Source organism: Pseudomonas sp. 05N36 (assembly GCF_056397385.1).
Window position 1 is genome coordinate 56,392 of sequence record NZ_JBFTNH010000016.1, and the last position, 112,269, is coordinate 168,660.

Sequence of the window (112,269 nt, forward strand, 5' to 3'; positions counted from 1 at the left end):
CCGGTCTGGCAGTGAAGCTGGCCAACGGCGCCAACGCCCTCGACACCGCCAAGGCCCTGCGCAAGACCATCGACAACCTCAAGCCATTCTTCCCGGAAGGGATGGAAGTGGTGTTCCCGTACGACACCACTCCGGTGGTGACCGAATCGATCAAGGGCGTGGTTGAAACCCTGGTCGAAGCGATCGTGCTGGTGTTCCTGGTGATGTTCCTGTTCCTGCAAAACTTCCGCGCCACGGTCATCACCACCATGACCGTACCGGTGGTGCTGCTGGGTACCTTCGGGATCCTCGCGGCGTTCGGTTTCAGCATCAACACCCTGACCATGTTCGGCATGGTGCTCGCCATCGGCTTGCTGGTGGACGATGCCATCGTCGTGGTGGAAAACGTCGAACGGGTGATGAGCGAAGAAGGACTCTCACCCAAGGAAGCCACCAAGAAATCCATGGGCCAGATCCAGGGGGCACTGGTCGGTATCGCACTGGTGCTGTCGGCGGTACTGCTGCCGATGGCGTTCTTCAGCGGTTCGACCGGGGTGATCTACAAGCAGTTCTCGATCACCATCGTTTCGGCCATGGCGCTGTCGGTCATGGTCGCCCTGATCTTCACCCCGGCGCTCTGCGCCACCATGCTCAAGGCGATTCCGAAAGGCGAGCACGGCACTCCGAAACGCGGCTTCTTCGGCTGGTTCAACCGTAACTTCGACCGTAGCGTAAGAAGCTACGAGCGCGGTGTCGGCAACATGCTCAAGCACAAGGCGCCGTACCTGCTGGCCTACATCATCATCGTGGTCGGCATGATCTGGCTGTTCACCCGCATTCCAACGGCGTTCCTGCCGGAAGAAGACCAGGGTGTACTCTTTGCCCAGGTCCAGACCCCGGCCGGCTCTACCTCCCAGCGCACCCAAGTGGTCGTGGACGAGATGCGTGAATTCCTGCTGCGTCCTGGCAAGGACGGTGGTGAAGGCGATGCGGTGAACTCGGTGTTTACCGTGACCGGCTTCAACTTCGCCGGCCGTGGCCAGAGTTCGGGCATGGCGTTCATCATGCTCAGGCCATGGGCCGAGCGGAACGCCGACAACAGCGTGTTCAAGGTTGCGGCCCGTGCCCAACAGCACTTCTTCACCTTCCGTGACGCCATGGTGTTCGCGTTCGCGCCACCGGCGGTACTGGAATTGGGTAACGCCACCGGTTTCGACGTGTTCCTGCAGGATCGCGCCGGCATCGGTCACGACAAGTTGATGGCTGCCCGTAACCAGTTCCTCGGTATGGCGGCGCAGAGCAAGGTGCTGTCGCAGGTCCGTCCGAACGGTTTGAACGACGAACCGCAATACCAGCTGGAAATCGACGATGAAAAGGCCAGTGCCTTGGGCATCACGATGACCGACATCAACAACACGCTGTCGATCGCGCTGGGCAGTAGCTACGTCAACGACTTCATCGACCGTGGTCGAGTGAAAAAGGTTTACGTACAAGGTCAGCCGGGTGCTCGCATGAGCCCTGAAGACCTGAAGAAATGGTATGTACGCAACAGCCAGGGCGCCATGGTTCCGTTCTCCGCGTTCGCCAAGGGTGAGTGGATCTACGGCTCGCCGAAGCTGGCGCGTTACAACGGCGTAGAAGCGGTGGAAATCCTCGGTTCCCCGGCACCTGGCTACAGCACCGGTGAAGCCATGGCCGAAGTCGAAGCCCTGGCCCAGAAACTGCCGGCAGGCGTGGGTATTTCCTGGACTGGTCTGTCGTATGAGGAACGTCTGTCCGGCTCGCAAGCTCCGGCGCTGTACGCCTTGTCGTTGCTGATGGTCTTCCTCTGTCTGGCGGCGCTGTACGAAAGCTGGTCGATTCCGATTGCGGTGATGCTGGTTGTACCGCTGGGGATCATCGGTGCCCTGCTCGCCACCAGCCTGCGCGGTCTGTCCAACGACGTGTATTTCCAGGTGGGCCTGTTGACCACCATCGGTCTGGCGGCGAAAAACGCCATTCTGATTGTCGAATTTGCCAAGGAACTGCATGAACAAGGGCGCAGCCTGAGTGACGCAGCCATCGAAGCGTGCCGGATGCGTTTGCGACCGATCATCATGACCTCGCTGGCGTTCGTCCTCGGTGTGGTACCGCTGGCCATTTCCACTGGCGCAGGCTCGGGTAGCCAGCATGCGATCGGTACCGGGGTTATCGGCGGTATGCTGACGGCCACCGTACTGGCGATCTTCTGGGTCCCACTGTTCTTTGTCACTGTGTCGTCGATGGGTCAACGCAAAACTGCGGATCAGGATGACGTCGCTATAGAAACTCCTAAAGAGGCTGGCCAATGAGCAAGTCGCTACTCTCCCTAGCCATCGCCGCGTTCGTGCTCGGTGGCTGCTCGCTGATACCGGATTATCAGCAGCCTGCTGCGCCGATTGCGTCGCAATACCCACAAGGTCCGGCGTATTCGCCGGCCCAGGCCGCCAGCCAGGCTGCCGCCGAACAAGGCTGGAAGCAGTTTTTCCGTGACCCGGCGCTGCAACAGATGATCCAGACCGCGCTGGAAAACAACCGCGACCTGCGTGTCGCGGCACTGAACATCGACGCCTTTGCGGCCCAATACCGCATCTCGCGCGCCGACCTGTTCCCGGCCGTCTCGGCGACCGGCACCGGCAGCCGTCAGCGGATTCCGGCGCGAGCCTCGCAGACCGGTAAAGAGGGCATCAACGCCAGCTACTCGGCCACCGTGGGCATCAGCGCCTATGAGCTCGACCTGTTCGGTCGGGTTCGCAGCCTGAACGAACAAGCGCTGCAAAACTACTTCGCCACTGAAGAGGCACGCCGCAGCACCCAGATCAGCCTGGTGGCCAGCGTGGCCAACGCCTACCTGACCTGGCAGGCCGACAAGGAACAGCTGAAACTGTCCCAGGACACCCTCGCCACCTTCGAAGAAAGCTACCGGCTCACCGCCCGCAGCAACGAAGTCGGCGTGGCGTCGGCGCTGGACCTGAGCCAGTCGCGTACGGCCGTGGAAACTGCCCGGGTCCAACAGGCGAAATTCACTCGCCTGGTGGCCCAGGACGAAAACAGCCTGGCGCTGCTGTTGGGCACCGGTATACCGGCCAACCTGGCAGCGGGCCAGCCGTTGTCCGATGACCTGCTCAGCGAAGTACCGGCCGGTCTGCCATCCGACCTGCTACAACGTCGCCCGGACATCCTTGAAGCCGAACACAAGCTCAAGGCAGCCAACGCCAACATCGGCGCGGCACGGGCAGCGTTCTTCCCGAGCATCAGCCTGACCGCCAATGCCGGGACCCTGAGCCCGGATCTGTCCGGTCTGTTCAAGGGTGGTTCGGGGACCTGGCTGTTCCAGCCGCAAATCAACCTGCCGATCTTCAATGCCGGTAGCCTGAGCGCCAGCCTGGATTACTCGAAAATCCAGAAAGACATCACGATCGCGCAGTACGAGAAGTCGATCCAGACCGCCTTCCAGGAAGTCTCCGACGGCCTCGCCGCACGCCTGACCTTCAACGAACAGTTGCAGGCCCAGCGTGATCTGGTGGCCGCCAACCAGAACTACTACCGCCTGGCCGAGCGTCGCTACCGAATCGGTGTCGACAGCAACCTGACCTTCCTCGACGCCCAGCGTCAGTTGTTCACTGCGCAGCAATCGTTGATCACCGACCGTCTGTCGCAACTGATCAGCGAAGTGAACCTGTACAAGGCTCTCGGCGGTGGCTGGAACGCGCAAACCGCGAAGAACGAACCGGTGAAAGAAGAAGCACCGAAGCTGAAGATGTTCTGATAGTGCCGTTGTAAAAAAAACCCACCGATTGGTGGGTTTTTTATGGACTGGAAGTCGGCGTTGAACGAGCAAAAAAGACACCGAAAACGATTAGGTTTCCGAGGGTGGTTCAATGGTAAACCCCCAGGTTTTTGACTCGGGTTTGAGGCCGTACTTCACCACAACTCTGATGGAATGATCGCCCTCGCTGAACGGTCTCTGGGGCAGGCCCGACCAAGTACCATCATCATAAAAGTCAGAGCCGGTAACGAAGTTAGTACCATCATAAATATTAAAAGTCTCATCCCGCTCCCCCGCAACCCACATTGTCAGCCAAGGATCTTTAGTACGGCCTCCATCAGGAATCTTAACCCCTTTGGAATCCGTCACCGAAAGAATCTCGGGAGTTGCCAGCTCATTTGTCATGACTGTGTAGGCTCTCACCGGGAAGCTGACTTCCTTGGGTGAGTTCCAGATTTGATTGAAATGGACCTTGAACTCTAACGTCACGCGACTGCCATTACGAACATGCTTCAAATCCTGAAAGGGCGCCTGTACATCGAGGTAAGCGGCATTACCCCAAGGTGCCGCATTGTCTTTATACGACGCAAGAACAATGCTCCACCAAGATGATCCGTCCGTTTTTTCGCCTAACAAGAGCAAAGAGACACACTGCCCAGGCGCAATCAGCGGCCACGTATCCAGCCGGATCGTACGGTCATGGGTCCCCTCCGTCAGGTCCCACACCTCCCCCTCTCCCCACTCATCCGCATCAAGCGCTCGCGGCATGGGTAGTCGTTCCAGCGGAATGGGTAACACGTTCAACACCAACGACGCCGAGTCTTTCTTCTCTCCTCTGCGCTCGACCTCATACTTGAAGGTGATTGTCTGATCCAGACTGAAGGCAATAATCGACAAAGGCAGGTTGATGACCCTGGAGCCATCCCTGGTTATCAGTAATGGCGGCGACGTGTATGACGCATCCTTGTGGCTACCGGGTTCGGCTATGCAACTGACAATGATTCGGTCGTCCTTGAGCAACCCACCCTTGATCTCCAGGGTCAAACGGCCATCGGGCGTGATCGGAAACAGCTCAACATCATCGGGCGCTTGCCTGATGGCAGGCGCCTCAAAGTCCGGGAGGTCGACAAGCGTTTGCTCGGCAGTATTCAGCGAAGTCATGAACAAGCACCTGGATCAGCGGTGGATGTTGCCATCCAACACCAAGCGAAACCGCGCAGCTACTGTCAGAAATAACAGGTAGCGGCGGATTCCGACCGATGGTATCGGTGCTGCTGATCCAATCACCAATAGAAAACCCGCTTTCTTGCCTAATGTCTGTCGGTTAAGCCGTTACGCAAACCGTAGCAGCTGTTACTCCGGTGGATCGAGGTGGTCCAGTGCCCGATTCACCGCCAGTTCGGCCAGAGAAATCATCTGCTGAATCGCCAGTGCGGTATTGCGTTTGGGGCCTTCGAGGTCGAACGCCAGATCGCTGGCCATGACATTGGCCGAGGCGAGGGTTTCGCAGGCGTGGGCCAGCAGGGTTTCGCTGTCGATGTCGGGGGCGATCACGAAAATGCAGCCGGGGCGTCGGTCGGCTAACAACTGCTTGGTTTCGGGTAGCACCAGGTAATGGTCGAGCGCGCGGTGTGCGGCGGCGTGGAGTTCTTTTGAGTCGAGGGAGGCGTAGGGAGAGGTGCTTTCGGTATCAGGGGGATTGGGAGTGGCTTTGAACATTGGCTTAGCTCTCTTTAAGTGAGGCTGCAACCTGTTCGCGACTAAACGAATGGGTGGCGGCTGTACGCAGGTTAGTCGACCGACGAGCTAAGAAATCGGCGCGCCCGAGGGCGCCCTGCGCACAGCCACCATCAAGCGCAGGGATGGGATACCTGACTGATTGGCACTGATGCGACTTAGCTACGACGGGCGACTAAACCCGATCACTGATGGGCAGTGACACGGAAACAATAGAGGCGACGACCAAGGCGCACAAGCCGGCGGATTCTGGCGCAGGTGTAGGCCGTGACGCAAGGCGCTGTAGCCTCTGATGGGCGCTGCGTGGGCAAGCTTAAACACCCGTAGCAGCTGCCGAGCCCGCGAGGCTGCGTTCGGCTCGGTCCGCGCTCGGGCGAAGCAGTCGTAAAATCATGCAACACGTTCATTCAGGTAAACCGCGTACGCAGGGTTGGCGAGGACTGCGTCCGAACGCGGCCCGCCTCTAACGCAGCCTCGCGGGCTCGGCAGCTGCTACGGGGCGCGTTACGGCTTAACTGACAGACGGCCCCCTCCAACCCCATTAACCAGAAACACCGGCTCCTCCAGATAGTGGAGTCCCAGCCGGTTTTCGAACACTTCATCGCGTAATGCCGCGGTGGTGAAACACCCCAGCCCAAGGGCCGTGGCCACCAGTGAAAAGGTCTGACTCAAATGCCCGGCATCCATCAGCGCCACCCGCAGTGCCCGGCTGAACTCGTATTTCCAGGCCATCCGCTCGACCCGCGCCGTGGACACAAACACTGCCGCCGCGTCCTTGATCCACGGCTGCTCGCCACAGGCGTCGCTGATCCAGACTCGCGGGTCTTCCCGTGACAACAACTCAAGCCCGTGGCGGCGTACCGAATAGTGGTAAAGACCGCGCTCGAAACCTTGCACATTCATCAGCACCGCATACACCTCGGTACCCTGCAGCGAACCGCCGGCCGGTGAGGTTTTCTTCAGGAAATAATCCCCCATGCGGTTCTGTTCCATGACCGTCGCGCCCCACGTGTAGTAGAGCAACAGGGACAATTGCTGCGCGCTCAACGGCCGGTCGCTGAAGGTGCGCGACGTGCGGCGCTCGCACAGCGCATCGAGCAATGTCGATTGGGCGATCGCGCCGGAAGGCGCCAGCAGCGGGTTTTCCAGGGCAACAAAAGGATGGGAGAAATAATCCTTGAACGCCGACGGCTGACGTCGCGCCGAGGCCTTTTGCTCAAGCTGCGTTTCCAGATCGCTGACACTGATGTAAGGCGTATGCGACCCGGTGCGGGTGCTCAGGTAAAACTCCAGCGCCGCGTCCCAGTGGACCCAAAGGCTGGCCGGGTGGCTACGCTCAACAGAAGCGGCAGTGTCAGATGGCGTCTCGACCGGCTGCAGCACACCCAGGTTGATCAGTTCCCGCAGGAACGCCAGGTTGTCGTCCTGCTCGGGACTCTGCAAAACCCCCGGCAGCAACAAGGCACTGCCCAGTGTCTGGGGAGTCAGGAAGTGGCGCAGCAACGGCAGAAATATCACACCGAATTCCAGACTCAGGTCCCACTGCCGATCCCGGATAAAAAACGACGTCGAGCCGACGCTGAGCCAGGTGCTTTCCCTGAGTTTCAACAGGGTTTGCGCCCCCTGCTCGAGTTGCGTTTGCGGCGCTTGCCGGGCAAAACCCTGCCAGAACAGGGCTTTGGGCTGAAGGGACTTGATGGCCGTGATCAAGGTCAACAATTCTGCATCATCGGTTTTGCGGGAAATATCCCACTCAAGGGTGATCGCTTTCACCGGCGATGAATCAAACAAATGACGCAAGATGTCCCAATCCCGCCGCGGATGGCCGGTATGTATTTCAATCAGCCGGTCCAGCGGCAACGAACGCAAGTAGGTGTTCAGGTCATAACCCAGGGTTCTGGCGGTCGCAATCGCGCTGTCGAGGTCCAGCAGAAAGCCCGAGTCACTGCGCTCCACCACCTTGGAGATGAACGCGCCTTCAGATTGCTCTTGTGCATCGTGCAACGAAAACAACCGCGGCGCGTTTTCCAGTACCAGCAGCGTTGCCGTGAGGTCACGCAATTCGATGGCGTTGGCCACCACCGTGTCAGCCACTTCTTGGGCCAGGGTCGGCAAAATGAAATGCTGAGTGTCGCCACCTTGGAACCGCGACCAGGAAATATGCTCGGCCAGCCAGGGTGAGCGGGTTTTCTCGCACAGCCGCCGAGTCATGTGCAGAAACTCGCGGTCCATCGCGATGCCCACGCTGCCCAGGGACAAACTGGAAGAATGCAGCAAGCTCGGTACTTGCGCACCGAGCTCAAGCAGACGCGGCTCCAGAATGCAGTGCGTCGGCTGAAACTCGACGTAATCGAAATGCGGCAAGCCCTCGGCGAGAATCCGTTCAACGGTCGGGTCGAGCCCCTCCTCCGATAACTCCCCCTGAGGCGTGTGCCGTGGCAAATGGTATTCCAGCCCGACGCCGGCCTCGGGAAATTGCGAAGCATCAAACATCGCCATGTCCGCCTCCCTGGCGTCAACCGGTCAGGCCCAGCATGCGTTTAGCCCCCGCCGCAGCGCCCGATATCGCCAACAACGCGGCGTGTTGAGTTTCCAGCGCCCTGACTTCCTTGATCAGGTTTTCCAGCAGTTGGCGGCCTTGAGGGGTGAAATCCGTGCACGCTTCGAAATCGGGTAACGCCTTGATCAAGCCTTGCAGGATGAACACCAGGCGTTTTTGTGCCCGCTGCAGTTCTTGGGACGAGCGCGAACGAACCCGCTCCAGGTATTTGACCAACGCGACGTACACGAAAAACGCGTGGAAATAGCCATAGAGGTCACGCTTCTGCCCCGACCACGGCAAGGTGAACAGTGCCTCCCGCGAGGTCTCATCCCTGACGACCGGGCACACTTCGACAATGTTGTAGAGCAACTGATGAGTGGCCTCATGCACCAGCGACTCTTCGAGGTCGAGTATCGAATCATCCCGGTTCGAGATGAGGATGATCCCGGTGAAGCGCGAAGCCGAGCAGCTTCGAAATGAGCCATCGGGCAAATAACAAATGGACTTGACCAGTTTTCTAAACTGTTCGCGACAGGCGGGCCACGAGTGTTCTATCCGCAACAGCGCAATATTCACCACATCGCAAAAAAAACTCACGGAGTGACCATGACGCTCCAATTGTTTACGGCTTGCTTCATCTTGCGGAAACTCATAACTGGGCGGCGCCACTCTCGCCACCAACGGATCAACATTAAAACGATACACGGGTGGGCAGTAATCATTCATATGAATACTGTCGTTCTTTTTCACCCGCGCCAGCATCAGCGGGAACTCGATCAACATGTGCTCTAACTCATCGGTATTCGCCGCCTTTTTCGTGATGACCAGGTTGGCATAATGAGCAGTCAATACACTCCACACTTGAAACACCGGATCATTAATAATCACGCGCTGCTCGCGGGTCGGCGGCACGATAAGATTGAATGCCTGCTCGAAAAACTCCGCCAACTGCGGAGCATTGGGAAACAGTTGAAAAAGTTCGGTGTACAGCGCAACAAAGCTTGTGTAGCGATTTCGACTGACACGTTCCAGCAATACGTCGAATCGTGAAGGATCCGTGTCCGGCAGGAATGTCGTGCCCTGAAACAACTCGTCATCGGATAGCTCACGCAGACCACTGTTCCCGATTTCCATTTTTCAACCTTCCCTTAGGTAGGCGGCAACGGCTTCGCCATCGTCAGACTGGCGATGCCATACCCTGATTGTTCATAAAGACGACGCGCCGCATCGTTGCGACCAAAGACATGCAGCCGCACTTCTTCGCATCCCGCCTGGCGTGCCCATGACTCCAGGGCCAACAGTGATTGTTTTGCATAACCCCGGCGGCGCTCTCCGGGGTCAATGTAAATGTCCAGGATGAAGGCACTCTTGCCAGCACCGGTGTGTCGCTCGGCAACCCACAACTCGCCAATGCGACGTTCTTGATCCTTGATCACCCAGAGTTGGTTTTTTTCAGTCAATCGCCCTTGCGGCAACAACTGCTCGAAGACACTGCGTGCCCTTTGCGAGGCCTCCTCATGGGCCCACTCACCCGAGACGACCATACCGTCACCATATTCAGCAACGGCTCTTTCGGCGAACGTTGCAAAGTCCGCGTTATCCATTGGAGCCAAGGTGACAGACATGAGTCATTCACTCCGCGCTCGACCGCTGTGCCTCATGACATTTCATAAAGCCATTCGGCGTACCTGCGTGAAAGACCCACCTTTCGGGGTACGCCAAATGGCATCACCGGCCGTTAATCCATGCGCGCTTGCTGTTGCTGGGTATCAAATATGGCACGCGTCCCCAGATTACTTCGAATACCGGCAGAGGCCGCCGACAGTTTTGCAGCATCAATGCCTTTAACCGCCGCAATCTCATCAGCACTTAGATGCACACCGACATTTTTAGCTGCCGTGGCAGGATCATTGTGAAGTGCATCGGCAAACCCCGGATCCAGCACCGCACGTCCAACAACCGCGGCCAAGGTTTGCTGATTGACTTTATTGCTCATGGTACTTCTCCTTGTTATTACGGCATGACGGAAAATGCCCCCCTGACGACGCATGAAACTTTCCTTCGCCCGCCCTGGGGACTTTGAATATAGCAAGGCCACTGCTCTTTTCCAGCGATACCACGATTGCCTTTAAACCGTTTCACGATAATCGATAACACCGTTTCTTAAGGTTGACCGGCGATGATGGATAACGCTTTAATGACAATGAAAACTGTAGGAAACATCTTACAACCAAAGCAATAGTCACTTCTATTTAATAGCCACTGGACAGCAATGCGTCATTAATAGAACACAACGCCAGACACCCATTATTGACCCGAATAACTATGGGATTTAATTAACAATGCTTCATGCCGCTGACGATCCGACAGGCATCGATTAGTGTTCGATTATCGCCCAAAACCCGGTACGCCCGATTGAATCCCGCCCTTGATCCCCCGCACCATTCCCCACCGACAAGAACCAATAACAACAGGTCCGGCACCATGACTGCACACCCTACCCGCTCCGGCTGATCTCTCCCGTTCGTTGACCCGAATTCGAATTTTTGTCTGCAACCCCTTGGTTGCGGCTGCGTCCTGCTTCATCCCTAACAATTAGAGAGACCCGACTTCATGAAGCCTTCCACCTGTGCAAAACAGCTTTTGCCGACTCTATTGACCAGCGCACTGGTCAGCGCAGCCCTGCCGGCGCTAGCCGAAGAGCCAGGCTTTCTAGACGGCGCCCAGGCCAACCTCAACCTGCGCAACTTCTACTTCAACCGCAACTTCACCAACCCGACCCACGCGCAGGGCACGGCGGCAGAATGGACGCAAAGCTTCATCCTCGATGCAAAATCCGGGTTCACCCAGGGCACCGTCGGTTTCGGCATGGACGTGTTGGGCCTGTACTCGGTGAAACTCGATGGCGGACGCGGCACTGGCGGGACGCAGTTGCTGCCGCTGGACCACGATGGCCGCCCCGCCGATGACTTCGGACGTCTGGGTGTGGCGTTCAAGACGAAGCTTTCCAAGACCGAGTTGAAAGTCGGTGAATGGATGCCGGTGTTGCCGATCCTGCGTTCGGACGATGGGCGTTCGTTGCCGCAAACGTTTCGTGGTGGTCAGATCACCTCGAAGGAAATCGACGGCCTGACGCTCTACGGTGGTCAGATGCACGCTAACAGCCCGCGTGACGACAGCAGCATGAGTGACATGTCGATGACCGGTAAACCCGCCGTCACGTCCGACCGTTTCAACTTCGAGGGCGCCGAATACAGCTTTAACGACAAGCGCACGCAAATCGGGGTGTGGAATGCCCAGCTCAAGGACATCTACAGCCAGCAATTCATCAACCTGGTCCACACCCAGCCACTGGGCGACTGGACGCTGGGCGCCAACCTTGGCTTCTTCTATGGCAAGGAAGATGGCAGCGCACGGGCCGGCGACCTCGATAACAAAACCTGGTCCGGGCTGTTCTCGGCCAAATATGGCGGCAACACCTTCTATGTCGGCTTGCAGAAGCTCACCGGCGACAGCGCCTGGATGCGGGTCAACGGCACCAGCGGCGGAACGCTGGCCAACGACAGTTACAACTCGAGCTACGACAACGCCCGGGAGAAATCCTGGCAACTGCGCCACGACTACAACTTCGCCGCCCTCGGCATTCCCGGTCTGACCCTGATGAACCGCTACATCAGCGGTTCTAATGTGCACACCGGGACCGTCACCGACGGCAAGGAATGGGGCCGCGAGAGCGAAATCGGCTACACCGTGCAAAGTGGCAGCCTGAAAAACCTCAACGTCAGGTGGCGTAACTCGACCATGCGTCGGGACTACAGCAACAACGAGTTCGACGAAAACCGCCTGATCGTCAGCTATCCGATCAGCCTGCTCTGATGCGATAAAAATACCGCGAGGACATGAACCGTTCAGCACCGTTATGCTCCTATGGAGACTTCCATAGGAGCGACGGTTGGCGGCGAGGTGAATAACTGCGCGCCGACAGTCTGCATTCGTCCTGATCTGTCGTAGGCCAAAGCAAAAACATGAAACTGATCGCTGCTGTCTTATCCGTCCTTGCCGTAACGGTCGGCCTCAGCGGCTGTATCGGCCCGCCGATCGAATTGACCCCGAAGACCGAGCAGATTCTGCGCTCGACCCCGCCAATCCGCTTTCTGCTGACCTTCGACGACGGTCCAAGCGCGTCCAGTTTTTTCAATCCGACCAGTGCCGTTCTCGATGTACTCGCCAACAATCCGATTGAACCGGGTATCAAGGCGGTGTTCTTCGTGCAGACACAAGCCCCCCGGGCCGGTGGCAGCGAACTGGGCAAAACAATCATGCAGCGCGAACATGCCGAGGGCCAGACCCTGGGCTTCCACACCGCCACGCAGTGGCATACCAATCACCGCTCGCTCTCCCCGGAAGAACTCGAACAGTCGCTCACCCAAGGCTCTGGGGACATTGCGGCGATCACCGGCAGCACGCCGGTACTGCTGCGGCCACCGTTCTGGAATTACGACAAACGCACCTTCGCCGCCTATCAACAACATGGCTTGCATGTGTTGCTGACCGATCTGAGCGCCAATGACGGCAAGATATGGGGCTTCAATGGCAGCCCGCGCCGACGCTCCAACATGCTCAGGCAAATGTCCGAGGTGCGCGAACGGATTGCCGCCGGCGAACTGCCGACGGTCGACGGTGTTATTCCGGTGGTGGTGACGTTTCACGACCTCAATCGCTACACGTCCTGGCATATGGGGGAATATCTACAGATTCTGCTCGACAGCGCCCGCGAGAGCGGCGTGACAACCGCCGCCAAACCGTTTTACGACGACCAGGCTGCCGTGCAACGCGCCGCCATGGCCCGCACCGTGCGCGATGCCAACCAACCGGTGCATTTGCCTGGCGTATGGAGCTGGTTCTGGGACAGCAACTCTCATTGAGGCAGTGCGGCCCTGACAGCCGTGTCAGGGCCTGAGGTCGCGACTACTCGCGCGATTCGACACCCAACTCATCCCACACCGACTCGGCCAGGTGGAAGGTTGCATTGGCCGCCGGAATGCCGCAGTAGATCGCGCTCTGCATCAGCACTTCCTTGATCTCGGCGCGGGTGACGCCATTGTTCGCCGCGCTACGCAGGTGCATTTTCAGCTCTTCGTTGCGGTTCATGCCGATCAGCATGGCGATGGTGATCAGGCTGCGGGTGTGGCGTGGCAAGCCTGGGCGGGTCCAGATGTCACCCCAGGCGTGGCGGGTGATCATGTCCTGGAACTCCGCATTGAACTCGGTCAGGGTCGCCAGGCTGCGATCGACATGGGCATCGCCGAGCACCGCGCGACGCACTTGCATGCCGTCGGCGTAACGTTGTTTCTCGTCCACAAATCGCTCCTCAAATAGACTGTTCAGCCAACAAAAAACCCAGCACCCGTTCACTGAACGCGCTGCCGGCCTGAACGTTGGACAGATGGGCGGCATAGAACTCGGCGTACTCGGCGCCTCTCACCCGTTCTTGAATGAAGTGCCCGCCAGAAGGTGGCGTGACCGCGTCTTCGGTGCCGGCGATGACCAGGGTCGGTACCGTGATCGATGCCAGTTGCTCGCGGAAATCGGCATCGCGTACCGCCGCGCAATTGGCGGCATAACCTTGCGGTGAAGTGGCGGCGAGCATGTCGGTGATCTGCTTCGCCACCGCTGGATTGGCTTGGGCAAAGTCCGGGGTAAACCAACGGGCAATCGATGCATCGCGCAGGGCGACCATCGCCGCCGGACCGTCGCGCAGCACGGTTTCGATACGCGGGTTCCACACAGAAGGATCACCGATCTTCGCCGCGGTGTTGCACACCACCAGTTTGTGCAGACGCTCGCCGGCGTTGATCCCCAGCCACTGACCGATCAACCCGCCCATGGACAGGCCGCAAAAATGGGCGCGCTCGATGTTCAGGGCATCCAGCAACGCCAGCACGTCACGGCCCAACTGCTCGATGCTGTACGGCCCCGGCGTCACCAGCGAATGGCCGTGACCGCGCGTGTCGAAACGCAGCACCCGAAAGTGCTTGGTGAACGCCGGAATCTGCGCGTCCCACATGTGCAGGTCGGTGCCCAGCGAGTTGGACAGCACCAGCACCGGAGCGTGTTCCGGACCGTCGAGTTGGTAGTTCAGTTCGCCATCGGCGAGTTGTACGAATCCCACAGAAATTCTCCTTCAGGCAGTCAGGGCAAAATGTTCGGCCAGCGCACGCTCAACCCAGGTCTGAGCCTGACCCAGGTAGTGCGCAGGGTTCATCAATTGATCGAGTTCAGCGCCCGATAGCTCGGCAGTCACCTGTGGCTCATCACCGAGCACCGCACGTAAATGTCGCTGCTCGGCCACCGCGCGTTTGCAGCACAGCTCCAGCAGATGGTGGGCTTTGTCGCGACCGATCCGTTGGGCCAGCACGATGCTGACGGCTTCGGCCAGCACCAGGCCTTGGGTCAAATCGAGGTTCTGCGCCATGCGCTCGGCGTCGACCTCCAGCCCTTCTGTAATCAACAGCGCTTGCTGCAAGGCACCGGACACCAGGCAGCAGATTTCCGGCAGGGTTTCCCACTCGGCATGCCATAACCCCAGGCTGCGTTCGTGCTCTTGCGGCATGGCGCTGAACAGTGTCGACAGCAATCCGGGAACGCGCGTCGCAGCACCGATCAGCACCGCCGCGCCCACCGGGTTGCGTTTGTGCGGCATGGTCGAGGAGCCGCCCTTGCCCGGTGCCGAAGGTTCGAAGACTTCCGCCGCTTCGGTCTGCATCAGCAGGCTGATGTCGCGGCCGAGTTTGCCGAGGCTGCCGGCGATCAGGCCCAGCGCTGCGCCGAACTCCACCAGCCGGTCGCGCTGGGTGTGCCAGGGTTGTTCTGGCAACGTGAGTTGCAGCTCCTGCGCCAGCGCTTCGGCAATCGGCATGGCCTGCTCGCCGAGGGCTGCGAGGGTTCCGCTGGCACCACCAAATTGCAGCACCAGCAGGCGCGGCTTGAGTGCGTGCAGACGTTGCCGACTGCGCGTCACCGCCCCCAGCCAACCGGCGATTTTCATCCCCAGCGTCACCGGCGTCGCATGTTGCAGCCAGGTACGTCCGGCCAGCGGCGTGACCACATGCCGTCGGGCCTGGATCGCCAGCGCTTCGCCGAGTCGCGCCAGATCGCTGTCGATCAACTGCAGTGCCAGACGCAGTTGCAGCACCAGCCCGGTGTCCATCACATCCTGGCTGGTTGCGCCCAGATGCACGTAACGTTCGGTGTCCTGATCATGCGCGGCGATCTGCTTGCCCAACGCCTTGACCAACGGAATCGCCGAGTTACCGGCAATCACAATCGCCTCGCCAAGGGCCGCAAAGTCATAGTGCTCGGCCCGGCAAGCCGCCGCGATCGGGGCAACGGCAGATGCCGGAATCAGCCCGACCCGCGCTTCGGCCCGAGCCAATGCAGCTTCAAAATCGAGCATGGCCTGAACCCGGCCCTGATCGCTGAACACCTCACGCATATTTCGAGCGGTGAAATAGGCATCGAACAATTGATTGCCCGGTCGTTGCATAGGGAATTCCTTACGCGGCGCGCACCCGATTCAGGCGCGCGCCGACAAGTCAAAGATCGTGTTCCAGATACGCTGCCTCTCTCGGCAAACGCAGGCTGAACAGGAAGGCGACCGCCATCATCGCGGTCACGTACCAGTAGAAGGAGTTTTCGATACCCACCGATTTCAGGCTCAAGGCCACGTACTCGGCCGAACCGCCGAAGATCGCATTGGCCACCGCGTAGGCCAGCCCTACCCCCAACGCACGGACTTGCGGCGGGAACATTTCGGCTTTCACCAGACCGCTGATCGAGGTGTAGAAACTGACGATGGCCAATGCCACGGTAATCAGCCCAAACGCCAGGAACGGGTTGGTCACCGACTTCAAGGTCAGCAGGATCGGCACGGTGAACAATGTCCCCAGGGCACCGAACCAAAGCATCGAGTTACGTCGGCCAATCTTGTCGGCAAGCGTGCCGAACAACGGCTGCATGCACATATACAGGAACAGTGCGCCGGTCATGATGTAACTGGCAGTCTTGGCGGGCATCCCGGCGGTATTCACCAGGTACTTCTGCATATAGGTGGTGAAGGTGTAGAAAATCAGCGAACCGCCGGCGGTGAAGCCGAGCACGGTAATAAAGGCAGCGGTGTTGTTCTTGAACAGCGCGGCCATGCTGCCGGCATCCTTGTTTGCACGCATTTCCTTGCTGGTGGTTTCTTTCAGCGAACGACGCAGGAACAGCGAAATCAATGCCGCTGCCGCACCGACCACGAACGGAATCCGCCAGCCCCAGGCACGCAGGTCGTCCTCGGTGAGGAACTGTTGCAGGATCACCACCAACGACACGGCCAACAGTTGGCCGCCGATCAAGGTCACGTACTGGAACGAGGCGAAGAAACCGCGCTGGCCCTTGAGCGCGACTTCACTCATGTAGGTCGCGGTGGTGCCGTATTCACCGCCCACTGACACGCCCTGGATCAGGCGAGCCACCAGCAGCAGGAGCGGCGCCCAGACGCCGATATCCTTGTAGGTCGGCAGGCAGGCGATCAGCAATGAGCCGGCGCACATCATCAGCACCGAAATCATCATGGAGTTCTTGCGCCCGTGCCTGTCGGCCACCCGACCAAACAGCCAGCCGCCGATGGGACGCATCAAAAACCCTGCGGCGAATACTCCGGCGGTGTTAACCAGTTGTACCGTGGGGTTGTCGGAGGGGAAAAACGCCGGGGCAAAATAGATCGCACAGAAGGCATAAACATAAAAGTCGAACCACTCGACCAGGTTGCCGGAAGAAGCCCCGACAATTGCAAAGATCCTTTTGCCACGCTCTTCAGCGGTGTAGAGACTGGTTATTGTTGTCATGGTTTTTCACTCGATGGGGACAGTGAGAGTCTAGACATACTTTGCAACAGCCCCGCTACACAGAACAAACCCGAACACTGCGATAAACCTGTGGCGAGGGAGCTTGCTCCCGCTCGGCCGCGAAGCGGTCGTAAATCCGGCTGACCAGTTCTATATGAAAAACTGCATAGCCAGGTTTTGGGTCTGCTACGCAGACCAGCGGGAGCAAGCTCCCTCACCACAAAGTGCGGTGAACTCAGTAATCGAAAAACACCGTCTCGGCATCGGTGCCCTGCAGGATCACGTTCCACTGCAACGCGCCCGTCCCATTGGCTTTCGCCATCAAGGTCGCGCGGCGCTCTTCTGGCACGCAGGCCAGCAGCGGGTCGCTGGTGTTGGCCGGTTCACCGTCAAAATAGATTCGCGTCAGCAAGTGCTTGACCAGGCCTCGGGCAAACACCAGCACCACCAGGTGCGGCGCCTGTGTGCTGCCCTTGAGCCCCTGCACAGTCCCCGGTTTGATGGTGGTGAAACGGAATCGCCCTTCTGCGTCCACCGGCACCCGGCCAAACCCTTCGAAATTCGGGTCCAGCGGTTTGTCCTGCTCGTCTTCTGGATGGTCATACTTGCCAGCGGCATTGGCCTGCCAGACTTCCAGCATCGCGTCGTTGACGAAATCGCCGTTGCCATCGACCACTTGCCCGGTGATCGTCACACGCTCGCCGAGGGTTTGTTCAACGGTCAGGTTTTCACGGTTCAACCAGGTCAGACCGATGTGGTAATACGGCCCGACCGTGTGGGACGTCGTCGCGTTCAGCGTCATCTTATTTCTCCATCGGCGTGGCATCGCGGCCGCGCAAAACGATATCCCAGCGATAACCGAGGGCGTAGGACGGGATGGTTTTTTCCAGGTCGAAACTGGCGATCAAACGCTCTTTGGCGCTGGTGTCAGGTACGCAGTTGTAGATCGGGTCGTAGGCCAGCAACGGATCACCGGGGAAGTACATCTGCGTGACCAGCCGGGTCAGAATGCTCGGCCCGAACAGTGAGAAATGGATATGCGCCGGGCGCCAGGCGTTGTGGTGGTTGCCCCACGGGTAAGCGCCAGGCTTGATGGTCTGGAACTGGTACCAGCCATCGGCGTCGGTCACGGTGCGGCCAGTACCGGTGAAGTTCGGGTCCAGCGGCGCATCATGCAGGTCGCGGTCATGGTTGTAGCGGCCAGCGGCGTTAGCCTGCCAGATCTCCAGCAAAATCCCCGGCACCGGCAAGCCATTCTCATCCAGCACACGGCCGTGAATGATGATCCGCTCACCCAATGGCGCGCCCTGATGCTGGGCGGTCAGGTCGTTATCCCGTTCTTGCAGAGACTCGGCGCCAATGGTCGGGCCGGTGATTTCCGACAATGAGTGAGGCAAAAACACCAGCGGCATGGACGGCGATCGGCGGTTGGTCGATTGATAGGCCGGGTGCAAATACTCCGGCTGGGTGCCCGCTTGCGGGCGACGGTAACCAGGCTTGTCAGTCATGAAACATCCTCTTTTCTTGTTCGATAGCGCCGCGGCGCATCAGACCCGTTCGATGGCCAGTGCCAGACCCTGGCCAACGCCAACGCACATGGTCGCCAGTGCTTTCTTGCCGCCGGTTTTTTCCAACTGATGCAGCGCCGTCAGTACCAGCCGCGCACCGCTCATGCCCAGCGGATGACCCAAAGCGATGGCGCCACCGTTCGGGTTGACCTGCGCTGCGTCGTCGGCCAGACCGAGTTCACGCAACACCGCCAGGCCCTGGCTGGCAAAGGCTTCATTGAGTTCGATCACATCGAAGTCGCTGACCGCCACGCCCAGCCGTTCGGTCAACTTGCGCACCGCCGGTACCGGGCCGATGCCCATCACTCGCGGCGCAACACCAGCGCTGGCCATGCCCAATACCCGAGCGCGGGCGGTCAGACCGTGTTTTTTCACCGCTTCGGCAGACGCGAGAATCAGCGCCGCGGCACCGTCATTCACGCCCGAGGCGTTGCCAGCGGTGACGGTTTTGTCCGGGCCGTTGACCGGCTTGAGTTTGCTCAGGGTTTCCAGGGTGGTATCAGCGCGCGGATGCTCGTCCTGCTCGACCACGATTTCGCCCTTCTTGTGGGCAATGCGCACCGGGACGATTTCTTCGGCGAAATAGCCGGCAGCTTGCGCGGCCGCCGTCCGTTGCTGACTGCGCAGTGCGAAAGCGTCCTGATCGGCGCGGGAAACCGCGTAATCGTCGGCCACGTTGTCGGCCGTCTGCGGCATCGCATCGACGCCGTATTGAGCCTTCATCAACGGGTTGATGAAGCGCCAGCCGATGGTGGTGTCTTCCAGTTTCATGTTGCGCGAGAACGCCGCATCGGCCTTGCCCATCACGAACGGTGCGCGGGACATCGACTCGACACCGCCGGCAATCGCCAGCTCCATCTCACCGCTGGCAATTGCCCGGAACGCCGTACCGATGGCGTCCATGCCCGAAGCGCACAGGCGATTGAGGGTCACGCCGGGAATGCTGTCCGGCAACCCTGCCAGCAGCAATGCCATGCGCGCCACGTTGCGGTTGTCTTCGCCGGCCTGGTTGGCGCAACCGAGGAACACTTCGTCCACGGCGCTCCAATCGACGTTCGGGTTGCGCTCCATCAGTGCCTTGATCGGCACGGCAGCCAGATCGTCAGCGCGAACCGTCGACAAACCACCGCCAAAACGGCCGATCGGTGTGCGAATCGCATCGCAGATATAAACCTCGCGCATCAGGCTTCTCCCGGTGCTTGGCCATGGGCGGCAGCGGTACGCGCTTCAAGATCGCGCAGTGCGGCCAATTCGATGTCGCTCGGTTCAGCGGTGTGTTCCAGCTGATCGGCAAAGCGGACAGCCCAACCGGTGGCGGCGATCACTTGCTCGCGGGTCACGCCCGGGTGCAGCGCGGTGACCACGAATTCATTGCTGCCGGCTTCCGGTTCCATGATGCACAGGTCAGTAATGATCCCCACGGGACCGGCGCCCGGCAGGCCGAGACGCTTGCGCGAGTCGCCGCCTTCGCCATGGCCGACGGAGGTAATAAAGTCGAGTTTGTCGACAAACGAACGAGCCGACTGTTTAAGGATGATCAACACGCTTTTCGCCGAGCCGGCAATCTCCGGCGCACCGCCGGCACCCGGCAGGCGGACTTTCGGCTGATGGTAATCGCCGACCACGGTGGTGTTGATGTTGCCAAAGCGGTCGACCTGAGCGGCACCGAGAAAACCGACGTCAATGCGCCCGCCTTGCAACCAGTAGCGAAAAATCTCACCGGTCGGGACGACGGTGTCGGCGGTTTCCGCCAGCTCGCCGTCACCGATCGACAGCGGCAATACCGTCGGCTTGGCACCGATCGGACCCGATTCATAGATCAGGACTACATCTGGAGAGGAAGTCAGACGCGCCAGGTTGGCTGCTTTCGATGGCAGGCCGATGCCGACGAAGCACACCGAGCCATTCTTCAGGCGGCGAGCGGCGGCGACGGTCATCATTTCATTGGTGGAGTAAGCCATTATTGAGCCTCCGACGCTTTGGCCAGCTTGGCCTGGAATTCACTGAAGTCAGCACTGCCGTGGATGTATTCGTTGATCCACGCGGTGAAGGTTTCACGGTCGCGGGCAATCGGGTCCCAGGCCTGATAGAAGCGGTTGTCGCGCTCGGTGTAACCGTGGGCGTAGGACGGATGCGCGCCACCGGGCACATGGCACACCGCGCTCAAGGCCCAGGTCGGCAAGACACAGGCGTTCATCGGCGCCTTCAGGTCGTCGACGATTTCTTCAACGGTGACGATGCAGCGCTTGGCAGCCAATGCGGCTTCCTTCTGCACCCCAAGAATGCCCCAGAGCAAGACATTACCCTTGCGATCGGCCTTCTGCGCGTGGATCACCGTGACGTCCGGGCGCACCGATGGCACCGCCGCCAGCACTTCACCGGTGAACGGGCAGGTCACGCTTTTGATCAACGGGTTGACCTTCGGCAAGTCGGAACCGGCGTAGGCGCGCAGCACTGCGAACGGCAGGCCGGAAGCGCCCGCAACGTAGGCATTGGCCAGGTCGGCGTGGCTGTGTTCTTCGATTTCCAGCGCATGCGGCCACTGCTTCTCGACGGCATCGCGCAGACGGTGCAGCGAGCCCACGCCCGGGTTACCGCCCCAGGAGAAAATCAGCTTGCGAGCGCAACCGGCACCGATCAGTTGGTCGTAGACCAGGTCGGGGGTCATGCGCACCAGCGTCAGGTCTTTCTTGCCCTGACGAATGATTTCATGACCCGCGGCGGTCGGAATCAAGTGCGTGAAGCCTTCAAGTGCGACGGTATCGCCGTCGTTGACGAATTGCTTCACCGCGTCGTGCAGCGAAAGGATTTCAGCCATGGGGTTGGACTCCCGATTCTCAGTAAACCGATGTGGAGGACAAGGCGCGATGAGCAGCGCCGGAATGACTGAAGATTAAGCCGCCAAAAAAACCCAAACAATCCGATAATCGACTAAGTGTTCGTTTATCGAACAGATTGTTGTCTTCCTATCGTTCCCATTGCGCGACCGAAAAGCATCGCGGGCAAGCCTTGCTCCTACGACGGGATGTTGATCACGCCATTTGTAAACGACTGAAATCCCGTAGGAGCAAGGCTTGCCCGCGAAGAGGCCCGCACATTCAACAAAAAACTCTGCTCAAGTCGCATCCGCATGGCTGACCATGCCTTTGATCACCACCGCCGTGGTGGCCAGCGCGGCCGGAATCACCAAGGCTGTCAGCACCTGTTCGAAATTCCAGCCCAGGCCCAACAACGTCGCCCCCATCCAGGCGCCGAGAATCGCCCCAAAACGGCCAATCCCGAGCATCCACGACACGCCCGTGGCCCGACCTTGAGTCGGATAGAAGCGCGCCGCCAGCGACGGCATCGCCGATTGCGCGCCGTTGACGCACATCCCGGCGACCAGCACCAATGTCGCCAGCAGCGTGATGTTGCCCAGGCTTTGCCCTACCGCGTAGGCAAACACCCCGGCCAACAAGTAGAAAGTACCGATCACCTTGTGCGGATTGAACCGGTCCATCGCCCACCCCACCGCCACTGCACTCAGCACCCCGCCAAACTGGAACAACGCACCAATGAAGGCCGCCTGCTCCATGCTCGCGCCGCTGTCACGCATCAGGGTCGGCAGCCAACTGGTCAACAGGTAGACGATGACCAAGCCCATGAAATAGGTCAGCCACAGCAACAACGTACCGGTGCTGTAAGTGCCGGAGAAAATCACCGCGAACACGTTGCGGGCCTTTACGGTTTTCTGTTCGGGTACGCTGAAACTCGATGCCTGGGCGATAGTCGCCGGATCAATCGGCGCGAGTGCCTTGCGCACCTTGTCGGTGCCGCGATTGCGCACCACCAGGTAACGCGCCGACTCCGGCAGCCACAGCAACAGCACCACGCCGAGCATCAGCGGCAGAACCCCGCCAATCAGCAACAGGCTGTGCCAGCCAAACGCCGGGATCAGCTTGGCGGAGATGAAACCGCCACCGGCCATGCCCAGGTTGAAGCCGCAGAACATGCTGGTCACCAGCAGGGATTTTTTGCGCTCCGGGGTGTACTCCGACAGCAGCGTGGTGGCGTTCGGCATGCCGGCGCCCAGGCCAAGCCCGGTCAGGAAACGCAGCACCAGCAGTTGCTCGACATTTGTGCTGTAGGCCGAGGCCAGGCTGAAGGCGCCGAACAACAGCACCGCGCCAACCAGTACGACTTTTCGTCCAAAACGGTCAGCCAATGGTCCTGAACCCAGTGCGCCGAAGACCATGCCGATCAGCGCTGCGCTCATCACCGGGCCGAGGCTGGCGCGGTCGATCCCCCAATCCTGAGACAGCGCCGGTGCGATAAAACCCATGGCCGCAGTGTCCAGGCCATCGAGAAACACAATCAGGAAACACAGGATCACCACCCGCCATTGATAGCGCGACAGCGGTTGGGCATTGATAAAGGACTGCACATCGAGGCAGTTCCCGACAGCGGATTGAGGCTGGTTCATTATTTTTATTCCAGGCAAGAAGCGCAGGCGAATACGCGCGGGCAATCGCCTCTTCATTATTATTCGGTCGTCTTCCGGCGCCTGGCACAGTGGCCAACAGCAGCGGATGACGCTGCCGCGACATTAATGAGGCAAGGGAAACAGCGTCAATTCGTCAAACGCGACTCTGTGCGTTTACCGAACAGCTTACGCAAACAGCTGGGCGCTCAACTCACGGCTGGCACTCAACAACCCGGGCAAAAAGCGCTGCTCCAGTTCGTTGCGGCTGACCCGTCCGGCGTGGGTGCTGACATTCAGCGCAGCCAGCACCTGACCGGAGGCGTCGTACACCGGAACGGCAATCGAGCGCAGGCCTTGCTCGAGTTCCTGGTCGACAATGCACCAGCCTTGCTGCCGAACTTCCTGGAGACATTCGAGCAACGACTCGCGTGTATGCAGGGTGCGGCTGGTCTTGGCCTGCAATTCGGCATGTTCGAGGTAATCGTGCAACGATGCATCGTCCAGCGCGGCCAGAAGAATCCGCCCCATGGAGGTGCAATAAGCCGGCAACCGCCCGCCCACCGACAGATCGACGGAAATCAAACGCTGGGTCGTGGCCGAACGGGCAATGTACAAGATGTCATCCCCTTCCAGCGTGGCCATGTTGCACGCCTCGTGCAGTTGTTCGCTCATGCGGTCCAGATACGGCTGGGCCGATACCGCCAGTGGCGTCGAGGACAGATAGGCATGACCAAGGGTCAGGACTTTGGGTAGCAGCGAATAGGTTCGGCCATCGGTGGTTGCGTAGCCGAGCTTGATCAGCGTATGCAGGCAACGGCGTACGGCCGCGCGGGGAATTTCCGTACGGTGGCTGATTTGCGCGATGGTCAGATGCCGCTTGCGCTCCTGGAAGGCTTGCACCACCGCCAGGCCGCGGGCCAGGGAAGTCATGAAGTCCGGATCGCCCGTGAACGCCTGAATCCGCTTGGCCGGCGAAGCAACGATCGGCGGCGCCGCTGAAGCAAAGGAATTGCGCAATTGATCGTTCATTTCAGGTCATTCCCCAGAGTTCGATAGCTATTACAAGCTGCTCCGGAGCTTGTGTACAAGCATCGGCAGCCAAGGTTGGGCGATTATCGAACCATTAATCGATAATCGAAATCAACTGACGCACGACCGAATGGTATGAGGACTGCGGTACATTTTCCGATAAGACCGGGAACCGCTCATTACAAATTTTGTACACTTTAGCTGACACTGAATAACAACCACGTTCTAATCCACTCAACTTGTACGACTTAATGGCGTCAGGAAACAGGCTTGATAAAGACATTGCCCAAAAGTGCACTGCGCACACGACTTGCGGGTAACAAAACAAATTCACAGAACGAAGCACTTTTAAGTTATTCGAGATAGTGTTCTGCCAATCGGCCGCTATAATGCAACTCAGTGATGACCGTGCTTGTTGGCAACTACGGGATCCAATCACTCAGGCAGCGCAAGGTTTGAACCCCGCTTCCTGCTGGCAAACGCCTGACGCTCATTTCGAATGCCCGACCCATGCGTTTGCAAAAAAAACAAAGAAACTGATGCTACGTCAGTGGTTCTGCTCTGGTGCCGTGGCCGCCTGCACGAAGGAAGCTGTCAAGCACAACGCTGTCGCAATGGGTGTCTTCCCGGGCACTCTGCTCGAGACGCGTGTGACCGACACAACGAAAGCAGTGCGTATCACCAGAATTTATCTCAACTCAATTAGGTAACACTGTGACGAAAGAAGAACTGCGCGCGGAACTTGAGCGCCAGGAACAACGTTACAAGGAAGTTTACGGCGGGGAAGTCACCACCTACGCCGCTCAGCCCGACCCGGAACGCAAACCTTGGCGTAAACGCGCCAGCATCCTCGATCAGGCCTTTACCCAGGAACTGCAGAAGATGGAAAAGGAACTCAAAGCCGAAGAGCCATAATCGCGAAGGTTTGAGTTTTCAGGGCCTGCGTCACCTTCAGCTACACGCTGAATGAATTGGCGTCCCATATCACGCCTGCCAAAAGCTGGCGATTGTCACCTCACTCCTACCGGATGAGGTTATTGGCGCTTTGCTGGCCCTCCTTACAGATATTTCACACACACCGTTCGGCCTCCCATCTAAGTCGCTGAAATGCCGGCGCGCGCCACAACACCCAATGAAATCAACGGTTTGAAAAACCTACGACAACGCTGGGACTTAGGGCCTTGTTACACACTAAATCGTTGAAGAATGTAACCGATGAGCAGCAAGTGCATTGATTTGCGGGGTTTTCTGGCATAATCGCGCCCCCTTATGACCGGGTCAGAAAACCTTCATGATCGATTTATTCAGCGGACTGGATGCTTGGGTGCTTGTGAGCCTCTTGCTCGCCCTGGCCTTTGTCCTCGCCTTCGAGTTCATCAACGGCTTTCATGACACCGCTAACGCGGTAGCCACTGTTATCTACACCAAAGCCATGCCGCCTCATCTGGCAGTGTTCTTTTCCGGTGTGTTCAATTTCCTCGGCGTGTTGCTGGGCGGCGTTGGCGTGGCGTATGCCATCGTCCACCTGTTGCCGGTGGAGCTACTGATCAATGTGAATACCGGCCACGGGCTGGCGATGGTGTTCTCGTTGCTCGCTGCAGCCATCACCTGGAACCTGGGGACCTGGTACTTCGGTATCCCGGCCTCGAGCTCCCATACCCTGATCGGTTCGATCCTCGGTGTGGGTCTGGCGAACGCCCTGATCAACGACATTCCATTGGCTGACGGTGTCAACTGGCAGAAAGCGATCGATATCGGCGCCTCGCTGGTGTTCTCGCCATTAGCCGGCTTCCTGGTAGCCGCGCTGGTGCTGATTGGCCTGAAATGGTGGCGTCCGCTGTCCAAGATGCACAAGACACCGGAGCAACGCCGCAAGCTTGACGACAAGAAACACCCACCGTTCTGGAACCGCCTGGTTCTGGTGATCTCGGCAATGGCTGTCAGCTTTGTTCACGGCTCCAACGATGGCCAGAAAGGCATCGGCCTGATCATGCTGGTATTGATCGGTATCGTGCCGGCCCAGTTCGTACTCGACCTGAGCAGCACCACCTACCAGATTGAGCGGACTCGCGATGCGACCCTGCACCTGAGCCAGTTCTATAAGCGCAATGCCGATACCCTGGGCGAGTTCCTGGCCTTGGGCAAAAGCCTGGATGGCGATTTGCCGGAGAAATTCCGCTGCAATCCGCAACAGACCGAACCGACCATCACCGCCCTGCTCGGCACCCTCAAGGGTGTAGCGGACTACCACTCGCTGTCGCAAGAAAGCCGCATTGAGGTGCGTCGCTACCTGCTCTGCCTGGACGATACGGCGAAAAAGGTCGGCAAGTTGCCTGGCCTCGATGCCCGCGAAAAGGCTGACCTGGACAAACTGCGCAAAGACCTGACCACCACCACCGAATATGCCCCGTTCTGGGTGATTCTGGCGGTCGCCCTGGCACTCGGCCTGGGCACCATGGTTGGCTGGAAACGCGTGGTACTGACCATCGGCGAGAAAATCGGCAAGCAAGGCATGACTTACGCTCAAGGCATGTCGGCACAAATCACCACGGCGGGCATGATCGGCCTGGCGAACATCTTCAGCCTCCCGGTATCGACCACCCACGTGCTGTCTTCGGGTGTGGCCGGGACCATGATCGCCAACAAAAGCGGCCTGCAAGGCGGCACCGTGAAAACCATCCTGCTGGCCTGGGTCCTGACCCTGCCGGCAACGGTGGCCCTGTCGGCCGGCCTGTTCTGGCTGGCATCGAAGGCACTCGGCAGCTGATTTATAGCCGAATCAAAAAAGCGCGCCCTCCTGGAGGTCGCGCTTTTTTTATGCCTGCAGGATTTGCAAGGATTTGATGATCGTTTCCACGTCGTTTCACAGCGTGACGCAGAGCGTCACAGGATGCATTCCTTTGCTGCGCGTGGGAACAATCAAATCTAAAGTCGTGCATGCCCCAACCACTCAGGCCGGCCGGTAGGCCGCCGTGCTGTTGATCTTGATCCACCCGCCCCTATCGGGAGGCCGAGTGGAGGTGTTCATCAGGGGGTGGGCGCGCAGCGCCGTACGGCGCAGCCGGACACATCGAGAGGAGGTCGTCGCGAAGCAGACCGTAGGCGATGCCCCCTGATGGACACGTCGCCGTCAGGGCGAAACCGTAAGTGGCCGTTACCGCAGGAATGGATATGTACACCTGCAAGAGATTGGTCGGCTGTCAGGCCGCCTTCGTGAGCAAGCCCGCTCCCACAGTAGAACTGTGTACATTTGCAAGAGATTGGTCGGCTGTCAGGCCGCCATCGCAGGCAAGCCAGCTCCCACAGTTGAACGGTGTACATTCGCAAGAGATAGGCCGGCTTTCAGGCCGCCTTCGCGAGCAAGCCCGCTCCCACAGTGGATCGAGTACACCTGCAAACGCTGACCCGGCAAGAAACCGCAGGCAAAAAAAAGGGCGACCGAAGTCGCCCAAAATGCCTTGCGTGCTCGTGCTTCCAGAAAGACCTAAGGCTTTTTGCGCTTATGTGCGTCTTTCCAGATAAAAAATCCAAACCCGGCAAAAAACAGAACCATGAGGCCGACTGTCAGCACTCCGGCGATCACCACATTGTCGAAAAACATGACTGGCCTCCTGCACTTGCCCTGTTGCGATGGGGCTAAGTTAACCAATCGGGCGCAGAAGAAAATTGACCGGGATCAATGCCGCCCAAGACCGGGCGTAAAAGGAAGGGGAATAACTGACCTGCATCAATGGAAACAGGGAGGATCAACGCTTTTTCGGTTTGTTTTTCGGCTTTTTCTTCGCTTTACCCAACGGCATGGCCTGCTCGAAAGCCTGGCGCACTTCGTTCAGGCGCTTTTCATTGAGGTCATGCACGCGCTTGGCACGCTCGGTGTTGAGGTCGATCAGCTTGTCGTCTTGGCTCATGGCGTGGCTTACATCTTCAAGGTCAATACAGGCGTAGCACAGTGACCACCGTCACCCTGCCCGCTCGCGGTTTGCCAATAATGCGGCCAATGGCCGGCGCTGACCAGCCGCCAGCAGCATCAGAGCACAACAAAAAGTGTGTAAGCGTCAGACCTCGATATCAACCCACAACCCCTGGCGCGGCTGATCGTCTATCAGCGGGACCACAGGCACCGTGTTGTCGGCGTTCAACTCGTCACCCGGTACGGCCAGGTGCTCTTCAGGGTCATCTTCGGCTTCGCGGCGTCGCTTGTCGCGTTCTTGCCGACGCCGCTGCTCTTCGCGCAACAACTGCGCCGACTCTTCTGCATGGCGCTTGTGCAGGTCGATCGTACTTTCGCTGGAGCTCGCCTCCACCGGCACCACCGGCGGAATATCCGGCCGCTGGCGGACTGGATCCTGCTGGGAAGTAATCGGCACGGCACTCAAGGGGAGCATCGGTGGCAGCATGGTTATTAGTCTCCTGACCGCAGGCTGTCGGCTGCTCGGGCGGCGACTTGAGCCACCGGTCGCAAACTTGCGAGCCAACGCAAACATAGGAGCAGCCCAGGGCTGCAATCTTTTCAGGCCTCGAAGATCAAAAACGCGGCCCGAACCTTCGCCAGCTCCTACGTGAGTAATCCTTTGGCCCCGAAGGTTCATTCCGTTAAGATAGCCCGCTTTTTCAAGGTGGGAGTCAGGCAGCATGGCGCAGCAGTATCAACCGGGGCAACGCTGGATTAGTGACAGCGAAGCCGAGCTAGGTCTAGGCACCGTTCTGGCACAGGACGGTCGCTTGCTGACCGTGCTCTATCCGGCCACTGGCGACACTCGCCAGTACGCGCTACGGAATGCGCCCCTCACTCGCGTGAGGTTTTCGCCGGGTGACATGATCACTCACTTCGAAGGCTGGAAAATGACCGTGCGCGAAGTCGACGACGTCGACGGCCTGCTGGTCTACCACGGGCTCAACGCGCAGAACGAAGTAGTGACGCTGCCTGAGACCCAACTGTCGAACTTCATCCAGTTCCGTCTGGCCAGCGACCGTTTGTTCGCCGGGCAGATCGACCCACTGGCCTGGTTCTCCCTGCGTTACCACACCCTGGAACACACCAGCCGCCAGTTGCAATCCTCGCTCTGGGGCCTGGGTGGCGTGCGTGCGCAGCCGATCGCTCACCAATTGCACATCGCCCGTGAAGTCGCTGACCGTATCGCGCCGCGGGTTCTGCTGGCGGACGAAGTCGGTTTGGGCAAAACCATCGAAGCCGGTCTGGTGATCCATCGCCAACTGCTCTCGGGCCGCGCCAACCGCGTGCTTATCCTGGTGCCGGAAAACCTCCAGCACCAATGGCTGGTGGAAATGCGCCGTCGTTTCAACCTGCAAGTCGCACTGTTCGACGAAGAACGCTTCATCGAAAGCGATGCCGGCAACCCGTTCGAAGACACCCAGCTCGCACTGGTCGCTCTGGAATGGCTGGTGGACGACGAAAAGGCCCAGGACGCGCTGTTCGCTGCCGGTTGGGACCTGCTGGTGGTCGACGAAGCACACCACCTGGTGTGGCACGAAGATCAGGTCAGCCCTGAGTACTCGCTGGTCGAGCAACTCGCGGAAACCATTCCCGGCGTGCTGCTGCTGACCGCGACCCCTGAGCAATTGGGCCAGGACAGCCACTTCGCACGCCTGCGCCTGCTCGATCCAAACCGTTTCCACGACCTGAAAGCCTTCCGCGCCGAGAGCGAAAACTATCGCCCGGTGGCCGAAGCCGTTCAGGAGTTGATGGACCAGGGGCGCTTGTCCCCGACCGCACACAAAACCATCCAGGGTTTCCTCGGTGATGAAGGCGAAGCGCTGCTGACTGCCGTCAACGCTGGCGACGCCGAGGCCAGCGCTCGTCTGGTCCGCGAATTGCTGGACCGCCATGGCACCGGCCGCGTGCTGTTCCGTAACACTCGCGCTGCGGTGCAAGGTTTCCCGGAACGCAAACTGCACCCGTACCCGCTGCCGTGCCCGGACGAATACCTCGAACTGCCGCTGGGCGAACACGCCGAGCTGTACCCGGAAGTCAGCTTCCAGGCGCAACCGGATATCGATGAAGAACAACGCTGGTGGCGTTTCGACCCAAGGGTCGAATGGCTGATCGATCAGTTGAAAATGCTCAAGCGCACCAAAGTGCTGGTGATCTGTGCCCACGCCGAAACCGCGATGGACCTGGAAGACGCCCTGCGCGTACGTTCCGGCATCCCGGCCACGGTGTTCCACGAAGGCATGAACATTCTCGAGCGTGACCGCGCGGCGGCTTACTTCGCTGACGAAGAATTCGGTGCCCAGGTACTGATCTGCTCGGAAATCGGCAGTGAAGGTCGCAACTTCCAGTTCTCCCACCACTTGGTGCTGTTCGACCTGCCATCGCACCCGGACCTGCTGGAACAGCGGATCGGGCGTCTGGACCGGATCGGTCAGAAGCACGTCATCGAGCTGCACGTGCCGTACCTGGAAACCAGCCCGCAAGAGCGCCTGTTCCAGTGGTATCACGAAGCGCTGAACGCGTTCCTCAATACCTGCCCGACCGGCAACGCCTTGCAGCATCAGTTCGGCCCGCGCCTGCTGCCGCTGCTGGAAAACGCCGATGACGGCGAGTGGCAAGCGCTGATCGACGAAGCCCGTACCACCCGTGAAAACCTCGAAGCCGAGTTGCACAGTGGCCGTGACCGCCTGCTGGAACTCAACTCCGGTGGCGCGGGCGAAGGTGACGCGCTGGTTGAGGCGATCCTTGAGCAAGACGATCAGTTCGCCCTGCCGATCTACATGGAAACCCTGTTTGACGCGTTCGGCATCGACAGCGAAGACCATTCGGAAAACGCGCTGATCCTCAAGCCGAGCGAAAAAATGCTCGACGCCAGCTTCCCGCTGGGCGACGACGAAGGCGTGACCATCACCTACGACCGCAACCAGGCGCTGTCTCGCGAAGACATGCAATTCATTACCTGGGAGCACCCGATGGTTCAGGGCGGCATGGACCTGGTCCTGTCCGGCTCGATGGGCAACACCGCCGTGGCGCTGATCAAGAACAAGGCACTCAAGCCTGGCACCGTGTTGCTGGAACTGCTCTATGTCAGTGAAGTGGTTGCCCCGCGTTCGCTGCAACTGGGCCGTTACCTGCCGCCGGCCGCGCTGCGCTGCCTGCTCGATGCCAATGGCAACGACCTGTCGAGCCGTGTCTCGTTCGAGACCCTCAACGACCAGCTCGAAAGCGTGCCACGCGCCAGCGCCAACAAGTTTGTCCAGGCCCAGCGTGATCAGCTGACACCGCGCATCAATGCCGGTGAAGAGAAGATCACTCCGCGCCACGCCGAACGTGTAGCCGAAGCGCAACGCCGCCTGGCCGCCGACACCGAAGAAGAACTGGCGCGCCTGACCGCCCTGCAAGCGGTCAACCCGACCGTGCGCGACAGCGAACTGGTTGCCCTGCGCCAGCAGCGCGAGCAAGGCCTGGCCATGCTCGACAAAGCGGCACTGCGACTGGAAGCGATCCGGGTGCTGGTGGCGGGTTAAGCCCTCCTCTACCCCGCTAAAATAAAGAAGGCCCGCAGCGATGCGGGCCTTTTTTTCTGCTTGATTTTAGTGGTGTTGCTGATGACCTCATCGTGAGCAGGCTCGCTCCCACATTTGATTGGTAGTGTTCACAAATGTCGTGTTCACAGGTGTTCCCGGGTGGGAGCGAGCCGGCTCCGGGCGGCGATCCGACGATGGCGATCAGGCAGTCGCCACCGCAATCCCGGGCTCAACCACCGCTACCAATCCCTCCTTCATCCGCTTCGCATCCCGCACAAAACACCGCGAAGCCAGGAACAGAAACACCGTGGTGGCAAACAACGCCACCGGAATCAGGTACATCGCGTCATGCAGCCCTGCCGCCTTGAAGGCCTCGCTCATTTGCTCGGCCCCGGCCGCCAGCATTGCGCTTTGGGCAAAGTGATCGGACAAAGCGCCGACCACCACCGGCCCCAAACCACCGCCCAACAGGTAGAGTCCCGCAAAAAACAACGCCATCGCCGTGGCGCGCAAGCGCGGTTCGACCACATCCTGAATCGCCGTGTAAACGCAGGTATAAAAGTTGTAGGCAAACAACCAGCCGACGCTGAACACGACGACGAACACACCGATTTCAATCCGTCCGGCATGCAGTGCCCACGCGGTGCACAGGGTCGAGATGATCAGGCTGAACGCGGCAAACAGCAGCCGACCATTGGCCACCCGCAGGTGAATCTTGTCAGCCACCCAGCCGCCCAGCGTCAGGCCAAACAAGCCGGTCACACCGACGATCACCCCGGTGGCCACCGCCGCTTGCTGCAATGGCATCTGAAAATAGCGCTGCAACATCGGCACCAGAAACGAGTTACAGGCATAGGTGGCGAAGTTGAAACACAGCCCCGCCATCACCAGCCAGAGGAACGTTGGAATCGCCAGCACCCGGCGAATCGGCCGATCCACCCGCTCTTGGGACACGCGCACGGTTTCCGCCGCGCCGCGCTGGGGTTCCTTGATGAAGAACATGAAGATCGCCAGGATCAAACCCGGGATCGCCGCGATAAAAAACGGTGCTCGCCAACTGTCGAACGCCTTGACCATCGCGCCAATGGTGAAAAACGCCAGCAACAGGCCCAGTGGCAAACCGAGCATGAAGATTCCCATGGCCCGCGCCCGACGGTGTGCCGGGAACAAATCACCGATCAGCGAATTGGCGGCCGGCGCATAGCTGGCTTCACCGATGCCGATTCCCATGCGCACGATCAGGAAACTCCAGAAACTCCCCACCAGGCCGTTGACAGCGGTCAACCCGCTCCAGACCGCCAACCCCCAGCCCATCAGCTTGCTGCGCGAACCGGTGTCAGCCAGCCGTCCTAACGGCAGACCGGCAATGGCATAAACAATCGTGAATGCCGTACCGATGATCCCCAGTTGAAAGTCGCTGAGGTGCCATTCCATGCGGATTGGCTCGATGATGATCGCCGGGATCGTGCGATCGAAGAAGTTGAACAGATTGGCCAGAAACAGCAGGAACAGAATGCGCCAGGCATTCGCCGCTTGGGTCGAGTTCTGCATGGGTCCGTCTCTTTTATTGTTATGAGGGCTTCACTGCCGACGGCATTCGAGCCCGGAACCCGCAATCTAGTCAGCGCCATGGATGCTGTCTGTCATTATTCGTCAGGCTGATACCCGCCCATGACAACCAACGCCGCGCGCGTGACAATTTATGTCTAAGCGCTCCCCGCCTTATTGCAAAATCATTAGTGCCAATGTGCCACTATTCCTTGCGCTCCGTGCATGGCCTCTATACTCCAGGCATTCGCCAGCGTTCATGGCGCCGGCAGAGAATGACTCAAAGACGGGGCATGCTATGGAGTGGCCTGGTTTGCATTTCATTACCGAGCTGCCAGAGAGCAGCGGGCAAGTCGTCCTCAATTGCACTCATAACCCCTTTCTGGTGCTACTGGCCTATCTGGTTGCCTGTGCAGCCAGCTTCGCCACGCTGGACATGGCCGAACGCGTCGGTCACGCCGAAAATCCCGCCTCTCAACGGCTCTGGCGCTGGGTCGGTGCCTGCTGCCTGTCGGGCGGTATCTGGGCCATGCACTTCATCAGCATGCTGGCGTTCCAGGCCCCCATCGACATCCATTACGACTTGCCAGCCACCCTGCTTTCCCTGTTGATCGCCTTTATTGCAGCCTTTGTCGCGATGAACACCCTGAGCAATGCTCAACTGAACGTTCGGCAATACGTGCAAACCTCGATCTGCATCGGACTGGGCATCGCCACTATGCATTACGTGGGTATGACAGCGATGCGTTCGAACGCCGTGGCCCACTACCAGCCAATGGTGTTCGGCCTGTCGGTCCTTATCGCTATCGGTGCCAGCGCCATTGCCTTGCTGCTGTCGCATGGTCTGCGCAACGGCGGCGGCATCGCTCATCAGGTACTCAAATACACCGCCAGCCTGGTGCTCGGCGCCGGCATCGTGAGCATGCACTTCACCGGCATGCAGTCCATGAGCCTGGTGTTGCCGACCGGCGTCCCCATGCAACTGTCGGTCGACAACGACCACCTGCAACTGGCGCTGACGATTGCGCTGATCGCGCTGCTGGTCATCGGCAGCTGCATCAGCGCCGCCCTGGCCGACAAAAAACTGCAGCACAAGGACCATGACCTGCGCCGGGTCAACGCGCTGCTCAGTCAACTGGATCAGGCGCGCATGTCGCTGCAACAAGTGGCGCACTACGACCCCCTGACCAACTTGATCAACCGCCGCGGCTTCAATCAGATCTTCGCCGAAAAGCTCATCGAAAAAAGCACCCATGGCGGCATGCTGGCGGTGATGTTTCTGGACATCGATCACTTCAAGCGGATCAACGACAGCCTCGGTCATGACGCCGGTGACGAGCTGTTGAAAGTGCTCGCCAACCACATCAAAAGCTCGACCCGCAGCCACGACGATGTAGTCGCGCGGTTTGGCGGCGATGAGTTCTGCATTCTGATCAACCTGCGTGAGCGCGACGAAGCACGGCACATGGCCCAGCGCATCATGCAAAAGATGAAGGAGCCAATCGAGTTGGCCGGCAGGCGCATGGTCATGACCACCAGCATCGGTATCAGTGTGTTCCCTGACGACGGCGAAACCTGCGAGGAACTGTTGAAACACGCCGACCTGGCGCTGTACCAATCCAAGGGCAACGGCCGAAACGGCCTGCAGTTCTTCAGTTCCAACCTGAAAACCAAAGCGACGATGGCGCTGCAGCTCGAAGAAGAACTGCGCAATGCCTTACGCGACAAAACCGGGTTGATGCTCTATTACCAGCCGATCTATGACCTCAAAAGCGGCCAGGTCACCAAACTGGAAGCGCTGATCCGCTGGCAGCACCCGGTGCACGGCTTGCTCGCACCTGACCGTTTCATCGCGATTGCCGAAGCCAATGGCTTGATCGCCGAACTCGACAACTGGGTGCTGCGCAAAGCCTGCGAAGACCTGAGCGAGCTGTCCACGCACGGCTGCGAGTCGTTGAAAATCGCCGTGAACTGCTCACCTCTCAATCTCGCTCGCGAAGAGCTTGTCGAAGAAGTCGAAAGTGCACTGCGAGCAGCCGGCGTCTCACCGCAGAGGCTGGAACTGGAGGTCACGGAAAACGCACTGATGGGCAATATTGCCAATACGCTGGTACTACTGCGCAAGATTCGCGCGCTCGGTGTTTCGCTGTCGATCGACGACTTCGGCACCGGTTATTCGTCGTTGGCCTACCTCAAGCGTCTGCCGCTGAACACCCTGAAAATCGACCGTTCGTTTATCCAGGACATCCCCAAGGCCACTCAGGACATGGAGATCGTCCAGGCCATTATCGTCATGGCCCACACCCTGCATTTGCAGGTGGTGACCGAAGGGGTCGAAACCCTGGAGCAGTACCAGTTTCTCGAATGTTTCGGTTGCGACTTTGTTCAAGGTTATCTATTGAGCCGCCCGGTACCTCTGGCTGAATTACGTCCGGTACTGAACGAAATCAACCAGCGCAAACACGCACACGCCATCAATTCTTTGAATCTGGTTCGCGGTACAGATGGATTAGTGTCGCGGGATCCTTTTCCAGATAGCCCTGACCACCATGCAGGCGCATCAACTGCGCGGCCAGTCCACTGATAGGCGTCGCCGAGCCCTGCTCGCGGGAAAATTTCACGGCGCCATCCAGGTCCTTGAGCAGCGTTCGAACATGCCATTTTATGGGTTCGAAACGGCTCTCGGCCATTTGCGGGGCAAGTATCTGCAAGGGTTTAGAGTCGGCAAACCCGCCGCTCAATGCTTCGGCCAGCAGGCTCGCATCCACGCCTGAACGTTCGGCCAACGCCACCACTTCAGCGATCACCAACGCATTGCAGGCAACGATCATCTGATTGCAGGCCTTGGTCACTTGCCCTGCGCCGACCGCGCCCATGTGCGTGACCCGTTGGCCAAGACTCGACAACACCGGGCGCACACGCTCGACATCGGCTGACTCACCACCGACCATGATCGCCAGGCTTGCAGTCTCGGCCCCCGCCACACCACCGGACACCGGCGCATCCAGCCAGCCCATGCCGGTACGGCTGGCCAACTCGGCAGCCATTTCCCGCGTCGCCGTGGGCTCCAGGCTGGAAAAGTCCACCAGCAACTGGCCGGTTTTCGCTCCAGACGCCACGCCATCCGCACCGAACACGACCTCGCGCACCACCTCGGTATTGGCCAGGCACAACATCACCAGATCGGTGTGCTGACACAGCTCGGCAGGTGTGGCCACTTGTCGCGCTCCGGCCTCGACCAAGGGGGCGCACTTGTCGGGGTTGCGGTTCCAGACGGTCAGTGGATAGCCCGCAGCCAACAAGCGCCGGCACATCGGTAAACCCATCAAGCCGATTCCAGCAAACGCGAGCGAAGGTAACGTAGCCATCAATTTGCCTCTGTTTGATTAAAGATCGCCAAATTTTGGCCGATTCATCATGACTCAGGAAAGGATTCCCCCTAGCGATACTCAGGTAAAGCCCTATCGCTGGGGACAATATCGCGCTGTAAAGTCGCGAGCTTCTTATTCGTGATGGCTTGATGACATCTCGCCACCGAACCAACCAGTCCAGGCACATGGCGCACAATGACTTCTAAAAATAATCCTGCCCCAGCGGTATCCGAACTGACGCTCACCGCCGCCACGGATAAACCCTCAGTCCCGAAGCCATTGACCAGCTCGCGCCCGCTTGCGACCCAGCAGTACCTGTACTTTACCGAGACCAACACCGATCGCATCCTCGACAACCTCGATGGCCTGCGCGATCTGGTGTTCCCCAAGCCGCCGCACCTGGAGGACGCCCACGAACTGCATCAGCAGGAATTCCCCTCGGTATGCCTGATCGGTCTGGGCCGCTGCGGTTCGAACATTGCGCTGGACGTTGCGGAGCTGGTGTACAACGCCCGCAAGTTCTACCTCAACGAGTTCAACAACGAAGACAAGCCCTATGCTGAAAAGGGCTACAGCCCTGCGCAATGGATTCGTAACAACCTCAAACTGGGTGTCGGCAAGGCCACCAAACCGGTGTTCCTGGTCGAGCCGCTGGTGATGCTCGGCGATCTCGACAAAGACATTGCCGGACGTATCCGTTTCTCGCGCAAGGGCGAAAAAAGCGGCTTCCTGCGCGACTACAGCAAAATGAAGATCATGGACCTCTCGGAAGTCCACGCCGGTGGCGCCGGTAACGCGCCGATCCTCGGCCAGTACCTGGCGAAGATCATCCTGAACAAAGACACCCAGCGTTTCTCCAGCCCTGACTGGAAAATGATCCACTCGTACCTGATCGACAGCTGTGGCATCAAGGCCAACCAGTCGCGCCTGTACTTCTCGATCTTCAGCGCCGGCGGCGGTACCGGTTCGGGCATGGCCTCGGAGTTCGGGCTGGCTCAGCAACACTCGTACATGAACAAGACGTTCGACACCAAACCGGTGGACGAACACGATAGCAAGAGCGGCCACTCCTTCGTTTTCGAGCCGATCTTCACCAGCGGCATTTGCGTACTGCCGAACATTTCCGATCACCGCAGTGAAATGTCTGAAGCGCTGCACATCAACGCCGGCCGCCTGTTGTGCAAGTACCTCTCGGAAGAATGGGATTTCTCGTACAACTTCGCCAATGAAGACAGCAGCGAAGCCAGCGTCATGGGCCGCATCCGCCCATGGAACGCGATGATGCTGATCTCCAACGACATCATGCGTTATGCCGAAGAGAACGATGACGGCAATATCCAGAACATTGATGTCAATGCCATGGAAAAGCACGCCAACCAGTACATCTCGCAGCAGATCTTCAACATTCTGACAGCCCAGGCAGTCACCACCGACTACGACCAGAACTACTTCCGTCGGGCCGGGATCGACATCGGCGAAACCATTCGCCTGGACGCCAACGACCTGTTCATGAGTCTGGCCGGGCCAGTGGCGATTGCCTACGCCGAGTCGGTGGTGCCAGAACAACCGGCGCCGAGCAGCGACAAGTTCAAGGTCTTCGACAAAGAGCCACAGCGCCTGAATATCGACGACCTGTTCTTCCGCTCCATCGACCTGCCGCACTTCAACAAAGTGACCCAGGCCATCGAAGGCATCAGCCTGTTGCCGATCGAGTCCAAGCGCTATCGTGCGTCGCTGGAGCAATACAAGAACTCGGGTTACGACGCCGCCGCGCTGCATGACCTGCACTTCTTCAAGAATTGCTCGTCGGTGGTGTCGATCGTGTCGCTGCCCAAGGATTACAAGCTGTCTTACATGGACCTGAACCGGTTGAAGACCCACCTCAACAGCCTGTTCCCCAACACCACGCTCAAGCGTTATGCGCTGGTGATCGGCGCCTCGGCCAACCTTTCGCTGACCACCCTGATCGCCAAGAGCCCGTGCCTGTCAGACGATTTCCTGACCCTGATCGTGGCGTTCATCAAGCGCTGCTTCGCACGCAATCCGTACCGTTTCGACGAAACCCTGGACAACTCGATCCTCGACTTCATCATTCATGAAGACTTCGACGAGGCCAAAATCGACGAACTGCTCAACGAGTTCGAAAACCCGGCGAAGATCCTCGACACCAACTGGTACGCGATCAAGCCGATGTACGAGAAGAAGTACCGCGAGCTGATCAACGACAAAGACAAGTTTGTCTCGATCAACGACATCCGCCTGTCGCGCGATTGCGTGAAAAAGGCCATCAAGTACCTGCGCGAGATCTACCGCCACCGCATCGGCAAGACCAAGGTCATTTCGCTGAATAACCATACGGGCAAGACGGCCTGACCGCGTCACGGCCAATCGCGAGCAGGCTCGCTCCCACAGTGATCGGTATCGAACACAAACTGTGAACGACACTGAATCCTGTGGGAGCGAGCCTGCTCGCGATGGCGGTCTGACATCCAGCGCACCACCCAAGAATTCCAACATCCAGAAACAATTAAGCAGCCATTCGGCTGCTTATTAAACTGTTCCCGTTACGTTTACGTAACCTTCCCCCCTGCCTGCCTGTGGCATTTCTCTACGGCAACCTGCCATCACGCTACTCGGCTACACACTTTTACCCGAACGCCATCAGCACCAAGTCGGTGCACCACTTCAAGCCTGCGCCCTTTCCTGGATCAGAATCCACGGCGAAACGACCACGGCCCACAACTCTGGATCACGCTCGAAAAGATCCAGCGCCCGCGTTTCAGAGAGCTTGGCGAGTTTGTCGGCGGCCAGCCAGGCAGCCACTTTCTCGCCTTCGTCCTGGGCAACTGCCTCGGCGGCAGCGATCAAATCCAGGTCGGGATCGACCCACAATAGGGCACCCTTGGCGAAGAACGGTTCGAGTTCCTTCCAGGTAATAGATGCAGTTTCACCAAGCAGCTTGGCATAGAGGGTGCTAGGTTCTTGAGTCATGGGCCCTGTCCGGAATTGAAATCGACGCAATCATAACGTCGGCGCTCTGGCAGAAAAACCCGGATGCAATAGAGTCATTGATCGAGAACTGCAGGAAAGCAAGGATAGCCGCTGAATCAGGTTGCTACGCAGCCAAAATCCCGCCGCAATTCTGTCTTTTTCTTTCAAAAATGCGACACCCTCAGGTTTTGCCCCTGAGCGCCAGCTTTCCAAGCGAACAACCGGCGCTCTACACTGTACCGGTACAGTTGCCGGGGGCATTTCCGGGGGATATCCAAGATATCGATCCGGTTCTGTGGCTCAGGCTGCCAGGACTATAAAAACTACAACAGTAAGAGTGGAGCACTATGAATAAGGCTACTAAGCAGATTTCGAAACTGTTTGCCGCTATGGTTCTGGCCGGGGTTGCCAGCCATTCGTTCGCAGCTGACACCATCAAGATCGGCATCGCCGGCCCTAAAACCGGCCCAGTGACCCAGTACGGTGACATGCAGTTCACCGGCGCTAAAATGGCCATCGAGCAGATCAACGCCAAAGGCGGTGTCGACGGCAAGATGCTCGAAGCCAAGGAATACGATGACGCCTGCGACCCTAAACAGGCCGTTGCCGTTGCCAACAAAGTGGTCAACGACGGCGTCAAGTTCGTGGTCGGTCACCTCTGCTCCAGCTCCACTCAGCCAGCGTCCGATATCTACGAAGACGAAGGCGTGATCATGATCACCCCGGCTGCCACCAGCCCGGACATCACTACCCGTGGCTACAAAATGGTGTTCCGCACCATCGGCCTGGACAGCGCCCAAGGCCCTGCCGCCGGTAACTACATCGCCGATCACGTGAAACCGAAGATCGTTGCGGTTCTGCACGACAAACAGCAATACGGTGAAGGCATCGCCACCGCCGTGAAGAAAACCCTCGAAGGCAAAGGCGTCAAGGTTGCCGTGTTCGAAGGCCTGAACGCTGGCGACAAGGACTTCTCCTCGATCATCCAGAAACTCAAGCAAGCCAACGTCGACTTCGTCTACTACGGCGGCTACCACCCGGAACTGGGCCTGATCCTGCGTCAGTCCAAGGAAAAAGGCCTGAACGCCAAGTTCATGGGGCCGGAAGGCGTCGGCAACGACTCCATCTCGCAGATCGCCCAGGACGCTTCCGAAGGCCTGCTGGTGACCCTGCCGAAGTCTTTCGACCAGGATCCGGCCAACAAGGCACTGGTTGACGCATTCGCCGCCAAGAAGCAGGACCCGACCGGTCCGTTCGTGTTCCCGGCCTACTCGGCAGTCGAAGTCATCGCTGAAGGCATCAAGGCAGCGAAGAGCGAAGACACCGCCAAAGTGGCCGCAGCCATTCACGCTGGCACCTTCAAGACCCCGACCGGCGACCTGTCGTTCGACTCGAAGGGCGATCTGAAGAACTTCAAGTTCGTGGTTTACCAGTGGCACTTTGGCAAACCTAAAACCGAAGTTTCGCCTCAGTAAGGCGCTGCCTGACTGACTGCCAATAAAGCCCACGGCGTGCCGTGGGCTTTGTTTTACGAGGTAATGGGCCGTGCCTCCGTGATCCGGAAGCCTCCCCACCTGAAAATCTCAAAACCGTCATCAGCGGTTCGCTGGCAAACCTCACGTTCGAAGTGGATGCAGATCCACGGGGCCTGAGCGGGAAAATGACTCCACCAGTGAAATGCGTATCAGGTTTTTAGGAGCGCAGTAATGCCTGAGATCTATCACTTTTTCCAACAGCTGGTTAATGGTCTGACCATTGGCAGCACGTATGCCCTGATCGCCATCGGCTATACGATGGTTTACGGCATCATTGGAATGATCAACTTCGCCCACGGCGAGGTCTACATGATCGGTTCCTACGTGGCCTTCATCGTCCTTGCCGGACTGGCCATGCTGGGTATCCATTCTCTACCGCTGTTGATGACCGCCGCATTCCTGGCGACCATCGTTGTCACCAGTGCCTACGGCTACAGTATCGAACGGATCGCCTACCGCCCTCTGCGGGGCAGTAACCGCCTGATCCCGCTGATCTCGGCCATCGGCATGTCGATCTTCCTGCAAAACACCGTACTGCTCTCGCAGGACTCCAAGGACAAATCGATCCCCAACCTGATTCCGGGCAGCTTCAGCTTCGGTCCAGGCGGAGCACAGGAAGTGCTGATCTCCTACATGCAGATCCTGGTATTCGTAGTGACCCTGGTGGTGATGCTCTGCCTGACCACGTTCATTTCGCGTTCACGCCTGGGACGTGCCTGCCGGGCCTGCGCCGAAGACATCAGAATGGCCAACCTGCTGGGCATCAACACCAACAACATCATCGCCCTGACCTTCGTCATCGGTGCTGCCCTGGCGGCCGTGGCGGCTGTACTGCTGAGCATGCAGTACGGCGTGATCAACCCGAACGCCGGATTCCTGGTGGGCCTCAAGGCCTTTACCGCGGCGGTGCTGGGCGGCATCGGCAGCATTCCGGGCGCCATGCTCGGTGGCCTGGTGCTGGGGGTGGCCGAAGCATTCGGCGCCGACATATTCGGTGACCAGTACAAGGACGTGGTGGCTTTCGGCCTTCTGGTTCTGGTGTTGTTATTCCGGCCAACCGGCCTGTTGGGCCGTCCGGAGGTTGAGAAAGTATGATCAGGAATCTTAAACAGGCGCTTTTCAGCGCGCTATTGGTTTGGGCCGTGGCGTACCCGGTACTCGGCCTGAAACTGTCCATCGCCGGCATCAACCTCGAAGTACAAGGTGCCACGACCTCCACGCTGATCATCATCGCCGCCTGCTCGGTGCTGATGTTCCTGCGCGTGCTGTTCGACCGCGAATACACGGCGGCCATGCGCTCCGTGCCCAAAGGCAAATTGATCCCGGCCAGTGCGAGCAACTTCCTGACCCTGCCCAGCACCCAGCGCTGGGTCATCATGGGCTTGATCGTCGTCGCGCTGGTCTGGCCGTTCTTCGGTTCGCGCGGTGCGGTGGATATCGCCACGCTGATTCTGATCTATGTGCTGCTAGGCCTGGGCCTGAACATCGTGGTCGGTCTGGCGGGGCTGCTCGACCTGGGCTACGTCGGTTTCTACGCCGTGGGCGCCTACAGCTACGCGCTGCTGTCGCACTACTACGGCCTGAGCTTCTGGATCTGCCTGCCCATTGCCGGCTTGATGGCGGCAACCTTCGGTTTCCTGCTGGGCTTCCCCGTGCTGCGTCTGCGCGGTGACTATCTGGCGATCGTGACCCTGGGCTTCGGTGAGATCATCCGTCTGTTCCTGCGTAACCTGACGGGCCTCACGGGCGGACCGAACGGCATCAGCAACATTCCCAAACCGTCGCTGTTCGGCCTGAGCTTCGAGAGAACGGCCGCCGAAGGCATGCAGACCTTCCACGAGTTCTTCGGCCTGACGTACAACCCGGTCAGCAAGGTGGTTTTCCTCTACCTGGTCGCGCTGTTGCTGGCGCTGTTCGCGCTGTTCGTGATCAACCGTCTGCTGCGCATGCCGATCGGCCGTGCCTGGGAAGCGTTGCGTGAAGACGAAATCGCCTGCCGTGCCCTGGGCCTGAACCCGACCGTGATCAAGCTGTCGGCCTTCACCYTGGGTGCCTGCTTCGCCGGTTTTGCCGGTAGCTTCTTCGCCGCGCGCCAGGGGCTGGTCACACCGGAGTCGTTCACCTTCATCGAGTCGGCCACCATCCTCGCCATCGTGGTGCTGGGCGGCATGGGCTCGCAATTGGGCGTGGTCCTCGCGGCCGTCGTGATGATCCTGTTGCCCGAGCTGATGCGTGATTTCAGCGAATACCGCATGTTGATGTTCGGCGCCTTGATGGTGCTGATGATGATCTGGCGTCCTCAAGGTCTGCTGCCCATGCAACGTCCTCACATGGAGCTGCGTAAATGAGCAGAGAGATCCTGAAAGTAGATGGCCTGAGCATGCGTTTTGGCGGCTTGCTCGCGGTCAATAGCGTTGCCCTGAGCGTGAAAGAGAAACAGGTGGTGTCGATGATCGGCCCTAACGGCGCCGGCAAGACCACCGTGTTCAACTGCCTGACCGGCTTCTACAAGCCCACCGCCGGCACTATCCAGCTCAACGGTGAAGCGATCGAAGGCCTGCCCGGCCACAAGATCGCCGGTAAAGGCGTGGTGCGGACGTTCCAGAACGTGCGGTTGTTCAAGGAAATGACCGCCGTGGAAAACCTGCTGATTGCTCAGCACCGGCACCTGAATACCAACTTCCTGGCCGGTCTGTTCAAGACGCCGGCGTTTCGCCGCAGCGAACGCGAGGCCATGGAATACGCCGAGTTCTGGCTCGACAAGGTCAACCTCAAGGAGTTTGCCAACCGTCCGGCCGGCACCCTGGCGTATGGCCAACAGCGCCGCCTGGAAATCGCCCGTTGCATGATGACCCGTCCAAGCATCCTGATGCTCGACGAACCGGCTGCCGGCCTCAACCCGCGGGAAACCGACGACCTCAAGGCGCTGATCGGCACCCTGCGTGAAGAGCATAACGTCACCGTGCTGCTGATCGAACACGACATGAAACTGGTCATGAGCATTTCCGACCATATCTTCGTGATCAACCAGGGCACGCCTCTGGCCAACGGCACGCCGGAACAGATCCGCGACAATCCTGAAGTGATCAAAGCCTACCTGGGGGAAGCGTAAATGCTGCAGTTCGAAAACGTTTCCACCTTCTACGGCAAGATCCAGGCCCTGCACAGCGTCAACGTCGAAGTCCGTCAGGGCGAGATCGTCACGCTGATCGGTGCCAACGGCGCCGGCAAGTCCACCCTGCTGATGACCCTGTGCGGTTCGCCGCAAGCCCATAGCGGCAGCATTCGCTACATGGGCGAAGAACTGGTCGGCCAGGACTCCGCGCGAATCATGCGTAAAAGCATCGCTGTGGTTCCGGAAGGTCGTCGGGTGTTTGCCCGTCTGACCGTGGAAGAAAACCTCGCCATGGGCGGATTCTTCACCGAAAAGGGCGATTATCAGGAGCAAATGGACAAGGTCCTGGGGTTGTTCCCGCGGCTCAAGGAACGCTTCAGCCAGCGCGGCGGCACCATGTCGGGTGGCGAGCAGCAAATGCTTGCCATCGGCCGGGCGCTGATGAGCAAACCCAAGCTGCTGCTGCTCGACGAGCCGTCGCTGGGTCTGGCGCCGATCATCATCCAGCAGATCTTCGACATCATCGAACAGCTGCGCAAGGATGGTGTGACGGTGTTCCTGGTAGAGCAGAACGCCAACCAGGCGTTGAAAATCGCCGACCGCGCCTATGTGCTGGAAAACGGCCGGGTGGTGATGCAAGGCACCGGTGAAGCCCTGCTGAGCGACCCCAAAGTGCGCGACGCCTACCTGGGCGGCTAAGCACTGCTGCAACAGAAACGGCCTGTGTGGGAGCGAGCTTGCTCGCGATGAGGGGCTGACAGTCAACAGTGATGTTGTCTGACAGTCCGCTATCGCGAGCAGGCTCGCTCCCACATTTTTTTGTGTGAACCGATTATTTTTTTTGTCGTGCTGTAACGAACTCGTATGACCATTCTCTAGAGGGGTAAGCAAGCGCCAACGCTTGCTTGAACCCACCCCTTGTTTGGAGAAACACCATGACTGCTACCACTCGCACCCTGTCCGCCGCCGCCCTCGCCCTGGCCTTGGGTTCCGCCCTGAGCATCGCGGCTCTGCCGACCACTGCCCACGCCGCAGCCACTGACATGGAGAAATGCTTTGGCGTCGCCATGAAAGGCAAGAACGATTGCGCCGCAGGTGCAGGCACTACCTGCGCGGGCACCTCGAAAGTCGACTACGAGAGCAACCACTTCAAGCTGGTACCAAAAGGCACTTGCGAAAAGACTGCCAGCCCGACCTCGCCGACCGGCTTCGGTCAAATGGCCGCCTACAAAGCCAAGTCGTAATCCCTCCTCTGCCTGAGTGTTGATGATGACCACTTCAGCGCTGCACACCGTACATCCTCACACTCAGGCATTGGCGTCCGAGCTCCCGCCCCGCGCGGGGCTGGGGCTCAAGACCGAGCACTTTGGCGCAGTACTCGGTACTCGCCCGGACATCGGCTTCTTCGAAGTCCACGCCGAAAACTACATGGTGGCCGGCGGTCCGTTTCATCATTACCTGGGTTTGATTCGCGAGCAGTATCCGCTGTCGCTGCATGGCGTCGGTCTATCGATTGGCGGCGAAGGTCCGCTGAACTCCGAGCACCTTGCACGGCTCGCCCATCTGATCGAACGCTATCAACCCCAGTCCTTTTCCGAACACCTGGCCTGGTCGAGCCACGGCCCGGTGTTTCTCAATGACCTGCTGCCATTGGCCTATGACCCATCGACACTGCAGCGTGTCTGCGAGCATATCGACCAGGTCCAGCAGCATCTGAAACGTCCCATGCTGCTGGAAAACCCGGCGACTTACTTGCAGTTCCAGCACTCCAGCATGGAAGAAACCAGCTTCATCTCTGAAGTCATCCGCCGCACCGGCTGCGGCTTGCTGCTGGATGTGAACAACATCTACGTCTCCTGCATCAATCATCAGCACGATCCCTTGGCCTACCTCGACGCACTACCGTTGCACGCCGTGGGCGAGATCCATCTGGCCGGATTTGCCGAAGACACTGACAGCCTCGGCGATCGCCTGCTGATCGACGACCACGGCGCCGCCATCGATAACGCCGTGTGGGCGCTGTACACACGTGCTCTTGAGCGCATTGGGCCGGTGGCCACGCTGATTGAACGCGACAATCAGGTGCCTGCGTTTTCCGTGCTGCATGCCGAGGCCCGTCAGGCCGATGAATTGCTGGGTTACACCGGGGTACGTCGATGAACACTCAAGCCGATTTCGCCGCTGCCCTGCTTGATCCTCGACGGCCCTGCCCTGACGGTTTGTTCAGCGCCAACGGCGCTGACCCGGATAGCCGCTTCGCGGTGTACCGCAACAACGTGCAGAGCTCGTTGATCAACGCCTTGGCCGACAGTTATCCGGTGGTTTCGCAGTTGGTCGGAGAAGCGTTTTTTCGGGCCATGGCCCAGTTCTATGTACGGGATTTCCCGCCAACCAGTGCGCTGATCAATGACTACGGCTGTGACTTCGCCAGTTTCATCGAGCACTTTGCGCCGGCCGCTTCAGTGCCGTATCTCGCGGACGTCGCACGCCTGGAACGCTTGCGGGTGATGGCCTATCACGCGGCAGATGCCAACGCCGTCGAGCCTGCGCAGATTGCTGCGGCGTTGGCGGCTCCCGAAGCGCTCGCACAGCTACACATTTATCTGCATCCCTCAACGTTCACGCTGAGTTCGCCGTACGCCACCGTTGCGCTATGGGCCGCCCACCAGGCTGACACACCGCCCCGGAACCTTGAGCCGTATCACCCGCAAAGCGCGCTGGTGCTGCGCAATGGCCTGGAGGTTGAGGTCTTTGCGATTGACGTCGGCACTGCAACCTTCATCCACAGCCTGCAAAACAACCGCCCTTTGGGGCAAGCGGTAGCCGATGCCCTGGACGCCGCCCCGGCGTTTGACCTGAGCCAGTGCCTGGCGCTGCTGATCGGCCATAACGCCATCATCCACCTGCAACACGACAAGGTATCGCCATGACCACCCGCACCGAACACCCGAACGCCATCACCCACCTGATCGAATGGATCATCGGACTGTTCGAGAGGATTCCCCACAGCCTGATCGCCTTCGTTGCACGCTTCTCCATTGCCGCGGTGTTCTGGAAGTCGGGCCAGACCAAGGTCGAGGGACTGGCCATCGATCTGTTCGACGGCACCTTCCAGCTCGGTATTCCGCACCTCGCGGACTCGACCATTCCGTTGTTCCAAAGCGAATACCACGTGCCGCTGCTGTCCCCGGAGCTGGCGGCGCACATGGCGGCCTTCGCCGAGCATTTCTTCCCGATCCTGATTCTCGTCGGCTTCGCTACACGCTTCTCGGCCCTGGCGTTACTGGGAATGACGCTGACCATTCAGACCTTTGTCTACCCGGACGCCTACCCGACTCACGGCACCTGGGCGGCCGTTTTGCTGTACCTGATGGCCAGAGGTCCGGGCGTGCTGTCGATCGATCATCTGATCGCCAAACGCTAAGCCCTTGTAGCAGCTGCCGAAGGCTGCGTTCGAGTGCGAAGCGCTCGTACATCAGGCGACATGATCCTTCAAATAAACTGCATATTCAGGATTTGCGAGGACTTCGTCCTCGGACGCAGCCTCGCCGGCTCGCCAGCTGCTACAGCCGATCCAGTGCTTCGCCGCTGCGCTTGAACCACCTCATCAGGTAATCGGCCAATACTTGTGTGCGCTTGGGTAAGCCGCCCTGATACGGATGCACCAGATACATCGGCATGCTGCGCGTCTGGTAATCGCGCAGCAGCCAGCGCAAACGGCCATCGGCCAATTCAGCCTGGAGCAAGTAAGAAGGCAGGCGCGCAATCCCCGCATGGGCGAGCGCAGCCTTCTTCAGCAGGTTGTAGTGGTTGCTGGCGAACGGCCCCGAGACCCGCACCCGCAACAGTTCATGTTGCTGGTGATACAGCCACTCTTCCCGACCGCTGTAATGGCTGTTGAGCAGGCAACGATGATTGGCCAGGTCTGCCGGCGTCTGCGGCTCACCAAACTGCTCAAGATAAGCCGGGCTGGCGCAGGTCATCTCGTGCCAGGCCAACAGCGGCTTGGCCACCATTCGCTCGTCGTTGGCCACCTCTGAACGAATCGCCAGATCGAACCCGTCCCGCGACAAGTCGCGGTAACTGTTGTTCAGCTCAAGTTCGATCTGCACGTCGGGGTACTCTCGGGAAAACTCCAGCAGCAACCCATCGAAAAAAGTCTCCCCCAACGACACCGGGACCGTTATCCGAATCGGCCCTGCCATATCGTCCTTCAAGCGTGCCAGGGCCTGTCGCGCCCGCTCTACCTGAATCACCAGCGCCTGCGCTTGCGGCAACAACGCCGCACCGGCCGCCGTCAGGCTCAAACGCCGCGTGGTTCGCTGCAACAGCACTACGCTGAAACGTGTTTCCAGCTGACTGATGCGCTTGGACAACTGCCCCTTGCTACACCCCAGTTGCTGCGCTGCCAGCGTGAAACTACCGGCCTCGATCAACACTGCAAACGCCGCCAGATCATCCATTTCGCTCATGGATTGTTTCCATTTGAAAACCAAAGGTTGCTCATTAGCACGCTTATCAATAAAAAAAACCACACTAAACTGAAACCACATTCACCCACTTGAGGATTCGCACGATGAAAATTCTTTTGATTGGAGCCTCCGGCACTGTCGGCTCGGCCATTGACCGGGAACTGTCCCAGCGTCACAAAATCATTCGTATCGGCCGCAAAAGTGGTGACTTCCAGGTCGATATCAGTGACAGCGCCTCGATCCACAAGCTGTTCGAACAGACCGGTAAATTCGATGCGCTGATCTGCGCCGCCGGCAGCGTCAACTTCGTGCCGCTGGCAAACATGACCGAAAAAGACTTCGAACTGGGCTTGCGAGACAAGCTGATGGGCCAGGTCAATCTGCTGTTGATCGGTCGGGATTTCGCCAACGACGGTGCGTCGTTCACCTTCACCACCGGCATTCTCAGCCACGATCCGATTCGTACCGGCAGCTCGGCATCCATGGTCAACGGCGCCCTGGACAGTTTCGTTAAAGCGGCGGCTATCGAATTGCCACGCGGTCTGCGGATAAACGCGGTCAGCCCTAACGTATTGGTTGAAGCCATGGGCAGCTACGCACCGTACTTCCGCGGATTCAAACCGGTCCCAGCCGCCGATGTGGCGCTGGCCTACGCGAAAAGCGTAGAGGGCTTACAGACTGGCCAAACGTATAACGTCGGCTGATGACACCTGTGTGCGGCGCGGTATCAGCGCCGCACTAAGGGGCGGAAAGCTCCAATAGCGTTGGAACAAGCTTGCGGGCTATCTCTCTCGGCACGGATATCATCAGACCCGGTCCTTCGACAACCGATTGAATGGTCGCGGTCGAGATCAGTTGCCCATTGATGAACAGCCTCAAGGGCTGGTGCAGCGCCTGACGAGTCACTTGCGCCAATCGGCCTTGCGCATCCGGGCTGAGCGTGACATGAAGCCCTACTGACTGTGGATTGAGATTGTCTACCGTCCTGAGCTCCAAGCTCATCGCGGTAAAATCAGAGGCAGACGAAAACGCAATTTCTGCCGCTAGACACTGCAACGAAGCTGCCATCCCCAGCGCCACGAAAAACACCTTCCATGCATCCTTCATAAGACCTCCTTCAGTCGAGACAGACCAACAAGATATCCCCAAAACTTTTACCACCGACACCTGATGTGCAGCTGAATGTAACCTGAGCACACATCAGACCCTGAACAAGCCCAACTCATGCCTTGTGATCGCTGCTCATGCTGAGTAACGTGGCGGCACTTGTCTGGAGACCCAACGATGCGTGCTGCCCGTTCCCTGATGTTTGTCGCCCTGCTTCCTGTATTCGCCGGTTGCCAGTTGCTGCAGAGCCAGCCTGAGAAACCGTCCATGGCGGGCCTGACCCGCATGCAGGGCGAACTCAGCATGAACAATGGCAAGCTGATGTTTCAGCCGTGCCAGGAAAACAAGCTGTATGTCGTCAATGACGCCGGCAGCACCAGCATCCTGCAGGAAGCTGCAACACTGGCAGGCCCGCAGCACAAGGTTTTCGCTGACGTGCGCGGCCGGGTTGCCACTGGCAAATCAGCTGATGCGGGTGCCCAGTTCGACGTGCAGCAGCTATACCGCGTCGAGCGTTCGAGCGCGGCCTGTGAAGACCCCAACTTCCAGCGGCTGATCCTGCGTGCCAGCGGCAGCACGCCCGACTGGAACGTCAAGGTCAACACCAAGGGCATGGTGGTCGAGCGCGCCGGCCAGCCAGCGTTGGCCTTGCCGTTTCTGGAAGAACAACTCGGTGACGGGCGTTTCAGCCTCAGCAGCGAAGCCAATGACCAACACGTTGAGCTCTGGATTGCGCCACAACGCTGCGTCGACAGTACCCGTGGCAGCGTTCAATTCATGAGCGCCGAGTTGCGGGTCAACGGCCAGGTACAACGTGGCTGCGCGTATTTCGGCGGCTCGCGTAACGACTGATTCGACAGGATGCTGTTTTAGCCTCACCGGAACGGGCCGTTGAGGCTTATAATCGCCGGTTTGTGAAACGCCTTTGGCGCAGTTGTGCGCCCCCGCGAACCGGACCCCGTCATGTTACGAATCACCGAACTCAAGCTGCCGATCGACCATCCCGAAGAAGACCTGCGGCCTGCCATCGTGCAACGCCTGGGCATCGCCAGTGAAGACCTGCTCGATTTCACCTTGTTCAAGCGCAGCTACGACGCGCGCAAAAAGTCCTCCGAACTGTGCTTCATCTACACCATCGACCTCAGTGTGCGCGATGAGGCGAAGTTGCTGCACACGTTCGCCGATGACCGTAACGTCAATGCGGCGCCGGACATCAGCTACAAGGTCGTTGGCCAGGCTCCGACGGATTTGAACCAACGGCCGATCGTGGTCGGTTTCGGCCCGTGCGGGATTTTCGCCGGGCTGCTGCTGGCGCAGATGGGCTTCAAGCCAATCATTCTTGAGCGCGGCACGGAAGTGCGTCAGCGCACCAAGGACACCTGGGGCCTGTGGCGTAAAAGCGTGCTGAATCCCGAGTCCAACGTGCAATTCGGTGAAGGCGGCGCGGGGACATTCTCTGACGGCAAGCTGTACAGCCAGATCAAGGATCCCAAGCATCACGGCCGCAAAGTCCTGCACGAATTCGTCAAGGCCGGCGCGCCGGAAGAGATCCTCTACGTCAGCAAACCGCACATCGGTACGTTCCGTCTGACGGGCGTCGTCGAAAACATGCGTGAGCAGATTCGCGCGCTGGGCGGTGAAGTACGCTTTCAGCAAAAAGTCACTGACGTGCTGATCGAAGACGGCCAGTTGACCGGTATCGAGCTCGCCAGCGGCGAACAGATCCACTCCAAACACGTGATTCTTGCCCTCGGCCACAGCGCCCGCGACACCTTCCGCATGCTCCACGGCCGTGGCGTGTTCATGGAAGCCAAGCCGTTTTCGGTAGGTTTCCGTATCGAACACCCGCAATCGCTGATCGACAGCGCGCGCCTGGGCAAATACGCCGGTCACCCGAAACTCGGTGCGGCCGACTACAAACTGGTGCACCACGCCAAGAACGGTCGTTCGGTCTACAGCTTCTGCATGTGCCCGGGCGGTACTGTGGTGGCGGCGACGTCCGAGCCGAACCGTGTGGTAACCAACGGCATGAGCCAGTATTCGCGTAACGAACGTAACGCGAACTCCGGGATTGTTGTGGGCATCACCCCGGAAGTCGACTATCCGGGCGGCCCATTGGCCGGGATCGAGTTGCAGGAGCGTCTGGAGTCCCACGCCTTTGTGCTGGGTGGCAGCAACTACGAAGCACCGGCGCAACTGGTCGGCGATTTCATCGCAGGCAAGCCGTCGACGGCGCTGGGCAGCGTCGAACCCTCCTACAAACCCGGGGTTGCGCTGGGCGATCTGGCGCTGGCGTTGCCGGCGTTTGCCATCGACGCCATTCGTGAAGCCTTGCCGGCCTTCGAGAAGCAGATTCGCGGCTACTCGCTGTACGACGCAGTACTGACCGGGATCGAAACCCGCACCTCTTCGCCGCTGCGGATCACCCGCAACGAGTCGATGCAGAGCCTGAACGTCAAAGGCCTGTTCCCGGCCGGGGAAGGCGCCGGTTATGCCGGTGGGATCCTGTCGGCGGGTGTCGACGGGATTCGCATTGCCGAAGCGGTGGCGCGGGATATCCTCGGTATCGAGGCCTGACCAAAACCCTGTGGGAGCGAGCCTGCTCGCGATAGTGGCGGATCAGTCAACATCTCTGTTGAATGTTAATCCGTAATCGCGAGCAGGCTCGCTCCCACAGGAATGTTATGCGTCTGAGCGATCTCAGATGTTTGCGCGCAACACGCTGGTCGGCAGCGGCTCACCGCGCTCGGCACTGGCCGCAACGGCCGCGATCAGGCCACTCAACTCATATCCCTGGGCCTTCAACCAATCCTGATTGTAATAGGTCGTCGCGTAACGTTCGCCGCTATCACACAGAATCGCCACGATCGAGCCACTCTCCCCCGCTGCTACCATCTGCTGCGCCGCCATCAAGGCGCCGATCAGGTTGGTCCCGCTCGAGCCTCCCACATGCCGGCCCAGACGCTGCGCCAAATAATGCATGGCCGCCAGCGACAACGCATCCGGCACCTTGACCATCGCATCGATGACTTTCGGCAAGAACGACGCCTCGACCCGCGGCCGGCCAATGCCTTCGATCCGTGAACCACAATCCAGGCGCAAGCTCGCGTCGCCGGTCTGGTAGTACTCGAAGAACACCGAACGCTCGGCATCGGCGCACAACACACGGGTGCAATGCTGGCGATAACGCACGTAGCGCCCCAAGGTCGCGGTGGTGCCGCCCGTTCCAGGACTGGAAATCAGCCAGCTCGGTTCAGGATGACGTTCGAAACGCATTTGCTGAAAAATCGACTCGGCAATGTTGTTGTTGGCTCGCCAGTCGGTGGCGCGTTCGGCATAGGTGAACTGGTCGATGAAATGACCATCGTGCTCCCGGGCCAGACGCTCGGACTCGGCGTAGATCTGTGTCGGGTCCTGCACCAGATGGCTTTTACCGCCGTAGAAGGCGATTTGCGCGATCTTTTCCTGAGATGTGGTGGCCGGCATCACGGCAATGAACGGCAAGCCGAGCAAGCGCGCGAAATACGCCTCGGAGATCGCCGTCGAACCGCTGGACGCCTCGATCACCGGCGCTCCCGGCTTGAGCCAGCCGTTACACAGCGCATAAAGGAACAGAGAGCGCGCCAACCGATGCTTGAGGCTACCGGTGGGGTGACTGGATTCATCCTTGAAGTACAACTCGATGCCCGGCAATCCCGGCAGTGGCAAAGGGATCAGGTGCGTATCGGCGCTGCGCTGGAAGTCGGCTTCGATGATCCGGATGGCTTCGCGAGCCCACTGACGGTTGTCGCTCATGGTCTTTTTCTCATTGAATCGAATAGGCGTAGGAAAACCTGGCGGTGACAACAGGCAATGGATTGACCTTGTCGAAAGGCTCAATCAACAAGCTTAGGAAAAAACCTGCATAACGCACAGGTACAGCTGAGGCCCAATACGCCAGCCAACTGCTAGGCTCAGGCCGGGTCCGGGCGACATCGTTGTAACGACATATAACAAAAAAGAATATAACTTTTGTTTTAACAACTAACCGTACGGGTTAGGGTGGTCCACCTTTTGAATCGATAGATGGAGAGCGACCTTGCCTCTGCGTAGCACTTTCACGCGTTTCTTTCAGTTGGAAGCTGCCAGCGGTCTGTTATTGATTGCCGCCGCAGCTCTTGCCCTGATCATCAACAACTCACCGCTGTCCTGGCTCTACAACGGCCTGCTGGACACTCCCGTGGTCGCCCAGATCGGCGCCCTGAAAATCGCCAAGCCGCTGTTGTTATGGATCAACGACGGCCTGATGGCGATGTTCTTCCTGTTGATCGGCCTCGAGGTCAAACGCGAAATCCTTGAAGGCCACCTGTCCAAACCGTCGCAGATCGTCCTGCCAGGCGCAGCGGCCATCGGCGGCATGGTCGTGCCGGCGTTGATCTACTGGTTCCTCAACAAGGACAACCCGCCGGCCCTGGGCGGTTGGGCGATCCCGATGGCCACTGATATCGCCTTCGCCCTCGGCGTGCTCGCGTTGTTGGGCAAGCGTGTGCCGGTCTCGCTGAAGCTGTTTTTGATGACCCTGGCGATCATCGATGACCTGGGTGCAATCATCGTCATCGCGATCTTCTACTCCGGCGCATTGTCGACGCTGTCGTTGATGCTGGCCGCTGCCTGTCTGGTGGCGCTGGTGGCGATGAATCGTCTAGGGGTGGTCAAGCTCGGCCCCTACATGATCATTGGCCTGATTCTATGGGTGTGCGTACTCAAGAGCGGTGTCCACGCCACGCTGGCCGGTGTGACCCTGGCGTTCTGCATTCCGCTACGCACCAAAAATGCCGAGCCTTCGCCATTGCTGAGCCTGGAGCACGCGCTGCACCCTTGGGTGGCCTTCGGTATCCTGCCGTTGTTCGCTTTCGCCAATGCCGGTGTTTCACTGGCTGGCGTTAACCTTGAGAGCTTCACCCACCACGTACCAATGGGCATTGCCGCCGGTTTGCTGCTGGGCAAGACCGTCGGTGTCTTCGGCCTGACCTGGCTGGCCGTCAAAATAGGTATTGCGGCGCTCCCCGCTGGCGCCAATTGGGGTCAGGTACTCGGCGTGGCAATCCTCTGCGGCATCGGTTTCACCATGAGCCTGTTCGTTGGCTCCCTGGCCTTTGTGCCTGGCAGCAGCGAATACGCTGGCATGGACCGCATGGGCATTCTCACCGGCTCGATCCTCGCCGCATTGATCGGTTACGCGGTAACCGCAGCGGCCAGTCGCAATAGCATCAATAGAGTGCCCTGAATAACCGGATTTATTTCTGAGTTCACACAGCCAAAGTGTGCTGTAGTGGTCTAACAAAACACTCAGCCAAAAACACAAAACCCCGACCAGTTACCTGATCGGGGTTTTGTTTTAACCGCGTAAAACTTAGTGCGAAACGCGGCTGGTGCCACCGACGGTGGAGATACGCACACGTTCGCCAACACGGAATACTTCGTTTGGCTGAACTTCCTGAACGTAGGCGCGCATGCTGCCGTCGTCTTCGCGAACGGTGATTTCCACGCCTTGGGTACGGGTCACGCCTTCTTCGATGGCAGAACCCGCCAGGCCGCCGGCCACTGCACCGATCACTGCTGCGACGATGCTGCCTTTGCCGCCACCCACGGAGCTGCCGGCAACGCCGCCAACGGCCGCACCGGCTACGCCGCCGATCGGGGTTTTGGTGCCTTCGATTTTCACCGGACGCAGGGATTCGATGGTACCCATACGGATCGTCTGCACCCGACGTGCTTCGTCGCGGGAGTAGGAGTCACCGGTCAGGTTCGATTGGCAACCAGTGAGCAACATCGCCATCGTAGAAAAAGAAGCAACCAGCAAAACAGACTTGCGCATAGCATCAACTCCAAAGGACAGGTATTCATTAAACTCCGCAGCTTGACGCCTGTCACGGCACCGCCCGGATAAAATTGGTTTCATTCAGGTGCAGTACAGTCGCACTTGAGAACTCATCACACAGTAGCGCCAAATTCCAGAATCTGCGCCATTGCATCAAGGATTTCCATGGATTACTTCATCATTGTCGCCACCACCGTTGCCGGGCTGTACTTCCATTGGTGGCTGTACGTACGGATCAAACGCTGGATGGACCGTGATCTGGCGCTGGCACTTGCCGGCAATGACGAGCGGAAAAAGGCGTTCATGCTGCAACAATTGGCCATGGCCCGGCAGCAGAATATCAAACGTCGGGACCTGCCACAGTGGCTGGAGGCGGCGGCTGCCACCTACCCCACTGTGTAGCCGGTTTACGGTGCCAGGCGCTCGCGACTCCAGTCCGCGCCTTGCAGACGATAGTTCAGACGGTCATGCAAACGACTCGCCCGACCTTGCCAGAACTCGATGCGTTCTGGCAACAAACGATAGCCGCCCCAATGTTCCGGGCAATGCGGCTGGCTATCGCTGAAGCGCTGTTCAGTGACTTTGAGCAGCCCTTCCAACTCGGCACGATCGGCAATCACCTGACTCTGCGGAGACGCCCAGGCCCCCAGGCGACTGCCCAGCGGCCGTACCTGGAAATAGGCATCGGACTCCTGCGGCGTAACCTTCACCACCCGCCCCTCGATACGCACCTGGCGCTCCAGGGTCGGCCAGAAGAAGGTCATGGCAGCAAACGGATTGCCCGCCAGCTGCTGACCCTTGGCACTGTCGTAGTTGGTGAAGAAGGTAAAACCCTGATCATCAAGCCCCTTGAGCAACAGGATCCGGCAATGCGGGCGACCGTCCTGATCAACCGTGGCCAGGGTCATGGCATTCGCCTCGACCGGAGGTTGTTCGGTATTTACCGCCTCGGCAAACCACTGATGAAACAGCGCGAATGGCTCGGCCGGGGCCTGAGCCTCGGTCAAACCATCGCGAGTGTAGTCACGACGCATATCAGCCAAAGTCCGGGGCATAGCGTTTTCCTTGTGCTTGATCAGTCAGTTGCTGGCCGATTACTGGCCGCTGGTGCTTTTTTCTGCAGTGTCCGCTTTGGCTGCAGCTGGCTTCTTGGCCGGCTGTTTTTTGGCCGGAGCTTTCTTCGCCGGAGCCTTTTTCGAGACAGCGCCTTTCTTCTTCGACGTTGCTTTTTTCGCGGCCACAGCTGGCGCTGCGGGCTTGGCGGGCTGCGCTGCAACCATTTCCACCGGTGGTGGGGTCGGCTGGCTGTACTTGTTCAGCAATGCCAGCATGGTGGTGCGCTGGGTCAGCATGATTTCCACGCGACGGTTCAAGGCACGGCCCTGGGCGCTGTCATTGGCGGCGCGCGGCATCAAGCTGCCCATGCCACGCAACATCAGACGATCACGCTTCAAACCACTGAGGCTGAAGATCGACGCAACGGAAGTCGCACGGTCCTTGCTCAGTTGTTGAGCGTCGGAAGTTGTGCCCACAGCGTCGCCGTGGCCAAGTACCAGGACGGCAGCCTGGTTGTCGGGCTCAACCAGCTTGGCGATCTTGGTGAACTGCCCCAGGGACGACGGCAGCAGCATGGCTGGACGTTTCGGGTTGAAAGAGTCATCCACTGGCACTACGACCACCAGTACGTTCTCACGACGTTCAACCTGCATGTGGCCGTCCTGGACCGCAGACCGCAAGCGTGGCTCGTAGCTGTCCAGCCAGGCCTGGGTGATTTTCGGATCAGGCATTGGCACATCTTTGATGTCGGCCTTAGTGATAGCCTTTGGCTGGTCGCCGAACGGCCACCACCATTTGCTTTCGCTATCGGCTTTGGCTGCTGCGGCAGCTGAAGAGCCTGGAACTGTAGCCGGCGTAGTTGGCGCAGCAGCACTTGCGGTCGATTTGGCCTTGGCGGCAGCAGCGTCTTCAGCGGCCTTCGCGTCAGGTTTGGCAGCGGCTTTGTCCGTAACCTTGTCCGAACCGGAACCGAATGACCACCAGTGGCCCCCGTCTGCATCATTTTGTGGGGTTTGCGCGCAACCGGTAATGCTGAGACACAGTGCCAAGGCTAGAGATTTGTTCAGTGACATGGGGATATCCACAAAATGAGATAAGAAGCTGTGGGCCGCTACGACCCGTATAAAACAGACGCTTTGAAACTATAGAAGCCACAGGGTTCCGTCCTGCGACCATTGGGCAAGTTTTTTTCAAAAAAATGCCTTGAAGCTACCCTTTACAGACAAGCGGCTAAAACCCGCACAAGCTTCTGCGCACGTGGGTCCATCAACACGTATGGCCCAAGGGTATTGGTCACAAAACCGAAGGCCACATCATGTTCCGGGTCAGCGAAACCGATGGAGCCACCAGCACCCGGATGACCAAACGCTCGAGGGCCGAGGCCGAAGGTCGCGTTGGGTACGTCCGGTTGATCGAGCATACAACCCAGACCGAAACGGGTCCGGGTCAGTAAAGTCTTGTCTTCGCCCAGGCTGTGCTCGCGAGTCAGTTCCTGGAGCATTTCGCTTTCCAGCAGGCTGCCATCGAGCAGACCGCTGTAGAACCCGGCCAGGCTGCGGGCATTGCCGTGGCCATTCGCTGCCGGTTGTTGCATACGACGCCATTCGGGCTTGTTGGTACTGGTCATGATCGATGGCGGGTTGGTAAACGCCAGAGTGGTCATGGCCTTCGGCTCACGCATCGTCACTTGCAACAAGCGTTGCGCCGCCGCATCGCCGACATTGCCCTTGCCACGCGCGATGTGCGCCACACGATGGAACTCTTCATCCGCCAGGCCGACATGGAAATCCAGCCCCAGCGGTCGCGCAACACGCGCCACGATCGACTCGCCCGGACTACGGCCATCGGCGCGGCGCAGCAATTCCCCAACCAGCCAGCCATAAGTGATCGCCGCATAACCATGGCCTTCACCGGGCGTCCACCAAGGGGCTTCGGCGGCCAGCGCGTCAACCATGGTTTGCCAGTTGTAGAGTGCCTCTGGTGGCAGCAATTCGCGCAAGGCCGGCAGACCGGCCTGATGGCAGAGCAACTGACGCAAGGTGATCGCTTCCTTGCCGGCAGCGGCGAACTCCGGCCAATACCTGGCGACCGGGGCATCGAGCTGCAACTTGCCTTCGGCGACCAGTTGCAGGGCGGTCACCGCGGTAAAGGTCTTGGTGCAGGAGAACAGGTTGGCAATGGTGTCGCTGTGCCAAGCCTCGTGACCGTCCTTGTCGGCAGTACCGGCCCAGAGATCGAGGACGGTTTCACCGCCGATTTGAATGCACAGTGCCGCGCCACGTTCCTGGGGATCGTCGAAGAGTGCCGCGAAAGCTTCACGCACCGCTTCAAATTTAAGCTCGTAATGACCTTGAATCAGCACCCGTAACTCTCCGAAAAAACGTTTCGACACAATGACCTGCATTGTTCCAGCCCTTGAGGGATTTGGGAACAGGGGCGGGCCGTGAACCTCGTAATCTCAGGCTTTAATGACCATTGGCCGAATGCCCACCTGCATGGCCTGCCCCCTGCCCTGCGCCCTTGCTGTCGCGACCTTTTTTCCCACCTGCGTCGTCATGACTGGCACTCTCGGCTTTATCCGCCGCAGCCTTGGCCTTCCCGGCTTCTTTACCGAGCTGATCGACGGCCTGCAAGTTGGCCTTGCGCACGCTCTCGACAAAGCCCTGGAACGGTAGATCGGTAATCCCGACCAGACCGAAATGGCCGTTTTCACCGTCCAGCAGACGACCGCTCACCGGTTGATCGAGGTACTGGAACCAATGCACGCCGACAATCGACGGCTCACTCACCGCTTGCTTGACGAAATTGGCGTAGGCCGGCCCACGGTCTTCTTCCTTCGCCAGCTCCGTCACACCGCCCCAGAACGGACCGCGATCACGCGAACCGAAGTTGAACTCGGTGATCAGCACCGGTTTGTCCAACGCCTTTAGCTTGGCGAAGTCATAACCGTCCTGAGGTTTGAGCGTGTACATGTTGAAGCTCAGGACGTCGCAGTACTGCGCGCAAGACTCGACTGCCTCAGGTGTGCTGGTGGCAAACCGACCACCGAGCAGCAGGTGGTTGGGGGCGTGCCATTTCAACGAATCGGCAATGGTCTTGAAGTAAGTGTCGGCGAAAACTTTCTGGAAATATTTGAAGTCGGCTTCAATTTCCGGGTGCTCCGCACTTGGCAGCGGTGGCACAAAACCCGGGTCTTCCATCAATTCCCAGGCCGGCAAGTCAATGCCCCAGGCTTTCGACAGGCCCGCCTGGTTACGGTATTTATCCCGCAGTTGCTTGAGGAACGCCCGTTTGGCCGGCACATCGGTGGTCATTTTCAAGGTGCCGTATGCCAAGGCATAGCGGGCCTTCGGGTCATCGCCGGGACCGGCCCAGGCCAGTTCGTTATCGGCGAAGTAACCGATCAGCCATGGGTCGTCACGGTGATCGCGTGCAGCAATGGCCACGGCACGCTCGGTGGCCATGGCGAAACGCGGGTCGAACGGATCGGGCATGCCGCCCCACCAGTCGGTGCCGGTGCTGATGCTGGCGTAATCGCCGACGATGGACAGCGGCAAGGTGTACGGCACACGGTCATTCAAGCCCAGCGCCGGAGCGCTCCAGTCGCCGATGGTGTTGAAACCCCAGGCTTGCAGGCGGTCGAGTGTATGGCCGGTCCAGCGTTTTTCGTCGAACGTGTGGGAGGCGCACGGGGTTGTGGCGGTTTCGGCCTTGGCTTCATCAGCCTTGGTTTCAGTCACAACCGCACATGGTTGACCATAAGTGCGCTGCAGGTTGGCACCGTAGAAGTCATACCAGCGACCGGCATTGAACCCGCGCCCCTGATCGGCACCATTGCCACTGCGGTTGTCGCCCTCACCGTAATGGCCGGCCAATGGCTCGTCGTTAGCGGGCAACGACTCGAACATGGCTTCGCGCCCGGCGACGTAGGTCTGGCTGGTATCGGCGGTGACCGTATTGACCCCCAGGGAATAGAACGGGTGACCTTCCGGGGTCACCAGATACCAGCGACCGTCACGCTTTTCAGTGCGAAAGAAGCCACTGGCCTTGAAGGCCGGGCCTTTGCTCCAGCCACCGAACCTGTCCAAAGACGAACGCTGGCGCTCGGCCAGCCAGGTTTTCAGTTGCTGTTGTTCTTTATTGGCCGCGGCTTTGAGCTGCTCGTCGCTGGCGACTTTTTCCGGCCATTTCGCTCGCGTGGACTGACCATAAGCGTCCACTAACGAACCGTAGGCGGCCTTGACCACCGCGTCGCCGTCCTGCACGCCAAAGCGCTCAAGCATGATGCTCTGGGCGACTTTTGGCTGATCCATCGACAGTGTCACCGACACCACTTGGCTGCGATCCAGTTCACCCGTGCTGCTGGCCAGCAATACACGCTGGCCTTCAACAGTGATCGGCATTGGCGGCCCGGCTTTCAGGCCCTGGCTCAACGGCGAGCTCGGTGTCAGCGGAACCAGCAAGGTTTGCGCAGGCCCGGCCGGCAAATCGATGCGGCTGACCAGGGTCTTGCCGTCGTTACTCTGGATTTTCACGTAGAGCGTCACAGGCCAGTTCATCGCACTCTGGATACGCAGGCTCATGACGCCAGACTGCGACCAGTCCCAGGCGCCGCTTTGCGGAGTCAGGCGCAGGTTCGGTTGCGCCGCCGGGTTGAAGGTCACCCGGCGCAGCACTTCACCTTCGGCCGTTTGCTCCGCATTGGACTGCGGCAGGCTGGCGTCCTGAGTCGCCACCTGGACCACATCGGCGGGCCGGACAAAGTTGAACAGCGTCTGTTGTCCAGCCGGAGCCGCCAACAGTGGCGCAGCGAACATCAGGGCAAAAACAGCGGGTAACGAACGGCGAATCATATGAACCAGGTTCTCCCTAACGACCGGTGAACGGCCTGTGTGGAATCGGTGAAGGGGGATAGACAACGAAGTGGGCGATTTCGCCCACCGTGTCTCAAGATATTTCGCGGCGAAACGGCGGCAGCGCGTTGAGGATAGCTTTGCCGTAGCGTTGCGTGACCAGACGCCGGTCAAGCAAGGTGATGGTGCCGCGATCTTCTTCGGTACGCAGCAGGCGCCCGCAAGCCTGAACCAGCTTGAGCGAGGCGTCGGGCACCGAGATTTCCATGAACGGATTACCGCCCCGGGCTTCGATCCATTCAGCCAGCGCGGCTTCGACCGGATCGTCCGGGACCGAGAACGGGATCTTGGCGATCACCACGTGCTCACAGTAAGCACCCGGCAAGTCGACGCCCTCGGCGAAACTCGCCAGGCCGAACAGCACACTGGAGTCACCGCCATCAACCCGCGCCTTGTGCTTGTTCAGGGTTTCCTGCTTCGACAGGTTGCCTTGAATGAACACTTGCTTGCGCCAGTCGCGGTCCAGGCCGTCGAACACGTCCTGCATCTGTTTGCGTGAAGAGAACAGCACCAGTGTGCCGCGCGAGCCTTCGACCAGTTCCGGCAGGTCACGAATGATCGCCGCGGTGTGCGCGGCCGCGTCCCGTGGGTCGGCGCGCAGGTCCGGCACCCGCAGCACGCCGGCATCGGCATGATGGAACGGGCTCGGCACCACCGCCGTCACGGCCTTTTTCGGCAGGCCGGCGCGCATGCGGAAACGGTCGAAGGTGCCCAGTGCGGTCAAGGTGGCCGAGGTCACCAGTGCACCGTAAGCCACATTCCACAGGTTGCGTCGGAGCATTTCCGCCGCCAGGATCGGGCTGGCGTTGACCTCGATATCGAACAGCGAACCGCTTTCGGCCAGGGTCAGCCAGCGCGCCATCGGCGGGTTGTCTTCCGGGTCTTCGGCGGTGAACGCGGTCCACAGCTCCCAGTTGCCCTGGGAACGGGACAGCAGGCTGCCAAACAGCGGATACCACTCTTCCGCCTGATTGCTGGCGATGCCGATGTTGACCTCGCCATCCATGCCTTCCTTGAGCAGCTCGGTGAGCCGGGTAAAGACATCGGTCAGGCGGGCAAAGCCTTTCTTCAGCTCGACGCCCATCTCGCGCATATGCTCGGGAATCACCCCGCCAACGAAACGATGACGCGGCCGTTCACGGCCCTCGACGTCTTCGCCGGGCTTGAATTCGGCAACCTGTTCGCAGGCGGTGAACATGAACTGCTGCTGGGTCTTGATCTCTCGCGCCAGCTCCGGCACTTGTTCGATCAGCTTGCCCAGATCGCCCGGCAGCGGGTGCTGGGCCAGCAACTTGGTGAGGTTCTTGGCGGTCGTTTCCAGCCAGTCGGCGGTGGAACGCAAACGCGTGTAATGGGCGAAGTGGCCGATCGCCTTGTCCGGCAGGTGATGGCCTTCGTCGAACACGTAGATGGTGTCGCGCGGGTCGGGCAGGACGGCACCGCCGCCCAACGCCAGGTCGGCGAGGACCATGTCGTGGTTGGTGACGATCACGTCAACCTTGCCCATGCCTTCGCGGGCCTTGTAGAAGGCGCACTGACCGAAGTTGGGGCAATGACGGTTGGTGCACTGGCTATGATCGGTGGTCAGGCGCGCCCAGTCCGCATCTTCAAGGGCGGTGGACCAACTGTCGCGGTCACCGTCCCATTTATTGCCGGCAAGCTTTTCGATCATGCTGGTAAACAGCTTCTGACTGGCTTCATCGACCTCGATCTTGAAGCCTTCTTCTTCGAATAGCTGCGCGGTAGCGGTTTGCGCGTGGCCCTCCTGCAACAACATGTCGAGCTTGGACAGGCACATGTAGCGGCCACGACCCTTGGCCAGCGCAAAGCTGAAGTTCAGCCCGCTGTTGCGCATCAGGTCCGGCAGGTCCTTGTAGACGATCTGTTCCTGCAGGGCGACGGTTGCGGTAGCGATCACCAGGCGTTTGCCGGCGGCCTTGGCAGTCGGAATCGCCGCCAGGCTGTAGGCCACGGTTTTCCCGGTACCGGTGCCGGCTTCCACCGCGACAATCGCGGGGTCGCCACTGCGCCGGCCTTCGTCGTCGGTGTCGATGTCACCGAGGACCTTGGCAATTTCGGCGATCATCAGGCGCTGGCCGTAACGCGGCTTGAGGCTCTTGGCTTCGAGAAAACGCGAGTAGGCGCCCTGGATCGTGGTTTTGAGTTCAGTGCTGATCATGGATTGTCGGGCGCAAAAAACGCTGGATAAATTTTCAGTGGTTCGGTTCGGCGGCTATCATACCCCGCTAATTAATCCCGCGCAGAACGGAGTACCCCAATGACACCTTTCGCCCTCATTTATACCCTGCATGTACTGGCGGCCCTGATCTGGGTCGGCGGCATGTTTTTCGCCTGGATGGTCCTGCGCCCCGCCGCCATGAAGGCACTTGAAGGGCCTGCGCGATTGAAGCTGTGGGTAGAAGTGTTTCAACGTTTTTTTGTCTGGGTCTGGGTCGCCGTGGTGATCTTGCCGATCAGTGGTGTCGGGCTGATTCATCTGCGCTTCAGCGGTTTTGAAACCGCGCCGCGTTACGTGCAGATCATGATGGGGCTGTACCTGGTGATGACTGCGCTGTTTATCCGCATTCAGGCGCTGAATCTGCCGGAGTTGCGTAAAGCGGTGCTGGCCGAGGATTGGCCGACGGGTGCCGCGACGCTGGGCAAGATTCGGCGTCTGGTGGGGATCAATCTGTCGCTGGGATTGTTGCTGGTGGCGGTGGCTTCGGCTCGGCCGATGTTCTAAGGATTTCCCCTCGTAGCAKCTGGCGAAGCCAGCTGCTACGGGTCGGGTCGTGCGCCCCTTGCCAGTCGTTACAACCGCTGTACCGTCACGGCACCTGCCGCGCCGGCAGGACCTGGCTGACCTTGCGCACCTGCGCGACCGCTTTTGCCGCCGTCGGCACGGTAGACGAAACAACCCTTGGCCTTTCCACCTGCGCCTGGCTTGCCACCGGCACCGGCCACGCCGCCGGCGCCACCGTCGACCAGCACCTTGATCTGCCGGGCCGGGTAATCACGCGGCAATTCCACCCGGACCTGCGCGCCCGGCGCCCCGGCATGACCATCGCCACCATTATCGCCATCCGCCCCATGCCCGGCCTGGCCCCACGTGCAGCCCGGCTCCTGGCCGTTGCCGCCATCGAGCCCCACGTAACCCGGCGCACCGGCGCCGCCACGGGCATCCACCGACAACTCGGGCGCGTTCAGCGAGGCAATCCGCAGATTCAGGTTGCGCCCGGCGCGGGCGGCCTTGAGGTAGGTGCCCGGTGCGCCTCGCGAGGTGATCTGGCTGCCACTGGCAAGCTGCGCACGACTGATATTGAGTTGCAGAGGCTGTTCGCTGGGGACGATCGCAATCCGTGCCTCACGACCCAGACGCAACTCGCCGACGCTCAGTTCGGTCACGTTGGAGGGGATCAGCAGTGTGCCATTATCGGCGACTTCCAGGCGTTCCAGCTGCAAAGTGCTGGTGGTATTGGGCAAACGCAGCAGCGAGTTGGTCTCGACCGTGACCACTTGAGCCATCGCCATCGGGCTGATCAAGGCGGCGAGCAGGCAGAGCTTACGCATGGCGAACCTCCCCGGCGGCAGGGGCTGCAAGTGTTTGCACATGGAAAATACCGACAATCAGGATCTGCAAGCGATCACGCCACGGATGAGCCCGCTCTTTAAGGTTGCGGTTAAAGAGCACCAGCTCCACAACATGGGTCATCAGCAACAGGCAGCCAATCAGATTGATCATCAGATGAAACGGATTGATCAACGGGCTGATCAGATTGACCAGCACTACCAGCCAGAACAACAGGGTCAAACCCTTCCCCAAGCCCCAAAGCACCTTCATGTACGCCCCCCGCAGATCATTATTCTTTGCGCGCACAGTACCGACTTCCGCAACGGATAAGCCAGAGGCCAACGAAAATTCTTCTGAACGGGCGGTTTAGAGCGTCGCAACCGTCGACCAGCGGTCCATGACACGTTCGACTCCATGGCTTTTCGCCGCCTATTTACACCAGGCCTCGCCATTGTCGGCAAACCGCCTCTAGGCCCGCACGTTCGGGCAGGCTAGTCTTCGCACATCTGATAGAGGATCTTCGATGACCGCAGGTATTTCTTCGCGCACGCCCCAGCAAGCACTCGCTGCCTTGCTCGACCGTTATGCGCCACAACGTCTGTTGCTGATCGGCGCCAGCGACTTCCCCGCGCTCCAAGCGTTCAAGCTCGCGCACCCGGATGCCTGCGTCGCGCAAGTCGCGCCCGGCCCTCTGCCACCAGAGCTTGCCGCACAACGCTTCGACCTGGCGCTGGCACTCGACTGCCTTGAGCATCTGCCCAAACGCGATGGCCTGAACCTGCTCGGCGGGATACGCAATCTCAACGCCAGCCGCATCGCAGTGTTGGCGGACCTGAAAGCCTGCGGCTGGCAAGAAACCGACTTCTTTTCCCTGGCACTGCAGGCCAGCGAACGCTTCCAGCGTGACGAACAGGTCCTGACACTCTTTACCTACGATCTGCTTGACTACAAACAAGTGCCTGACTGGCTCAATTCACGGTTCTGGGCCAATCCGGAAAACTTCGGAAAATACTGGTGGTAACACAATGAGTACGTCCATTTGCCCGTGCGGCAGTGGCACCCTGCTGGATGCCTGCTGCGGCCACTACCACGCCGGCCACCCCGCACCGTGTGCCGAAGCCTTGATGCGTTCGCGCTACAGCGCCTATGTGCTGGGCCTGATCGACTATCTGGTGGCCACCACCCTGCCCGCCCAACAGGCAGGCCTGGATCGTCAGTCGATCAGCGAATGGAGCGCGCAAAGCACCTGGCTCGGCCTTGAGGTGGAAAGCTCCGAGGTCTTCGGCGGTCAGCCCGAACATGCATTCGTCACCTTCACCGCACGCTGGCACGACAGCACCGGCGAGCACAGCCACCGCGAACGCTCATCCTTTGTGCAAAACGCCGGGCGCTGGTACTTCATCGACCCGACCGTGCAGCTCAAGGCCGGGCGCAATGACGCATGCCCCTGCGCCAGCGGGCAGAAATTCAAGAAGTGTTGTGCGAGTTATTTCACCGTTTGAGGCGATCTTTTGGGGCTAGACTGGGGGTCAAGGAGAAATACCACCATGACCCATCAGCAACGCGCCTTACGAATTGTCACCCTGTTCATGTTCCTGAGCCTCGGTGGCTGCGCGTCCTGGTTCGCTGATGACAGCCTCGACCCGCAAGTCCATCTGCTCAAAGTCGAAGTGGTGCGCGCCAAACTCCTTGAGCAGAAATTCATGCTCTACTTTCGCGTCGACAACCCCAACGACTCCAGTCTTACGGTTCGCGGCCTGGAGTACCGGATTCATTTAAGCGAGTTCCTGCTGGCCGAAGGCGAGGCCAGCGAATGGTTCACCGTCGACCCGAAAAGCAGCAGCTATTTCCAGGTGCCGATCCGCACCAACCTCTGGCAACACCTGCGTGAGGTGGTAAAAATGCTGAAGAAACGCGACCAGCCGATCCCCTATCGCCTGGAAGGAACGCTTCAAACCGGAATATTCATCGGCAATGACGTGCACCTGGCCAATAATGGCGAGATAATTCCCGGCGATTTTATTCCGGAGTAACCTCGATGACCCAGCAACCCCATGTCCATGGCCCTGACTGCAACCACGATCATGACCATCACGACCACCATGATCACGACCATGGCCATGTTCACGGCCCGAACTGCGGCCACGCTCACCAGGAGCCGGTGCGCAACGCGTTGAAAGACGTTGGCCGCAACGACCCTTGCCCATGCGGCAATGGCAAGAAGTTCAAGAAGTGCCACGGCGCTTGATTTTCTAGCCGCACGCATCTCTTTGTTGGAGCGTGGCTTGCCCGCGACATTCGATAACGCGGTCTGCCTGATGTACCGAGGCGCCCCTTTCGCGGGCAAGCCACGCTCCCACAGGTTTTAATCAGCCATCAGAATCTCGGCAGTGCGAACCACCGTCGCATATTCCCCGTGCAGATTGCCCAGCGACATGGCGTGCACCTCCTGCGCCGAATGCTGGTTGCCGAAGAAATCGAGCTTGTCGAAGGTGTAGCAGGCGTCTTCCACGACCCAGGTTTCAAACCCCAAATTGCCCGCCGTACGCGCCGTCGACTCGACCGAGTTATGGGTCGCCACGCCGACAATGATCAGTTGCTCGATCCCCGCCTCACGCAAACCCGCTGCAAGCGTCGTCCCGCTGAACGCATCGGGGACCTGTTTCTGGATCACGCGCTCGCCCGAAAGCGGTTCGAACCGTTCCTGAAACTCGACACCCGACTGCTGCGGCCAGAACACCGATTCCGGCGAGCGGGACAAGTGCTGCACATGAATCACCGGCCGCGCCATGCGCCGCCATTCGCTCAACAACTCGGCCATCCGTTCCTCGGCGCCTGGATTGTTGCGCGGTCCCAGTTTGGGGTGGTGAATGCCTTTTTGTTGATCGATCAGGATCAACGCTGCGTTGGCGTGAAGTTCCATGGCGATTTTTCTCCTGGCGAACCATCGAAATCCCGACACTTGAGCACCACCTTTTCCAATAGGCAAGTCATGGAACGGTAACCCTGCGCGTCAAATTCTTTGTTTTATCGGACAAACCTTGAAATAAGATCGGCACCCGCTTGCGCGGCCTTCTCCTGCTCACTAACGTAGCGCCTTTATTGCGCCTCTACTCCCGCAGGAGCTTTGCCATGGCCTCGCCAGCCTTTACATCTTTTCTTCCCCGGTTCGGCGTTGCCGCAGCAGTGGCCAGTGTGCTCAGCCTCACCGGTTGCCAGACCTGGAATGCCCAGGACAGCCTGCCCCCCACCGCAGGCGTGCAGCCGCTCAAAGGATTGGCGCAGAACGTTTCAGTGCGGCGCAATGCCATGGGCGTGCCGCTGATCGAAAGCAGCACCTTCCACGACGCACTGTTCACCCTCGGCTACGTACACGCCAGTGATCGCATCACCCAGATGGTCACCCTGCGCCTGCTGGCCCAGGGCCGACTGTCGGAGATGTCCGGCGCAGAGATGCTCGACGCTGACCGCTACATGCGTGCAGTCAACCTGAAGAAAAGTGCCGACGAGCTCTACAAGGCCTCCTCCCCCCGCCTGCAACGCTTTTTCGAAGTCTATGCACGCGGGGTCAACGCCTACCTGTTCCGCTATCGCGACAAGTTGCCGTCGGACCTGGCCACCACTGGCTACAAACCTGAATACTGGAAGCCGGAAGATTCGGCGCTGATTTTCTGCCTGCTGAACTTCAGCCAGTCAGCCAACCTGCCGCAAGAAATCGCTTCGTTGGTGATGGCGCAAACCGTCTCCACAGACAAACTCGCGTGGCTGTCGCCGTCCTATCCAGACGAAAAGCTGCCGCTCGCCGAAGCTGAAAAGCTTAAAGGCGTGAAGCTCAACGGTACGATCCCGGGCCTGAGCGAACTCAGCAAAGCCGGCGACCAGTTGTCCACATTGAATCTGCTCGGCGCCACGGCGTCGAACAACTGGGCGATTGCCCCGCAGCGCAGTCGCAGTGGCAAGAGCCTGCTGGCCAGCGACAGCCAATTGCCGATTGGCGTGCCGTCGTTGTGGAACTACGTGCAGATCCGTTCGCCGAAGTACCAGGCGGCCGGGGTTTCCATTGCAGGCCTTCCGATGATCCTCGCCGGTTTCAACGGCAAAGTGGCATGGAGCATGACCGCGGTCATGGGCGATAACCAGGACCTGTTTCTTGAAAAGCTCAAGCGTCAAGGCAATGGCCTGAGCTACGAAGTCGCTGGCAAATGGCAACCGGTGACGGTTCGCAACGAAACCTACTTCGTCAAAGGCCAGCGGCCGATTCGCGAAGCCGTGTACGAAACCCGTCACGGCCCGTTGCTCAACAGCGCCCAAGGCACTGCACTGGGCAATGGTTTCGGTCTGGCGTTGCAGATGCCGAACTTTACCGACGACAAGAGCCTCGACGCCTTCTTCGACCTGTCCCGTGCACAGAGCGCAGAGAGAGCCTCGGACGCCAGCCGTGAAATCCGCGCTATCGCGCTGAACATGCTGTTCGCCGACGCCAGCCACATCGGCTGGCAAGTCACCGGGCGCTTCCCGAACCGCCGCGAAGGCGAAGGTGGGTTGCCATCGCCGGGCTGGGAAGGTCGTTACGACTGGGACGGTTACGCCGACCCGATGCTCCACCCTTATGACCAGGACCCGGCCCAAGGCTGGATCGGCACCGCCAACCAGCGGGTTATCCCTCATGGTTACGGCATGCAGCTGTCCAACTCCTGGGCCGCGCCCGAGCGTGGCGAGCGCATCGCCGAGCTGGCGGCAGCAGGCAAGCACGACATCCGCAGCATGATCGCGATGCAGTACGACCAGACCACGCTGTTCGCCGCAAAACTGAAAAAGATGTTTGAAGCCCCGGGCATGTCCCAGCCACTCAAACAGGCGATCGACGCACTGCCGGCTGCCGAAGCCGGCAAAGCGCGCGAAGCTTACAACCGCTTGATGGCGTTCGACGGCAAGCTCAGCCCGACTTCGGCCGACGCAGCGATCTATGAACTGTTCCTGCAAGAAAGCATGAAGCAGATCTTCCTCGACGAGCTCGGCCCAGAGTCCAGCCCGACGTGGAAAGCCTTCGTCGCCAACGGCAAATTGTCCTACTCGGCCCAGGCCGACCATTTGCTGGGTCGCGAAGACAGCCCGTTCTGGGACGACATCCGCACACCGCAAAAAGAAGACAAACCGACCATTCTCGCCCGCAGCCTGGCCGCGGCCATCACGGCCGGCGAGAGCCAGATGGGCAGCGATCACAAAGCCTGGCAGTGGGGCAAACTGCACCACTACGAATGGAAAAACAGCCGAGGCCAGACCGTGCGCGGCGCCATGTCGGCCGGAGGTGACCACACCACGCTGAATGCTGCCGCCTACACCTGGGGTCAGGATTTCAACGTGACGCTGGTGCCGGCGATGCGTTTCATTGTCGACTTCGGCCAGGCCGAACCGCTGATGGGCCAGAGCGGCACCGGCCAATCCGGCAACCCGGCCAGCCCGAACTATATCGACAGCATCGACCCGTGGCTCAAAGGCCAATACATGAGCTTGCCGATGCAACCGCAGAATTTTGACAAGGTGTATGGCAAAACACGGCTGACCTTGGTGCCGGGTAAGTAACACGAGGGTGATCTGTGACAAGGCAGCTTGCTTGCGCGCCACAGATCGCTCTACTTTGGTGCGGCAAATTGTTAACGCCCGTTTTCGGGCACGATTCCTCTCCAGACGTGTCTTGAATCATCTTTTAAAACGCTTGTTCGGGACTCTGGTTCGGAAATTGCTACTTTCATAAGGTCTTACGCTGTCCAGTAACAATAATTTCGCGCCACAAGCGCTCAAATTGGTTCTTAGGGATTTAATAATGAAAAAAGCATTGCTGACCCTTTCTGCACTGGCGTTGTGCATGGCCGCTGGTTCCGCACTGGCCAAGGAATACAAAGAACTGCGTTTTGGTGTTGACCCTTCCTACGCTCCGTTCGAGTCCAAAGCGGCCGACGGCAGCCTGGTGGGCTTCGACATCGATCTGGGCAACGCGATCTGCGCCGAGCTGAAGGTCAAGTGCAAATGGGTCGAAAGCGATTTCGACGGTATGATTCCGGGCCTCAAGGCCAATAAATTCGACGGCGTGATCTCGTCGATGACCGTCACCGAAGCCCGCGAAAAAGTCATCGACTTCTCCAGCGAGCTGTTCTCCGGCCCTACCGCACTGGTCTACAAGAAAGGCTCCGGCATTTCTGACGTAGCCTCGCTCAAGGGTAAAAAGGTCGGCTACGAGCAAGGCACCATCCAGGAAGCCTACGCCAAGGCCGTGCTGGACAAGGCTGGCGTGACCACTCAGGCCTACGCCAACCAGGACCAGGTCTACGCCGACCTGACTTCCGGTCGTCTGGACGCCTCGATCCAGGACATGCTGCAAGCCGAACTGGGCTTCTTGAAGTCGCCACAAGGCGCAGCTTATGAAGTCAGCAAGCCGGTCAACGATCCTTTGCTGCCAGCCAAAACAGCTGTCGGTATCTCGAAAGGTAACAAAGAGCTCAAAGCCCTTCTCGATAAAGGTATCAAAGCGTTACACGATGATGGCACCTACGCGACCATTCAAAAGAAACACTTTGGTGATCTGAATCTGTACAGCGGCAAGTAAGGCCCCGGCGCCCATCCTCGTGATGGGCGCTTTTTTCACGTTATCAGGTCGCAGATTTTATGTTTGAACAGCTGTTACAAAACCTCGGGCTTTCCGCCTTCAGCCTGCAGGGCTTTGGTCCGCTGCTGATGCAAGGCACCTGGATGACCATCAAATTATCGGTGTTGTCGCTGCTGGTGGCCGTGTTGCTCGGCCTGCTCGGCGCCACTGCCAAACTCTCCAGCGTCAAACTGCTACGAGTTCCCGCCCAGGTCTACACCACCCTGATTCGCGGCGTGCCGGACCTCGTACTGATGCTGCTGATTTTCTACAGCCTGCAAACCTGGCTGACCTCCCTTACCGACCTGATGGAATGGGAGTACATCGAAATCAACCCGTTCAGCGCCGGGGTCATCACCCTGGGCTTCATCTATGGCGCGTATTTCACCGAGACCTTTCGCGGCGCGATCCTCGCCGTCCCACGGGGTCAGGTCGAAGCCGCCACAGCTTATGGCCTCAAGCGCGGTCAGCGGTTTCGCTTCGTGGTGTTCCCGCAGATGATGCGCTTCGCCCTGCCGGGCATTGGCAATAACTGGATGGTGATGCTCAAGGCCACCGCGCTGGTGTCGATCATCGGCCTGGCGGACCTGGTCAAGGCTGCTCAGGACGCCGGTAAAAGCTCCTATCAACTGTTTTACTTCCTGGTGCTGGCCGCCTTGATTTACCTGCTGATCACCAGCGCTTCGAACTTTGTCCTGCGCAGGCTTGAACGCCGTTATGCCGCCGGTGCCCGGGAGGCCGTACGATGATCGAACTTCTACAGGACTACTGGAGACCGTTCCTTTACACCGACGGTTACCACATCACTGGTCTGGCGATGACCATGTGGCTGCTCAGCGCCTCGATCTTCATCGGTTTCCTGGTGTCGATTCCGCTGTCGATTGCCCGGGTTTCCAGCAAGCTCTACGTGCGCTGGCCGGTTCAGTTCTACACCTACCTGTTTCGCGGTACGCCGCTGTATATCCAGTTGCTGATCTGCTACACCGGGATCTACAGCCTGGCCGCAGTCCGTGCGCAGCCAGTGCTCGATGCGTTCTTTCGCGATGCGATGAACTGCACCATCCTCGCCTTTGCCCTGAACACCTGCGCCTACACCACGGAGATTTTCGCCGGGGCGATTCGCAGCATGAACCACGGTGAAGTCGAAGCCGCCAAAGCCTATGGCCTGACGGGCTGGAAGTTGTACGCCTACGTGATCATGCCATCGGCCCTGCGCCGCTCGTTGCCGTACTACAGCAACGAAGTGATCCTGATGCTGCACTCGACCACTGTCGCCTTCACCGCCACCGTCCCGGACGTTCTGAAAGTGGCTCGCGACGCCAACTCGGCGACCTTTCTGACCTTCCAGTCGTTCGGCATTGCCGCGCTGATTTACCTGACCGTCACCTTTGCGCTGGTCGGCCTGTTCCGACTGGCCGAACGCCGATGGCTGGCGTTCCTCGGGCCGACTCACTAGGATTTTTTGCAAATGCGCCACCAGATCCATGACCTGCTTGCCCCACTGCCGGGCACTGCACGACAGATCCACAGCTTCCACTTCGGCCCGACCCAGGCCAAAGGCAAGATCTACATCCAGTCCTCGCTGCATGCCGACGAAATGCCCGGCATGCTGGTGGCCTGGCACCTCAAGCTGCGCCTGGCCGAGCTCGAAGCCGCCGGCCGTCTGCGCAGCGAGATCGTGCTGGTGCCCGTGGCCAACCCGATTGGCCTCGAACAAGTGCTGATGGACGTGCCACTGGGCCGCTACGAACTGGAAAGCGGACAGAACTTCAACCGCTGGTTCGTTGACCTCGGTGAAGAAGTCGGCAACGAGATCGAAGGGCAACTCAATGACGACCCGCAACACAACCTTGAGTTGATCCGTAGCAGCCTGCGCAATGCGCTGGCTCGGCAAACCGCCCGCACCCAACTGCAATCCCAGCGCCTGACCCTGCAAACACTGGCCTGCGATGCCGACATGGTGCTGGACCTGCATTGTGATTTCGAAGCCGTCGCGCACCTGTACACCACGCCCGAGGCCTGGCCGCAAGTCGAGCCACTGGCGCGCTACATCGGCGCCGAAGCCAGCCTGCTGGCCACCGACTCCGGCGGTCATTCGTTCGACGAATGTTTCACCCTGGTCTGGTGGCAAATGCAGGAGCGCTTCGGTGAGCACTTCGACATTCCGCTGGGCAGCTTCTCGGTGACCGTCGAATTGCGCGGTCAAGGCGACGTCAATCATCCGCTGGCCAGCCTCGACTGCCAGGCGCTGATCGACTACCTGATTCATTTCGGCGCAATCGAAGGTGAAGCCGCGCCCTTGCCCGAACTGCCCTACCCCGCCACGCCACTGGCCGCAGTAGAACCGGTTGCAACCCCGGTTGGCGGCTTGCTGGTGTACCACGTGCTGCCGGGCGAGTACCTGGAGGCCGGACAACTGATCGCCGAAATCATCGACCCGATCGGCGACCGTGTGACCCCGGTTCACTGCGCCAACGCCGGCTTGCTCTACGCCCGTTCGACCCGCCGAATGGCCACCGCAGGCATGGTGATCGCCCATGTTGCCGGGCTCGAAGCCTATCGCACCGGCTACCTACTTTCGCCTTGAGGATGCATGCCCCATGTACAAACTGACCATCGAAGGCCTGCATAAATGCTACGGCACTCATGAAGTGCTCAAAGGCGTTTCGCTCAAGGCCAAGACCGGTGACGTGATCAGCCTGATCGGCGCCAGCGGCTCGGGCAAAAGCACCTTTTTGCGCTGCATCAACTTTCTCGAACAACCCAACGACGGCGCCATGAGCCTGGACGGTCAAGCGATCCGCATGATCAAAGACCCCCATGGCATGCGGGTGGCCGATGAAGCCGAGCTGCAACGAATCCGTACCCGACTGGCAATGGTGTTCCAGCACTTCAACCTGTGGAGCCACATGACGGTGCTGGAAAACATCACCATGGCCCCGCGCCGGGTGCTGGGTGTCAGCAAGAAAGACGCCGAAGATCGCGCCCGGCGTTATCTGGACAAGGTCGGCCTCGCGGCACGTGTGGCGGATCAATACCCGGCATTCCTGTCCGGCGGCCAGCAACAGCGAGTGGCTATTGCCCGCGCATTGGCGATGGAGCCGGAAGTCATGCTGTTCGACGAACCGACCTCGGCACTGGACCCTGAACTGGTGGGTGAAGTGCTCAAGGTGATCCAGGGCCTGGCCGAAGAAGGCCGGACCATGATCATGGTGACCCATGAAATGAGCTTCGCCCGCAAAGTCTCGAATCAGGTGCTGTTCCTGCATCAGGGGCTGGTAGAGGAAGAAGGCGCGCCTGAAGACGTGCTCGGCAATCCGAAAAGCGAACGCCTGAAGCAGTTCCTCAGCGGCAACCTCAAATAGCCCCGGATTCTGTGGGATCAAACCAATCTCAGGCCATTGAATTACGATGCAGGAATTCAGGCAACCGGCGCGGGAGGCGGCTTATCCGGCAAGGTGGGTTCGCCAGGCTCGCCAGGTTCGGTCGGCTGCTCGTTCGGGGTATCGGGGTCGGGCTGACCAGGGATTCCGCCGGCCTGCGTGACAGGCGGATGCGCCAGCAAAGACCAGGCCAGCAGGCCCACTTGATTGGGCTCAAGCCTTGCCAGTTCGGCACTTATTCGCGGATCGATCTTCATGAAGCACTCCTGAGCGATGGTCCGATGCGCCTTGCGCGCATCGGAGCAGTACACCCCATAGAGTGTACGCCCGCTCAGGAATTCCAACGGTTTGTCAGACGGCTGACTCAGGTACGCGGCAGGGTCACGCCACGCTGGCCCTGGTACTTGCCGCCACGGTCCTTATAAGACACTTCACACTCTTCGTCGGACTCGAAAAACAGCATCTGCGCCACGCCTTCGTTGGCGTAGATCTTCGCCGGCAACGTGKTGGTGTTCGAGAACTCCAGGGTCACGTGACCTTCCCACTCCGGTTCCAGCGGCGTCACGTTGACGATGATGCCGCAACGCGCATAGGTGCTCTTGCCCAGGCAGATCGTCAGTACATTGCGCGGAATACGGAAGAACTCGACGGTACGCGCCAGCGCGAAAGAGTTCGGCGGGATGATGCAGACATCGCTTTTGACGTCGACGAAGCTCTTCTCATCGAAGTTTTTCGGATCGACAGTCGCCGAATTGATGTTGGTGAACACCTTGAATTCATCGGCGCAACGCACGTCATAGCCGTAGCTCGATACGCCGAAGGAAATCAGCCGATCGGCACCTTCGCCACGCATCTGGCGCTCTACGAAGGGCTCGATCATGCCGTGCTCTTGCGCCATGCGGCGAATCCACTTGTCCGATTTGATGCTCATGGCGGGTGTCCTGAATAGCGAGGTGGAAAAATTCTGTCCGGCATCTTACCGGGGCGCGCCGCCGGTTCAAAGTCCGGGGCACAATTCTCGCCGATCCCCCACGATTTCCGGGCCTTCGCGGCAATACGGCGCACCGTCAGTCATGAAAACAGAGAAACCTTCGCAAAGACCATTGGCACGTTCAGGAAAAAGGGTTAAGGTGGCGCCACTGTGCTGCTTGTGTCACTGAGAATCTCTACACGATATGTTGAATTTCGATCCAACCATCTACAAGAATTTTTCCTGCTCTTTGCACTCAGTCTCGGCCAGGGTTCTTCCTGAGTCGCAGTTATCTTTGTTCAAGGAGTTACACCATGTCTAATCGCCAAACCGGTACCGTTAAGTGGTTCAACGATGAAAAAGGCTTCGGCTTCATCACCCCACAATCCGGTGACGACCTGTTCGTTCACTTCAAAGCTATCCAATCCGACGGCTTCAAAAGCCTGAAAGAAGGCCAACAGGTTTCTTTCATCGCTACCCGCGGTCAGAAAGGCATGCAAGCTGAAGAAGTTCAAGTTATCTAACTTGTCCTGATTTAGTAAAAGGCCCCGCCCTCAAAAGCGGGGCTTTTTTGTGCCCGTCTGTTTTTACCGGGCCACACCCGATTTGGCGAGATTTTCATTCGCTCACGGACGACTTACTCTGGAAGCAGCCTCAACACCCTCATCAGGAAGCGGCAACGTGACTGACCCCAACCATGAAACCGAGACCCCGGCGCAAATGCGCCGAACCACGCTCTACCTGACCCTGGCCCAGGTTCCGGAAGGCAAAGTGGTGAGTTACGGTCAACTCGCCGAACTGGCAGGCCTGGGGCGGGCCGCCCGCTGGGTGGGGCGCACATTGAGTCAGTTGCCCGGCGACACCAAGCTGCCCTGGCATCGTGTATTGGCTGCCGGCGGTCGCCTCAGTTTGCCAGCGGGAAGTCCCTCAGGCGATGAACAGCGGGCACGACTGCGCACGGAAGGTGTCAGCATCCTGAACAATCGTGTTGATATTCAGCGTCATGGCTGGCGCCCGGTAGAGCACAGCGGTTAGAGTGCGCGCTTTGTTTTCGCAATTTTGAGGCAGACTCCAGCCCATGCCCCGTAAAACCTGGCGCGCCGCGCTCGCTGCTTATGCCAGCCCCTCGACGCTCGTACTGCTGCTACTGGGTTTCGCCGCTGGCCTACCCTACATGCTGGTGTTCTCAACGCTTTCCGTCTGGCTGCGTGAGGCCGGCGTGGCCCGTGAAACGATTGGTTATGCCAGCCTGATCGGGCTGGCGTATGCGTTTAAATGGGTGTGGTCGCCACTTCTCGACCAATGGCGCCTGCCATTCCTCGGCAAACTCGGCCGACGACGCTCGTGGCTGGTCCTGGCGCAAATACTGCTGGTCCTCGGCCTGATCGGCATGGGCTTCTGCGACCCGCAAAAACACCTGTCCTGGCTGATTGCGATTGCCGTTCTGGTCGCGTTCGCCTCCGCCACCCAGGACATTGCCGTCGATGCTTATCGCCTGGAAATCGTCGACGACACGCGCCAGGCTGCACTGGCTGCCAGCTATATGTCCGGCTATCGGGTCGCGGCCCTCCTGGCGACAGCCGGCGCACTGTTCATTGCCGAAGGCTTCGGTTCCACCGGGTTCAATTACAAACACTCGGCCTGGACCGGCACCTACGCGCTGTTCGGCCTACTGATGATCCCGGCGCTAATCACCAGCCTGCTCATGCGCGAGCCACCCGTGCCGCTGCGTACCCAACTGTCCGCCGGCCGCTACAGCTTCGTGCACCAACTGGCATCGGTATTCGTACTCATCGTTTTGCTGGTGTCCGTGCCCGCGATGTTTACCCAGCTCTACAACACTGACTTCGCCAGCGTCATCAGCGGCGCCATGAGCCCACTGGACCTGCTGCTGGAAGATCGGGCATTTCTACGAGCCCTGCTCTACATCATCCTGACCAGCCTGTGCCTCTCCACCATGGGCCGCCGCGGCCTGGCCCCGGTGCTGACGCCCGTCAACGACTTCGTTGTCCGCTACCGCTGGCAGGCCTTTCTGCTGCTGGGCCTGATCGCCACCTATCGAATGTCCGACACCGTCATGGGCGTGATGGCCAACGTGTTCTACATCGACCTGGGCTTCACCAAGGATCAGATCGCCGGCGTCAGCAAGATCTTCGGCCTGATCATGACCCTGATAGGCGCCGGCATGGGCGGCCTGCTGATCGTGCGTTTCGGCATCCTGCCGATTCTGTTCATCGGCGGGTTCGCATCAGCCGCTACCAACCTGTTGTTTGTGATGCTCGCCGACATGGGCGCCAACCTGGAGATGCTGATCGTCACCATCTCCCTCGACAACTTCAGCTCGGGCATGGCTACCTCGGCCTTCGTCGCCTACCTGTCGAGCCTGACCAACCTGAAGTTTTCCGCGACCCAGTACGCCCTGCTCAGCTCGATCATGCTCCTGCTGCCGCGCCTGATCGGCGGCTACTCCGGAGTCATGGTGGAGAAATACGGCTATCACAACTTCTTCATCATCACGACCCTGCTTGGCGTGCCGACCTTGCTGCTGATTGCCCTGCACTGGTTCCAGGAAAACCGCCGCGAAGGTCCGACACCAACACCCGAGCCTGCCCAGACCACCACCGCCGTCGAAGAGTCGTAGCGCCTTGAGTGCGGAGTTTTCTCCGCACTCAAGCCACACCGCCGGCCGCAATCCTGTACGCCAGCAAATCTCGCCCGTACAATGCTTCGTCATTTCTAGTCTTCAGCAACCGACAACGGCCTACCATGCGCACCAGTCAATTTTTGCTCGCCACACAGAAAGAAACGCCTTCCGATGCGGTCGTCGTCAGCCATCAGCTGATGCTGCGCGCCGGCATGATCCGCAAACTCGCCTCCGGCCTGTACACCTGGCTGCCGATGGGCTTGCGAGTGATGCGCAAGGTCGAAGCCGTCGTTCGTGAAGAAATGAACGCCGCCGGCTCTCTCGAAGTGTTGATGCCGAGCACTCAACCGGCTGAGCTGTGGCAGGAATCCGGTCGCTGGGAAGAGTACGGCCCTGAACTGCTGCGCTTCAAGGATCGTCACGGTCGCGATTTCTGCGCCGGCCCGACTCATGAAGAAGTGATCACCGACCTGATGCGCAACGAGTTGAGCAGCTACAAGCAGCTGCCGATCAACCTGTACCAGATCCAGACCAAATTCCGTGACGAAATCCGCCCACGCTTCGGCTTGATGCGCGGTCGCGAATTCATCATGAAGGACGCCTACTCCTTCCACGCTGACCAGGCATCGCTGCAAGTCACTTACGACCGCATGCACCAGGCCTACTGCAACGTGTTCACCCGCCTGGGCCTGAAGTTCCGCCCGGTTGAAGCCGACAACGGTTCCATCGGTGGCGCCGGCTCCCACGAGTTCCACGTACTGGCCGAGTCCGGCGAAGACGACATCGTCTTCAGCAACGGTTCCGACTACGCGGCGAACATCGAGAAAGCCGAAGCCGTGCCACGAGAAACCTCGCGCGCCGCACCGACCGAAGAACTGCGACTGGTCGACACCCCGAACGCCAAGACCATTGCGCAACTGGTCGAAGGCTTCAATCTGCCAATCGAAAAAACCATCAAGACCCTGGTGGTTCACGCAGAAGAGAAAGGCAAGCTGATTGCCCTGATCATCCGTGGCGACCACGAACTGAACGAAATCAAGGCCGCCAACCAGCCTGGCGTCGCCAGCCCGCTGGTCATGGCCTCCGAAGCCGAACTGCGTGACGCCATTGGCGCCGGCGCCGGCTCCCTTGGCCCGCTGAACCTGCCACTGCCAATCATCATCGACCGTTCCGTCGAACTGATGAGCGACTTCGGCATCGGCGCCAACATCGACGACAAGCACTACTTCGGCGTGAACTGGGAGCGCGATCTGCCAGTACCGACCGTTGCCGACCTGCGTAACGTCGTGTCCGGCGACCCTAGCCCAGACGGCAAAGGCACCCTGAAAATCAAGCGCGGCATTGAAGTCGGGCACATCTTCCAGCTGGGCAACAAGTACAGCAAAGCAATGAAGTGCGAAGTGCTCGGCGAGAACGGCAAGCCGGTCACCCTGGAAATGGGTTGCTATGGCATCGGCGTGTCCCGCGTGGTGGCTGCGGCCATCGAGCAGAACAATGACGAGAAAGGCATCATCTGGAGCGACGCCCTCGCGCCCTTCCAGATCGCCCTGGTGCCTCTGCGCTACGAAACCGAGCAGGTTCGCGAAGCGACCGACAAGCTGTACGCGGAACTGACCGCTGCCGGCTTCGAAGTACTGCTGGACGATCGCGACAAGAAAACCAGCCCGGGCATCAAGTTCGCGGACATGGAGCTGATCGGCATTCCTCACCGGATCGTGGTCAGTGACCGCGGCCTTGCCGAAGGCAACCTGGAATACAAGAGCCGTACCGAGGCCGAGCCGCAAGCGCTGCCGGTCGCTGACGTACTGTCGTTCCTTCAGGCTCGTATCCGCCGCTGACACCAGATAGAGAAGTCATGTTCAAGCGAAACACCTTAAGCCTCGGTGGTGCCGCCCTGTGCGGCACCCTGTTGCTCAGCGGCTGCGCCAATCAGATGTCACAACGCAGCGAGCACGAGGAACGCATCGAGCGAAAGCTGCTCGATCACAGCCTGCAGATCGATGTCGGCGAGCCTAAGGTGCTTGAGCTGCCGCAACGCCGGGTACGGATTCACGAGCAGAAGACCTTCGAAGTCACCGAGTACGATGTCACCCGGCGCTACGATCGCTACACGCCTTACCAACCCTGGCGCAAGGTCTACGAGATTCCGCTGGGCGCGGTGGCTTTGGTGGGCGGTGTCGGCGCGAACATTGCCAACGTGTTCGCCCTCGGCAACCTGCCGGACAGCATGACCAAGGACTGGATCAGCACAGGCATTGCCGGGCTCAACCCGTTCATGAACATACAGTCCCATGGTCGCGCACAACAGAACCTGGCCGGTATCGATGAAGTCCAGCGTGATAAGCGCATGGAATATTCGAGCCTGCCATGGAGCGAGCGCCCGGTAGAGGTCAAGGCCGGCACGCAGACCTTCGAGCTCACCACTGACCGCAACGGCGTGTTGCGCCTGAATCTGCTCGACAGCCCGTTCGCGGAGCAGGACCTCAATCGTATCGGCAAGCTGCAGATTACTGTTGAAGATGCCCAGGACGATGTGCACACCGACTCGTCCCTGACGATCAGCAGCACCTTGCGCAGCAAGTTACTGGAAGCTCATACGCTGATTTACGACGACCTCGAAGACGACGAAGTGAGCCAGTGGGTACACCGGGTCAAACGCCTGTCGGAGCTGGGTCTGGAAGAAGAAGCCAGCGAGCTGGAACAAAGCCTGATCGAACTGACCCGCAACGATCCCGAGCTGCAAAGCGAGTTTCTCAAGTCGCTGACCAAGGATGCAGGGCGTTTGGTGGCGGATCCAGGGCCGAATTAAAGCTTAAAAGCATCGCGGGTATCGTGACTACACGTCTTTTCCCCCTACACCCGTAGCAGCTGCCGAGCCTGCGAGGCTGCGTTCGAGGACGAAGTCCTCGCAAATTCTACATGCGCGGTTTACCTGAAAAAACGCGTTGTCGGACTTTACGACCGCTACGCCCGAGCGCGGACCGAGCGCGGACCGAGCCGAACGCAGCCTCGCAGGCTCGGCAGCTGCTACGGGTGTAGGAACAGATAGATGCGTAGATGCTTATGCCCGCGATGTGACCCTACCGATCAAACAGATCCAACTGCTCGAACCCGCCACGCAGATCCTGCAAGCGCACGCCAATCCCCAATAAACGCACGGGTTTTCCACCCCGATTGAACGCCTGAGTCAGCAACAACTGATAGCTGCCCAAGTCACGCCCTGCCCCGGCCTGCTCCAGCGTCGTCTGGGTAAAGTCATGGAACTTCACTTTGACGAACGGCTTGCCCGGTCGGTAGCTGCTATCGATCCGCGCCATACGCCCGTTCAGGGTTTCCAGCAGGTCCGGTAGCTTATCCAGGCAACTGACCAGATCCGGCAGGTCCACATCGTAGGTATTTTCGACACTCACCGACTGCCGACGGCTGTCGTTCTGCACCTGCCGATCATCGATCCCACGCGCCAGACTCCACAGGCGCTCGCCAAAGCTGCCAAATTCGCGCACCAGCGCCAACTTGTTCCAGTCACGCAACTGCAGGCAATCGGCAATACCGAGCTTCGCCAGCTTGTCGGCAGTGACTTTGCCGACGCCATGCAGCTTGCTCACCGGCAACTGCGAGACAAAGTCCTCGACCTGATCCGGCGTGATCACAAACAATCCGTTGGGCTTTTTCCAGTCACTGGCGATCTTCGCGAGAAACTTGTTCGGCGCTACTCCCGCCGAGACGGTGATATGCAGCTGATTGGAAACCCGGCGCCGAATGTCCTGGGCAATTCGCGTGGCACTGCCAGCAAAATGGGTACTTTCCGACACGTCGAGATACGCCTCATCCAGCGACAGCGGCTCGATCAGGTCGGTGTAATCACGAAAAATCGCCTGAATCTCTTTTGACGCCTCTCTATAGGCATCCATTCGCGGCTTGACGATGACCAGGTCCGGGCACAGCTTCAAGGCGTGCCGTGAGGACATGGCCGAGCGTACCCCGTAAGCCCGCGCCTCATAGTTGCACGTCGCGATAACCCCGCGATGATCCGCCGAGCCACCCACCGCCAGCGGCTTGCTCGCCAGAGTCGGGTCGTCACGCATCTCGATGGCGGCATAGAAGCAGTCACAATCGACGTGGATGATTTTGCGCTGCGTCATATAAGGCGGTGTTCAATGAAGGAAAAGGGACTGGGGCGAACCGGATCGCCAGTATCTCACTGACAACTGTATATAGCACCAGTGCTTTGATTCTTCTCTACTAGTGGTAGGAAACGCCTTCACTGGATTTATTTTCTCAATCGACCCTAACCTGCCAATAGAGCTGAAAGCCTTATACAGCAAGCCCTCAAGCCCTATTCGACCTCCCGACTGATACGCTAAGCGATTGAACAGGAACAGATTTTTCTGAATTAGCAATTGACAGCCCGGCGATCCTCTGTAGAATGCCGACACACAGACGCGGGATGGAGCAGTCTGGTAGCTCGTCGGGCTCATAACCCGAAGGTCGTCGGTTCAAATCCGGCTCCCGCAACCAAACATCAAAAAAGGCTACTCGAAAGAGTGGCCTTTTTTGTGCGCGCCTGTTTTTCATCCCCCCTCTCGTCGCCAGAGCCAGGAAAAAACCCTTTGCGCTTCTTATACTTAACCTGAGCGCAGCAATCGCTTGRAGCTAATTAACGTTAATTTGACCCAGCGGACTATTAACGGTTGACACTCAGGCGATCGCCTGTAGAATGCCGCCACACAGACGCGGGATGGAGCAGTCTGGTAGCTCGTCGGGCTCATAACCCGAAGGTCGTCGGTTCAAATCCGGCTCCCGCAACCAAACATCAAAAAAGGCTGCTCGAAAGAGCGGCCTTTTTTGTATCTGTAGAAAAGTCCTTTCGCAACAATGATCTGGCAATGTATGACGAACCTTTGGCGCTCTTCGGAGTCCACCAGATCAGGCTATGCTGAGTCGCAGGCAAGCCTCTCTACGATTGAATGTGCGTAATCCCCGATGCTCGGTGATACGCGTTAATATTTGTGATTATTTTTTTCTACAGGGATTGGTAACTTGGCTGGATACCCCCATCCTGTCGCGCACAATCCAAGAGGTGATTGATGCGCGCCAACTCGTCTGATTTACAAGACACCGTCACAGCGACACAACCAATCACGGCCACCCGTCTGCACTGGCTGGATCTGGTCAGCAAGTACCGTCAGCCCATTGGCCTGGCGGTCACGTTGCTATTGTTCGCTATCGCGTTGATCGCCTGTCGCCATCTATTAAGCGAGCTCGATCTCTACGCCCTGCACGACTCGATTCTGGAAGTGCCGAAGCCGGCCCTGCTCGGCGCATTGGCTGCAACCATTGCCGGCTTCATCATCTTGCTCGGCTATGAATGGTCGGCCACGCGTTACGCTGGCGTGAACTTGCCGCCGCGCACGATGATTCTGGGTGGTTTCACCGCATTCGCCATCGGTAACGCCATTGGCCTTTCGTTGCTGTCCGGCGGCTCGGTGCGTTACCGCCTGTATGCACGTCACGGGCTCGGGGCGGCGGAAGTCGCCCACATGACGTTGTTTGCCAGCCTGTCATTGGGCTGCGCCCTGCCGCCGCTCGCGGCCCTGGCGACACTCAGCAACCTGCCTGCCGCTTCCACCGCGCTGCACTTGTCACAGCCGTTGCTGGGCGCCATTGCGATTGCCGTGCTGCTGCTGTGCTCGGTATTGGCCATCGGCCTGTACCGCCGCCGCCTGCCAGAACAACCGTATACGGACAACCTGCTGGTTCGCATCGGACGACGCACACTACGCTTGCCGGGTCGTCGCCTGACCTTCCTGCAATTGGTGATTACCGCACTGGACGTGGCAGCCGCCGCGACCGTGCTGTATCTGCTGCTGCCGGAAGCGCCACCGTTCGGCGCCTTCCTGCTGGTCTATCTGCTGGCCCTGGCCGCTGGCGTGCTCAGCCACGTACCAGGCGGCGTCGGAGTATTCGAAGCGATTCTGCTGGCGGCCTTCGCCGACAAACTTGGCGCTGCGCCACTGGCCGCCGCCCTGCTGCTGTATCGCCTGATCTATGTGGTTCTGCCGCTTTTGGTCGCTTGCGTCCTGCTGCTGATCAATGAAGCACAACGCCTGTTCAACACCCGTCAATCGCTGCGCGCCGCCTCGGGCATGGCCGCACCGGTACTGGCGATCCTGGTGTTCCTGTCTGGCGTGGTGTTGCTGTTCTCCGGTGCGACACCGGAAATCGACACCCGTCTGGAACACATCGGGTTCCTGATCCCCCATCGCCTGGTCGATGCCTCGCACTTCGGTGCCAGCCTGATCGGTGTGCTCTGCCTGTTGCTGGCTCAAGGTCTGCGCCGCCGTCTCTCGGCCGCCTGGATGCTGACCACCATCTTGCTGATGATCGGTGCCGTGCTCTCGCTGCTCAAAGGGTTCGACTGGGAAGAAGCCTGCCTGATGATTCTGACCGCCAGCCTGCTGGCGATCTTCCGTCGCTCTTTCTACCGCCCAAGCCGCTTGACCGAAGTGCCGTTCTCGCCGCTGTACCTGGTGGCCAGCCTGTGCGTGCTGGGCGCCTCGATCTGGCTCCTGCTGTTCGCCTATCAGGATGTGCCGTACAGCCATCAATTGTGGTGGCAGTTCACCCTGGATTCCGATGCCCCGCGCGGCCTGCGCTCGCTGCTCGGCGCGGCCGTGTTGCTGGTGGTGGTGTCCCTGACCTGGCTGCTGCGCACCGCGCGCCCGGTGATTCATCAGCCCGACGCCGCCGAACTGGATAAGGCGCTGAAGATCCTGATGGCCTCGTCGCAACCGGACGGCGGCCTCGCCCTGACCGGTGACAAGGCGCTACTGTTTCACCCTAACGACGAAGCGTTCTTGATGTATGCGCGTCGTGGCCGCAGTCTGGTAGCCTTGTACGACCCGATCGGCCCGACCCAGCAACGCGCGGAAATGATCTGGCAGTTCCGTGACCTCTGCGACCTTCATCACGCCCGCCCGGTGTTCTATCAGGTACGCGCCGAAAACCTGCCGTACTACATGGACATCGGCCTGACCGCGATCAAGCTGGGCGAAGAAGCGCGGGTTGACCTGCATCGCTTTGATCTCGAGGCCAAGGGCAAAGAGATGAAGGACCTGCGTTACACCTGGAACCGTGGCACCCGCGATGGCCTGTCGCTGGAAATCTACGAACCGGGTCATGCGCCAATGGAAGAGCTCAAGGTTATTTCCGATGCCTGGCTGACCGGCAAGAACGTTCGCGAAAAAGGCTTCTCCCTCGGCCGTTTCAGCGACGATTACCTCAAGCACTTCCGGATTGCGATCATTCACTTTGAAGGTCGCCCGGTGGCATTCGCCAACCTGCTCGAGACGTATAGCCACGACCTGGCCAGCCTCGACCTGATGCGTGCCCACCCGGACGCGCCCAAGCTGACCATGGAGTTCATGATGGTCGGCCTGATTCAACATTATAAAAATCACGGATATGCACGTTTCAGTCTGGGCATGGTGCCGCTGTCGGGTCTGCAACCCCGTCGTGGCGCGCCACTGACCCAACGCCTCGGCTCGATGGTGTTTCGCCGTGGCGAGCAGCTCTATAACTTCCAGGGGCTGCGCCGCTTCAAGGACAAATTCCAGCCTGACTGGGAACCTCGTTACATGGCCGTGCCCGCCGGACTCGATCCGCTGGTGGCACTGGCCGATACCGCCGCCCTGATTGCGGGCGGCTTGACTGGATTGGTGAAACGCTGATGATTCAACGCTCCTGGCGGTATGTATTGGCCACTCTGGTGGTGCTGGCTGTGATCCTCGGTGGCGGTTACTGGTACTGGAACCGCCCGGCACCAGAGCCCACTCTCGAACTGCTGACGCCCGTTGATGGCCCGGCAATGACCCGTGTCATTCCCGGCACCACGCCGCGCGCCCAAGTGGTTGTCGCGGTGAACGAAGACCAGAAGCTCAGCGACAAGCAACTGATGACCCTAAGCCGTGGCGGTGCCGCGCAAATCGTTCAGGTGGTCCTGCCCACGGACTGCACCCAACAAGGCAATGCCCTGCAGGCAGCCTTCCAGCAGCTCAAGGGCCCTGCGACCCTGGTCAGCGGTATCGGCCCTGGCGCCATCCTGGCCTGGCGCTGGCTGGCCGAGCAGAAAGATGACAAGTCCCAGGCCGTTTCGGTAGACCTGGCACTGGAAAAACCCGGCTGCACCCACTCGCTGCCAAAAAGCGCAGCTCACGGTCACTGGCTGGTTGCATGGAACGATAACCCGGACGACACCAGCGCCGGCTTCGTGCGCGATCAACCCAATGCCGAAACCAGCATCAGCGACTACGACATCAACCTGCCGCAAGTCCTCAACAACGAACTGCGCAAGCTCCTCGTCGGTGCTGACAAGGGCAATGGCGGCCTGAACATCCCGGTGGTCGAAGTGCCTGCCGGCCAGGCCAAGGACACCGTCACCCTGTTCCTTTCCGGTGACGGCGGCTGGCGCGACCTGGACCGTGACGTGGCCGGTGAAATGGCGAAGATCGGCTACCCAGTGGTCGGCATCGACACCCTGCGCTACTACTGGCAGCACAAGAGCCCTGAGCAAAGCGCCATCGACCTTACCGAACTGATGCAGCACTACCGCCAGAAGTGGGGCACCAAACGCTTCATCCTGACGGGCTACTCGTTCGGTGCCGACGTCTTGCCGGCGATCTACAACCGCATGCCGGAAAGCGAACAGCAACGGGTCGACGCAATCATCCTGCTGGCCTTTGCCCGTACTGGCAGCTTCGAAATCCAGGTCGAAGGCTGGCTCGGCAATGCTGGCAAAGAGGCCGACACCGGCCCGGAAATGGCCAAGCTGCCCGCCGACAAGGTGCTGTGCATCTACGGCGCAGAAGAAATCGCCGAGAGTGGCTGCACCGACAAGACCGCTGTGGGTGAAGCCTTGAAGCTGCCGGGCGGCCACCACTTCGACGAGAACTACCCGGCCCTGGCCAAACGCCTGGTCAATGCGATCGAGAAGCGTCAGAACAAGGACAAGGTCGCAGAACAGTGACCTGAGCCGAGTTCAACAAAAAGCCCCCGTTGCCGCAAGGTAATGGGGGCTTTTTTCATGTCGCGCACCGCTCGACAGGACGGCACAGTTCACCTGTGGGAGCGAGCCTGCTCGCGATAGCATCACCTCGGATTGCCTGACACATCGAGGCGCCTGCATCGCGAGCAGGCTCGCTCCCACATGGGATATCCATTACCTTGGGGTTATGCATTCGCCCAAAGAAGCCGCGTTTACTTTCGTTTACTTAAGGTGTCGAAATATCGGATGACGCTCGCAGACCTTGTAGGCAAACTCCGAATCTTGCGCTTGGGCACTTTGATGCCTTGTTGCGCTTTTCTTCGACGGGATACTCTCCGGACGTCGCTGACCATTCAGTGATCGGGCTTGGAAACCCGTCGAACCGTAGCGCAACAGCACCCCATCATGACTGCAGAGGTTTTTACGACTGCAATCGTGTGTTATGGCGGCTGTGCGTGGGACGCCTTCGGGCGTGCCGGTTCCTAGGTTCCCGGTTTTCCAACCTGCGTACAGCCGTCACCCATTCGCTTGGAAACGAATGTGGCGGCTCCTTGAACCCAGGAGTAACACCATGACTAAAACAGATTCGTCCGCGACTTCAGAACTAAAAACCATCGGCTTCACGCCACTGATCTACTGCTCGGACCAGGCCTTATTCAACGTCCGTGCCGGCGTCCCCATCGTTGATGCATTGTCACAGGCCTCCGATCTGCTGTTCCTCGCCAGATCCTTTGCTCAGGATGCCGCCTTCGCAAAAGACACCGACCGCCACGCCTGGGCCGCGCATTATCTGACGGCAATGAGCAAGGCCGTGATTGATGATGTGGTAAAGGTCCTTACCCCGCGACCTGCCCGGACAAAGACCAAATCCGAAGACCCGCGGCCTGAAAGCAACTGAAGGGGGAGCGTGCAGAATTCGGAAAAAATCGTACGCTAAGGTTTTCTGACCTACCGTAGCTGTAGCGGTTTGCAATCGAAAACTGCCATGCTCGCAATCAATGGGCTTGGGGAGCAACGGAACAGAAAGTGCACTCAAGCTTGCTAATGCTAAATGACCTTGCATCCCCTTGTGTTCCCTTGTGTTCCCTTGCATTACGACCTTCATTACGCGATACTTTGCTCAACAACTAACCCTCATGACCGGCGTGGCTTGACCATCTGGTTGGAGGGGGAAAAAGCCGGCGCTAGCCGGTTTTTTCGTTTCTGGAGTACGATAAATGCAGGGAACGCCTGAGCTAGAGCCTCTGCGCACTCGCATCTACATCGACGGATACAACTTCTACTACGGCTGCTTACGTGGCACTCCCCACAAGTGGCTGGATCTGCTGCCCCTCTTTGAAAAACACATCCTGCCATCCGCGCTAGTCAAGGATGGCGATGGCCATATCCGGCAATCGACCCTGCTTACCTCCCCCTCGATCAAGTTCTTCACCGCAAAGATCATCGAGTCCGTTGCCCGAGCTCCCGACTCTGTATCGTCTCAGGCGCGCTATCACACCGCGTTGCGCAAGCTGCATGACGGTCGAATCGAGCTGATCGAAGGCTACTACGCTGTCAACAAAATGAAGGTGAAAATCGTCGACGCCGAGCATCCCGACAGGGCTCCCCGCGAATGCCAGGAAATCCAAGCCTGGAAGGTCGAGGAGAAACAAAGCGACGTGAACCTAGCCCTGCAGGCATACCACGACGCAATCACAGGGCAGATTGATCATGCGATCATCGTCACTAACGACACGGACATTGCGCCGGCACTGGAGATGATGAGAGCTCACACCAATGTGTTGATCGGCGTGGTTGTACCGACCACCGACCACACACGACCGCCAAACACCGACTTGGTGAAGCTGTCTCACTGGACTCGCCGGCATATCAACTCCAACGAGCTCGCAGCCTGCCAATTGCCCCGAGTCATCCAGGGCAAGCGTCCGACAACCAAACCTGAGTCCTGGTATGGGCAACCGGAACTGCTGCAGGAGATCCTGGAACGGGCGATCCCGGTACGAGGCAGCAAGGCGGCAGTGTTCAAATGGATGGAGCAGCCCAATCCTTATCTGGACGGCAAGCGACCGATTGAGCTCGCTGAGACTGTCGAGGGTGCGAATCGCGTACTGGAGTACGTTCGGAAATGGATTGCGCAATATGCACCTGCACCGGATGAGCAGAACGGAAGCTGATTACGACCGCTGTGCATGCGCGTCCAGTTGAAGTACGCCCCTGCCGGACGTCAGGCGGGCCACCGGCGCCGCATCAGAGTAGGGCCGCCTTCTGCATTTCCTGACGCCTCGGCGTCAACCTCTATGGCCTCAACCTGACAGGCCGCACGCTTGGCGTACGATTTTGTCCGTTTCCTCTATCGTTCCCTAAAGGCACAGAAACGAAAAAGCCCCCGTTACCAAACTGGCAACGGGGGCTTTTTGTGAGGCTTACATTTCTACCTGTGTACCCAGCTCAATCACCCGGTTCACCGGCAACTTGAAGAACCGCAGGTTGCCGTTGGCGTTTTTCAGCATGAAGGCGAACAACACTTCGCGCCAGCGGGCCATACCGACGAGCTTGGAGGTGATGACCGTTTCCCGACTGAGGAAGTACGTCGTACGCATCGGGCTGAAGTCCAGCTCATCGAGATGGCACAGCTTCAGCGCTTGCGGTACATCCGGTTCATCCGTAAAGCCGAAGTGCAGGATCACCCGGTAGAAGCCCTCACCGTAGGAGTCGACCTCAAACCGTCGCTGTGTCGGCACCCGCGGGATGTCCTCGTAAACCACCGTCAGCAACACCACCTGCTCATGCAGCACCTGGTTGTGCAGCAAGTTGTGCAACAACGCATGGGGCACCGCATCCGGCCGCGCGGTCAGGAACACCGCCGTACCCTGGACCCGGTGAGGTGGCTGCACGCGAATACTGCTGATGAAAATTGGTAATGGCAGACCGCCCTCATCCAGCCGATCCACCAGCAGCTCTTTACCGCGCTTCCAGGTGGTCATGAGGATAAACAGCACAATCCCCGCCAATACCGGGAAGGCACCGCCCTGCACGATTTTAGGCACGTTGGCAGCGAAGTACAGCCCGTCCACCAGCAGGAAACCGACCAGGATCGGCACTGTCAGGACAGGTGACCATTTCCACAACAACAGCATGACCGACGCCACCAGAATACTGGTGATCAACATGGTCCCGGTGACCGCTACACCGTAAGCCGAGGCCAGGGCGTTGGACGACCCGAAGCCCAGCACCAGCAAGATAACGCCGACCATCAGCGTCCAGTTCACCGCACCGATGTAGATCTGGCCTTGCTCGGCACTTGAGGTGTGCTGAATGTACATGCGCGGGATGTAACCGAGCTGAATCGCCTGACGGGTCAGGGAGAACGCACCGGAAATCACCGCCTGGGAAGCGATCACCGTTGCCAGCGTCGACAACACGACCAATGGAATCAACGCCCAGCCCGGTGCCAGCAGATAGAACGGGTTACGCGCGGCGTCCGGGTTCTCCAGCAGCAACGCGCCCTGGCCAAAGTAGTTGAGCACCAGCGCCGGCAGCACCAACGCGAACCAGGCACGGGCAATCGGTTTGCGGCCGAAGTGGCCCATGTCCGCATACAACGCTTCAGCGCCGGTCAACGACAACACCACCGCGCCAAGAATCGCGATACCTATGCCAGGATGAACCTCGAAAAAGCGTACACCCCAGACCGGATTCAGCGCTTGCAGCACTTCCGGATAACGGGAAATGCCAAGCGCTCCCATGACACCCAGCACCACGAACCACAACACCATCACCGGACCGAACAACTTGCCGATGCGGTCAGTGCCGTGTTTCTGGATCAGGAACAACCCCACCAGCACGATCAGCGACAACGGCACGACCCAGCGTTCGAGGCCCTCGAATGCCAGCTCCAGACCTTCCACCGCCGACAATACGGAAATCGCCGGGGTGATCATGCTGTCGCCATAGAACAACGCAGCGCCGATCAGACCGAGGATCACCAGCACCGATTGCAGCCGTGGATACGATGCCGAGGCTCGCCGCGCCAACGCGGTCAGGGCCATGATCCCGCCTTCGCCCTGGTTGTCGGCGCGCAGAATGAACAACACGTACTTGATCGAGACGACCCAGATCAGCGACCAGAAAATCAGCGCCAGAATCCCGAATACTCCGTCATGGTTGGCTTGCACCCCATAGCCACCGGTAAACACCTCTTTGAGGGTATAGAGCGGGCTGGTACCGATATCGCCATAAACCACCCCGACCGCCGCCACCAACATTCCCAAGGGCTTTGCTGCCCCGGAATGCGCTGAGCCTACTGCCTGACTACTTGCCTGACCCATCAACCACTCCTGCCACCAAGACCGGGGCTTCATGTAAAAAGCACGACACGAACAAGCGCCTGAGCTTTGCCAATCTGCGCAGACTGCCGTGCAGCATGCGCTGTTTTACTTATTGATACAGGCGATTTATTGACTGAAAAAATACGCCTGGGTGTAACGGCGCGAAGCATAGCGCAGCACTCGTCGTATTTCCCTCCATAAAGCTGGTCAAGTACGCTGACCACCGCTAGAATTGCGCACTTTTTGATCAGAGGCGCGTCAAGCGCCCGTCTGTCGCCTTGCCGTTGTCGGCTGGAGGCGTCACAAAACACCGAGGTTAGACATGTCCACCACAACGCCGGCCAACCCTAAAGTTGGTTTCGTATCCCTGGGTTGCCCGAAAGCACTGGTCGACTCCGAGCGCATCCTCACCCAACTGCGCATGGAAGGCTATGATGTCGTGTCCACCTATCAGGACGCCGATGTCGTGGTGGTCAACACCTGCGGCTTCATCGACTCGGCCAAGGCCGAATCCCTTGAAGTGATCGGCGAAGCCATCAAGGAAAACGGCAAGGTCATCGTCACCGGCTGCATGGGCGTCGAAGAAGGCAACATCCGCAACGTACACCCAAGTGTGCTGGCCGTCACCGGTCCGCAGCAGTACGAGCAAGTGGTCAACGCCGTGCACGACGTCGTGCCACCGCGCCAGGATCACAACCCGCTGATCGACCTGGTACCGCCGCAAGGCATCAAGCTGACGCCGCGCCACTACGCCTACCTGAAGATTTCCGAAGGCTGCAACCACAGCTGCAGCTTCTGCATCATCCCGTCGATGCGCGGCAAACTGGTCAGCCGTCCGGTGGGCGATGTGCTCGACGAAGCCCAGCGCCTGGTCAAATCCGGCGTCAAAGAGCTGCTGGTGATTTCCCAGGACACCAGCGCCTACGGCGTTGACGTCAAGTACCGCACCGGTTTCTGGAACGGCGCGCCGGTGAAAACCCGCATGACCGAACTCTGCGAAGCGCTCAGCACCCTCGGCGTCTGGGTTCGCCTGCACTACGTTTACCCGTACCCGCACGTCGACGAGCTGATCCCGCTGATGGCCGCCGGGAAAATCCTGCCGTACCTGGACATCCCGTTCCAGCACGCCAGCCCGAAAGTGCTCAAGGCGATGAAACGTCCGGCGTTCGAAGACAAGACCCTGGCGCGCATCAAGAACTGGCGCGAGATCTGTCCAGACCTGATCATCCGTTCGACCTTCATCGTCGGCTTCCCCGGCGAAACCGAAGAAGACTTCCAGTACCTGCTGAACTGGCTGACCGAAGCCCAGCTCGACCGTGTCGGCTGCTTCCAGTACTCGCCGGTTGAAGGCGCTCCGGCCAACGATCTGGATCTGGAGATCGTTCCGGATGAGGTCAAGCAAGACCGCTGGGATCGCTTCATGGCGCACCAGCAGGCCATCAGCTCGGCGCGCCTGCAAATGCGCATCGGCCGTGAAATCGAAGTGCTGGTCGATGAAGTCGACGAGCAAGGCGCGGTCGGCCGTTGCTTCTTCGATGCCCCGGAAATCGACGGCAACGTCTTCATCGACAACGGCAGCAACCTCAAGCCGGGCGACAAGGTCTGGTGCAAAGTGACCGACGCCGACGAATACGACCTGTGGGCTGAACAGATCTAAACGCAAAAAATATGAAAAGCCCCGCTCTCTTCACGAGATGCGGGGTTTTTTTACGTCTATCGTATTGTTCAGCAAGAGGATTCAACCTCACTCACGGCACAAGGGGCAGGCGGGTATGCGCCATCATTCGGTCATCCACACACCGAAACACAGCGACTATGAAGAACTGACCCGGGTCTGGGAGGCGTCGGTCCGCGCCACACATGATTTTCTACCGGACAGTTACATCGAGCTGCTGAAGAACCTGGTGCTTACCCGCTATCTGGATGCCGTCATGCTGATCTGCACCCGCGACCGGCACCAGCACATCACCGGGTTTGCCGGCGTTGCGGCAGGCAAGATCGAAATGCTCTTTATCGCCCCCGAACACCGTGGCGAGGGCCTGGGCAAACAACTGCTGAACTACGCCATGGAACACCTCAACGCCGATCAACTGGACGTCAACGAACAAAACCCGCAAGCCTTGGGGTTCTATTTCAAACAGGGTTTCGAAGTCATCGGACGCTCTGAGGTCGATGGCATGGGCCAGCCATATCCGCTGCTGCACATGCGCCTGCGCCTGCGCCAAGGGCAACAACTCACACGCAATGGCTGACACAAAACAACTGTGGGAGCGGGCTTGCTCGCGAGGGGGCCATCAGTCTCAACATCAATGTTGACTGATAAACCGCTTTCGCGAGCAAGCCCGCTCCCACATAAAAGCCACATGGCGCAAATGGACCCGCGATTAACCGGCGCGAGGCAGGTACAATGCCTCCCCCCTTTTGTAACGGCCCCTGACATGACTGACCCGATTCGTCTCTCCAAACGCCTCATCGAGCTCGTCGGCTGCTCCCGTCGGGAGGCTGAGCTGTTCATTGAGGGCGGCTGGGTCACCGTGGACGGCGAAGTCATCGATGAGCCGCAGTTCAAGGTCGACACCCAGAAAGTCGAACTCGACCCCGAAGCCAAGGCCACTGCGCCGGAGCCCGTGACCATCCTGCTGCACGCGCCAGCGGGCATGGATGCCGAGACCGCCCTGCAACTGATCGGCCCCGAGACCCTGAGCGAAGAACACCGCTTCAGCAAACGTCCGCTCAAGGGCCACTTCCTGCGCCTGACCGCCAGCGCCGACCTGCAGGCCAACGCCAGCGGGCTGCTGGTGTTCACCCAGGACTGGAAGATCCTGCGCAAACTCACCGCCGATGCCAGCAAGATCGAGCAAGAGTATGTGGTCGAGGTCGAAGGTGACATGGTCGCTCACGGGCTCAACCGCCTGACCCACGGCCTGTCGTACAAAGGCAAGGAACTGCCAGCGGTCAAAGCCAGTTGGCAGAACGAAAATCGCCTGCGCTTCGCGATGAAAAACCCGCAACCGGGGATCATCGCCCAGCTCTGCCAGGCTGTCGGCCTCAAGGTCGTCGCCATCCGCCGCATCCGTATCGGCGGTGTTTCCATCGGCAAAGTGCCGGTGGGCCAATGGCGCTATCTGTCTGCCAAAGAGAAATTCTAAGGCGGCCACACATTTCGGCGTTGCTGTTAACGGCAACGCCCACAGCTGAATGATCAGGACTGCACACATGATTCATAACGACGTACTGCGCAGCGTGCGCTACATGCTCGACATCAGTGACAAAAAAGTCATCGAGATCATCAAGCTCGGCGGCATGGATGTCACCCTGCCCGACCTGGTGACCTACCTCGACAAGAAAGAAGAAGACGAAGAAGGCTTCGTACGCTGCCCGGACGAGGTCATGGCGCACTTCCTCGATGGCCTGGTGTTCTTCAAGCGTGGCAAGGACGAAAGCCGTCCGCCACAGCCGATCGAGCTGCCAGTCACCAACAACATCATCCTGAAGAAGCTGCGCGTGGCCTTCGAACTGAAAGAAGACGACATGCACGCCATCCTCAAGGCCGCCGAATTCCCGGTCTCCAAGCCTGAGCTGAGCGCACTGTTTCGCAAGTTCGGCCACACCAACTATCGCCCTTGCGGCGACCAGTTGCTGCGCAACTTCCTCAAGGGCCTGACCCTGCGCGTTCGCGGCTGATCATGAGCTACAGCGTTTCCCCGATCGGCTTCGTGCGCTCCTGCTTCAAGGAGAAGTTCGCGATTCCGCGTCAGCCGCAGCTGGCCCCGGCCGCACGCGGCATTCTGGAATTGGTGGCGCCGTTCGATCAGGGCGATGCGGTGCAAGGCCTGGAGCAGGTCAGCCATGTCTGGCTGCTGTTCCTGTTTCATCAGGCACTGGAAGACAAGCCGCGACTCAAAGTCCGCCCACCGCGTTTGGGCGGCAACAAGTCCATGGGTGTGTTCGCCACGCGCGCGACCCATCGACCCAATGGCATTGGTCAATCGGTGGTCAAGCTGGACAAGGTTGAAGCCAATCGCCTGTGGATCTCCGGCATCGACCTGCTGGACGGTACGCCGATTCTCGACATCAAACCCTACGTGCCCTACGCCGATATCATCCCGGGTGCGTCCAACGAGATCGCCAGCGCCGCGCCGCAGCTGATTCCGGTGCAGTGGGCGGATACCGCCTTGCAACAGGCGCATACGCACGCTCAGCGCCTTGAAGAGCCCTTGGTCGAGCTGATCGAGCAATGCCTGGCGCAAGACCCACGCCCGGCCTACCAGACGCCTGCACCCGAACGCGAATACGGCGCCCAGTTCTGGGACCTGGACGTACGCTGGCATTACCCGCAAGCCGGGCTGATCCGCGTCCTCGAAGTCATCCCCGCGAAAACCTGAACCCCCGAAACGCAAAAGCCCGCGCTGCCTTCTTCAGGCAACGCGGGCTTTTGCTTTATGTGGGAGCAGCCGGGCGGCGTTCCGTCTGCTCGCGATAGCGGTTTGACATTCAGCACCTGTATTGGCTGTCAGTCCGTCATCGCGAGCAGGCTCGCTCCCACATTTTCATTGCTGCTTACTTCTCGACGAACGCACGCTCGATCAGGTAGTCACCCGGTTCACGCATACGCGGCGAAACTTTCAGGCCGAAGCTGTTCAGCACTTCGCTGGTTTCGTCGAGCATGCTCGGGCTGCCGCAGAGCATGGCGCGGTCGTCTTCAGGATTGATCGGCGGCAGGCCGATGTCGCTGAACAGCTTGCCGCTGCGCATCAGGTCGGTCAGACGACCTTCGTTTTCAAACGGCTCGCGGGTCACGGTCGGGTAGTAGATCAACTTGTCACGCAGGGCCTCGCCGAAGAACTCGTTCTGCGGCAGGTGCTCGGTGATGAACTCGCGGTAAGCGACTTCGTTGACGTAGCGTACGCCGTGGCACAGGATCACTTTTTCGAAACGCTCGTAGGTTTCCGGATCCTGGATGACGCTCATGAACGGCGCCAGACCGGTGCCGGTGCTGAGCAGGTACAGATGCTTGCCAGGCTTCAAATCGTCCAGCACCAGGGTGCCGGTCGGTTTTTTGCTGATGATGATCTCGTCGCCTTCCTTCAGATGTTGCAACTGGGAAGTCAGCGGACCATCGGGAACCTTGATGCTGAAGAACTCGAGATGCTCTTCCCAGTTCGGGCTGGCAATCGAGTAAGCGCGCATAAGCGGGCGGCCGTTGGGCTGTTGCAGGCCGATCATCACGAACTGGCCGTTCTCGAAGCGCAGGCCCGGATCGCGGGTGCACTTGAAGCTGAACAGAGTGTCGTTCCAGTGGTGAACACTGAGGACACGCTCGTGGTTCATGTTGCTCATGTACGTGGGACTCCTGGAGATTTTGTCTGCGCATGCTCTGCGCCAAGAGAGCGCTGCGCAATTGCATCGCATTCTAATGGCAGCGACAATATCTGTTAACTGGATTATTAAGATAAGGGTTATCGGTTATATAGATATGCGATTTACTCTACGTCAACTTCAAGTCTTCGTCGCCGTCGCTCAGCAAGAGAGTGTGTCTCGTGCTGCCGGCCTGCTCAACCTTTCGCAGTCGGCGGCCAGCACCTCGATCACCGAACTCGAGCGTCAGTCCAGCTGCCAATTGTTCGACCGCGCCGGCAAGCGGCTGAGCCTCAACGCCATGGGCAAACAATTGTTGCCGCAGGCGGTGGCCTTGCTCGACCAGGCCAAGGAAATCGAAGACCTGCTCAACGGCAAGTCCGGTTTCGGCTCACTGGCGGTCGGCGCCACGCTCACCATCGGCAACTACCTGGCGACGTTGCTGATTGGCAGCTTCATGCAGCGTCATCCGGAAAGCCAGGTGAAGCTGCACGTGCAGAACACTGCCAACATCGTGCAACAAGTCGCCCACTATGAAATTGATCTGGGTCTAATCGAAGGCGACTGCAGCCACCCGGACATCGAGGTACAAAGCTGGGTCGAGGATGAGCTGGTGGTGTTTTGCGCCCCGCAACATCCGCTGGCCGCCCGTGGCCAGGCCAGCATGGAGGAGCTGACGCACGAGGCGTGGATCCTTCGCGAGCAGGGCTCCGGCACGCGCCTGACCTTTGACCAGGCCATGCGTCATCACCGAAGCGCCTTGAATATCCGGCTTGAGCTGGAACACACCGAAGCGATCAAGCGCGCGGTGGAGTCTGGCTTGGGGATTGGCTGTATTTCGCGGTTGGCGCTACGCGATGCATTCCGCCGCGGCAGCCTGGTGGCGGTTGAAACACCGGACCTGGATCTGGCGCGGCAGTTTTATTTCATCTGGCACAAACAGAAATATCAGACGTCGGCCATGCGCGAGTTTCTCGACCTGTGCCGCGCTTTCACCGCCGGGGTTCAGCGCAGCGACGAGATCGTTCTGCCGACGATTGCTTAAAGCAGAATGACCGCCCACACCATCACGATCATGCTCAGGGCCATCAACTGAGCAGCGCTGCCCATGTCCTTGGCATTTTTCGACAACGGGTGCCGATCGAGGGAAATCCGGTCGATGGCCGCTTCCACGGCCGAATTGAGCAACTCGACGATCAGCGCCAGCATGCAGACGGCAATCAGCAAGGCACGCTCGACGTGGCTGACGTTCAGCACAAACGCCAGCGGAATCAGGATGACATTGAGCAGCACCAGTTGACGGAAAGCGGCTTCGCCGGTGAAGGCTGCACGCAGGCCGTCGAGAGAATAACCACCTGCATTGAGAATGCGCTTGAGACCGGTTTGACCTTTGAAAGGCGACATAAAGTAGGCAACTGAACCAGATGAAGTAGAAAAGCTAGATCAACAGAAGTTAAAAAAGCGTGAATGAAAGCGCCGTTAGTGGCTCGAAATAGACTCAAGTTGTTGCAACAACAACGCCGCCTGAGTCCGGGTACGCACACCCAGCTTGCGGAAGATTGCCGTCACGTGCGCCTTGATCGTCGCCTCCGACACACTCAACTCGTAGGCAATCTGCTTGTTCAGCAGACCTTCGCAGACCATGGTCAATACACGGAACTGCTGTGGCGTCAGACTGGCCAAGCCTTCGCTGGCAGCCTTGGCCTCGTCCGAAACGCTGACCGCTTCAAATGCCTGCGGCGGCCAGAAGACATCGCCATCCAGCACAGAGCGCACGGCTTGCTGAATCACTTCCAGTGAACTGGATTTGGGAATGAAACCGCTGGCCCCGAACTCACGGGAACGCACCATGATTGTGGCTTCTTCCTGAGCCGACACCATCACCACCGGGATCTGCGGGTATTGACCGCGCAACAGCACCAGCCCGGAGAACCCGTATGCGCCCGGCATGTTCAGATCCAGCAGCACCAGATCCCAGTCAGCCTTTTCGGTCAGACGGGCTTCCAGCTCGGCAATGCTCGCCACTTCCACCAGACGAACCTCGGGACCAAGGCCCAGGGTCACGGCCTGGCGCAGCGCGCTGCGAAAGAGAGGATGGTCATCGGCAATCAGGATTTCGTATGTGGCCATTTTTCAAATGATCCTGTTTTTTATGGCAGACCCGATGCATTCAGGCCTCGCCAAGGCAACTCGAGGTACCACCAGACAGCAGCACCAACAGGGCACGTTCAACGCCAAGACCCCATAAAACCGGCGTTTCAATCTTCGGCCGCGCCCTAATCGGCGCCAAGGATGCCCAGCGAAGCCTGGGTGGTCAAGCCGCAAACCCGCGGTTACCTGTCAGTATGGGCGACTCTCAGGACATGACCGGCGCGGTGTGTTCAACGAAAGGCAGCAATTCTGTATGGGCCGGGGTCGAGACATTCATTTCCAGCTGATGCTTGGCATCGAGGTAATGCTGGCTGAACACATCGAAATAGGCATCCAGTGCCGATGCAGCGTCTACATCCCCCGCCAGATCCAGGCACAACGCGGCCACTTCCGCGGTGCACAGGTGTTCGCTGCGGGTAGACCTTCGCAGGCGGTACCGCGAGAGTTTTTCGGGGAGCAGGCTCAGAATCGGAAACCCGTCGAAATAAGGGCTTTTCCGAAAAATCTTCCTCGCCTCGGTCCAGGTTGCATCCAGCAGGATGAACAGCGGGCGCTTCTCGCTGGCAGCCTCGACGGTATGAGTCACGCGTTCGGGAGCAACGTATTCGCCGGGAAAGACCAGATAAGGCTGCCATTGCGGGTCGGACAAAAGCTTGATCAATTGCGGGTCGATCTCGGTACGCGACCAGATAAAGGCAAAGTTATCCCTGACCACGTCTGCGATCAGCCAGCCGGTATTGCTCGGTTTGAACACTTCCTTCCTGGTCATGATCAGGCAAACACCGGCCCGAGATTCGACCTGGGGACGCCAGTTACACAGGCAGTGGCTCTCGATCACCCGGCACGTATGGCAACGGGGTGCCCGTGAACCGCGGGCCAGGAAAGGCTTGGTACTCTCCTCTTCTCGCTCATCGCGCAGACGGGCTACGGCGTTCGTGGCAAAACGTGGGGCTGCATCGCTCATCGCAGGCAGCATCCGCAGGGAAGGGATATCGACACAAAAAACACTCGGCAAGGCAGGAAGTCGCGGCAGTTTACCAGAGCCGCTCGCCCAAACCTGTACCGCCTACCCCCCGCTCGCCTATAATCCGCCGCCACTGAACGCACCGCCATGTGGCTGGTCGAAGCACCAGTCACTGAACCAGGAGAGTTTCATGCTGCGCCTTATCGTCCCCACCGCTGCCCTTCTGCTGGCCCTGCCCTTCAGCGCTCAAGCAGCCTCCCTGAATGACTTGAATCTGGGCAAGATGCTGGAAAAGGTTGCTGCGGAAAGTAACGTCGGCCTACCTCGGGAAATCAATGAGAACCTTCTCGACCAAGGTTATACGGTCGATGGCAAACAGCTGATCGACCACATCAGCGTGCAATCCGCTTATGCCGACGAAATGCGCGCCAACCCGAAAGTGGTTTATCTGCAACTGGGCGCCAGCGTTTGCCGTAACGTGAACTACCGCAAGCTGATGGCCAAGGGCGCGATCATGCGTTACGACTTTTCGGAAAACAAAACCAACCGCCCTGTAGGCTCGGCCAGCTACCAGGAATCGGATTGCCCTGCGCAAACGGCGCAAAAGAAAAAGTAATCGCTTGATCAGTGCGAACCTGCGCGTCGTTGCTCATCATCGGCGCGCAGCTCTGCCACCAGCGCCTGCAAATAAGGCGAGCGCCACTCTTTGTCCTCCAAGCGCCGACGACATTCCTCTTCAAGGCTCACGTGATTACGCGCGGCCGCCGACTGCAGCAATCGATACAGTTGCGCATCGACCTCCAGAATTACCAGGCTCATAGCCTGCCTCCTTGCACTTGATCGCCAATCATTGCGCGATGATCCCCTACCGCTCCTGAAGCCTTGCGCCTTGCCCTGGACGCAATGCTGTCGTGTTGTGTCTGTAACTGAGTAAATCAGAGCCTTGGCCGTCCGACAGAGGTTCTGACGAGCGGTGACACTCGGTTGCGAACTCGCAATAAGTGATTGCCAGCGAAGACTTTCGAGGACCATGATCAAGTCAGCGCAACTCACCACAAGCGTCTAGATTCAATGTATTGGTGTTTAATGTCCGGGGCAGAAAAGGGGCTGCCCATTCAGAGTCCTGTCGTGCGAACGTTTCTTTCATCCAAGGGATAAGCAGAACCCGTCTGGATGACTCGACCACCACTTCAACGCTTCATGGTCAGGTCGAGTCGGGTGTAGTGCCCAGCCCTCTTGCGGGCTGAGAGCGACACAAGCGGTGTCGCGGCTCAGGCGAATTTCTCGTTCGAGCCGAGGGTTCTGTGTAGAAGGAGAAGTTGAATGCCTTACCAACCGAATGAGCTTCTGGTGCGCCATTTTCAAAGCATCGGCGTCGATCTCACCAGCAAGATCGAAGAGCAACTCAACCTGGTTTCACCCAATAGCCCGAATATTTCGATTTATCGCGACATGATGTTGACGGTCTTGCGCATGGCGCAAGAAGACCACAATCGCTGGAACGCCAAGATCACCCAACAAACCCTGCGCGAACTCGAGCATGCCTTCCGTGTGCTGGAGCAGTTCAAGGGGCGGCGTAAAGTGACCGTTTTCGGCTCGGCACGTACGCCGGTTGAACATCCGCTGTACGCCCTGGCCCGGGAACTGGGCGCAAAACTCGCCCAATCCAACCTGATGGTCATCACCGGTGCCGGCGGCGGCATCATGGCCGCCGCCCATGAAGGTGCAGGTCGGGATAACAGCCTAGGATTCAATATCACCCTGCCCTTCGAGCAGCATGCGAATCCGACCGTAGGCGGCACTKCCAACCTGCTACCGTTTCACTTTTTCTTTACCCGCAAACTGTTCTTCGTCAAAGAGGCCGACGCGCTGGTGCTCTGCCCGGGCGGCTTCGGCACGCTGGACGAAGCCCTGGAAGTGCTGACCCTGATCCAGACCGGCAAAAGCCCGCTGGTTCCCGTGGTGTTGCTGGATGCTCCTGGCGGCACGTTCTGGGAAAGTGCGCTGAACTTCATCCGCAATCAACTGGAGGCCAACCATTACATCCTGTCGAACGACCTGAAGCTGATTCGTCTGGTGTACACCGTCGATGACGCTGTGGCGGAAATCAATCAGTTCTACAGCAACTTCCACTCCAGCCGCTGGCTGAAACATCAGTTCGTGATCCGCATGAATCACAAACTCAACGACCAGGCGCTCGAGCATATACAGGAGGCCTTTGCCGACCTGTGCCTGAGCGATCACTTTCATCAACATACTTACGGTGGCGAGGAGCACGACGAGGCTCAGTTCAGTCATCTGGTGCGACTGTCCTTCACCTTCAACGCCCGTGATCACGGACGCCTGCGTGAACTGGTCGACTACATCAACCTGCCGGAAAACTGGGCCACGGCTCAGCCGCCCCAGACGCCACAGCGCAAACGGGAACAGATCAAGGTTATTTGAGCAAAAAAAAAAGCCCGACTATTTCAATAGTCGGGCCCTTTCAGTCAGTCATCCATTCCTCGGCCGCTGAACAAGCGGCCAATCATTTCCATGGAGTATCCCCGATAGGCGAGGAAGCGCCCTTGCTTGGCGCGCTCGCGGGCGTCTATCGGTAAATGCCCGGCAAACTTGCGTCGCCAGGTCTCCTCCAGGTTTTCTTGCCAGCTGATTCCGCTTTCACGCAGGGCGAGTTCGATATCGGCACGCTGCAAGCCACGCTGGCTCAACTCTTCGCGGATGCGCGCAGGGCCGTAGCCGGAACGGGCACGGTAGGAAACGAAGCTTTCGAGGTATCGGGATTCGGACAGCAGCCCCTCTTCCGTCAGACGGTCGAGTGCAGTATCGATCATTTCATCAGAAGCGCCGCGCTGACGCAGTTTACGCGTCAGCTCGACTCGACCGTGCTCGCGTCGCGCGAGCAGGTCCATTGCGGTTCGCCGCACCGCGACGAGGGTATCGAGTACGGCGGTCATCGGATCAATCAGATATCAGCGTCAGCCAGATCATCTTCGGTCTCTTTGACCGGAGAAGCCTTGACGTCAGCAGACGGCGTCAGCAGCTTGTCGCGAATCTGCTTCTCAAGGGTGGCAGCGATGTCCGGGTTGTCCTGCAGGAACTTGGCCGAGTTGGCTTTACCCTGGCCGATCTTGCTGCCGTTATAGGCATACCAGGCACCGGATTTTTCAACGAAACCGTGCAGTACGCCAAGGTCGATCATCTCACCGTTGAGGTAGATGCCCTTGCCGTAAAGAATCTGGAACTCGGCCTGACGGAACGGCGAAGCCACCTTGTTCTTGACGACTTTGACGCGGGTTTCGCTGCCGACCACTTCGTCGCCTTCTTTCACCGCGCCGGTGCGGCGGATGTCCAGGCGAACCGAAGCGTAGAACTTCAGCGCGTTACCACCGGTGGTGGTTTCCGGGCTGCCGAACATCACGCCGATTTTCATCCGGATCTGGTTGATGAAGATCACCAGGCAGTTGGCGTTCTTGATGTTACCGGTGATTTTACGCAGCGCCTGGGACATCAGACGGGCTTGCAGGCCCACGTGCATGTCACCCATTTCGCCTTCGATTTCAGCCTTCGGAACCAGGGCCGCCACGGAGTCGACGATGATCACGTCAACCGCGTTGGAACGCACCAGCATGTCGGTGATTTCCAGGGCTTGCTCGCCGGTATCCGGCTGGGAAACCAGCAGGTCGTCGACATTGACGCCCAGTTTGCCGGCGTATTCCGGGTCCAGGGCGTGCTCGGCGTCGACGAATGCGCAGGTCGCGCCGGCTTTTTGAGCCTGGGCGATCACGGACAGTGTCAGCGTGGTTTTACCGGAGGATTCAGGACCGTAGATTTCAACGATACGGCCTTTTGGCAGACCGCCAATGCCGAGCGCGATATCCAGACCCAGAGAGCCAGTGGAAATAGCCGGGATCGCCTGACGGTCCTGATCGCCCATACGCATTACGGCACCCTTGCCGAATTGACGTTCGATCTGACCCAGGGCCGCAGCCAAGGCTTTCTTCTTGTTGTCGTCCATTAAAGTCCTCACGTAATCAATAAGGCCTGACGGCCAACACCTGTATAAGTAGCCAGTATTATTCCACAGCGTTTCGGGATCGCCTACCCCTCATTTGAGATTTCTCCGGAGGCATACTGCAGCAACCCCTCTAGCGCGGCCTTCACCGTTTGTCGGCGGACGTCATCGCGGTTGCCGGTGAAGTATCTGCACTCCGAATACACGGCATCTCCGACCGCCCATGCCAGCCACACGGTGCCCACCGGCTTGTTCGGCGTACCGCCGTCCGGCCCCGCAATACCGCTGACCGCCACGGCAAAACGCGCGCGACTCTTGTGCTGGGCGCCGCGCACCATGGCTTCGACCACTTCACGGCTGACCGCCCCGACCTCGGTGAACAACTCGGCGGGCACATTCAACTGCTGGGTCTTCTGGCGATTGGAATAAGTGACGTAACCCGCCTCGAACCACGCCGAGCTGCCGGCAATCCGGGTGATCGCTTCGGCGATCCCGCCGCCGGTGCAGGACTCGGCCGTGCTGACATGCGCATTGAGCACCTGCAAACGCCGGCCTAGTTGCGCGGCAAGCTGGGTGATTTCGTTCACGACTCTCTCCTTGATCAGGCGGGCATGCGCACTACCGTACACGAGCGAATCACGCTTGCAAGACGCAGGCTAGATCAAAATGTTAGTGAGCAAGCGCTCTGACATACGCCTGACAGGCCTGCAAGGCAATCAGTCCGCGGTCGCCTGCGTCGGTGATGCCGATAATTCGTTGAGCATGCGCCGGCTCAAGTCGGGCTCGTAGGGCTGCATGAACCACGCCGCAGGTGCCGGAGGCGGCTGACACGCCACAACCGGCGTCGGCATCACGGGGGTCGACAAGGACTGACAGGCGCAAATCAGCAGTGGCAAGACGGTCGCGCAGGCGACCTTGATCACGTTGTGCATCGCTCAAGGCCTTTGAATAGGTTTGATCACTGGCCTGAAGACGCTGCTCCAGGGCCAGGCGCTTGTCCTGTTCGGCGCGTTGTTGATTCGCCGCCGCCAGGGTCAGTTGGTTCAGCGTCTCGCCGTGCAACCTGGCTTGTTCCGCCAGTTGCCGACCGTAACGCCAATCCTGAAGGTGCCAGGACACTGCCGCGGCACCGCCAGCCACAATGGCCAGCAGCACAGCAACGCCGATCACCCGGTACGGAAGTGGTATCAGACCGAAGGCTGGCATAACACCGCCCTCGCCCGCGTCCAGAGCTGCAAGCGTTCTTCCAGCCCATTCAACCCGCCGTTGATCCGGCGGGTGATGCTGTTGAACTGCTCACGATCGGCCAGTTCATTCAAACCGTTCAGCTCCCAGAACCAGGCCGCCGACTCGGCCGCCCATTGGGGCTGCTCGAGCAACTCAGGCAGGGTCAGCAAACGCTCATCCCCGAACAGCCCAAGGCTGCATCGACGATAGTTGTCGTGACCGGTGATCTGAATCAGCCCGCGCCCGCGATAACGCTGACCATCACCGTCAGCTTCAGGCGTGTTGCCCAAGCGGACGGCCAGCGCGCCGGTGTCGTACTTGCTGAGGTATTGGTCGTTGCCCAACTCACGCACATACCGCAATTGCCCCGATTCATGGCCGATCTGCGCAAGGAACGCGGCGATGCGCTTGGGGGTGTTGATCTGGTGGCGATCCATGGCGGTGTTGAGGGCAGAAACGAAAACGCCCGCTTGGAGGCGGGCGTTGGGCATTATCTTGAGCAGTTGCCCTTCTGTTACAGGCATGAGGATGTCCTTGATTTACTTTTGTTTAAGGCCGAACAGCGAGCGCAGTGAATTCGTCGATTCCTTGGGTTCGGATAACGTCAGAACCGGCCACTCGACTTCCAGGGGGTACCCTGCTTGCTGTTCGATGCGGTTCAAGGCAATGCAGTAGCGTTTCCAGTCCTGCAGTGCGGATTGCTCCTGTTGCGTGGCATCACCCAGATCGACGGCGTATTGAAGGGGGGCGATGCGCATGGCGGCGTCGCGCAAGCGGCTGTCTCGGTCTTTCAGAACACTTGCCAGTTCAGCCGCTTCTTTCGCCGATTGATCAAGTTGCCAGTCGCCATCGAGCCAAACGTAATACTGACCGGGCCAGGGTTTATCGGTGAAGCCATCGGGTAACTCACCCAATTGTTCCCACGTGATCGATGCGCCTGTTTGCGTTTGAAATACGGTGCCGCGACGGTCACGCAATGCCTCGGGAACACCATTAACCCAGCCCCATGCAAAGCCGCTTTCGGGTTCGGCAAGTTCGTGAGATAACTCGACGGCATTACTCGGCAATTGCACGCCGAGACCCGGGACGACAGGAAACGCAATCGGCCCAATCAACTCACGGGAGTTATTGATCAAGTAGTTAAACATTGGAACCTCAGATCAGTTTGATACGACTGGGATAAGCGACGTTTCGAGGACGTGTCATCCCCCAGTAGTTACTGGAAATACTCTCCGCAGACGTGGCTGAACAATAGTAAATCAGCCCATTAAAGTTAGTTGGGTCAGCCCCCACAGTGGCGAGATTCCCAATGCCCTGCACCGCCGGTGCCGAACCGTTATCTCCGGTGATGTTCGTACCTGATTGCCAGGTACCTGCACCACGCGATACATCCACACCTCGATCTTCATCAAGAACCCGGATAAATTCTCCCTGTGCCTCAGGCAAGCGAAACGTCGCAACCCCATCACCATAGGTCCAGGCTCCACCGCGATCCGACTCGGAGCGCAACATTCCTGATTGTTTTGCGTGATCCCACAACCAGGGCCAATCAGCCCGGTTAAGAAGCTTTCCATTCAAAGCTCCGTATCCACCGGGACTAAACAGAGTCGTAGTTTCAAAAAACATGCGCCCCAGAGCGGCTCCGTCATAACGCCCTACGGGCCACCAGCTACCAGCACCATCGCAGCGTAAATGCCACCAGTCCCCAGCTCCCATCAACACCAGAAACGCATAGCCACTTGCACGAAGGTGGGTGTGAAACTTGATGGTATCCGTTCCTGAACACTGAACAACCAAGCGGTTACCGCTGTTGTCCACGCGTCGCAGGATGACGTCACGAACCCCCAAGCCCGCATTGGCCGCTGGCAACGTAATGGTAACGGCCTCGGCCCCTCCATTGACCAGTACAAGCCCTAACTCTTCAGGCGCCAGCACTTTGGAGCCGGCAATATTCATCACCAACGAAAGCATCGGACTCGCCTTCGCCATAATTACTTGCATTGCCTTCAGCAACTGACCGTTATCCGCCTCAGCCGGTGCCAACCCAGCGCTCGTAATAACCGCCAGCAGTTCCTGGGTAACACTGTTACCCCACGTCGCGGGAATCAACGATCCCGGTGTTCCGGAAACCACGTTTTCATCAACGAACTTGCCATTCACCAGCCCTACGCCGGGTGTATTTTTTGGATAATCCATAATGTTTGTCCTCCAGCCTTGTTTGACCGGGATACTTGAACGAATCGAAAAAACGCCCACTGAGTTAGTGGGCGTCAGGCACAGCTTTCAAGAGACTCATACTCTTCGTGAGCCGGGGCTAACCCGCTGCGCTCTACTGCGACAGATCGCTCCCGACGTTACGCAGGGCCAGAATGGCTGCATCGCACACTTCTTTGGCCCGTTCTGTCTTGCCCTTGGCGACTTGAGCCCTGATCCGTTCCTTGGCTTTCAAGCGTAGGGCGCGCAGGGTCAACAAACTGTTATTGAACCCGGCATACTTACCAAGAATGTCGTCGGCTGCCTCTTGGGCTGTTCGGCCTTTGATGGCCCACGCGCTCACGGACAGCGGGACAGCTTTTTGGGGGTAACCCGCATCCTTGAACGCCTGCGCGTCGGCGGCAGCGCTCGCATATTCCATCGCGCGCAGCGGATCACCGGTCAGAGCCTTACGGGCGCTGTCGGCCGCCGCATCCACTTGGGAACAAAGGGCTTCCGTTTCCTGGCGCTCCGTCGCTGTCACTTTGGCGGGATTCAGCACCCATTCGACGCCATCCCAGTCATGGGCTGTAGAAGGCTGGGCGGGGCGAAGTTCGTCTTCAAATTGATGCATTTCCTGAATGACTTTCATCGGATCAGCTCCCAGGACAGATTGACGTTTACGGCGTTCGAAAAATTGACGGCAATGCCGACGCTGTAGTCGGTGAGCGCTTGGTGACTTTTTATGCCCATACTGAGCAGCAGTTCATCACTTTCAGCGCTGGTGGAACCCAGCGTGTGCTCTGCCTGATACACCTGCCAAAGAGAGCGAAGTTGTGAGTGATCAAAACTGGCGGTCAGTGCCGATACCGTTACATCGTTTAAAACATTGCTGGTGAACAGCATGCAGGGGGTCGGGTTTGCCGGATCGGCCCAGCCCACAGCATGATTGGAACTTGATGGTGATACTGGAGACAGGAAGCAATAATTACCGCCTACCCAGCCTGCCTGCGGAAAAGCCAGCGAGGTGATTGCGGTCGGGGAAGGCGTGGGGTTGCCGGCAACCAGACGCGCAGCACGCGCATGTGGATCAAGCGGCAGGTAAACCACACCTGTGCCATTCACAGTCTGAGTCCAGGTCAATCGCGCACGGTTATAGATTTGGCGTACCGTAGGTAAAGTTCCCGGTGCACCGGTCACTACCCAGGCAAGACACATATCCAGCGGTGTGGACTGAAAACCACCCCCGGCCGCCCCATTCACGGTGCCCTTCAGTGAATCCGGGGCACCGTCATAGATAGTTCCCCGCTGCATGTAGAGCGTCAGCACACCACCCATGATCTGAGCCCTGAGGAAGTACCCCGAGTTCGGCAGCAAATCTGCACTGCTCCATGCCGTTGTCATGACGGTGCGCGACCGCCCCAACTGCCCTGCCAGCACTTCCTGACCGATGCTGATGTACACACCCGCCGGAATCGATACCTTCCCGCCACTGGTCGAAATGGCTGTCGGTGTCACCGGCAGACGCGCATCAGCTGTCGCCACCGTCGGCAAAGGTAACGCCGCAATGGGCAATGCCAGATCCTGATTCCAGCCCTTGGCCGTGACGCTCTGAATCGCCTGCAACAACTGATCGTTTTTCGTCTCATCCGGGGTCAACTCGCCCGCCTTGATGACGTTCACAATCTCCTGGGTGACACCATTACCCCACGCCGCCGGAATCAGCGACCCCGGCGTTCCGGTCAGCGGGTTTTCATCGACAAACTTGCCGCTGATCAACCCGGCGCTGGGTACACTCTTCGGATAATCCATTTCCTATCCCCTAGTCATAATTGATATGCACCAGCGTATGCGCCGGCGCACTGCGGTGGATCAAACACTCCAGCGCCGAGCCCGGGTTCATGCCAAAGCGTTCGCCCCAGTAACTGGCACCGAAGCGCCGCCCCAGCAGCAAGCGACCGCCTGTGTTGAGGGTCCACATGAACTGCGCCTGCCAGGTACCGAAGTGCGCCGCACCGAAACGCGAGCGGCCCATGCGTGGGGCTTCGAGTTCGGTGATGGTGGCGTTCGGGTAGCCCTGGGTGCGGGCGATTTCGACGAAGTAGCTGATTGCCTGGCTGCCGACCGCGAGCAGTCGCCGGCGTACCGCGAGGCGGCGGTCGTCGAAGAGCGGGGTCAGGCCCAGGCACGGATCGGGCAGGTTCATCACCCGCTCCCAATCCGGCACCAGTTCGCTGACGCCGGCCGGGTCCATTTCGTTGAGCAGGTCGGCGGCGCGGGCGTCGAGACGTGCCAGTTCCTGGGAGACGCCCTCCAGCACTTGCTCCAGTTCCGGCACCCGCTCCGGGTCCCAGGCCGGGCCGCTGGGCAGCAGGCTGCGCAGTTGGGCCTGGTATTGCTCGGCGGTTCTTATTCCAGCCATACGCAGCCTCCGAACGTCAGCAGCTGATTGCTCGCGGCCGTAACGTCGGCGGCTGGCGCGACCAGTTTGTGATCGCTTTCGCCGGTGGCGCTGCTGATGGCTTCGGCAATGTGGGTCAGCAGCAAGGTTTCACCGAGCCCGGCCTCACGGTTGTGCAGGTCGCGCAATTGCGCCTCGACGGCGGCGCGTACAGCGCTGGTGTCAGGGGTCAGGCGCAGGTTGTAGGTCACCGGCAACTGCACCGGCGCCAGCACATGCAGCTCGGCAGTGACCGGGCGCAAAGGCTCGATGTATGCCTGGACCAACGCCAGTTGTGTCTCATCCGGAACCGGCTGCGGGTCATCGTCACGCATGACGAACAAACCGACGGTGCCTGGCCCCAGATAGCTGCCACGACACCAGGCGCGGGTGATTCCCGGGCACTCCAGCGCCCAGGTTTCATAGTCTTGCGCCGAGCCGCCGTGAGGGATGATGCGGTACGAGCGGATCACCCGCGAGCGCAGCGATTCGAGGCTTTCGCGGGCAATGCCGCCGGTCAGGCCCGGCGCCAGCACGGTGAAGACGCCACCGATGCCCTGGATCGGTTGCACCGGGATCAGCGTCATGCCCGCATCGGCATTGCCGAGCGATCCGGCGTCCAGCGCGGCGATGGTGGTGCTGTTGAGACCATTGCCGGTGGTGAGCGCGGCGGTCACTTTGTAGGTGCGACCGTCGCTCGATTGCAGCAGGGTGTCGACATCCAGCACCGCGCCCACCGTGGCGCTGAAGCTGACGGCTCCGCGAGCGGATTGCGCCGCTTTACGCGGCTGGTTGAGGCGTAGCGCGGCGATGCGTTCCAGGGTCGGTTCATCGGCTTTGTCCGGCAGAATCTGCTCGGCGATCCAGTCCAGATAGCCATACAGGCCAAAGGCTGCACCGCCGAGGGTTCGGGCCAGAACTTGCGCATCGGACTGGCGCAGCGAATCGCTGGCCAGGTCGCTTTGGGTGCGCTTGATCAGCACCGGCAGCGAAGGCGTTTCAAACGGCATAGGTCACCTGCCAACTGTGTTCAGGGTTGATGTCCAGACGCTCACCGTCGGCCAGGGTCAGGACCGTGCGCAGGTTCAAGCCCTGGTCGTCGAGGCGTTCGCTGAGGATCTCGATGGCGCTGCAATGGCCGTCGTCGATCAGCCATTGCAGAGCTTCGCGGGCATAAAATTCGGCGTCGAGCTGGGTCTGCCGGGTCAGCTTGACTCGGCGCAGCAGCCACAGGCGCGAGCCGATTCGGTCGTCGGCCACCGTGGGAAAACTGTCGCCCCACCAGCCGAAGCGTTCGTCGTCATCGAGGAAGTCATCGTCGGCGGCGCGGCGCCAGGTGAAGAGGCTGATCAGCACCGAACGGGTCAATGCGGTTTTGAGGTCATGACTGATAAACATCACTGGCCTCCTGCGGGGGCAGCGGTCTGGCCGTTGCCCGGCTGGACGCCCGGATGCACGTGTTTGATTTGGCTGATACCGCCGGCAACCTGGTCCCCCTGGGAGACGATCTTGCCGGTCTGGGTCAGGGTCGGCGTGTCGATGTTCACAGCGCTGCTGGCGCGGATGTTCAGCGTGCTGGTTTCGATGTCGATGATCCGGCCGCGCTTGAAGTGGACCTTGTCCCCTTCGTCGGTGTAGATCGCCACTTCACCGGGTGCCAGCGCCTTGAGGCGATAGCGGCGATCGGCGACCACCAGCACCACGGCGTGGGAGCGATCCCCACCGAGAAAGGTCGCGATACCTTCGGCGCCGGCCAGCGGGTTGCTGGTGAAACCGTAGGGCTCGAAGTGCTCCATGTCGTCGTTCACTTCGCCGGCAGTCAGGCGCATTTGCAGCGATTGCAGCTTGGTAGCCGAATTGGCGAGCACGACGGTGCCGCGCGCCAAGAGGCGTGTCA

Annotated in this window: 108 protein-coding genes and 2 tRNA genes (2 of these 110 cut by a window edge); 53 read left to right on the forward strand and 57 right to left on the reverse strand. The window is 59.3% G+C overall.

The window, feature by feature from the left end:
* Window positions 1–2,309 carry the 3' portion of an efflux RND transporter permease subunit EmhB gene (gene emhB, locus AC1DIH_RS19665; protein WP_477772958.1) on the forward strand. The gene continues 859 nt to the left of window position 1, outside the view, so 2,309 of the gene's 3,168 nt are visible here — the last part of the coding sequence; the start codon falls outside the window, past its left edge; its stop codon occupies window positions 2,307–2,309.
* Window positions 2,306–3,766: an AdeC/AdeK/OprM family multidrug efflux complex outer membrane factor gene (adeC, locus tag AC1DIH_RS19670; protein WP_477772959.1), complete on the forward strand. Its 1,461-nt coding sequence runs from the start codon at window positions 2,306–2,308 to the stop codon at window positions 3,764–3,766. The genes emhB and adeC overlap by 4 nt, the downstream gene beginning before the upstream one ends.
* 90 nt (window positions 3,767–3,856) lie before the next feature.
* On the opposite strand, the gene AC1DIH_RS19675 is transcribed toward adeC, so the two are convergent.
* The 6 genes from AC1DIH_RS19675 to AC1DIH_RS19700 form a co-directional block, all read right to left on the reverse strand.
* Entirely contained in the window at window positions 3,857–4,927 is a 1,071-nt protein-coding gene (locus tag AC1DIH_RS19675) for a hypothetical protein (protein WP_477772960.1), read from the reverse strand.
* Between the two features lie 192 nt (window positions 4,928–5,119).
* A complete protein-coding gene (locus AC1DIH_RS19680; protein WP_477772961.1) occupies window positions 5,120–5,485 on the reverse strand; it encodes a DUF6124 family protein in 366 nt (121 codons plus the stop codon).
* 522 nt (window positions 5,486–6,007) lie between these two features.
* Window positions 6,008–8,002 carry a multinuclear nonheme iron-dependent oxidase gene (locus AC1DIH_RS19685; RefSeq protein ID WP_477772962.1) on the reverse strand — a complete coding sequence of 665 codons (1,995 nt, stop codon included), beginning with the start codon at window positions 8,000–8,002 and terminating at the stop codon, window positions 6,008–6,010.
* Between the two features lie 16 nt (window positions 8,003–8,018).
* On the reverse strand, window positions 8,019–9,080 hold the full coding sequence (locus AC1DIH_RS19690; RefSeq protein WP_477772963.1) for an aKG-HExxH-type peptide beta-hydroxylase: 1,062 nt from the start codon (window positions 9,078–9,080) through the stop codon (window positions 8,019–8,021).
* A gap of 113 nt (window positions 9,081–9,193) precedes the next feature.
* Entirely contained in the window at window positions 9,194–9,670 is a 477-nt protein-coding gene (locus AC1DIH_RS19695; RefSeq protein ID WP_477772964.1) for a GNAT family N-acetyltransferase, read from the reverse strand.
* Between the two features lie 113 nt (window positions 9,671–9,783).
* Window positions 9,784–10,041 (reverse strand): Os1348 family RiPP precursor, encoded by a 258-nt coding sequence (locus AC1DIH_RS19700; RefSeq protein WP_477772965.1) that lies wholly within the window; start codon window positions 10,039–10,041, stop codon window positions 9,784–9,786.
* A 617-nt stretch (window positions 10,042–10,658) separates the two neighbouring features.
* Here AC1DIH_RS19700 and AC1DIH_RS19705 point away from each other — a divergent pair.
* Together AC1DIH_RS19705 and AC1DIH_RS19710 are read left to right on the forward strand one after the other, a co-directional pair.
* Window positions 10,659–11,921, forward strand: coding sequence for an OprD family porin (locus AC1DIH_RS19705; RefSeq protein WP_477772966.1), 1,263 nt, complete (start codon window positions 10,659–10,661; stop codon window positions 11,919–11,921).
* A 149-nt stretch (window positions 11,922–12,070) separates the two neighbouring features.
* A complete protein-coding gene (locus tag AC1DIH_RS19710; RefSeq protein WP_477772967.1) occupies window positions 12,071–12,970 on the forward strand; it encodes a polysaccharide deacetylase family protein in 900 nt (299 codons plus the stop codon).
* Between the two features lie 43 nt (window positions 12,971–13,013).
* Here AC1DIH_RS19710 and pcaC read toward each other — a convergent pair whose 3' ends face one another.
* The 11 genes from pcaC to pcaR form a co-directional block, all read right to left on the reverse strand.
* On the reverse strand, window positions 13,014–13,406 hold the full coding sequence (gene pcaC / locus AC1DIH_RS19715) for a 4-carboxymuconolactone decarboxylase (protein ID WP_477772968.1): 393 nt from the start codon (window positions 13,404–13,406) through the stop codon (window positions 13,014–13,016).
* A gap of 10 nt (window positions 13,407–13,416) precedes the next feature.
* The gene (pcaD, locus tag AC1DIH_RS19720) at window positions 13,417–14,217 is read right to left on the reverse strand and encodes a 3-oxoadipate enol-lactonase (RefSeq protein WP_477772969.1); all 801 of its coding nucleotides are present in this window, start codon (window positions 14,215–14,217) and stop codon (window positions 13,417–13,419) included.
* A 12-nt stretch (window positions 14,218–14,229) separates the two neighbouring features.
* Window positions 14,230–15,591 carry a 3-carboxy-cis,cis-muconate cycloisomerase gene (locus tag AC1DIH_RS19725; protein WP_477772970.1) on the reverse strand — a complete coding sequence of 454 codons (1,362 nt, stop codon included), beginning with the start codon at window positions 15,589–15,591 and terminating at the stop codon, window positions 14,230–14,232.
* Between the two features lie 49 nt (window positions 15,592–15,640).
* Window positions 15,641–16,936, reverse strand: coding sequence for an MFS family transporter (locus AC1DIH_RS19730; protein ID WP_477772971.1), 1,296 nt, complete (start codon window positions 16,934–16,936; stop codon window positions 15,641–15,643).
* 235 nt (window positions 16,937–17,171) lie between these two features.
* The gene (gene pcaG, locus AC1DIH_RS19735) at window positions 17,172–17,738 is read right to left on the reverse strand and encodes a protocatechuate 3,4-dioxygenase subunit alpha (protein ID WP_477772972.1); all 567 of its coding nucleotides are present in this window, start codon (window positions 17,736–17,738) and stop codon (window positions 17,172–17,174) included.
* Between the two features lies 1 nt (window position 17,739).
* Complete coding sequence (pcaH, locus tag AC1DIH_RS19740; RefSeq protein ID WP_477772973.1) at window positions 17,740–18,444, reverse strand: protocatechuate 3,4-dioxygenase subunit beta; 705 nt, start codon at window positions 18,442–18,444, stop codon at window positions 17,740–17,742.
* Window positions 18,445–18,483: 39 nt separating this feature from the next.
* On the reverse strand, window positions 18,484–19,689 hold the full coding sequence (gene pcaF, locus AC1DIH_RS19745) for a 3-oxoadipyl-CoA thiolase (protein ID WP_477773050.1): 1,206 nt from the start codon (window positions 19,687–19,689) through the stop codon (window positions 18,484–18,486).
* Window positions 19,686–20,468 carry a CoA-transferase subunit beta gene (locus AC1DIH_RS19750; RefSeq protein WP_477773051.1) on the reverse strand — a complete coding sequence of 261 codons (783 nt, stop codon included), beginning with the start codon at window positions 20,466–20,468 and terminating at the stop codon, window positions 19,686–19,688. The genes pcaF and AC1DIH_RS19750 overlap by 4 nt, the downstream gene beginning before the upstream one ends.
* The gene (locus AC1DIH_RS19755; protein WP_054596031.1) at window positions 20,465–21,322 is read right to left on the reverse strand and encodes a CoA transferase subunit A; all 858 of its coding nucleotides are present in this window, start codon (window positions 21,320–21,322) and stop codon (window positions 20,465–20,467) included. The genes AC1DIH_RS19750 and AC1DIH_RS19755 overlap by 4 nt, the downstream gene beginning before the upstream one ends.
* A 297-nt stretch (window positions 21,323–21,619) precedes the next feature.
* Window positions 21,620–22,966 (reverse strand): 4-hydroxybenzoate transporter PcaK, encoded by a 1,347-nt coding sequence (gene pcaK, locus AC1DIH_RS19760; RefSeq protein WP_477772974.1) that lies wholly within the window; start codon window positions 22,964–22,966, stop codon window positions 21,620–21,622.
* Window positions 22,967–23,152: 186 nt separating this feature from the next.
* The gene (gene pcaR, locus AC1DIH_RS19765) at window positions 23,153–23,995 is read right to left on the reverse strand and encodes a pca regulon transcriptional regulator PcaR (protein ID WP_103315440.1); all 843 of its coding nucleotides are present in this window, start codon (window positions 23,993–23,995) and stop codon (window positions 23,153–23,155) included.
* A 714-nt stretch (window positions 23,996–24,709) separates the two neighbouring features.
* Here pcaR and AC1DIH_RS19770 point away from each other — a divergent pair.
* Both AC1DIH_RS19770 and AC1DIH_RS19775 read left to right on the forward strand, forming a co-directional pair.
* On the forward strand, window positions 24,710–24,910 hold the full coding sequence (locus tag AC1DIH_RS19770; RefSeq protein WP_019692194.1) for a hypothetical protein: 201 nt from the start codon (window positions 24,710–24,712) through the stop codon (window positions 24,908–24,910).
* 376 nt (window positions 24,911–25,286) lie between these two features.
* Complete coding sequence (locus AC1DIH_RS19775; RefSeq protein ID WP_477768704.1) at window positions 25,287–26,762, forward strand: inorganic phosphate transporter; 1,476 nt, start codon at window positions 25,287–25,289, stop codon at window positions 26,760–26,762.
* 717 nt (window positions 26,763–27,479) lie between these two features.
* Here AC1DIH_RS19775 and ccoM read toward each other — a convergent pair.
* The 3 genes from ccoM to AC1DIH_RS19790 form a co-directional block, all read right to left on the reverse strand.
* Window positions 27,480–27,596, reverse strand: a complete 117-nt coding sequence (gene ccoM, locus AC1DIH_RS19780; RefSeq protein WP_007926603.1) for a cytochrome c oxidase subunit CcoM — start codon at window positions 27,594–27,596, stop codon at window positions 27,480–27,482.
* A 145-nt stretch (window positions 27,597–27,741) separates the two neighbouring features.
* Window positions 27,742–27,903 (reverse strand): hypothetical protein, encoded by a 162-nt coding sequence (locus AC1DIH_RS19785; RefSeq protein WP_007906621.1) that lies wholly within the window; start codon window positions 27,901–27,903, stop codon window positions 27,742–27,744.
* Window positions 27,904–28,050: 147 nt separating this feature from the next.
* Window positions 28,051–28,392, reverse strand: coding sequence for an aspartate-semialdehyde dehydrogenase (locus AC1DIH_RS19790; protein ID WP_477772975.1), 342 nt, complete (start codon window positions 28,390–28,392; stop codon window positions 28,051–28,053).
* Window positions 28,393–28,627: 235 nt separating this feature from the next.
* Here AC1DIH_RS19790 and rapA point away from each other — a divergent pair, with 235 nt between their 5' ends.
* Window positions 28,628–31,474, forward strand: coding sequence for an RNA polymerase-associated protein RapA (rapA, locus tag AC1DIH_RS19795; protein ID WP_477772976.1), 2,847 nt, complete (start codon window positions 28,628–28,630; stop codon window positions 31,472–31,474).
* Between the two features lie 201 nt (window positions 31,475–31,675).
* Here rapA and AC1DIH_RS19800 read toward each other — a convergent pair whose 3' ends face one another.
* Window positions 31,676–33,025, reverse strand: a complete 1,350-nt coding sequence (locus tag AC1DIH_RS19800) for a spinster family MFS transporter (protein ID WP_477772977.1) — start codon at window positions 33,023–33,025, stop codon at window positions 31,676–31,678.
* 295 nt (window positions 33,026–33,320) lie between these two features.
* On the opposite strand from AC1DIH_RS19800, the gene AC1DIH_RS19805 reads away from it, so the two are divergent.
* On the forward strand, window positions 33,321–35,606 hold the full coding sequence (locus AC1DIH_RS19805) for a putative bifunctional diguanylate cyclase/phosphodiesterase (RefSeq protein ID WP_477772978.1): 2,286 nt from the start codon (window positions 33,321–33,323) through the stop codon (window positions 35,604–35,606).
* On the opposite strand, the gene AC1DIH_RS19810 is transcribed toward AC1DIH_RS19805, so the two are convergent.
* The gene (locus AC1DIH_RS19810; RefSeq protein ID WP_477772979.1) at window positions 35,497–36,393 is read right to left on the reverse strand and encodes an NAD(P)-dependent oxidoreductase; all 897 of its coding nucleotides are present in this window, start codon (window positions 36,391–36,393) and stop codon (window positions 35,497–35,499) included. The two genes, AC1DIH_RS19805 and AC1DIH_RS19810, sit on opposite strands and share 110 nt — an antisense overlap.
* 195 nt (window positions 36,394–36,588) lie before the next feature.
* Between AC1DIH_RS19810 and AC1DIH_RS19815 the strand changes: the two genes are divergently transcribed.
* Window positions 36,589–38,766 carry a hypothetical protein gene (locus AC1DIH_RS19815; protein ID WP_054596021.1) on the forward strand — a complete coding sequence of 726 codons (2,178 nt, stop codon included), beginning with the start codon at window positions 36,589–36,591 and terminating at the stop codon, window positions 38,764–38,766.
* Between the two features lie 312 nt (window positions 38,767–39,078).
* On the opposite strand, the gene AC1DIH_RS19820 is transcribed toward AC1DIH_RS19815, so the two are convergent.
* Window positions 39,079–39,384: a DUF2288 domain-containing protein gene (locus AC1DIH_RS19820; protein WP_103315445.1), complete on the reverse strand. Its 306-nt coding sequence runs from the start codon at window positions 39,382–39,384 to the stop codon at window positions 39,079–39,081.
* Between the two features lie 347 nt (window positions 39,385–39,731).
* On the opposite strand from AC1DIH_RS19820, the gene AC1DIH_RS19825 reads away from it, so the two are divergent.
* From AC1DIH_RS19825 to AC1DIH_RS19865, 9 genes are all read left to right on the forward strand, one after another.
* On the forward strand, window positions 39,732–40,859 hold the full coding sequence (locus AC1DIH_RS19825; protein ID WP_477772980.1) for a branched-chain amino acid ABC transporter substrate-binding protein: 1,128 nt from the start codon (window positions 39,732–39,734) through the stop codon (window positions 40,857–40,859).
* 231 nt (window positions 40,860–41,090) lie between these two features.
* Complete coding sequence (gene livH / locus AC1DIH_RS19830) at window positions 41,091–42,014, forward strand: high-affinity branched-chain amino acid ABC transporter permease LivH (RefSeq protein WP_019692183.1); 924 nt, start codon at window positions 41,091–41,093, stop codon at window positions 42,012–42,014.
* Window positions 42,011–43,267, forward strand: a complete 1,257-nt coding sequence (locus AC1DIH_RS19835; RefSeq protein ID WP_477772981.1) for a high-affinity branched-chain amino acid ABC transporter permease LivM — start codon at window positions 42,011–42,013, stop codon at window positions 43,265–43,267. The genes livH and AC1DIH_RS19835 overlap by 4 nt, the downstream gene beginning before the upstream one ends.
* Window positions 43,264–44,031, forward strand: a complete 768-nt coding sequence (gene livG / locus AC1DIH_RS19840; RefSeq protein ID WP_019692181.1) for a high-affinity branched-chain amino acid ABC transporter ATP-binding protein LivG — start codon at window positions 43,264–43,266, stop codon at window positions 44,029–44,031. The genes AC1DIH_RS19835 and livG overlap by 4 nt, the downstream gene beginning before the upstream one ends.
* Window positions 44,032–44,733 (forward strand): ABC transporter ATP-binding protein, encoded by a 702-nt coding sequence (locus AC1DIH_RS19845; protein ID WP_477772982.1) that lies wholly within the window; start codon window positions 44,032–44,034, stop codon window positions 44,731–44,733.
* Window positions 44,734–44,969: 236 nt separating this feature from the next.
* Entirely contained in the window at window positions 44,970–45,278 is a 309-nt protein-coding gene (locus AC1DIH_RS19850; RefSeq protein WP_123582497.1) for a BufA1 family periplasmic bufferin-type metallophore, read from the forward strand.
* Window positions 45,279–45,300: 22 nt separating this feature from the next.
* Window positions 45,301–46,194 (forward strand): MNIO family bufferin maturase, encoded by an 894-nt coding sequence (gene bufB / locus AC1DIH_RS19855; RefSeq protein WP_477772983.1) that lies wholly within the window; start codon window positions 45,301–45,303, stop codon window positions 46,192–46,194.
* On the forward strand, window positions 46,191–46,964 hold the full coding sequence (locus tag AC1DIH_RS19860) for an HvfC/BufC family peptide modification chaperone (protein ID WP_477772984.1): 774 nt from the start codon (window positions 46,191–46,193) through the stop codon (window positions 46,962–46,964). Before bufB ends, AC1DIH_RS19860 begins: the two co-directional genes overlap by 4 nt.
* Complete coding sequence (locus AC1DIH_RS19865) at window positions 46,961–47,458, forward strand: DoxX family protein (protein WP_477772985.1); 498 nt, start codon at window positions 46,961–46,963, stop codon at window positions 47,456–47,458. The genes AC1DIH_RS19860 and AC1DIH_RS19865 overlap by 4 nt, the downstream gene beginning before the upstream one ends.
* A gap of 139 nt (window positions 47,459–47,597) precedes the next feature.
* Here AC1DIH_RS19865 and AC1DIH_RS19870 read toward each other — a convergent pair whose 3' ends face one another.
* A complete protein-coding gene (locus tag AC1DIH_RS19870; RefSeq protein WP_477772986.1) occupies window positions 47,598–48,506 on the reverse strand; it encodes a LysR family transcriptional regulator in 909 nt (302 codons plus the stop codon).
* Between the two features lie 104 nt (window positions 48,507–48,610).
* On the opposite strand from AC1DIH_RS19870, the gene AC1DIH_RS19875 reads away from it, so the two are divergent.
* Window positions 48,611–49,210 (forward strand): short chain dehydrogenase, encoded by a 600-nt coding sequence (locus AC1DIH_RS19875; RefSeq protein ID WP_477772987.1) that lies wholly within the window; start codon window positions 48,611–48,613, stop codon window positions 49,208–49,210.
* A 34-nt stretch (window positions 49,211–49,244) separates the two neighbouring features.
* On the opposite strand, the gene AC1DIH_RS19880 is transcribed toward AC1DIH_RS19875, so the two are convergent.
* Window positions 49,245–49,613 (reverse strand): hypothetical protein, encoded by a 369-nt coding sequence (locus AC1DIH_RS19880; RefSeq protein ID WP_477772988.1) that lies wholly within the window; start codon window positions 49,611–49,613, stop codon window positions 49,245–49,247.
* A 177-nt stretch (window positions 49,614–49,790) separates the two neighbouring features.
* Between AC1DIH_RS19880 and AC1DIH_RS19885 the strand changes: the two genes are divergently transcribed.
* Both AC1DIH_RS19885 and AC1DIH_RS19890 read left to right on the forward strand, forming a co-directional pair.
* Complete coding sequence (locus AC1DIH_RS19885; RefSeq protein ID WP_477772989.1) at window positions 49,791–50,465, forward strand: COG3650 family protein; 675 nt, start codon at window positions 49,791–49,793, stop codon at window positions 50,463–50,465.
* A gap of 111 nt (window positions 50,466–50,576) precedes the next feature.
* A complete protein-coding gene (locus AC1DIH_RS19890; protein ID WP_477772990.1) occupies window positions 50,577–52,190 on the forward strand; it encodes an NAD(P)/FAD-dependent oxidoreductase in 1,614 nt (537 codons plus the stop codon).
* A 123-nt stretch (window positions 52,191–52,313) separates the two neighbouring features.
* On the opposite strand, the gene AC1DIH_RS19895 is transcribed toward AC1DIH_RS19890, so the two are convergent.
* The gene (locus AC1DIH_RS19895; protein WP_477772991.1) at window positions 52,314–53,408 is read right to left on the reverse strand and encodes a PLP-dependent cysteine synthase family protein; all 1,095 of its coding nucleotides are present in this window, start codon (window positions 53,406–53,408) and stop codon (window positions 52,314–52,316) included.
* Window positions 53,409–53,691: 283 nt separating this feature from the next.
* On the opposite strand from AC1DIH_RS19895, the gene nhaA reads away from it, so the two are divergent.
* Window positions 53,692–54,879 (forward strand): Na+/H+ antiporter NhaA, encoded by a 1,188-nt coding sequence (nhaA, locus tag AC1DIH_RS19900; protein ID WP_477772992.1) that lies wholly within the window; start codon window positions 53,692–53,694, stop codon window positions 54,877–54,879.
* Window positions 54,880–55,005: 126 nt separating this feature from the next.
* On the opposite strand, the gene AC1DIH_RS19905 is transcribed toward nhaA, so the two are convergent.
* Window positions 55,006–55,470 (reverse strand): outer membrane lipoprotein, encoded by a 465-nt coding sequence (locus AC1DIH_RS19905; protein WP_427533534.1) that lies wholly within the window; start codon window positions 55,468–55,470, stop codon window positions 55,006–55,008.
* Between the two features lie 168 nt (window positions 55,471–55,638).
* Between AC1DIH_RS19905 and AC1DIH_RS19910 the strand changes: the two genes are divergently transcribed.
* Entirely contained in the window at window positions 55,639–55,875 is a 237-nt protein-coding gene (locus AC1DIH_RS19910; protein WP_427533533.1) for a hypothetical protein, read from the forward strand.
* 5 nt (window positions 55,876–55,880) lie between these two features.
* On the opposite strand, the gene pdxH is transcribed toward AC1DIH_RS19910, so the two are convergent.
* The 5 genes from pdxH to dinG all read right to left on the reverse strand — a co-directional run bounded on the left by pdxH (window position 55,881) and on the right by dinG (window position 63,621).
* Window positions 55,881–56,528, reverse strand: a complete 648-nt coding sequence (pdxH, locus tag AC1DIH_RS19915; RefSeq protein ID WP_054596003.1) for a pyridoxamine 5'-phosphate oxidase — start codon at window positions 56,526–56,528, stop codon at window positions 55,881–55,883.
* A 39-nt stretch (window positions 56,529–56,567) separates the two neighbouring features.
* Window positions 56,568–57,602, reverse strand: coding sequence for an OmpA family protein (locus AC1DIH_RS19920; RefSeq protein WP_427536890.1), 1,035 nt, complete (start codon window positions 57,600–57,602; stop codon window positions 56,568–56,570).
* 143 nt (window positions 57,603–57,745) lie between these two features.
* On the reverse strand, window positions 57,746–58,891 hold the full coding sequence (locus AC1DIH_RS19925; protein WP_477773052.1) for a serine hydrolase domain-containing protein: 1,146 nt from the start codon (window positions 58,889–58,891) through the stop codon (window positions 57,746–57,748).
* A 103-nt stretch (window positions 58,892–58,994) separates the two neighbouring features.
* Window positions 58,995–61,382, reverse strand: a complete 2,388-nt coding sequence (locus tag AC1DIH_RS19930; protein WP_477772993.1) for a beta-galactosidase — start codon at window positions 61,380–61,382, stop codon at window positions 58,995–58,997.
* A gap of 94 nt (window positions 61,383–61,476) precedes the next feature.
* Window positions 61,477–63,621, reverse strand: a complete 2,145-nt coding sequence (gene dinG / locus AC1DIH_RS19935) for an ATP-dependent DNA helicase DinG (RefSeq protein ID WP_019692164.1) — start codon at window positions 63,619–63,621, stop codon at window positions 61,477–61,479.
* A 99-nt stretch (window positions 63,622–63,720) separates the two neighbouring features.
* Between dinG and AC1DIH_RS19940 the strand changes: the two genes are divergently transcribed.
* Window positions 63,721–64,185: a CopD family protein gene (locus tag AC1DIH_RS19940; protein ID WP_019692163.1), complete on the forward strand. Its 465-nt coding sequence runs from the start codon at window positions 63,721–63,723 to the stop codon at window positions 64,183–64,185.
* A gap of 68 nt (window positions 64,186–64,253) precedes the next feature.
* On the opposite strand, the gene AC1DIH_RS19945 is transcribed toward AC1DIH_RS19940, so the two are convergent.
* Together AC1DIH_RS19945 and AC1DIH_RS19950 are read right to left on the reverse strand one after the other, a co-directional pair.
* Complete coding sequence (locus AC1DIH_RS19945) at window positions 64,254–65,012, reverse strand: collagen-like protein (protein WP_477772994.1); 759 nt, start codon at window positions 65,010–65,012, stop codon at window positions 64,254–64,256.
* A complete protein-coding gene (locus tag AC1DIH_RS19950) occupies window positions 65,005–65,283 on the reverse strand; it encodes a DUF1145 domain-containing protein (protein WP_477772995.1) in 279 nt (92 codons plus the stop codon). Before AC1DIH_RS19950 ends, AC1DIH_RS19945 begins: the two co-directional genes overlap by 8 nt.
* Before the next feature lie 253 nt (window positions 65,284–65,536).
* Between AC1DIH_RS19950 and AC1DIH_RS19955 the strand changes: the two genes are divergently transcribed.
* Genes AC1DIH_RS19955 through AC1DIH_RS19970 form a run of 4 tightly spaced genes read left to right on the forward strand, consistent with a single transcriptional unit; the run spans window position 65,537 to window position 67,261 of the window.
* Entirely contained in the window at window positions 65,537–66,034 is a 498-nt protein-coding gene (locus AC1DIH_RS19955) for a DUF6231 family protein (protein WP_477772996.1), read from the forward strand.
* A gap of 4 nt (window positions 66,035–66,038) precedes the next feature.
* A complete protein-coding gene (locus AC1DIH_RS19960) occupies window positions 66,039–66,515 on the forward strand; it encodes a YchJ family protein (RefSeq protein WP_054595996.1) in 477 nt (158 codons plus the stop codon).
* Between the two features lie 45 nt (window positions 66,516–66,560).
* Window positions 66,561–67,046: an LEA/WHy family protein gene (locus AC1DIH_RS19965; protein WP_477772997.1), complete on the forward strand. Its 486-nt coding sequence runs from the start codon at window positions 66,561–66,563 to the stop codon at window positions 67,044–67,046.
* A 5-nt stretch (window positions 67,047–67,051) separates the two neighbouring features.
* A complete protein-coding gene (locus AC1DIH_RS19970; protein WP_007906737.1) occupies window positions 67,052–67,261 on the forward strand; it encodes an SEC-C metal-binding domain-containing protein in 210 nt (69 codons plus the stop codon).
* Window positions 67,262–67,378: 117 nt separating this feature from the next.
* On the opposite strand, the gene AC1DIH_RS19975 is transcribed toward AC1DIH_RS19970, so the two are convergent.
* Window positions 67,379–67,936 (reverse strand): cysteine hydrolase family protein, encoded by a 558-nt coding sequence (locus AC1DIH_RS19975; protein ID WP_477772998.1) that lies wholly within the window; start codon window positions 67,934–67,936, stop codon window positions 67,379–67,381.
* Window positions 67,937–68,145: 209 nt separating this feature from the next.
* Between AC1DIH_RS19975 and AC1DIH_RS19980 the strand changes: the two genes are divergently transcribed.
* The 6 genes from AC1DIH_RS19980 (at window position 68,146) to AC1DIH_RS20005 (ending at window position 75,021) form a co-directional block, all read left to right on the forward strand.
* The gene (locus tag AC1DIH_RS19980; RefSeq protein WP_477772999.1) at window positions 68,146–70,596 is read left to right on the forward strand and encodes a penicillin acylase family protein; all 2,451 of its coding nucleotides are present in this window, start codon (window positions 68,146–68,148) and stop codon (window positions 70,594–70,596) included.
* Window positions 70,597–70,837: 241 nt separating this feature from the next.
* A complete protein-coding gene (locus tag AC1DIH_RS19985) occupies window positions 70,838–71,617 on the forward strand; it encodes a transporter substrate-binding domain-containing protein (protein WP_054595992.1) in 780 nt (259 codons plus the stop codon).
* Between the two features lie 59 nt (window positions 71,618–71,676).
* The gene (locus AC1DIH_RS19990; RefSeq protein ID WP_427533518.1) at window positions 71,677–72,405 is read left to right on the forward strand and encodes an ABC transporter permease; all 729 of its coding nucleotides are present in this window, start codon (window positions 71,677–71,679) and stop codon (window positions 72,403–72,405) included.
* Entirely contained in the window at window positions 72,402–73,112 is a 711-nt protein-coding gene (locus AC1DIH_RS19995) for an ABC transporter permease (RefSeq protein WP_477769275.1), read from the forward strand. Before AC1DIH_RS19990 ends, AC1DIH_RS19995 begins: the two co-directional genes overlap by 4 nt.
* A 12-nt stretch (window positions 73,113–73,124) precedes the next feature.
* Entirely contained in the window at window positions 73,125–74,243 is a 1,119-nt protein-coding gene (locus tag AC1DIH_RS20000) for a succinylglutamate desuccinylase/aspartoacylase family protein (RefSeq protein WP_103315462.1), read from the forward strand.
* Window positions 74,244–74,256: 13 nt separating this feature from the next.
* Window positions 74,257–75,021, forward strand: coding sequence for an ABC transporter ATP-binding protein (locus AC1DIH_RS20005; protein WP_019692151.1), 765 nt, complete (start codon window positions 74,257–74,259; stop codon window positions 75,019–75,021).
* A gap of 56 nt (window positions 75,022–75,077) precedes the next feature.
* On the opposite strand, the gene AC1DIH_RS20010 is transcribed toward AC1DIH_RS20005, so the two are convergent.
* Together AC1DIH_RS20010 and dcd are read right to left on the reverse strand one after the other, a co-directional pair.
* The gene (locus AC1DIH_RS20010; protein ID WP_216740978.1) at window positions 75,078–75,296 is read right to left on the reverse strand and encodes a hypothetical protein; all 219 of its coding nucleotides are present in this window, start codon (window positions 75,294–75,296) and stop codon (window positions 75,078–75,080) included.
* Window positions 75,297–75,403: 107 nt separating this feature from the next.
* Window positions 75,404–75,970, reverse strand: a complete 567-nt coding sequence (gene dcd / locus AC1DIH_RS20015; protein ID WP_477773000.1) for a dCTP deaminase — start codon at window positions 75,968–75,970, stop codon at window positions 75,404–75,406.
* A gap of 353 nt (window positions 75,971–76,323) precedes the next feature.
* On the opposite strand from dcd, the gene AC1DIH_RS20020 reads away from it, so the two are divergent.
* The 5 genes from AC1DIH_RS20020 (at window position 76,324) to AC1DIH_RS20040 (ending at window position 81,462) form a co-directional block, all read left to right on the forward strand.
* Complete coding sequence (locus AC1DIH_RS20020) at window positions 76,324–76,533, forward strand: cold-shock protein (RefSeq protein WP_002554837.1); 210 nt, start codon at window positions 76,324–76,326, stop codon at window positions 76,531–76,533.
* 196 nt (window positions 76,534–76,729) lie between these two features.
* Window positions 76,730–77,044: an MGMT family protein gene (locus AC1DIH_RS20025; RefSeq protein ID WP_477773053.1), complete on the forward strand. Its 315-nt coding sequence runs from the start codon at window positions 76,730–76,732 to the stop codon at window positions 77,042–77,044.
* Window positions 77,045–77,087: 43 nt separating this feature from the next.
* On the forward strand, window positions 77,088–78,650 hold the full coding sequence (locus tag AC1DIH_RS20030) for an AmpG family muropeptide MFS transporter (protein ID WP_477773001.1): 1,563 nt from the start codon (window positions 77,088–77,090) through the stop codon (window positions 78,648–78,650).
* Between the two features lie 125 nt (window positions 78,651–78,775).
* Window positions 78,776–80,491 carry a proline--tRNA ligase gene (locus AC1DIH_RS20035; protein ID WP_477773002.1) on the forward strand — a complete coding sequence of 572 codons (1,716 nt, stop codon included), beginning with the start codon at window positions 78,776–78,778 and terminating at the stop codon, window positions 80,489–80,491.
* Window positions 80,492–80,508: 17 nt separating this feature from the next.
* Window positions 80,509–81,462, forward strand: a complete 954-nt coding sequence (locus AC1DIH_RS20040) for a hypothetical protein (protein ID WP_477773003.1) — start codon at window positions 80,509–80,511, stop codon at window positions 81,460–81,462.
* Between the two features lie 271 nt (window positions 81,463–81,733).
* Here AC1DIH_RS20040 and dinB read toward each other — a convergent pair whose 3' ends face one another.
* Window positions 81,734–82,795, reverse strand: a complete 1,062-nt coding sequence (gene dinB / locus AC1DIH_RS20045; protein WP_477773004.1) for a DNA polymerase IV — start codon at window positions 82,793–82,795, stop codon at window positions 81,734–81,736.
* A gap of 299 nt (window positions 82,796–83,094) precedes the next feature.
* On the opposite strand from dinB, the gene AC1DIH_RS20050 reads away from it, so the two are divergent.
* The 6 genes from AC1DIH_RS20050 to AC1DIH_RS20075 all read left to right on the forward strand — a co-directional run bounded on the left by AC1DIH_RS20050 (window position 83,095) and on the right by AC1DIH_RS20075 (window position 89,870).
* Window positions 83,095–83,171, forward strand: a tRNA-Met gene (locus AC1DIH_RS20050).
* Window positions 83,172–83,385: 214 nt separating this feature from the next.
* A tRNA-Met gene (locus AC1DIH_RS20055) sits at window positions 83,386–83,462 on the forward strand.
* Window positions 83,463–83,740: 278 nt separating this feature from the next.
* Window positions 83,741–86,383, forward strand: coding sequence for a bifunctional lysylphosphatidylglycerol flippase/synthetase MprF (gene mprF, locus AC1DIH_RS20060; protein WP_477773005.1), 2,643 nt, complete (start codon window positions 83,741–83,743; stop codon window positions 86,381–86,383).
* Window positions 86,383–87,678, forward strand: a complete 1,296-nt coding sequence (locus tag AC1DIH_RS20065) for a virulence factor family protein (protein WP_477773006.1) — start codon at window positions 86,383–86,385, stop codon at window positions 87,676–87,678. Before mprF ends, AC1DIH_RS20065 begins: the two co-directional genes overlap by 1 nt.
* A gap of 589 nt (window positions 87,679–88,267) precedes the next feature.
* Window positions 88,268–88,594: a DUF3077 domain-containing protein gene (locus tag AC1DIH_RS20070; RefSeq protein ID WP_477773007.1), complete on the forward strand. Its 327-nt coding sequence runs from the start codon at window positions 88,268–88,270 to the stop codon at window positions 88,592–88,594.
* A gap of 319 nt (window positions 88,595–88,913) precedes the next feature.
* A complete protein-coding gene (locus tag AC1DIH_RS20075; RefSeq protein WP_477773008.1) occupies window positions 88,914–89,870 on the forward strand; it encodes an antitoxin Xre/MbcA/ParS toxin-binding domain-containing protein in 957 nt (318 codons plus the stop codon).
* Window positions 89,871–90,119: 249 nt separating this feature from the next.
* Here the strand turns inward: AC1DIH_RS20075 and AC1DIH_RS20080 are convergent, their stop codons facing one another.
* On the reverse strand, window positions 90,120–91,961 hold the full coding sequence (locus tag AC1DIH_RS20080; RefSeq protein WP_477773054.1) for a potassium transporter Kup: 1,842 nt from the start codon (window positions 91,959–91,961) through the stop codon (window positions 90,120–90,122).
* Between the two features lie 385 nt (window positions 91,962–92,346).
* On the opposite strand from AC1DIH_RS20080, the gene rimO reads away from it, so the two are divergent.
* The 5 genes from rimO (at window position 92,347) to tsaA (ending at window position 96,409) form a co-directional block, all read left to right on the forward strand.
* Complete coding sequence (gene rimO / locus AC1DIH_RS20085; RefSeq protein ID WP_145017377.1) at window positions 92,347–93,681, forward strand: 30S ribosomal protein S12 methylthiotransferase RimO; 1,335 nt, start codon at window positions 92,347–92,349, stop codon at window positions 93,679–93,681.
* Window positions 93,682–93,796: 115 nt separating this feature from the next.
* Complete coding sequence (locus AC1DIH_RS20090) at window positions 93,797–94,276, forward strand: GNAT family N-acetyltransferase (RefSeq protein ID WP_477773009.1); 480 nt, start codon at window positions 93,797–93,799, stop codon at window positions 94,274–94,276.
* A gap of 186 nt (window positions 94,277–94,462) precedes the next feature.
* Window positions 94,463–95,173 (forward strand): rRNA pseudouridine synthase, encoded by a 711-nt coding sequence (locus tag AC1DIH_RS20095; RefSeq protein WP_477773010.1) that lies wholly within the window; start codon window positions 94,463–94,465, stop codon window positions 95,171–95,173.
* A 67-nt stretch (window positions 95,174–95,240) separates the two neighbouring features.
* Window positions 95,241–95,708 (forward strand): YehS family protein, encoded by a 468-nt coding sequence (locus AC1DIH_RS20100; RefSeq protein WP_019692130.1) that lies wholly within the window; start codon window positions 95,241–95,243, stop codon window positions 95,706–95,708.
* 2 nt (window positions 95,709–95,710) lie between these two features.
* Entirely contained in the window at window positions 95,711–96,409 is a 699-nt protein-coding gene (tsaA, locus tag AC1DIH_RS20105; protein WP_477773011.1) for a tRNA (N6-threonylcarbamoyladenosine(37)-N6)-methyltransferase TrmO, read from the forward strand.
* 175 nt (window positions 96,410–96,584) lie between these two features.
* On the opposite strand, the gene fpr is transcribed toward tsaA, so the two are convergent.
* Window positions 96,585–97,364 carry a ferredoxin-NADP reductase gene (gene fpr / locus AC1DIH_RS20110; RefSeq protein ID WP_003189055.1) on the reverse strand — a complete coding sequence of 260 codons (780 nt, stop codon included), beginning with the start codon at window positions 97,362–97,364 and terminating at the stop codon, window positions 96,585–96,587.
* 136 nt (window positions 97,365–97,500) lie between these two features.
* Here fpr and AC1DIH_RS20115 point away from each other — a divergent pair, with 136 nt between their 5' ends.
* The gene (locus AC1DIH_RS20115; RefSeq protein WP_024264819.1) at window positions 97,501–98,427 is read left to right on the forward strand and encodes a LysR family transcriptional regulator; all 927 of its coding nucleotides are present in this window, start codon (window positions 97,501–97,503) and stop codon (window positions 98,425–98,427) included.
* On the opposite strand, the gene AC1DIH_RS20120 is transcribed toward AC1DIH_RS20115, so the two are convergent.
* The 3 genes from AC1DIH_RS20120 to AC1DIH_RS20130 form a co-directional block, all read right to left on the reverse strand.
* Window positions 98,424–98,786, reverse strand: coding sequence for a diacylglycerol kinase (locus AC1DIH_RS20120; protein WP_054595972.1), 363 nt, complete (start codon window positions 98,784–98,786; stop codon window positions 98,424–98,426). The two genes, AC1DIH_RS20115 and AC1DIH_RS20120, sit on opposite strands and share 4 nt — an antisense overlap.
* 75 nt (window positions 98,787–98,861) lie before the next feature.
* A complete protein-coding gene (gene erdR, locus AC1DIH_RS20125) occupies window positions 98,862–99,512 on the reverse strand; it encodes a response regulator transcription factor ErdR (protein ID WP_477773012.1) in 651 nt (216 codons plus the stop codon).
* A 226-nt stretch (window positions 99,513–99,738) separates the two neighbouring features.
* Window positions 99,739–100,497 carry a tRNA-uridine aminocarboxypropyltransferase gene (locus AC1DIH_RS20130; protein WP_477773013.1) on the reverse strand — a complete coding sequence of 253 codons (759 nt, stop codon included), beginning with the start codon at window positions 100,495–100,497 and terminating at the stop codon, window positions 99,739–99,741.
* 190 nt (window positions 100,498–100,687) lie between these two features.
* On the opposite strand from AC1DIH_RS20130, the gene AC1DIH_RS20135 reads away from it, so the two are divergent.
* The gene (locus AC1DIH_RS20135) at window positions 100,688–101,113 is read left to right on the forward strand and encodes a PA3611 family quorum-sensing-regulated virulence factor (protein WP_019692124.1); all 426 of its coding nucleotides are present in this window, start codon (window positions 100,688–100,690) and stop codon (window positions 101,111–101,113) included.
* An 8-nt stretch (window positions 101,114–101,121) separates the two neighbouring features.
* Here AC1DIH_RS20135 and AC1DIH_RS20140 read toward each other — a convergent pair whose 3' ends face one another.
* Window positions 101,122–101,316: a hypothetical protein gene (locus tag AC1DIH_RS20140; RefSeq protein WP_427533558.1), complete on the reverse strand. Its 195-nt coding sequence runs from the start codon at window positions 101,314–101,316 to the stop codon at window positions 101,122–101,124.
* Window positions 101,317–101,820: 504 nt separating this feature from the next.
* On the opposite strand from AC1DIH_RS20140, the gene AC1DIH_RS20145 reads away from it, so the two are divergent.
* Entirely contained in the window at window positions 101,821–102,942 is a 1,122-nt protein-coding gene (locus tag AC1DIH_RS20145) for an LOG family protein (protein ID WP_477773014.1), read from the forward strand.
* A gap of 44 nt (window positions 102,943–102,986) precedes the next feature.
* Here AC1DIH_RS20145 and recX read toward each other — a convergent pair whose 3' ends face one another.
* From recX to AC1DIH_RS20210, 13 genes are all read right to left on the reverse strand, one after another.
* Window positions 102,987–103,454 carry a recombination regulator RecX gene (gene recX / locus AC1DIH_RS20150; RefSeq protein WP_477773015.1) on the reverse strand — a complete coding sequence of 156 codons (468 nt, stop codon included), beginning with the start codon at window positions 103,452–103,454 and terminating at the stop codon, window positions 102,987–102,989.
* Between the two features lie 8 nt (window positions 103,455–103,462).
* A complete protein-coding gene (gene recA / locus AC1DIH_RS20155; protein WP_477769288.1) occupies window positions 103,463–104,515 on the reverse strand; it encodes a recombinase RecA in 1,053 nt (350 codons plus the stop codon).
* Between the two features lie 83 nt (window positions 104,516–104,598).
* Window positions 104,599–105,099 (reverse strand): CinA family protein, encoded by a 501-nt coding sequence (locus AC1DIH_RS20160; protein WP_477773055.1) that lies wholly within the window; start codon window positions 105,097–105,099, stop codon window positions 104,599–104,601.
* An 82-nt stretch (window positions 105,100–105,181) separates the two neighbouring features.
* Complete coding sequence (locus AC1DIH_RS20165) at window positions 105,182–105,718, reverse strand: lysis system spanin subunit (protein WP_477773016.1); 537 nt, start codon at window positions 105,716–105,718, stop codon at window positions 105,182–105,184.
* Window positions 105,700–106,263 carry a glycoside hydrolase family 19 protein gene (locus tag AC1DIH_RS20170; protein ID WP_477773017.1) on the reverse strand — a complete coding sequence of 188 codons (564 nt, stop codon included), beginning with the start codon at window positions 106,261–106,263 and terminating at the stop codon, window positions 105,700–105,702. Before AC1DIH_RS20170 ends, AC1DIH_RS20165 begins: the two co-directional genes overlap by 19 nt.
* 15 nt (window positions 106,264–106,278) lie before the next feature.
* The gene (locus AC1DIH_RS20175) at window positions 106,279–106,887 is read right to left on the reverse strand and encodes a tail fiber assembly protein (RefSeq protein ID WP_477773018.1); all 609 of its coding nucleotides are present in this window, start codon (window positions 106,885–106,887) and stop codon (window positions 106,279–106,281) included.
* Window positions 106,888–106,894: 7 nt separating this feature from the next.
* Window positions 106,895–107,935, reverse strand: a complete 1,041-nt coding sequence (locus AC1DIH_RS20180; RefSeq protein WP_477773019.1) for a phage tail protein — start codon at window positions 107,933–107,935, stop codon at window positions 106,895–106,897.
* A 133-nt stretch (window positions 107,936–108,068) separates the two neighbouring features.
* A complete protein-coding gene (locus AC1DIH_RS20185) occupies window positions 108,069–108,584 on the reverse strand; it encodes a phage tail protein (RefSeq protein WP_477773020.1) in 516 nt (171 codons plus the stop codon).
* The gene (locus AC1DIH_RS20190; protein ID WP_477773021.1) at window positions 108,581–109,744 is read right to left on the reverse strand and encodes a phage tail protein; all 1,164 of its coding nucleotides are present in this window, start codon (window positions 109,742–109,744) and stop codon (window positions 108,581–108,583) included. Before AC1DIH_RS20190 ends, AC1DIH_RS20185 begins: the two co-directional genes overlap by 4 nt.
* A 10-nt stretch (window positions 109,745–109,754) precedes the next feature.
* Window positions 109,755–110,354, reverse strand: a complete 600-nt coding sequence (locus AC1DIH_RS20195; RefSeq protein WP_477769298.1) for a YmfQ family protein — start codon at window positions 110,352–110,354, stop codon at window positions 109,755–109,757.
* Complete coding sequence (locus AC1DIH_RS20200) at window positions 110,342–111,382, reverse strand: baseplate J/gp47 family protein (protein WP_477773022.1); 1,041 nt, start codon at window positions 111,380–111,382, stop codon at window positions 110,342–110,344. Before AC1DIH_RS20200 ends, AC1DIH_RS20195 begins: the two co-directional genes overlap by 13 nt.
* On the reverse strand, window positions 111,372–111,770 hold the full coding sequence (locus tag AC1DIH_RS20205; protein WP_477773023.1) for a phage GP46 family protein: 399 nt from the start codon (window positions 111,768–111,770) through the stop codon (window positions 111,372–111,374). Before AC1DIH_RS20205 ends, AC1DIH_RS20200 begins: the two co-directional genes overlap by 11 nt.
* Window positions 111,770–112,269: the 3' portion of a phage baseplate assembly protein V gene (locus tag AC1DIH_RS20210; protein WP_103315485.1), read on the reverse strand. The gene runs 10 nt beyond the window's last position; the window shows 500 of its 510 coding nt (coding positions 11–510); the start codon falls outside the window, past its right edge; it ends in the stop codon at window positions 111,770–111,772. The genes AC1DIH_RS20205 and AC1DIH_RS20210 overlap by 1 nt, the downstream gene beginning before the upstream one ends.

What these genes read in the sequence shown, in the direction of transcription:
- AC1DIH_RS20065 (WP_477773006.1), top strand. Translation starts at nt 86,383, where the DNA reads ATGATTCAACGCTCCTGGCGGTATGTATTGGCCACTCTGGTGGTGCTG.
- AC1DIH_RS19970 (WP_007906737.1), top strand. Translation starts at nt 67,052, where the DNA reads ATGACCCAGCAACCCCATGTCCATGGCCCTGACTGCAACCACGATCAT.
- AC1DIH_RS19890 (WP_477772990.1), top strand. Translation starts at nt 50,577, where the DNA reads ATGTTACGAATCACCGAACTCAAGCTGCCGATCGACCATCCCGAAGAA.
- AC1DIH_RS19705 (WP_477772966.1), top strand. Translation starts at nt 10,659, where the DNA reads ATGAAGCCTTCCACCTGTGCAAAACAGCTTTTGCCGACTCTATTGACC.
- AC1DIH_RS19980 (WP_477772999.1), top strand. Translation starts at nt 68,146, where the DNA reads ATGGCCTCGCCAGCCTTTACATCTTTTCTTCCCCGGTTCGGCGTTGCC.
- pcaK (WP_477772974.1), bottom strand. Translation starts at nt 22,966, where the DNA reads ATGAACCAGCCTCAATCCGCTGTCGGGAACTGCCTCGATGTGCAGTCC.
- fpr (WP_003189055.1), bottom strand. Translation starts at nt 97,364, where the DNA reads ATGAGCAACATGAACCACGAGCGTGTCCTCAGTGTTCACCACTGGAAC.
- AC1DIH_RS20100 (WP_019692130.1), top strand. Translation starts at nt 95,241, where the DNA reads ATGATTCATAACGACGTACTGCGCAGCGTGCGCTACATGCTCGACATC.
- AC1DIH_RS19945 (WP_477772994.1), bottom strand. Translation starts at nt 65,012, where the DNA reads ATGCGTAAGCTCTGCCTGCTCGCCGCCTTGATCAGCCCGATGGCGATG.
- AC1DIH_RS19930 (WP_477772993.1), bottom strand. Translation starts at nt 61,382, where the DNA reads ATGATTCGCCGTTCGTTACCCGCTGTTTTTGCCCTGATGTTCGCTGCG.
- AC1DIH_RS20115 (WP_024264819.1), top strand. Translation starts at nt 97,501, where the DNA reads ATGCGATTTACTCTACGTCAACTTCAAGTCTTCGTCGCCGTCGCTCAG.
- AC1DIH_RS19815 (WP_054596021.1), top strand. Translation starts at nt 36,589, where the DNA reads ATGACTTCTAAAAATAATCCTGCCCCAGCGGTATCCGAACTGACGCTC.
- adeC (WP_477772959.1), top strand. Translation starts at nt 2,306, where the DNA reads ATGAGCAAGTCGCTACTCTCCCTAGCCATCGCCGCGTTCGTGCTCGGT.
- AC1DIH_RS19755 (WP_054596031.1), bottom strand. Translation starts at nt 21,322, where the DNA reads ATGGCTGAAATCCTTTCGCTGCACGACGCGGTGAAGCAATTCGTCAAC.
- AC1DIH_RS20000 (WP_103315462.1), top strand. Translation starts at nt 73,125, where the DNA reads ATGCGCCACCAGATCCATGACCTGCTTGCCCCACTGCCGGGCACTGCA.
- AC1DIH_RS19865 (WP_477772985.1), top strand. Translation starts at nt 46,961, where the DNA reads ATGACCACCCGCACCGAACACCCGAACGCCATCACCCACCTGATCGAA.
- AC1DIH_RS20025 (WP_477773053.1), top strand. Translation starts at nt 76,730, where the DNA reads ATGCGCCGAACCACGCTCTACCTGACCCTGGCCCAGGTTCCGGAAGGC.
- AC1DIH_RS20120 (WP_054595972.1), bottom strand. Translation starts at nt 98,786, where the DNA reads ATGTCGCCTTTCAAAGGTCAAACCGGTCTCAAGCGCATTCTCAATGCA.
- AC1DIH_RS20200 (WP_477773022.1), bottom strand. Translation starts at nt 111,382, where the DNA reads ATGCCGTTTGAAACGCCTTCGCTGCCGGTGCTGATCAAGCGCACCCAA.
- AC1DIH_RS19880 (WP_477772988.1), bottom strand. Translation starts at nt 49,613, where the DNA reads ATGAAGGATGCATGGAAGGTGTTTTTCGTGGCGCTGGGGATGGCAGCT.
- AC1DIH_RS20080 (WP_477773054.1), bottom strand. Translation starts at nt 91,961, where the DNA reads ATGTTGGTGGCGGCGGTCGGGGTGGTTTATGGCGATATCGGTACCAGC.
- AC1DIH_RS19895 (WP_477772991.1), bottom strand. Translation starts at nt 53,408, where the DNA reads ATGAGCGACAACCGTCAGTGGGCTCGCGAAGCCATCCGGATCATCGAA.
- recA (WP_477769288.1), bottom strand. Translation starts at nt 104,515, where the DNA reads ATGGACGACAACAAGAAGAAAGCCTTGGCTGCGGCCCTGGGTCAGATC.
- pdxH (WP_054596003.1), bottom strand. Translation starts at nt 56,528, where the DNA reads ATGCCCCGGACTTTGGCTGATATGCGTCGTGACTACACTCGCGATGGT.
- AC1DIH_RS19785 (WP_007906621.1), bottom strand. Translation starts at nt 27,903, where the DNA reads ATGAGCCAAGACGACAAGCTGATCGACCTCAACACCGAGCGTGCCAAG.
- pcaG (WP_477772972.1), bottom strand. Translation starts at nt 17,738, where the DNA reads ATGACGCTGAACGCGACGACGTCCCACACGGTCGGGCCGTATTACCAC.
- AC1DIH_RS19675 (WP_477772960.1), bottom strand. Translation starts at nt 4,927, where the DNA reads ATGACTTCGCTGAATACTGCCGAGCAAACGCTTGTCGACCTCCCGGAC.
- dinG (WP_019692164.1), bottom strand. Translation starts at nt 63,621, where the DNA reads ATGATCAGCACTGAACTCAAAACCACGATCCAGGGCGCCTACTCGCGT.
- bufB (WP_477772983.1), top strand. Translation starts at nt 45,301, where the DNA reads ATGATGACCACTTCAGCGCTGCACACCGTACATCCTCACACTCAGGCA.
- AC1DIH_RS20070 (WP_477773007.1), top strand. Translation starts at nt 88,268, where the DNA reads ATGACTAAAACAGATTCGTCCGCGACTTCAGAACTAAAAACCATCGGC.
- pcaH (WP_477772973.1), bottom strand. Translation starts at nt 18,444, where the DNA reads ATGACTGACAAGCCTGGTTACCGTCGCCCGCAAGCGGGCACCCAGCCG.
- AC1DIH_RS20090 (WP_477773009.1), top strand. Translation starts at nt 93,797, where the DNA reads ATGCGCCATCATTCGGTCATCCACACACCGAAACACAGCGACTATGAA.
- AC1DIH_RS19960 (WP_054595996.1), top strand. Translation starts at nt 66,039, where the DNA reads ATGAGTACGTCCATTTGCCCGTGCGGCAGTGGCACCCTGCTGGATGCC.
- AC1DIH_RS19885 (WP_477772989.1), top strand. Translation starts at nt 49,791, where the DNA reads ATGCGTGCTGCCCGTTCCCTGATGTTTGTCGCCCTGCTTCCTGTATTC.
- AC1DIH_RS20165 (WP_477773016.1), bottom strand. Translation starts at nt 105,718, where the DNA reads ATGCCAGCCTTCGGTCTGATACCACTTCCGTACCGGGTGATCGGCGTT.
- AC1DIH_RS20135 (WP_019692124.1), top strand. Translation starts at nt 100,688, where the DNA reads ATGCTGCGCCTTATCGTCCCCACCGCTGCCCTTCTGCTGGCCCTGCCC.
- AC1DIH_RS20010 (WP_216740978.1), bottom strand. Translation starts at nt 75,296, where the DNA reads ATGAAGATCGATCCGCGAATAAGTGCCGAACTGGCAAGGCTTGAGCCC.
- AC1DIH_RS19850 (WP_123582497.1), top strand. Translation starts at nt 44,970, where the DNA reads ATGACTGCTACCACTCGCACCCTGTCCGCCGCCGCCCTCGCCCTGGCC.
- AC1DIH_RS20195 (WP_477769298.1), bottom strand. Translation starts at nt 110,354, where the DNA reads ATGGCTGGAATAAGAACCGCCGAGCAATACCAGGCCCAACTGCGCAGC.
- AC1DIH_RS20020 (WP_002554837.1), top strand. Translation starts at nt 76,324, where the DNA reads ATGTCTAATCGCCAAACCGGTACCGTTAAGTGGTTCAACGATGAAAAA.
- AC1DIH_RS19995 (WP_477769275.1), top strand. Translation starts at nt 72,402, where the DNA reads ATGATCGAACTTCTACAGGACTACTGGAGACCGTTCCTTTACACCGAC.
- AC1DIH_RS19805 (WP_477772978.1), top strand. Translation starts at nt 33,321, where the DNA reads ATGGAGTGGCCTGGTTTGCATTTCATTACCGAGCTGCCAGAGAGCAGC.
- AC1DIH_RS20175 (WP_477773018.1), bottom strand. Translation starts at nt 106,887, where the DNA reads ATGTTTAACTACTTGATCAATAACTCCCGTGAGTTGATTGGGCCGATT.
- AC1DIH_RS19990 (WP_427533518.1), top strand. Translation starts at nt 71,677, where the DNA reads ATGTTTGAACAGCTGTTACAAAACCTCGGGCTTTCCGCCTTCAGCCTG.
- AC1DIH_RS19985 (WP_054595992.1), top strand. Translation starts at nt 70,838, where the DNA reads ATGAAAAAAGCATTGCTGACCCTTTCTGCACTGGCGTTGTGCATGGCC.
- AC1DIH_RS20180 (WP_477773019.1), bottom strand. Translation starts at nt 107,935, where the DNA reads ATGGATTATCCAAAAAATACACCCGGCGTAGGGCTGGTGAATGGCAAG.
- AC1DIH_RS20205 (WP_477773023.1), bottom strand. Translation starts at nt 111,770, where the DNA reads ATGTTTATCAGTCATGACCTCAAAACCGCATTGACCCGTTCGGTGCTG.
- AC1DIH_RS19870 (WP_477772986.1), bottom strand. Translation starts at nt 48,506, where the DNA reads ATGAGCGAAATGGATGATCTGGCGGCGTTTGCAGTGTTGATCGAGGCC.
- AC1DIH_RS19710 (WP_477772967.1), top strand. Translation starts at nt 12,071, where the DNA reads ATGAAACTGATCGCTGCTGTCTTATCCGTCCTTGCCGTAACGGTCGGC.
- mprF (WP_477773005.1), top strand. Translation starts at nt 83,741, where the DNA reads ATGCGCGCCAACTCGTCTGATTTACAAGACACCGTCACAGCGACACAA.
- AC1DIH_RS19825 (WP_477772980.1), top strand. Translation starts at nt 39,732, where the DNA reads ATGAATAAGGCTACTAAGCAGATTTCGAAACTGTTTGCCGCTATGGTT.
- AC1DIH_RS20130 (WP_477773013.1), bottom strand. Translation starts at nt 100,497, where the DNA reads ATGAGCGATGCAGCCCCACGTTTTGCCACGAACGCCGTAGCCCGTCTG.
- AC1DIH_RS20040 (WP_477773003.1), top strand. Translation starts at nt 80,509, where the DNA reads ATGTTCAAGCGAAACACCTTAAGCCTCGGTGGTGCCGCCCTGTGCGGC.
- AC1DIH_RS20170 (WP_477773017.1), bottom strand. Translation starts at nt 106,263, where the DNA reads ATGCCTGTAACAGAAGGGCAACTGCTCAAGATAATGCCCAACGCCCGC.
- AC1DIH_RS19790 (WP_477772975.1), bottom strand. Translation starts at nt 28,392, where the DNA reads ATGCTGCCACCGATGCTCCCCTTGAGTGCCGTGCCGATTACTTCCCAG.
- AC1DIH_RS19975 (WP_477772998.1), bottom strand. Translation starts at nt 67,936, where the DNA reads ATGGAACTTCACGCCAACGCAGCGTTGATCCTGATCGATCAACAAAAA.
- AC1DIH_RS19730 (WP_477772971.1), bottom strand. Translation starts at nt 16,936, where the DNA reads ATGACAACAATAACCAGTCTCTACACCGCTGAAGAGCGTGGCAAAAGG.
- recX (WP_477773015.1), bottom strand. Translation starts at nt 103,454, where the DNA reads ATGACCGCCGTACTCGATACCCTCGTCGCGGTGCGGCGAACCGCAATG.
- AC1DIH_RS20075 (WP_477773008.1), top strand. Translation starts at nt 88,914, where the DNA reads ATGCAGGGAACGCCTGAGCTAGAGCCTCTGCGCACTCGCATCTACATC.
- AC1DIH_RS20030 (WP_477773001.1), top strand. Translation starts at nt 77,088, where the DNA reads ATGCCCCGTAAAACCTGGCGCGCCGCGCTCGCTGCTTATGCCAGCCCC.
- AC1DIH_RS20190 (WP_477773021.1), bottom strand. Translation starts at nt 109,744, where the DNA reads ATGGATTATCCGAAGAGTGTACCCAGCGCCGGGTTGATCAGCGGCAAG.
- AC1DIH_RS19680 (WP_477772961.1), bottom strand. Translation starts at nt 5,485, where the DNA reads ATGTTCAAAGCCACTCCCAATCCCCCTGATACCGAAAGCACCTCTCCC.
- rapA (WP_477772976.1), top strand. Translation starts at nt 28,628, where the DNA reads ATGGCGCAGCAGTATCAACCGGGGCAACGCTGGATTAGTGACAGCGAA.
- AC1DIH_RS19905 (WP_427533534.1), bottom strand. Translation starts at nt 55,470, where the DNA reads ATGCGCAAGTCTGTTTTGCTGGTTGCTTCTTTTTCTACGATGGCGATG.
- AC1DIH_RS20035 (WP_477773002.1), top strand. Translation starts at nt 78,776, where the DNA reads ATGCGCACCAGTCAATTTTTGCTCGCCACACAGAAAGAAACGCCTTCC.
- AC1DIH_RS20005 (WP_019692151.1), top strand. Translation starts at nt 74,257, where the DNA reads ATGTACAAACTGACCATCGAAGGCCTGCATAAATGCTACGGCACTCAT.
- tsaA (WP_477773011.1), top strand. Translation starts at nt 95,711, where the DNA reads ATGAGCTACAGCGTTTCCCCGATCGGCTTCGTGCGCTCCTGCTTCAAG.
- AC1DIH_RS19820 (WP_103315445.1), bottom strand. Translation starts at nt 39,384, where the DNA reads ATGACTCAAGAACCTAGCACCCTCTATGCCAAGCTGCTTGGTGAAACT.
- dinB (WP_477773004.1), bottom strand. Translation starts at nt 82,795, where the DNA reads ATGACGCAGCGCAAAATCATCCACGTCGATTGTGACTGCTTCTATGCC.
- AC1DIH_RS19940 (WP_019692163.1), top strand. Translation starts at nt 63,721, where the DNA reads ATGACACCTTTCGCCCTCATTTATACCCTGCATGTACTGGCGGCCCTG.
- pcaR (WP_103315440.1), bottom strand. Translation starts at nt 23,995, where the DNA reads ATGAACGATCAATTGCGCAATTCCTTTGCTTCAGCGGCGCCGCCGATC.
- AC1DIH_RS19775 (WP_477768704.1), top strand. Translation starts at nt 25,287, where the DNA reads ATGATCGATTTATTCAGCGGACTGGATGCTTGGGTGCTTGTGAGCCTC.
- rimO (WP_145017377.1), top strand. Translation starts at nt 92,347, where the DNA reads ATGTCCACCACAACGCCGGCCAACCCTAAAGTTGGTTTCGTATCCCTG.
- AC1DIH_RS19685 (WP_477772962.1), bottom strand. Translation starts at nt 8,002, where the DNA reads ATGGCGATGTTTGATGCTTCGCAATTTCCCGAGGCCGGCGTCGGGCTG.
- AC1DIH_RS20140 (WP_427533558.1), bottom strand. Translation starts at nt 101,316, where the DNA reads ATGAGCCTGGTAATTCTGGAGGTCGATGCGCAACTGTATCGATTGCTG.
- AC1DIH_RS20185 (WP_477773020.1), bottom strand. Translation starts at nt 108,584, where the DNA reads ATGAAAGTCATTCAGGAAATGCATCAATTTGAAGACGAACTTCGCCCC.
- ccoM (WP_007926603.1), bottom strand. Translation starts at nt 27,596, where the DNA reads ATGTTTTTCGACAATGTGGTGATCGCCGGAGTGCTGACAGTCGGCCTC.
- AC1DIH_RS19695 (WP_477772964.1), bottom strand. Translation starts at nt 9,670, where the DNA reads ATGTCTGTCACCTTGGCTCCAATGGATAACGCGGACTTTGCAACGTTC.
- AC1DIH_RS19845 (WP_477772982.1), top strand. Translation starts at nt 44,032, where the DNA reads ATGCTGCAGTTCGAAAACGTTTCCACCTTCTACGGCAAGATCCAGGCC.
- AC1DIH_RS19920 (WP_427536890.1), bottom strand. Translation starts at nt 57,602, where the DNA reads ATGTCACTGAACAAATCTCTAGCCTTGGCACTGTGTCTCAGCATTACC.
- AC1DIH_RS19860 (WP_477772984.1), top strand. Translation starts at nt 46,191, where the DNA reads ATGAACACTCAAGCCGATTTCGCCGCTGCCCTGCTTGATCCTCGACGG.
- AC1DIH_RS19950 (WP_477772995.1), bottom strand. Translation starts at nt 65,283, where the DNA reads ATGAAGGTGCTTTGGGGCTTGGGGAAGGGTTTGACCCTGTTGTTCTGG.
- erdR (WP_477773012.1), bottom strand. Translation starts at nt 99,512, where the DNA reads ATGGCCACATACGAAATCCTGATTGCCGATGACCATCCTCTCTTTCGC.
- livH (WP_019692183.1), top strand. Translation starts at nt 41,091, where the DNA reads ATGCCTGAGATCTATCACTTTTTCCAACAGCTGGTTAATGGTCTGACC.
- AC1DIH_RS19955 (WP_477772996.1), top strand. Translation starts at nt 65,537, where the DNA reads ATGACCGCAGGTATTTCTTCGCGCACGCCCCAGCAAGCACTCGCTGCC.
- AC1DIH_RS19910 (WP_427533533.1), top strand. Translation starts at nt 55,639, where the DNA reads ATGGATTACTTCATCATTGTCGCCACCACCGTTGCCGGGCTGTACTTC.
- AC1DIH_RS19875 (WP_477772987.1), top strand. Translation starts at nt 48,611, where the DNA reads ATGAAAATTCTTTTGATTGGAGCCTCCGGCACTGTCGGCTCGGCCATT.
- livG (WP_019692181.1), top strand. Translation starts at nt 43,264, where the DNA reads ATGAGCAGAGAGATCCTGAAAGTAGATGGCCTGAGCATGCGTTTTGGC.
- AC1DIH_RS19800 (WP_477772977.1), bottom strand. Translation starts at nt 33,025, where the DNA reads ATGCAGAACTCGACCCAAGCGGCGAATGCCTGGCGCATTCTGTTCCTG.
- AC1DIH_RS20095 (WP_477773010.1), top strand. Translation starts at nt 94,463, where the DNA reads ATGACTGACCCGATTCGTCTCTCCAAACGCCTCATCGAGCTCGTCGGC.
- AC1DIH_RS19965 (WP_477772997.1), top strand. Translation starts at nt 66,561, where the DNA reads ATGACCCATCAGCAACGCGCCTTACGAATTGTCACCCTGTTCATGTTC.
- AC1DIH_RS19700 (WP_477772965.1), bottom strand. Translation starts at nt 10,041, where the DNA reads ATGAGCAATAAAGTCAATCAGCAAACCTTGGCCGCGGTTGTTGGACGT.
- AC1DIH_RS19725 (WP_477772970.1), bottom strand. Translation starts at nt 15,591, where the DNA reads ATGCAACGACCGGGCAATCAATTGTTCGATGCCTATTTCACCGCTCGA.